A 112,661-nucleotide genomic window follows, 5' to 3' on the forward strand; every position below is an offset into this window, starting at 1 on the left:
CCCGATGGGCTGCGAGGGATCGGCTGCGATCGCCTGGAGCACCTGCTGCAGCCGGGCTACCAACTGCTCGACTGTCGTGCGGTCAAACAGGTCTGTCGCGAATTCGAGCCGTCCCGAGATGCCTTGCGGTGTGCCATCCTTGCTGCGCTGCTCCCACAGCTCGAACGACAGGTCGAACTTGGCGGTGTTCAGCACGATGGGTTCGGCCGTCGCTTCCAGCCCCGGCAGCGTGAAGCTGGCGAGGGTGTGGTTCTGCAGCACCAGTGACACCTGGAACAGCGGATGCCGCGCCATCGAGCGCGACGGGTTGAGCACCTCCACCAAACGCTCGAACGGCAGGTCCTGGTGCGCATAGGCACCCAGGTTGGTCTGGCGTACACGCGCCAGCAACGCATGGAAGCTGGGATCGCCCGAGGTGTCCGTGCGCAGCACCAGCGTGTTGACAAAGAAGCCCACGAGGTCGTTCAACGCTTCGTCGGTGCGCCCGGCGATAGGGCTGCCCAACGGGATATCGGTGCCTGCACCCAGGCGGGTGAGCAAGGTCGCCAGTGCCGCTTGCAGCACCATGAACAGGCTGGCCTGCCCTTCGCGCGCGAGTGCCAGCAGACCCTTGTGCAGGTCGGCGTCGATCTGAAACGCGATCCGTTCGCCGCGATAGCTGGCCACGGCGGGCCGCGGCCTGTCGGTGGGCAGTGCCAGTTGCTCGGGCAGGCCGGCGAGCGCGCGCTGCCAATAGGCCAACTGGCCGGCGATGACGCTGTCGGTATCGCACTCGCTGCCCAGCAAGGCGTGCTGCCAGAGCGTGTAGTCGGCGTACTGCACCGGCAGCGGTGCCCAGGCCGGTGGCTGGCCCTGTACACGCGAGGCGTAGGCCTGCGACAGATCGCGCGCCAGCGGCGCGAGCGACCAGCCGTCGCTGGCAATGTGGTGGCACATCAGCAGCAGCACGTGCGCTTGTGTATCCAGCCGCTCCTCGTCCAGATGGAACAGCCAGGCGCGAAACGGAATCTCGCTGTCCAGCTGGAAGCAATGAGCGGTTGCTTCGGCGAGCCGTTGTGTGAGCTCTGCTTCGGTTGCCTGCTGCACACGCAGCACGGGATGGGCATCAGCGGGCGCCAGAATGCGCTGCGATGGCATGGCGTCGTCCGTGCCCGCGAAGACGGTGCGCAGGCTCTCGTGGCGGTTGGTCAGGTCACTCAGTGCCAACGTCAGCGCCGCATCGTCGATCCGGCCCTTCAGGCGCAGGGCCAGCATCACGTTGTAGGTGGGCGCGGGGCCATCGATCTGGTGAAGGAGCCAGAGGCGCCGCTGTGCGAAGGACAGGGGAATGGATGCGGGCCGCGCCATCGGCCGCAAGACCGCGCGGGCCGCGCGTGCCCCGAGGAGCCGATGGGTCAGTTGCGCGACTGTCGGCACCTCGAAGAGGGCCCGGATGGCGAGCTCGACGCCCAGCACCGAGCGGATGCGGCTCACCAGCTTGGTGGCCAGCAGCGAGTGGCCGCCAAGGTCGAAGAAGTTGTCGTCGATGCCCACTTGTGCAAGGCCGAGGATCTCCGCGAAGAGCGTCACCAGGATCTCTTCCTGCGGTGTGCGCGGCGCACGCATGCTCTGCGGTGTGAAGTCCGGCGCGGGCAGGGCCCTGCGGTCGAGCTTGCCGTTGGGGTTGAGCGGCAGGCGATCGAGCACCACGATCGCCGCAGGCACCATGTAATCGGGCAGTTGCAAGGCCAGCGTGCGACGCAGGAGTTGCGGATCCAGCGGCAGCGTTTGCTCGGCGACCACATAGCCCACAAGTTGCTTCTGCCCGGGTCTGTCCTCTCGTGCGACGACTGCGGCTTGGGTCACGCCGGGCAGGCGCGTGAGTGCCGCCTCGACCTCGCCGGGCTCGATGCGAAAGCCCCGGATCTTGACCTGCTGGTCGGCGCGCCCGAGGAAGTCGAGCACACCGTCGGGGCGCCAGCGCGCCAGGTCTCCGGGGCGGTACATGCGGCTGCCCGGCGGGCCGAAGGGGTTGGCCACGAAGCGCTCGGCACTCAGGTGCGGCCGCCGCAAGTAACCGTAAGACAGGCCTGCGCCCGCCACGTACAGTTCGCCCGCCACACCCACGGGCACGGGCTGCAGCAGCGCGTCCAGTACGTACACCTGGGTGTTCCAGATCGGGCGTCCGATCGGCACGTCGTTCTTGCCGACGCGCGCGAAGAGGCTGTCGCCAGTGGCTTCCGAGAAGCCGTAGAAGTTCAGCAGCTGCGATTGCGGCAGGACTTTCTCGAAACGGCTTGCCAGCTCATTCGTCAGCACCTCGCCACTCACGATCCAGAGGCGGCAGCCTCCCAGCCGCGATGCATCGTAGTGCTCGAGCAAGTGGGCCAGCAGGCTGGGAACCAGCGTGATGCGGTCGATCCGGTGGTGCTCGATCAGGTCGACAAGGTCGTCTGGCGTCTTGACGGCCTGCGGGCCGGCCATGACCAGCGGGGCGCCAAACAGCAGTGGCCCGAGCATCTCTGTGCTGCCGTCGAAGAAGGCGATGGAGCTCTTGGCGATGGAAGCCTTGCCCGGTTCGTAAGGGCGCGTCTCGTGCATCCAGCACAGGCGATTGATCACGCCGGCATGCGGGCCCGTCACGCCTTTGGGCCGGCCGGTGGAGCCGGAGGTGTAGACGACGTAGGCGGCGCTGGTTGCCTTGAGCGGGCGCGTGCGATGGCGGTCAGCGGGATCGGTGTCTGGTGCTGCCGCGAGCTCGGCGGCGAACGCGGGGGCGTCCAGGCATAGCGCGGGTGTGCTCTCGGGTAGCCCGCTGGCGGTGGCCGTATCGCTGACCATGTAGAGCGCCGCGGCGTCTTCCAGCATGAAGGCCAGGCGCTCCTTCGGATAGGACACGTCCAGCGGCACGTAGGCGGCGCCTGCCTTGAGTATGGCCAGCAGCCCGCACACCATTTCGATGGAGCGAGGCAAGGCCAGGGCGACGAAGCTCCCTGGACCCGCGCCCCGGGCGATCAGGCAATGAGCCAGCCGGTTGGCGCGTGCATTGAGCTCGCGATAGCTGAGCGCGATGTTCTCGAAGACGAGAGCGGTCACGTCCGGCGTGCGCGCGACTTGCAGCTCGAAGAATGCGGGCAGCGTAGCCTCCGGCACGGAGCGCGTGGTGTCGTTCCAGCCGCGCAGGATTTGCGTGCGCTCTTCGGGCTGCAGGATGTCGATGCGGCCGATGGACTGCGAGGGATCGGCCACGATGGCCTGCAGCACGCGCTGCAGCCGTGCGGCGAGCTGCTCGACCGTGGCGGGGTCAAACAACTCCGTGGAGAACCCGATGCGGCCCGCCATGCCGCTCGGCGCGTTTTCCTTGTCGCGCTGCTCCCGCAACTCGAACGACAGATCGTACGTACCGGCGATCGATTCCATCGACTTTGCACCGATGGTGACGAGTCCCGGGAGCGTGAAGCTGGCACGCGCATTGTTCTGCAGCACCAGCGCTACCTGGAAAAGGGGGTGACGCGCCATCGAGCGCGTGGGATTGAGCACTTCCACCAGCCGCTCGAACGGCAGGTCCTGATGCGCGTAGGCCCCCAGGTTGACAGCTCGAACCCGGGCCAGCAGTTCGCGAAAGTCCGGGTTGCCGGACGTGTCCGTGCGCAACACCAGCGTGTTGAGGAAGAAGCCCACGAGGTTGTCGAGGGCCTCGTCGGTGCGCCCTGCGATCGGGCTGCCCAGCGGAATGTCGGTGCCTGCACCCATGCGGGTGAACAACGCCGCGAGCGCAGCCTGCAGCACCATGAAGAGGCTGGCCTGACCTTCGCGCGCCAGCGCCAGCAGTCGCCGGTGAAGATCGGCGTCGAGCTGGAACGCGACAGTCCCGCTTGCATGCGAAGAGACGGATGGGCGCGGCCTGTCCGTGGGCAACTCCAGTTGGTCGGGCAGGTCGGCAAGTGTCTGCTGCCAGTAACCCAGTTGCCTTGCGATGAGGCTGTCTGGATCGGTCTCGCTGCCCAGCAGGTCGTGCTGCCAGAAGGTGTAGTCGGCGTACTGCACGGGCAGGGGATTCCAGGCCGGCGCATTGCCCTCGCAGCGTGCGGCATACGCTTCGGAGAGGTCGCGTGCCATTGGCGCCCACGACCACCCGTCGCAGGCGATGTGGTGGCACAGCAGCAGCAGCACGTGTTGCCCGTTGTCCAGATGGAACAGCCAGGCGCGAAACGGGATCTCGCCGTCCAGCCTGAAACCGTAGGCCGAGGCCTGCTCGATCTGCTGGGCGAGCGTGGCCTCCGAGGCATCTTCGACTTGCAGCACGGGGCGCGCCGCTTCGGGCGGAAGAACGCGCTGCTCGGGCGCCTGCGCCCCTTCCAGGAAAACGGTGCGCAGGCTTTCATGGCGTGCCACCAGGTCGGCCAGCGCGGCCGCCATCGCGGTGTCGTCCATGCGTCCTTCGAAACGAACGGCCGTCGGGACGTTGTAGGTCGGGGTGGGGCCGTCAATCTGGTAGAGGAACCACAGCCGTCGTTGCGCAAAGGACAGGGGAATCATGAAAGGTTCCGAACTGAATGATGAGTGGTGCCGGCAGAGGGTGCCGATGGACGGGGCCCTGGCAAGCGGCGCTTGAGGCAACGCTGCGAGATACCCCCGAGGCCAGCCGTCAGAGGCTGTTGTCGTACCGGACCGAAGGCTGCGGGAGCTTGTTGCTTTGTCGCGTTGGCCGCAACGCCGTCCGCGCCTTGGGCGCGGTGGCCAATTTGCCGGCCAGCCTCGCCACGCTCGAAGCCTCGAACAGGGTGTGGATGCCGATCTCGACACCCATCGTCGTACGGATGCGGTTGATCAGCCGCGTCGCCAACAGCGAATGGCCGCCCAGGTCGAAGAAGCTCTCTTCCGCGCCGACCTGTGGAAGCCCAAGAATCTCCGCGAAGAGCCGCGCCAGGGTTTCTTCTTGCGGCGTGCTTGGAGCGCGACCGGTCTGCGGTGCGATATGAGGCGCCGGCAGGGCCTTGCGGTCCAGCTTGCCGTTCGGCATCAGGGGCAACGCGTCCAGCCAGACGTAGTGCGAGGGCACCATGTGCTCGGGCAACGAAGCCGCGAGATGAGCGTGCATTTCCGCTGCCTCTGGCGCCGGACCCGTGCGCGACTTCTTCATGACTGTCGCCAGATGCGGCAGGTTGCCGAGCACCTGGTCCGTGGCGACGCCGAAATCGATCAGGCATGCGAACTCGTCGACGCCGATCTTTTCGAGCTTCCGCACCAGGTTCAGGCAAGTCTCGGGGCCGCCGATCAGGGACGAGGTACTAAAGTACCGGCGGACTGCGGCTTCGATCAGTTGCTCGGCATCGACGTCTCCGATCGCCTTGTTCGCAATGTCTCCTCCCAGGTCCTGCGAGACGCTCTTGCGCAGCTCCGTGTGCGAGCGGAAGTATTGAAGCATCGGCTCGTGCGCCAGCTGGCGAGCCGTTTCGTCGTCCGGGCCCACGAAGGTATGCAGCATGAGCACCACCTTGCGCGAGTCGGGATCAAAGCCGTTGGCACGCAGCGCCTCGCGGTAGATCCGTATGTTCTCGGTGAGCTCCGGCACCGTGAGGCTCAAGAGCGCGGTCAGCACGTTCGCGCCCATGCGGCCCGCAGCTTCGAAGGTCGCCGGGCTGCGGGTGGCGGTGATCCAGACCGGTAGCTCGGGCTGGACGGGCTTGGGCTGCAGTTTCAACTGCGTCTCGTGCCCGACGCCGTTGCGGGCGCTCATCGTGCCGCCGCGCCAGAGTTCGCGCACCTGCTGCACGCCGTCCAGCATGACCTGGTAGCGGTTGGCGTAGTTGTCAGGAGCGAAGACAAAGTCTTCCGGCACCCAGCCCGAAGCGAAAGCGATGCCGACCCGGCCGCGCGACAGGTGATCGACCACCGACCATTCCTCGGCAACCCGCAAAGGATGATGCAACGGCAGTACCACGCTGCCCGCGCGCAGCTGAATGCGCTCAGTGACCATTGCCAGCGCTGCGCTCAGCACCGACGGATTGGGAAATGCTGCAGCGACTTTCGTGAAGTGCCGCTCCGGTGTCCAAACCGCCGAAAAACCGTTCTTGTCCGCGAACTTGGCGCCTTCGACATACAGCCGGTAGAGCTCACCGTCCGGGTCCTGATTGGCATCGGCGAAATAGAAAAGACCAAACTCGGGAGCACGCGATCGATCAGGCATCGCTGCCGGGTCCGCCACGAGGTATGCGACCAGGCGTTTGCCGCCAGCGCCGTCCTCGCGCGCGATCACCGAGGCCTGGTTCACCAGCGGGTGCTTGACGAGTTCGGCCTCGATCTCGCCCGGTTCGATTCGGAAGCCGCGCAGTTTCACCTGATGATCCGCGCGGCCGAGGTAGTCGAGCACGCCTTCGACGCTCCAGCGTGCCAGGTCTCCAGTGCGGTACATGCGGTCTCCCGATGCGCCGAAGGGATTGGCCAGGAAGCGCTCGGCAGTCAAGCCGGGGCGGTTCAGATAGCCGCGGGCGAGTCCTGCACCAGCAACATAGAGCTCGCCGACGGCTCCTGGAGGGACCGCGCGGAGCATTGCGTCCAGGACGTAGACGCGCATGCCCGGGATGGGAGAACCGATCGGTACGCTGCCAAGCCCACGGTCGGCGATGTCTTCGTTGACCCAGCCGGCGGCATCCCAGAACTCGGAAGTGCCGTATAGGTTGATCAGCAATGCGTGCGGCAGGGCTTTCCTGAAACGTCCCGCCAGGTCCGGCGTCAGCGCCTCGCCGCCGCAGGACCAGTACTTCAGTTCTGGAAGGCGATGACCCAAATCGCGTTCATCGTCCAGCATGGCCTGCAGCAATGAGGGGACCACGACGATCCGCGTTACTTTTTCCGCTGCCAATAACGTGATCAGCCCGTCTACATCCTTGGACAGATTCGGCGGAATGACCAAGAGTCGATGCCCGTTGAAAAGGGGCATCAGCGCTTCCCAAATGAAATCGATGAAGTTGTGCGTGGTTTTCTGGGCGTAGACGGTATTGGTATCTCCCGCGCTCACATCCCATTGCAATCTATTGATCAATGCATGGCATGTTCCTGCAACACCTTTAGGTTTTCCGGTGGAGCCCGATGTGTAAAGCACATAAGCAGGATGCAGAAAATCGAGAGGTTGTGTTCTGTCTGCATTTGTCGGGTTGGTCGTTGGCAGTTGTTGCAATGCAACTGCAAGCGAGGGATCGTCAATCAATAAAGGCGTCGACTGACCATAGGTCAACTGCGAAATCGTGGCCACGCTCGCCACCATGCAGTTGGGTGCGGCATCGGTCAACATGAACTCGAGGCGATCCCTGGGATATTCAAGATCCAGTGGGAGATAAGCGGCCCCGGCTTTGAGAATTGCCAACAAGCTCACGAGAAGTTGTGGTGAACGGGGCAAGGCCAGCGCCACAATACTTTCTGGGCCAATTCCCCGAGAAATCAAATGGTGCGCCAATCTGTTGGCGCGTTCATTCAATTCGGTGTAATTTATTTGTGAGCCTTGGAAACTGATTGCAATGTTATTGGGTGCCTTTGCTGCTTGACGCTCGAACAACTCTGGCAGCGTAAGCTTTGAGGCCGTTGATGGAGCGCCCGCCCATTCTTTCAGAATGCATTGTTGATCTGACGAATCCATCAATTCAATTCTTCCGATGGGCGTGGAGGAATTGGCGGCAATGGATTTCAGCAGATTGAGAAAATGCTTTTGATGCATTTCCAGGTCGGCTGCTGAGTAGGCATTTGGATTGGCAGTGCAGTTGATGTCGAAGCTCTGATCCTTGTTCAGGAAAAAAGTAAATGAGACATCGGAGATTGCCCGTGCGGAAATGTTGTAGGACTTTGATGGTATTCCGCCAAAATCAAGCCCTTCCTTGAATGGCAGTACATTGATCATTGGCCCAAAATCACTGCCGTAACCTCGAATTCTCTTGGCATCCAAATACAGCCTGGATGCTGGATAGCGCCGATGCTGAAGGACCAGTTTTATTTCCTTGTCAATCTGTGCCATCACTTGCATCACTGTCATTTCGGGTGAGATCGAAATGCGCAGGGGAATGGTGTTGGACATCATGCAGGGAATCAGCGCTGTTTCCGCCGATCGTCCTGATACGGGAAGTCCTGTTGAAAAATCTCGCGCGCCAATTGCACGGAACAAATAGATCGCGACCGCCGATATGAGAGAGCGGGCCAGCGACATGCTGGCCTTCTGGGCAAGCGTCGATAGGGCGGCAGCCGTGGCGCCCTCAACCCTTGACGCGCTGCGAACCGGCACGCTCGAGAAGCTCTTGTTGTTATGGGCCAGTCGTGCGGGTTCTGGAAGGCGGGAAAGATAGGACTCCCAAAATTCACGGTCTGATACGAATGCATCAGAGGCCACGTAATCAGCCTCGATGTCCAGAAGTCGTGTCAACGGTACAAACCAAGCCGCGGAGACTTTTTGCCCAGCCGAAATTGCTGTATAAAGTTCAGCGATTCGGCGCGCAATTACAGACCAGCCATACCCGTCAATGATAATGTGATGGTAAAGCTGATGCCAGACAAAGCGGGTTTCCGAAAGCTTGATCAGAGCATAGGAAAAAAGTGAGGAATCCAGTGGAGAAATCGAACGCCCCATCTTGCGGGCTATTGCTTCCTGCATGGAGGCCTCTGGGTCTGCATCTCGACTGAAATCCAGGAATTCGCAGTGAACGTCAGGGCCTTCTTTTTCTATGGTCTGCCGAGGTCCGGATTCATGCGCCACGATGGCGATGGACAGTGCCTGGCTTTCTTTCGCGGCCAGAGCCAGGCATCGCATGAATAAATTGGGGTCAATAGCACCGTGTATTTCGGTCAATTCACCAATATTGTGAGACGGCTTGTTGGCGTAGAACTGCCGTTCGAACCAGACCCCGAGTTGCGCAAGAGACAAGGGCCAATCGTTGCTATGCGGCGAGACCATGGGGTCTGATCCTGTTTTTTTGATGCGTGGAACACCAATGAATTGAGCGGCGCGCGCATTCACCACGCGCGAGAAAGGAGTTTGCGCTGGATGGCCGGGTTTCCGAATGAGACCGGAAGCGGCAGGCGATCTTGTTTTTATTTTTCCATTGATTCCGAAAGGCTTCGGGGGCGCATGTCGGTCCAGTTTTCTTCCACGAATTTCAAGCATTCAGGTTTGCTTGCTGGACCATTTATTTTTTTCCATCCATTGGGGATTTCAATAAACTCTGGCCAAATCGAATGCTGATTTTCGTCGTTGACAAGCACTAGAAAGGAGGCGTCGTTATTTTCAAACGGATTGGTCATGCGATCTTCTGCTTCAGATTGGATTGTGGCAATTCAAAGACTTCGCCAATCTGGCGAAAGATCCAAGAGTGCCTAGTCATTACGAGAAACAGTAATATTCAAACACGAAGTTGAAAGTCGCACAATGCATACTTATTGTGTATTTTTCTATTCGACGCCAGTTGATTTTTATTTCTAAATTACTATATTTAGTATATATAAACCTTTAGAATTATTTTTGATAAAAATGACTCGAAAATAGTTAAATCCGCGTCTCATTGGACGAGCGCTGAATGTCTCGCTTGACGCTTGAGGGAGCGCCGGACGAAAGGCCCATCGGCGCGCCGAAACTGTTGGAGTACGCCATCTCGCGCAGATGCTCATGAGCATCCGCCATGGCGACATGGCATTGCGTTGTCACCCTCAGGGGCAAGCTTGAAAGTGCTGCGATGTCAGATACATCGCATGTCGTCTGGCGAAATGTCAGCGCGCGTGCGTCGCGCCGCCGTCAACGATCAACGTCGAGCCGACCACGTAGTCGCCTGCACGCGACGCAAGGTAAACGGCCGCGCCGGCGATATCTTCGGGGTTGCCAATGCGACCCAGCGGAATGAAGGCTGCGACCTCGTCGGCATGGTCGCGCGCTGTCTTGTTCATGTCCGTGGCGAAGGCGCCTGGTGCAATGGCGCTCACGACAATGCGCTCAGGTGCGAGGCGCAGAGCCATCATCCGGGTGAGCTGAATCAGGCCGGCTTTACTGGCAGCGTATGAGTAGGTCTCTCTTGGGCTGACCGAGATGCCGTCGACCGATGCGATGTTGATGACCTTGGCGAGCCTGTGGGTCGTCGCTTTGCGCAACAAGGGAGTCATGATCTGGGTCAGGAAGAACGGTGTCTTGACATTCAGATCCATCACCCTGTCCCAGCCACTCTCGGGGAACTCGTCGTATGGCGCGCCCCAGGCAGAGCCGGCATTGTTGACGAGGATGTCGAGCTCGCTCTCATTCTTCGAATAGGCATCCGACAGCGCTTGCGCGCCCTCGATTGTCGAAACATCGGCGGGCAACGAGAAACACGCGCCCAGTTCCGAAAGCTCCTTCGCGGCCCGGTCACAAGCTTCCGCGCCACGCGCCGAGATGTAGACCCGCGCGCCTTGGATCAAATAGGCCTGCGCGATCATTCGTCCAATACCGCGCGAACCTCCGGTGACAAGCGCAGTGCGGCCCTTGAGAGAGAACAGATTGGTGAGGTCCATTGATATCTTCTTCCAGGAAATGAGGCGCAAACAACTGCTGATGCTCCCCAGAGGTGACGGGGCCTGCAACCACATACCAAACCAATGCCCAAGGGGTTGCGGAGATCAATGCATTCTGCACTGCTCACAGGGTGGCCGAGCATTGGGGGAGTGATAGTCGGTGGATCAGTTGCGCTCGCCTTGGGCGATGGATGAACGGCATCCGCGCGCATTCGACGTCGACTTTCTGGGGCATTCAGATCCAGGCATGGTGCCCCTGTTGCTCGGGCAATTCCGCATGCGTGCTGCGCCGATCGCCGCGCTCGGCCCTGGCATCGAAATCTCGTGTGTGTTGACCACGCTGGACAGTCGATGCGTGATCGCCAGAGCTGTCTTGTTCAGCGCTCTACTCTTGGGTGCCGCCTGAACGGCGCGCTTGTGGACTGAGTCGAGCGCCCATGTGGTTCAGCTATTGGCGCGGCGCCAATTTCAATCTGATTGGCAAGAATTCAACGCCCCGACATCTGGATTTCGGTGAAAGAGGGAGCTACCAGTCTTCCTTGACCGCCAACACCACGTCCTTGCCGGCCGCAGCCCGCCCCGCCATCCACGCGGTCACCGTGCCGGCCGCCACCACCGCCGCGCAAAGCACCAGCAGCCGCGTCCAGGGCACCAGCAGGTCCATGCTCCAGTGGAAGCTCTGCGGGTTCACCACCTTCACCAGCACCACCGACACGGCCAGCCCGAGCAGCAGGCCCGCCACGGCGCCGATGGCCGTCCAAGCCGCGCCTTCGCCCGCCACCACCGCCAGCACCTGCCGCCGCGTGAAGCCCAGGTGCGCGAGCAGACCGAACTCCTTGCGCCGCGCCAGCACCTGCGCGCTGAAGCTCGCCGCGATGCCGAAGAGCCCGATGGCGATCGCCACCGCCTGCAGCCAGTAGGTCACGGCAAAGCTGCGGTCGAAGATGCGCAGCGAAGTCGCGCGGATCTGCCCCACCGACGCAATCTCGATCGACTCGGAAGACGCGCCGCCTTGCCGTGCCGCCAGCTCGCGCACGGCCGTCTGCACGGCGCCTTCCGACGCGCCGGGGGCGAGCCACAGCGCGACGTCGCTCACGTTGCGCTCGCCGGTGATGCGCTCGAAGTCGCGCGCATCCACGGTGACCGCGCCGAACTGCCGCGCGTAGTCGCGCCACACACCCGCGACGAAAAACACGGGCGGCGTTTTCGACGTGACGGCCGTGGCCATCGCATCCGACAGCGGCGCGAACGTGGTCCCCGGCTTCGCGCCGTACAGCTCGACCATCGGCTCGCTCACGTAGATGCCGATCTGCCCCTCGGGCACCGGCAACGCGGTACCCACCAGCGGCAGCGACTGCGATGCGTTGCCTTCCAGGCTGCGCGCGATCAGCGTCACGGCCGGGCGGGAGGCGTCGAGCTGCAGCGACTGCGTGCGCAGCGTGCCCGTGCGCCCCACGCCGGGCAATTGCGCCAGCGCCTGCACGAAGGCCGGCGAGAAGGTCGCGGTGTCGGTGCTGCTGCTGTTGCCCGTGTTGCTGCCCCGGCCGCCGGAGGTGGCGCGCACGTACAGGTCGGCCGGCAGCACCACGTCGAGCCAGTGCGTGACCGAGTCGCGGAAGCTCGCGACCATCACGGTGAGCGCGACGGCAAGGCTCAGGCTCGCCACCACGCCGCTCACCGCCACGGCCGCCGTGCCGCGCATGCGCCGCGCGCGCTCGACGGCCAGCATCGGCAGCACGCGCTGCGCGAACAGCGGCGCCACGCGGTCGTACAGCAGCGCGATCAGCCAAGGCAGGGCGGTGATGCCGCCCACCAGCAGGCAGGCCACCGACAGGTAGGCCGCCACCGGAATGCCGCCGATGGCCGGGATGTTCGCCAGCACCGCGCCGAGGGCGATTAGCCCCAGCGCGAGCCAGTGGCTGTTGCCCTGCGTGGGCGCGGCGCCCAGGCCCTTGAGCGTTTGCGCTTCGGGCAAGGCCTGTGCCGCGCGCGCGGGCCACCAGCCGCCGACGAGCGCGGCCAGCACGCCGAGGCCGCCGTACAGCAGCGCCGCGCCGCTGCTCCAGTGCAGCTTGGGCGCCACGCCTTCGAAGTAGCCGCCACCCAGGTCGCCGCCGAGCACCCGCAGCGCGAAGGCCGCGAGCGCGGTGCCGAGCGCAAGGCCCGCCGCGCTGCCGATCAGGCCCAGCACCAGCGATTCGGCCAGCACCAGCCGCAGCCGCTCGCGCGGCGTCAGGCCCAGCACGCCGAGCAGCGCGAACTGCTGCGCGCGCTTGGCCACGCTGAGTGCGAGCACCGAGAAGACGAGGAAAGCGCCTGTGAACAGCGCGACCAGCGCCAGCACCGTGAGGTTGACGCGGTAGGCGCGCGACAGGTTGCTCACGCGCTCGGCCGCATCGCCCGGCTCGGCGAACTGCACGCCCGCCGGCCAGCCCGGCGACTGCTGCAGTGAGGCGATGAAAGCCGCGCGGTCGGTGCCGGGCGCCAGCCGCAGGTCGACACGGCTGAGTTGTCCGATCTGGCCGAACAGCTCCTGCGCCGCTGCAATGTCCATCACCGCGAGCGCCGCGCCGCTTGCGGCCACGTGGCCGGCCACGTCGAGCCGCTGCCATGCGTCGCCGCTGCGCAGCTGCACCGTCTCGGTCACGCCGGCACCGGCTTGCGCCGGCAAACCCAGTGCGCTGCGCGCCGCGGCGTTCAGGAACACATGGCCCGGCGCGAACAACGCGAAGCGGTCGACACCGGCCGCGGGCTGCGGCATCAGCGCGGGCGCGATGGCGGGCAGCACCAGCGCGTCGACGCCGATCACGCGCATCGGCACCTGGCGTTCACCGCTTGCCAGTGCCAGGCCCTGGAACTCGAGCACCGGACTCGCGAGCGTCACCTGCGGATGCTGTGCCAGCCGGGCGAACACGGCTTCGTCGAAGCCGCCCTGCACGGCGCGCACTTCGAGATCGGGCTGGCCGTTGACCGAGCGCACCGCGCTGGCGAACTCGTCAAGCGCCGAGGCATTGATCAGTTGCACCGAGAACGCGAGCGCCACGCCCAGCATCACGGCCAGCACGGCCGCTGCATTGCGCCAGGGGTGGTGGCGGAGTTCTTGCCAGGAGAAAGTGGTGAGCAGTGCGCGCATGGCCCGATTGTCGCGGCGCGCGTGGTGTTACATCTGCCGTGGCACGATGGCGCCTCTTCGATGACGCCTGAGGAACCTGACGATGCGGCCCCTGTTTTCTGCCCGGTACCACCGCTGGTTCGCGGCCTGTCTGCTGCTGGCGCTGCTGGCCGGCAACGCGGCCGCGCAGTTGCTGCCCCTCACGTTGGCGAGCGACCCGGTGGCACTGGCCAAGGCCGCGCTCGGTGCCGAACGCGGCACGCTCGTCGTCGGTACCTTGCGCAACGGCAAGGCCGCCTACGGCGCGGCCTACAACCCCGAGCCGCCTTCGACGCCGCGCCCCATCGAACCCAACAGCGCCGAGCAGCCGATGTTCGAGATCGGCTCGGTCACCAAGGTCTTCACTGGCCTGCTGCTCGCGCAGGCGGTGGAGCGCGGCGACCTGAAGCTCGACGACACCGTCGGCAAGCTGCTGGCCGGCAAGGTCGAGGGCCTGTCGCCCCCCGTGGCCGCGGTGACGCTGCGCCAGCTCGTCACGCACACCGGCTGCATGCCCGTGATGGCCGATGGCGTGGGCGGTGGCCCGGCGCTGGCCGAGCAGTTCCGCACCTTCGACAAGCCGATGTTCTGGGCCGCGCTCACGCGCATCAAGCTCACCGCGCCCGCGGCGCCCTGCGAAGGCAACTACAGCAACTTCGGCATGGCCCTGCTCGGGCAGCTGCTGGCCGAGCGCTACAACACCTCGTGGGGCGAACTGGTACGCGCGCGCATCACCGAACCGCTGGGCATGAACGACACCGTGATCCCGCTCGGCGACAAGGCCTCGCGCATGGCCCCGGCCTTCGCCGGCGACCGGCGCCAGCAGCTGCTGGACATGCTGGCCTATGCACCGGCCAGCGCGCTGCGTTCCACCGCCGCCGACATGCTGACCTTCAGCCGCGCGATCCTGGCCGGCGCGGCTGGCCCGCTCGGCCCGGCGGCCGTGCGCATGCTCACGCCGCTGGCGCGTTATGAAGGCGCGGAGATCGGCTACGCCGTGATGGTGCGCGGCACCGAAGGCGCGCGGCGCACCTACTACCACGCGGGCGTGACCGAGGGCTACCGCACGCTCTGGCTGCTCGCGCCCGACACCGGCGAAGCCATGATCGTGCTCAGCAGCAACACGCGCGCGCCGATGCAGTCGGTGTTCCTGGCGATCGGCAAGAGCCGCTACCCGGTGTCGACCCTCGAAGTGCCGGTCGATCCCGCGCGGCTCGATGACTACAAGGGCGAGTTCCGCGTCAACAAGACGATGTCGCTGACCTTCGCCGTGCGCGGCGCCAAGCTGCTGGTGCGCGAGACGGGGCGCGGCTACAGCGCGCTCCTGCCCACGGGCAGCGACCGCTTCGTGGTGGCGTCCATCGGCGCGCAGTTCGTTTTTCGGCGCGGTGATGGGAATGCGGTGACGGGTGTCTCGCTGTCGCAAGGCGGCAGCCAGCTCGACGCGCGGCGCGTCGGCGAGCCGGTCGCCGTGCCGCAGGAGTAAGGGTGGCGCGCCGCTGCCTTCAGCGGGCGAGCGCGAGCAACTGGTCTGCCATCTGCTCGATCTCGGCGCGCATCACGAGCTGTTCGAGCCAACCGGTTGGAATGGCGCCCGCACCGTAGAAGGCGCCTGCCAACTGGCCGCAGATTGCGGCGGTGGTGTCGGCGTCGTCGCCGAGGTTGGCCGCGGCAAGCACGGCCTGTTCGAAGGAGTCCGTGTGCGCGAAGCACCAGAGCGCCGCTTCGAGCGACTCGACGCAATAGCCTGAGCCCTTGATGTGTTCGCGTGCCTTGGCCGTGTAGTCGCCGCGTGCCAGTGCGGCGACTTTCTCGCTCAAGGGCTCGAGTGGCGCGGTCGAAAGAATCGCCGCCTTGCTTTCTCCCTGCAACGCCGCGCGCAATTGCAATGCGAAGAGCCGCGAGCATTCGATGGCTTCCAGCGCGCCATGCGTGGTGCGCGTGCTGTCGCCGGCCTGCCGCCAGGTCGCTTCGATGCCCGGCGCGAAGAACATCGCCACGGGCGCGAGCCGCATCAATGCGCCGTTGCCGGCGGTGCGCGGGTCGGGGTCGCCCGCGAACGGGTCGCCCGATGCGAGGTAGCGAGTGAGGGCGCCCGACACCGTGATGCCGATGTCGAAGCAGTTCCCCGTGCTGCTCATGTAGCCCACGCTGCGCCAGTTGCAGTAGCGGTTCATCTGGTCGGTGGCGTTGAAGCCCTGGCAATGGATCAGGCTTGCCGCAAGGCACAAGGCCATCGAGGTGTCGTCGGTCCATTCGCCGGGAAGTAGGCCGAAGGGGCCGCCGCCCCGCATGTCGGTGACGGGCTCGAAGGTGCCGCGCGCGCAAAACTCGACCGTGGTGCCGACCGCGTCGCCGCATGCCAGTCCGAGCAGGCAACCCCGGTAGCGGTCGGTGCTCATTGCGCTTGCCTCAATGCGTCGCGTGCGGCCATCAGCGCAAAGCCCAGCAGGTTGAGGCCTCGCCATTCGCGAGGGTCTTGCGCGGCCGAATCGGTGGCGGCACGGCCGATGCCCCAGATCGGATCGACCGGGCTGGCCTCCACCAGCACCTGGTGGCCCGTGCCGAGAAGGAAGGCGCCCAGTGCGGGGTTCTGCGAGAACTTGGCGATGTTGCCGCGCGTCACGATGTCCAGGCGCGCTTGCACCCACGCGGCTTCGTCGAAGTCGCGGATCTCGCGGCCGAGCTTCTTGGCTTCGCTGGGCGTGCGCGCCGCGATGATCCGTTCGCAGGTCTGGGCATCGCCGAACAGGCGCGCCTTGCCGGCCATCATGAAGTGCTCCGCCGTGCGGTACTTGATGCCTTCGAGGGTGAACGCGGCTTCGAACCACTGGCTGAAGCAGCTCTTGTTCACACCGGTCTTCGGGGCCTGATGACCCCAGAACAAAAGGTATTCGGTGCGATGCCCTTGCGCGAAGTAGGCGGGCAGGTCCTTGATGCCGCGCGGTGTTGTCGATGTATGCGTCGTCATTCTTTTCTTTTCGTCAGGGGCCGATGTCCAGCGGATGCTCGACCGGCAATTGCAGTTCGGGGTTGTCGTTTTGCGCCAGTGGGCGCTGGGCGTCCACGAAGGGGCGCATGTCGATGACCTCCAGCAGTTCTTCGTGCGCGAATGCCGCGAGCGTGCGGCCACGCAGCCCGAGCTGGATGGCCCGGCGCTCCAGCTTGTTGCCGCTCGGCGCGTGATCCGGGTCCCATTGCAGGCGCACCTCCGATCGGGCGACGGCGGCCTGCCACGCTTCGCGGCTCGGATAGCTGGGGTCGAAGGTCGACGGCACGGCCTCGCGCACCACGCGCTCGAAGAAGGCGCGGCGCAGCCGAAGCCCGAGCGTCACTTCCTGGCCTTGCTTGGTGCCCCAGCCGGAGCGGTACATCATCCAGAGGAAGTTTGGCTTGATCCAGCTCATGCGCGAAAGGCTGAAGTCCGGGCCGTCGAGCCGACCGTGCCGGATCGCGTACTCGCCAATGGCGGGGCGATAGGCCTGGTAGACGATGACCGACTCGGCGTCATGGTGCGCAAGGATGTGCGGGCCACTTTGCGGCCAGCGTGCGCGCTGCGCGATGTGCAGCTCGGTGGGGAGTGGTGTGACAGCGTTGTTCATCTTGTGTTGCTCGTGTTCTTGTTCTTGCTGATTTCGTAAGTTGTTCTGTGCAACTAATTATGGGTTGTATAGTACAACTAATAAAGACGAAGTCAACCCATCCCCGTGAACACCTCTGCCTCGAAATTTCCGCCGTTGACCTTTCCGCGTCCGTTGGTCACGGTCGACGTCGTGATGTTCACCGTGCTCGAAGACGCTTTGCAGGTCTTGCTGGTTCGGCGGCCCGTCGATACGGCCGAGCCGTTTCCCGGCAAGTGGGCGTTGCCGGGCGGCTTCGTGAACATCGATGAAGACGCTTCGCTGCTCGATTGCGCTTTGCGCAAGCTGCGCGAGAAAACCGGCGTCGAGGCGCCGTACCTCGAACAGCTCGGCAGTTGGGGTGGTGCGCAGCGCGACCCGCGCGGCTGGTCTGCCACGCATTGCTTCTATGCGCTGATTCCGGCGCAGGCGATGCAGTTGCGCAGCGGTGCCAACGCGGCGGAGGTGGCGTGGTTCGAGGTCGGTGCCGCATCGCGCAAGCGGCTGGCCTTCGACCACGGCGAGCTGCTCGATGCCGCCATCGCCCGGCTTCGCAGCAAGGTCGAGTACACCTCGCTGCCAGCCTTCCTGATCGAAGAACCCTTCACGCTGCCGGCACTGCAGCACACCTACGAGGTGGTGCTGGGGCGCGACATGGACAAGAGCGCTTTCCGCAAGCGCATGCTCGACGGCGAATTCATGGAAGAGGCCGGCATGGTCACCGGCAGCCTGGGCCGGCCGGCCATGAGCTACCGCTTGCGCGACCGCTCGCAGGCGGCGCTGTTTCCTCGCACATTCAACGCCCGGTAGCTGTCGCGGCCATCGAAGGTTTCGGGGCCGCACGAAGCAGATGCAGGCACCCAGCGACGACGGTTTGTAAGCCTCTATTTCCTCTGTGTAAGCAACGCACCGCGCGACTCTTTCTGCTTAAAGACTAACCCTAGACGCCCTCTGGCCTTGCGGTGCCTACACTGCGGGGCGTTTGGGAGGAGGTGCCGCGCGGGCACCGCACGGCAGGCGCAACACGCAGAAGAAAAGGCGGGCTTGCCCATGCATTGCAGTCGCGAGGGATCTTCCGTTTTTCGGGTTCGCGGCGAGGCGTTCGTGCGATGAGCGCGCAGTCCCTGCTGCACCTGTGGGACGACGGCTTCGCCTACATCACGCCGGCCATCCGATCGGGGCTGACCGCCCGTCCTGCGTTGACCTTGCTGGTATCGATCAGCGGGCATCCGTTCATGCTGGAGGCGCGTGACGGCACGCGCGCGCATTGCACGGCCGCGGTGGTGGCGCCCGATGTGCCGCGCCGGCTCGATGCCGATTGCGGCGGGCTGATCTCGATCAACCTCGATCCCGCGTCGAGCACCTGCCGCATGCTGTCGGCATGGATGGGCGGGCGCCGCATCATGCCGCTCGATGCACGTGTCTTCGGCAGCTTGCGCGACAGCTTCGAGCCGGCGTTGCATGGCGTGCTCTGCGATGCGCGCGTGAGGTCGCTCAGCCAGCGCATGGTGGATGCGGTGACGGGGTCGGCCGCGTTGTCGACGCAGATGGACCCACGCATCGAACGCCTGCTGCAGATGATCCGCACGCACCCGAGCCTGCTGCAGCGCGAAGAGCTGTCGCTGATGGCGTGCCTGTCGCGCGGCCGGTTGAGCCATCTGTTCCGCGAACAGATGGGAATGTCGGTCAAGCGCTACCTGTTGTGGAGCAAGCTGCGGCGCTCCAGCGTGCAGCTGGCCGACGGCCAGCCGCTGACGCACATCGCGCTGGCCAGCGGCTTTTCGGATGCGGCACACATGAGCCGCACATTCCGCGATTCATTCGGGCTGCAGCCTTCGTTCGTGGTGCGAGAGGTGAAGGTCGTGACGGATGGGCATGCGCCCGATGCCTGGCGCTCGCTCGCCGGCAAGGCCTAGCGGGTCGACATCGTTCCCGCGCGGTTCGGTGTGATCGGCCGGGCTGCAATTCAGCACCTTCGTACAAGTCAGCGCGGACCCTGCTGGCTAGTCTCCACGCGTGCCCCGAGAGGCACACAAGAACAACTGGAGACAGGTGAGGATCCGCATGAAATTTCGCTTTCCGACTGGCGGCAAGCTCATCATGGGCGTTGGCGTCGTGGTGGCTGTCGTGGTGCTCTGGCTGTTGTTTGCCGACCAGGGCAGTGCACAGGCGACCTCTGAGGCAGAGAACAAAAGTTCTGCATCCACAGGCACACAAACGACAACGCAGGGCGGCGTCGTGCTGGCGCAGCGGGCCGCTGGCTACAAGCCGTTCGCTCCGGGCGCATCGCCTTATCTCCTGTCGGCCGGCCCTCTGGAGCGCGGCCTGGACGTCGATCAACTGAGGCGCGACCTTGCAGGCAGCGGCAAGAACGTTGAAGACGAGGTCGATCGCCTGGTCAAGCTCGCACGCTTTCGCGACCGCATGAACGTCCTTGCCGAAGTGCTTCCGAGCCTGAGCGACGAAGAGCGGCAACAGGAGTCTTACGAAGTCCTGCAGCAGTTGCCCGAGCACGTGGCCAATGGCGAGATTCTTCCGCGCGAGGCCTTGGCGACCACCACCGCGCTGCTTCAGATCGGCGAATCGGACCCGGTGGTCCGCAGCGAACTCACGAAGCGGTTGACGGCTTCGCTGGAGGCGTATGCCAAGCAGGTCGTGGGCCCCGAGCCCATCACCGAATCGCGCTTCCAGAGCTATGCGCAGGAGCGCGATCGGATGGTCAGCGAAGTGCAGTCCTCCATTCAGGACCCTGAAGCGCGGCAAGCGGCGATGGCGCAGCGCGAGCTCGAGATACGGCGGCGCCACTACTGATCCTGATCCATCCCATCGATTCGATTCCATTCCATTCACAACACAGGAGAGACACAGCCATGCATCGAACAAGAACACTCTGGAGGTTGGCGGCCGCGCTGGCCTTCATGCTTTCGATGGCCACGGCCGGCGCCGCGCCGGCCGCGACCCCGCAGGTCCAGAAGAGCAGGGCCGATGCGCAGGCATTCATCGACGAGTCGACGGCCAGGTACAACGCAGGGCTGAAGTCCAGCTCCAAGCCGGGGCAGACCATCGTGCCCGCGGCCGGCCCCGTGTGGACCGCCGATCTGGACACCTGGGTGGAGTACACCTTTCCGGCCAGTTCGGGCGCATCGTGCATGAATGGAACGCCCTACCGGATGTATTACAAGATCGCGTCCGAGGCGAGCATGCGGGACAAGGTGCTGGTCGACTTCGAAGGCGGCGGCGCGTGCTGGGACTTCGATTCGTGCAAGCCGGGCTCCAAGCTCGGCGCATCCAATCCCGACGGCCTGGCCTCGGGCTACATCCAGGGCGATGGCATCCTGACCAAGACCGCCACCGCCCTTACGTCACCGGTGCTCGACGGCAACACCTTCCTGACCAATGCGGCTGCGTACTTCGTCTTCGGCCGAGGCACGGGCACGCTGGACAACCGAAGTTGGTGGAATTTTCCGAAGTTCACGTCGCAGCCGGAAACGCAGCGATGGACCAAGCTGGTGTTTCCGTACTGCACCGGTGACGTCAACTCGGGCGCGAGCTTCAGGGTCTTCGAAGATCCGAGCAATCCGCAGAACAGCAAGAAGGCCAACTTCAACGGCCTGAACAACGTGCGCGCTGCGATGGCGTTCCTGCGCCAGAACAAGTTTGCAGAGAGCCTGTCGAGCAGGAAGTCGATCCAGCAATTGCTGGTCTATGGCGCCAGCGCAGGTGGCTACTCGTCGCTGGCCAACTACCCGATGATCCGCGAGGCCCTGGCAGGCGACAAGACGCGGGTTGCGATGTTCGATGATTCCGGTCCCATTCTCCCGGCGCCGATCTACAAGCAGCGTGAAGAAATCCTGGCGAGCGACCTCGACAAGACGCCCGCGGTGAAGTTCTGGCAGAAGGTCACCGATGCTTGGGGGTGGTTCCAGCAGCCCACCGCTGCCGATGCGAAAACGCCGGGCCATCCGGAATACGCGGAGCAGGCCAAGGGGCTGGTCGCGCGCTGGGAGAAGGCCACGGGCGAGAAGGTCGAGCTGTTGAAGAGCCGTGGTGGCGACACCGGCAACCTCAACAAGGTGCTCTCCAAGCGGTACGCCCAAGACCGTCTCGGCCTGGGCAGCTTCCAGCAGGACCAGGTCATCTCCAGCTTCGCCTTCGTCGGTGGCCAGAACGCCGAAGTCGTTGGCCTGACGGGCGATGCCTTTCGCGAGGCGAAGATGAAGCTCTTCACCAAGGAGATGAACCTGGTGCGCGCCGAACTCGGCCCGCTGCCCAACTATGGGTACTACATGCCCTGGTCGCGGTATGTGCTCCTGGGCAGTCACGTGACGACGGCGCTCACGTTCGCGGGCACCGATATCTGGCGCGCATCGAACCTGCGCGACGACGGTGGGCGGATCGCACCCGAGTTCAACGGCGACGTGGGTTTCTTCCTGAACAATCTCGTGAGTACCGAGAGCCTTGCGAGCCTTCCGGTGCTCAAGGAAGTCGGGGCACCCGGGGAGTCGTTCAGCGTGGGCAGCTTGATTGGCACCGTCCTCAGCTGGTTCCGCGTCTTCGACGGATCGGCCGCTTGAGTGAACGCTGTGCGATGAGCCGCCTGCGGCAGTGTCAGAGCCGGGCCGCCATCGCACCCAGATAGCTGCGCACCGCCGCATTGGCACTCAGCCCGATGGCGCGGTCGTAGGCCTGCCGGGCCGCGGCACGCGCGCCGCCAGCTGCGAGCAGATGGGCGCGGGCCGCCCAGAAGGGCTGGTAGTTCGTCACCTGGTCTGCGGGAATCGCGTCGAGCGCCTGCAGGCCGATGTCGGGCCCGCGCGCATTCGCCAGCGCGCACGCGCGGCTGACCTGCGCCCCGATGCTCGGGCGCAGCGCCAGCAGGCCCTCGTACAGCGCCACCAGCGTTTCGGGTGGCACCGGTGCCCCGGCGCGGCGTTCGCAGTGCGCCGACTGGATCGCGGCCTCCAGCTGGTAGGTACCGAGCGATTGCATGCCGGAGGCTTGCCGCAGGTGGTGCTCGGCCTGCGCGAGCAGTTCGTGGTTCCAGCGCGTGATGTCCTGTTGGTCGAGTGGCACGTAGGCGCCGGTTTCGCTGCGCCGCGCGGCGGTGCGGCTTTCGCAGAACAGCATCAGCGCCAGCAGGCCCAGCGGCTCGGGCTCGTCGGGCATCAGGTGGCAGAGGATGCGGCCCAGGTCGATGGCCTCGGCGGTCAGGCCGCGCGGCAGCGCGTCGGCGCCATCGACGTCTTCCCAGCCGGTGCCGTAGGCGGCGTAGATGCCGTCGAGCACGTCCTGCAGCCGCTGCGGCAGGTCGCGCGGCTGCGGGTATTCGAAGGGAATGCCGGCCGCGCGGATGCGGGCCTTGGCGCGCACCAGCCGCTGCCCGAGCGTCGAAGGCGAAGTGAGAAAGGCGCCCGCCATGCGAGCGGCGTCGAGGCCGAGCACGGTCTGCAGCATGAGCGGTGCGCGCGCTGGTGCGTCGATGGCAGGGTGCGCGCACACGAAGAGCAGGCGCAGCCGCTCGTCGGGTACGGTCGCACCTTCGGCATCGGCCATGTCGGCCTCGCCGGCCAGCAGCAGCAGCGTCTGCGTGGCCTTGTCCTGCACGCGGGTGTGGCGCCACGCATCGAGCTTGCGGTGCCGTGCCACGCTCAGCAGCCAGGCGTCGGGCTTGTCGGGAATGCCGTCCACGGGCCAGCGCTCGAGCGCGCGCGCAAAGGCATCGGACAGCGCGTCTTCCGACGCCGCGATGTCGTGCGTGCGCGCCGAGAGGATGGCCAGCAGTCGACCGTACGACGCGCGGGCCGCCCGTTCGGCGGCCTGGTGAGCCGCCGGGTCGTTCACGCTGTGGCCGCCGCCATGGCCGTGGCCACGAAGACCGGTCGAACCTCCACGCCGCCACTGGTGGCGCAAGGCGCGCGTGCCGCCCATTCGAGCGCGGCATCGAGGTCGGGCACGTCGACCACGAAGTAGCCGCCGAGCTGCTCCTTGGTGTCCGCGAAGGGGCCGTCCTGCACCTGGCGCTTGTCGCCGCGCACGCGCAGCGTGGTGCCGGTCATGGGCGGAAACAGGCCGTGCCCGCCGAGCGAGATGCCGGCCTGCCGCACGGCGTCGGCGTACGCGATCCAACTGGCGCGGTAGGCCTGCGAGGACGCGTCGTCGCGTTGTTCGAATTCGGACGCGGGCTGATAGAACATCAACATGTATTGCATGGTGTCTCTCCGTCATGGAAAAGTTGGCTTGAGCAACATCGCTCACCCCAATGACGGCCCGCTGCCGGTCATTTCGACACGAAGCCCTGTGCCGAGACGAATATTTTTTACGCGATTGCGGTTTGGCGCAATGCGCTGATCCACCAGCCCGGTTCACCGGGCGCGGCCCCGCGCCCGGACAACACCTTAGCTAGGCAAACCTGACCTGCAGCGACGGCGCGAACATCGACTCCATGTCGGCGCGCAGCCTGTAGGCGGCGGTCGTCGTGTTGATCGCCACGTCGGCCCAGCAGAGGCTCTGGCCCTTCTTGACCGGTCGCACCAGCCTGACGTTGTGCGCCAGCCCGAGCGGCAGGCCGCCCAGGCGCAGCGAGCGGTCGGCCGGCAAGAGCTTGCCCCACACCGTGTAGCCGCCTTCGCCGTCGAGCATCTCGCCCGCGGCGAGGTCGCGCTTGGCGGTGGCCACCACGTCGGCGTTCCAGCAGGTGGCCACGCCGGTCGGTTCGCCGCGCAGCGCCACGCTGGCCACCGACATGCCGACTTCGAGCCCGATCAGGTGCCAGCGCTTGTACAGCGTGAAGTAGCGCCCGCTCGGGTCGGTGTGGGCGTTGTATTCCTCGAAGCAGTTCTTGATGTAGTCGGTCTCGGCCTCGACCGTGACCCACACGCCCATGCGGATGTCGTAGGGGATCTTTCGCCCATCGGCTTCGAGCGAGGAGACAACCTCGACCATGCCCTTGCGCTCCAGCACGCCGCCTTCGCTGCGCGGCCGCGTGACGAAGGGAATGTCTTCCACGCTCGCGGGCGGGTAGAGCAGCCCGTCCGATGGCACCGTGAGGCCGGTGGCGTTGGCGACAGCCGAGCTTTCGATCGACGGCTTGGAGCCATCGAGAAAGCTGTTGAACATCTTCGGATTGAGCCCGCCGCGTTGCGCCTGTTCCGGCGTCAGGCCGTAGTTGCCCCACACCGTCTCGGGTGTCGATTCGGTGAAGTGCGGCAGCCACTTGTGGCCGCGCCCGGCCGCCACCACCGGAAAGCCGCAGGTGCGCGCCCAGTCGACCAGGTCGCAGATCAGCGCGGGCTGGTCGCCGAAGGCCAGCGAATAGATCACGCCTGCCTGCTGCGCCCGGCGCGCGAGCAGCGGGCCGCAGAAGGCGTCGGCCTCGACCGTCACATTGACCACGTGCTTGCCGTGCGCAAAGGCATCGAGGCAGTGGTCGACCGCCGCGATCGGGTTGCCGGTGCACTCGACCACGATGTCGATGGAGGGCTCGCGCGTCACCGCCTGCCAGTCGTCGGTGATCCAGGTGGTGCCGTGCTTCAGCGCCTCCTGCACGGAGCCGGCCGACGCGCGGGCTGGCTCCCAGCCCACGCGCGCCAGGTTGACGCGGGCGGCATCGGGCGACAGGTCGGCAATCGCCACCAGCTGAACGCCGGGTGTGCGCGGCACTTGCGCGAGGTACATCGCGCCGAACTTGCCGGCGCCGATCAGGCCGATGCGGATGGGGCGGCCTTCGGCGGCGCGCTGTTGCAGGCGGGCATGCAGGCTCATGGGTCAGGCCTCCGCGGTGTCGAGCAGGTCGAGCGATGTCATCAGCGCGCTTTCGGGCAGGCCCTTCTTCCAGGGCACATCGACGGGGTAGGGCTTCAGCAGGCAGTCGTCGGGCAGCATCTCGATGGGCGTGAAGTCCCGGTGGGCGATGTACTCGGGCCGCTTGTGGCGGCGGATGTGGTTGCTGACGGCGCACAGGCTCAGGTACACGGCCACGCGGTTGAAGGGCGAGAGGTTGCTGCCCGAGGCATGCACGAGGCAGCTGTGGAACAGGATCATCGAACCGGCCGGGCCCTTGAGCGAGACGATGCCACCGTGCTTGCCGCCGGCGCGGTCCACGAGCTGCGCGATCAGGTCGTTGTCCACCGTCCAGAGCGGGTAGCTGGTGGTGGTGAGGTCATGCTTTGCATCCATCACGCCCTTGCGGTGGCTGCCCGGAATGAAAATCAGCGGGCCGTTGTGCTAGTTCACGTCGTCCAGAAAAATAGCCACGTTCATCGCGCGCTCGGTGGGCATCAGGTCGTCATTGAGCCAGGTGCCGTAGTCCTGGTGCCACTGCCACACGTCGCCCTCGAAGGCCATCTTTCCGTTGATCTTGAACTGGTGCATGTAGACCTCTTCCTCGAAGAGATCGGTCACCGGGCCGACCATGCGCGGGTGGCGCGCCAGCCGTGCGAAGGGCTCGCTGATGAGGTGCGCGGCGAAATTCGTGCGCACGGCATCGGAGCCTTTCTCGCGCACGTTGAAGGCCTCGCGCCGGCTGTACAGCGCGGGCACCGCATCGGTCAGCACCTTCGTCTCTTCGGCCGAGAAGTGGCCGGGGAAGAACAGGTAGCCCTCGCGCTCGAACTGCGCGCGTTGCTCGGGGGTCAACTTCATGCCTTGTCTCCTTGCGTGGCGGGTGTGGATGCGGCGTGTGCGAGCAACTGCCGGGCAAGCCGCTCGCCCAGTGCCTCGCTGGCCTTGGCAACGTGCTGCTCGCTCAGGCGCGCCGCGCGCTCGGCGTTGCCGGCGGCGATGGCCGCGGCAATGGCTTCGTGTTCGTCCCAGAGCGATTCGCGCTGGGGCTCGGCCTGCAGCACCGCGCCCATCGCGCGGCGCAGGTGGCGCCAGTGCGGGTTGGCGCTCTGGCCGATCAGTGGATTGCCCGAGGCTTCGTAGATGGCCTGGTGAAAGGCCACGTCGGCATCGATCATGGCTTCGACATTGCGCCCGCGCGCCGCACGGCGGCCGCGTTCGATGAGCTTCGGGTCGATGCGAAAGCGCTGCTGCGCCGCGAGCCGCGCGGCCAGCACGTCGAGCGCGCCGCGCACCTGGTAGATCTGGCGCATGCCTTCGGCATCGAGCGGTGCCACCAGCACGCCGCGGCCGGGTGCGTCGAGCACGAAGCCGTCTTTCTTCAGCAGCCGCAGCGCCTGCAGCACCGGCTGGCGCGACACCGACAACCGCTGCGCGATGTCTTCCTGCGTGATGCGCTCGCCCGGCGCCAGCGTGCCGCCGCAGATGGCGCCCAGAAGGGCACGGTAGACCTGGTCGACAAGGTCGGGCGCGGCTTCGATGCTGACGAGCTGGGCGGGCATAGGGGCTCCGGGTTCTGAACTCTGTATACAGAGTACGAACTTCAAGGCGAACGTGCACCCGGGTTTTTACCCACCAGGGGGTGCAAAAGAACGGCGAGCCCCGCTAAGCTCGGGTGATGCAACTCCCTACCTACGACGACGTCATCGCCGCGGCCGCGCGGCTCGAAGGCCATGCCCACCGCACGCCGGTGCTGCAATCGACCACCGCCAATGAACGCTGGGGCGCCAGGTTCTTCTTCAAGTGCGAGAACTTCCAGCGCATGGGCGCGTTCAAGTTTCGCGGCGCCTTCAACGCGCTGTCGAAGTTCGACGCCGCACAGCGCAAGGGCGGCGTGATCGCCTTTTCTTCGGGCAACCACGCGCAGGCCATCGCGCTGTCGGCGCGCCTGCTGTCGATGCCGGCCGTGATCGTCATGCCGAAGGACGCGCCGGCCGCCAAGGTTGCCGCCACGCAGGGCTACGGCGCCGAAGTCGTGCTGTACGACCGCTTCACCGAAGACCGCGAGGCGTTGACGAAGCGGCTCGCGCAAGAGCGCGGCATGACGATGATTCCGCCCTACGACCACCCGGACGTGCTGACGGGGCAGGGCACGGCGGTGAAGGAATTGATCGAGGAAACCGGCCCGCTCGACCACCTCTTCGTGTGCCTGGGCGGCGGCGGGTTGCTGTCGGGCTCGGCGCTGTCGGCGCGTGCACTGTCGCCCGACTGCAAGATCTACGGTGTGGAACCCGAGGCGGGCAACGACGGCCAGCAGTCGTTCCGTGCCGGGAAGATCGTGCACATCGAAACGCCCAAGACCATTGCCGACGGCGCGCAGACACAGCACCTGGGCGAGTACACCTTCGGCATCATCAAGCGCGACGTGAACGACATCTTCACCGTGACCGACGCGCAGCTGGTCGACGCGATGCGCTTTTTCGCCGAGCGCATGAAGATGGTGGTCGAGCCGACCGGGTGTCTGGCCTTCGCGGGCGCCATCGCTGCGGGCAAGGCGATTGCGGGCCAGCGCGTGGGCATCGTCATCAGCGGCGGCAACGTCGACCTGTCGCGCTACGCGAGCTTCCTCGCGCCGCAGCAGTAAACGACAGATAGATCGTCAGGCGCGGATGCCGTTTGCTGTCAGGTGCAGCAGGCGGTCCGCGCGGGCGGCCGCGCTTTCGGAGTGCGTCACCAGCACCAGCGAAGCACCGTGCTCGCGGGTCTGGCCGATCAGCAGTTCCATCACCTTCGCGGCGGTGGTCGGGTCGAGATTGCCTGTGGGCTCGTCGGCCAGCAGCAGTGAGGGGCGGTGCACCAGCGCACGCGCAATGGCCACGCGCTGCAACTGGCCGCCCGACAGCGTCTGCGGCAGCCGGGCGCCCATGCCGGGCAAACCGACCGCGTCGAGCATCCTGGCGACGCGATCTTCATCGCGATGCTGGCCCAGCAGCATCAGCGGCAGCGACACGTTCTGCGCCACGTCGAGGTGCGGCAGCACATGGAAGGCCTGGAACACGAAGCCCACGCGGCGCCTGCGCCAGAGCGCGCAGGCTTCGCCGTCGAGCGCGCCGATGTCGATGCCGTCGTGCGTCACGCTGCCCTGGTCCCAGCTGTCGAGCCCGGCCATGCAGTTGAGCAGCGTCGACTTGCCGACACCCGATTCGCCCACGATGGCGACGAACTCGCCGGGCTCGACGCCGAGCGTCACGTTCTCGAAGACAGGCACTTCGCCGTTCTTGCCGTAGTGCTTGCCGAGGTTGGAAATGCGCAGCGTCATCCGGGGCTTGTGATCGATGTGATGAGTTGAACGGTGGCTTGCACCGCGTCGGGCGCGTCGCAGGCGATCACGGTGCGCGTCGGCATGCTGCGCAGCCAGGTGATCTGACGCTTGGCGAGCTGGCGCGTGGCGGCGATGCCGCGTTCGCGCAGGTCATTCAGGGCCTTGGCGTCGGGCGCCGCGGTGCCGCAGGCGTCGAGCATTTCCCAGGCCTGCCGGTAGCCCACGCAGCGCATCGAGGGCAGGTCGGGCGAAAGATCGCCGCGCGCGCGCAGCGCCTTCACTTCGTCGATGAATCCGGCTGCGAGCATGGCGTCGAAGCGCTCGGCGATGCGCGCATGCAGCCAGGCGCGGTCGGTGGGTTCGAGCGAGATCAGCAGGCCCCCTTCGACCGCCTTGGCGGTCTTGTTGTCGCTCGCATGAAAGCTCGACAACGGCTGGCCGCTGCTGGCCCACACCTCGAGCGCACGCTGGATGCGCTGGCTGTCTTGCGGCGCGAGCCGCGCGGCCGTGACCGGGTCGACCTGGGCCAGTCGCGCGTGCATGGCGGGCCAGCCGACGATGGCGGCTTCCGCGTCGATGCTCGCGCGCACGGCGGCATCGGCCGCAGGCATGGCATCGATGCCGTCGAACAGGGCCTTGAAATAGAGCATCGTGCCGCCGACCAGCAGCGGCAGCGCGCCGCGCGCGCGGATCTCGTCGATGAGGCGCGTGGCGTCGGCCACGAAGGCGGCGGCGCTGTAGCTGTCGCGCGGATCGAGGATGTCGATCAGGTGGTGCGGCACCTGCGCCTGCTCGGCGCGGCTGGGCTTGGCAGTGCCGATGTCCATGCCCCGGTACACGAGGGCCGAATCGACGCTGACGATTTCGACGGCCCGCGTGCGCGCCAGGGCGAGGGCGGCGGCCGTCTTGCCGGAGGCGGTGGGGCCGGCAAGCGCGATGTAGCGCGGTGGAACAGGAGGCGCGGCGCCTGGCGATGCCGGGGGAGCGGCCTCGGCGGCCGGAGCGAAGCTGGGAGACATGGTGCGCCGAGGGTAGCAAATGGCGCGCGCCTCGCCGGCGCGCAGGTCTTGCGGCCGCGCACGGCGCCGGCTGGTCGCCGTGCGGCAGGTTCGGTTCAGATGGCGGCGGGCGCCGGTGCCGGCGCTTCACCGCGCACGTTCTGGGGGGCGGGCGCGCTCGGCGGCGGCGCAAGGCGGGGCGGCGGCCGGTTGGCGGCCACCGTGCTCTCGGGCTTCATGCGGAACAACTGCGCCAGTGCCGCGCGGTACTGCGCCTCGCCGACCGAGTTGGTGTCGTGGTGCGAGCCGCCCTCGACCAGCACGAAGAGCTTGGGCACCGTGGCCGCGTCATACAGCTTGCGGCCCAGCGTGGGGTTGATGAGGCTGTCGGCCGTGCCGTGCACCACCAGCAGCGGTGCGCCGATCTGCTTGACCGTGTTGATCGCCTCGAAGCGCTGCGTGATGAAAGGGCCGAAGGGCAGCCAGCCCCACTTGAAGCCGCTCACCACGTCGGCGATGGAGGTGAAGGTGCTTTCGACGATCACGCCGCTTTCGTCGTTCACGTGCGCCGCCAGGTCGATGCCGATGGCGCCGCCGAGCGAGTGGCCGAAGATGTAGCGGTGCTGCCTGGGGTGGCGCGCGGCCAGCCAGGTCCAGGCGGCGCGGGCGTCTTCACGGGCCGATTCTTCGGAGGGCAGGCCCTTGGAGCTTTTGCCAAAGCCGCGGTAGTCGATGGCCAGCACCGAGAAGCCCAGTTCGTGCATGCGCTGGATGCGGGGCGCCGAGCCGGCCACGTTGTAGCGCGCGCCGTGCAGGTACAGCAGCACGGGCGTGTCGGTGGTCTCGGGTGCGCCGCCCAGCCACAGGCCGTGCAGGCGCGCGGGCTCGCCGGTAATGGACGACTGGAAGTCGATCCAGACGTCCTGCATGCCTTCGCTCATGGCGGCGGTGTTGCCCCAGCTGCGGTCGCTGGGCTGGAAGATCCATTGGCGCTGCTGCTCGTCAAGCGTGGCGCAGCCGGCAGCCAGCAGGGCGCAAAGCGAAAAGACTGACGCGAGGAGGGTCCAGCGTTTCATCATGGGGTTGAGGGACAGCGAAGTCGGCCGAAAAGTTCACTTGCTTTCACCGTGGCACGCCGACATTGCGCCCCGGTAACCCTCCGAAACAACGCTCGATGGCGTTTTTTGCACGAGTCCATGCAACGTGCGTGCCCGCCGCCCGGATGACCGCCAAAAACCCTCGAAAACCCTCAAAAAGGGCTGATTCGGCTATCGACCGCGCATGAACAGGTTGTCGAGCTCGCGGATCGACAGCTGTCGCCAGGTCGGCCGGCCGTGGTTGCACTGGTCCGAGCGCTCGGTGGCTTCCATCTGACGTAACAGGGCGTTCATTTCGTCGATGGTGAGCTTGCGGTTGGCCCGCACGGCGCCATGGCAGGCCATGGTCGAGAGCAGTTCGTTCTGCGCGCGCTGCACCACGGTGCTGGCGTCGTGCTGGCCCAGCTCGGCCAGAACACTGCGCGCCAGCTCCACCGGGTCGCCATCCGCCAGCGTTCCGGGCACGGCGCGCACCGCGAGCGTGCGCGGCGAAAAAGGCGTGATTTCCAGCCCCAGCGTGGGCAGCACCGCCGCGCAGGCCTCGGCCGTCGCCACTTCTTCCGGCGTGGCCGCGAAGGTGGCCGGAATCAGCAGCGGCTGGCTGCTGATGGACGCGCCGTCGAGCTGCGTCTTCAGCCGCTCGTACACGATGCGCTCGTGCGCCGCGTGCATGTCGACCACCACGAGGCCCTGGCTGTTCTCGGCCAGGATGTAGATGCCCTGCAACTGCGCCAATGCGCGGCCGAGCGGCCAGGCTTCGTCGTTGGTGGCCTGCGGCGGCGTGGCGGCGGCTTCGGCGCCCGTATCCGAAGGCAGCCCCACGGGCGCACGGAAGGTCATCGGCGCCGCGCCGGTCAGCGGCCATTGCGAAGGCGCGGACTCCGGCTCGTGGGCCTGCTCCACGGTGCGTCGTGGCCACATGGCTTCGAAGTCGCCGGCACCGCGCTCCTGGGCCACGAAATTCATGGAGGGCTGTGCCCAGCTTGCGTTCGAGGGAAGCGGCGTCGGCTTGAAGAAGGGCTGCGGCGTACCGGAGGCCGCCACGGCGTCCCCGGCGCGCGGCGCGGCCAGCGCGTCTTCGATGGCGTGGCGTACCGCTTGGTGCACCTCGCGCCCATCGCGAAAGCGCACTTCGATCTTGGTCGGGTGCACGTTCACGTCGACCCGCGCCGGATCGATCTCGAGGTACAGCGCGTAGATCGGCTGGCGATGGCCGTGCAGCACATCTTCGTAGGCGCTGCGCACGGCGTGCGACAGCACCTTGTCGCGCACGAAGCGGCCGTTGACATAAAAGAACTGCTGGTCGCCGCGCGAGCGCGCCGCGTCGGGAATGCCGGCGCGGCCGACCACGCGCACCGGTCCGCCTTCGCGCTCGACTGCCACGCTCTGCGTCACGAAATCGTCGCTCAGGGCATCGGCCAGCCGCTGCTCGCGGGTGGTGGCGGCGCGCCATTGCTCGACCAGCTTGCCGTCGTGCCAGATCGAAAAGCCCACCTCGGGCCGCGCCAGCGCATGACGGCGCACGGCCTCAATGCAATGGGCCAGCTCGGTGGCGTCGGTCTTCAGGAACTTGCGGCGCGCGGGCGTTGCGAAGAACAGCTCGCGCACTTCGACCGTGGTGCCGGTGGAGCGGGCCACCGGACGCAGCTCGCCGGTGCGTCCGTCGAGCGAGAACGCACCGTCGGCGCCGGCAAAGCGCGAAAGAATGCTGAGCTCGGCAATCGCATTGATCGCCGCCAGCGCCTCGCCGCGAAAGCCCATCGTGCCGACCGTTTCGAGGTCGTTCAGGCTCGCGATCTTGCTGGTGGCGTGGCGGCGCAGCGCCACCGTGAGTTCTTCGCGCGGAATGCCCAGGCCGTCGTCTTCGATCGAGATCAGCCGCACACCGCCCGAGGCCAGCCGCACCGTGATCTGCCGGGCGCCCGCGTCGAGCGCGTTGTCCAGCAACTCGCGCACCACCGAGGCGGGCCGCTCGACCACTTCGCCCGCGGCGATCTGGCTGATCAGTTCGTCGGGAAGCTCGCGGATCGGGCGGCGTTCGGAGAGGGAGTTGGGGGTGGGAAGGGCGCTCACCGGGGCATTCTAGAAGCGGGCGAAAACTGGGTACTCAGTGGGGCTTGGGCTGGAGGTATCGATCCAGGAAGGCACCCACGCGGCTTTCATAGGCCTGCGGCGCGAAGGCGTGCAGGTCGACATGGGCGGCACCCTCCACGATCCAGAGCTCCCGGGGCTCCCCGGCCTTCCCGGCCTTCCCGGCCGCCTCGAAGATTCGCCGTGTTTCCGCAGGCGTGGTATGCCGGTCTTGCGCGCCGGCGGCGATGAGCACGGGCGCCTGCAGCGCGCCGACGTGCTCGATGGGGCGCAGTTGCCCTGTCGAAATCCCGGTGCGCAGGGGAAGCTGCCACAACAACAGGGGCGCGAGCAGGCCACCCGGCGGCCCCAGGACGCGCACCACCCGGTTGGCGACGGCATCGTCGATCGTGGGATACATCGACTCGAGCACCACGGCGCGCACATGAGAATCGGGGGCGGAAAGCACGAACGCAGCGGCGCCCAGGGAGACGCCGATGACACCGATCGGTTCATCGGGCATCTCGCGCTCCATGAAGGCCAATGCAGCCTCCACGCCCTTGGCCTCGCGCACGCCGAAGGTGATTCGGTCACCGCTGCTTTCACCGTGCGCCGGAAGATCGATCAGCAGCACCGAATGGCCGAGGCGACGGAGAAAGTCGGCCCGCGCCATCATCTGGCGGCGATCCGAGCGAACCCCATGAAGCAAGAGGATTGCGCCAGCCCCCGCCCGGCCACGAACCCGCCAGCCTGAAACCTGCTCGCCAGTGCCGTAGGGGATTTCGACCGCTTCAGCTTGCAGCGATTCGGTGGGTTGACCGGCTGAGCGATGGACGGGATGGCTCAGCAGTTCGCCCACGCCTGCGACCGCCAGCACGCCCGATGCCAGCAGCGCGAGCGCGACGTAGATTCTTCGACTGCGCACGACGGCGGCGCCGTGTTGTTCAGTGCGACATCAACGTATTCGACGGCAGTTTCTCGTCCAGCAGCTTGCGCGCCGTCTCGATGCCCGCCACCGGCAGCAGCTTCGCGTCGAGCAGGCCCATCTGCACCAGCACGCTGGCCTGGTCCCAGTAGATGTGCTCGTGGTAGAGCTTGTTGCCACGGAACTTGATGACGGCCAGCAGCGGCACCTCGACGCGCTTGCCGGTGGGGGCGACGCCCGGGAGCATCCACGGGATCTCGGTGGTGTGGGTGAAGCTGAAGAGCAGTTCGTCGACCACCTGGGTGGCGCCGACGGTGCGCGAGATCGACGTGAGCGCGGTGTCGGGCGGGTTGCTGTTGACGAAGTGGTTCGTATAGAAGGCGTGCAGCGCCTTGTAGCCCACGCCACCGGTCATCGTCGGGATGTGGTTCACGTAAGGCTCGGCCACCATGGTGGCCATGGTGTCGTCGACATTGCGGGTGCCGAACTCGTACTCGCAGTGCTTGTCCCACAGCGCCGAGAGGTCGTAGTGCGGGCCGATGGCGCCCTTCAGCGTGGCGATGCTGCGCTCGTGTGCCATGAGCGCCGACGGCTTGTGGAAGTGCTCGCCGCCCACGCGCGCGAAGGCATGGTCCATGCCGGGGTACACGTACAGCGACACGCCGGGGCGGCCCTTGAGCGTCTGCACGATGCGGTCGCGTGCCTCGGGCGGGCAGAACTTGTCGAGCTCGGCGACGTGCAGCGTCAGCGGGCACTTGATCTTGTCGGCTTCGTCGAGCGCGGCGTCGATGCCGACGCCGTAGTAGCCGACCACCGCATCGGCGTCGGTGCGGCAGGCCGAGAGGTACGCCAGCTTGCCGCCCAGGCAGAAGCCGAGCACGCCGACCTTCTTGTCGGTCACTTCGGCGCGGCCGCGCAGCGCGTCGATGGCGGTCTGCATGTCTTGCATGCCCTTGGCTTCGTCGAAGCCACCGTAGAGCGCAAAGGCGCGCTGCCAATCGGCTTCGCTGTAGCCGAGTTCGACGTTGGGCTCCTGGCGCCAGAAGAGGTCGGGCACCAGCGCCACGTAGCCTTCTTCGGCGTAGTAGTCGGCCACCTCGCGCATGGTGTGGTTGATGCCGAAGATTTCTTGCGCGATCACCAGGCCCGGGCCGGTGCCGCCTTCGGGCAGTGCGAGGTAGCCGCGAAAGGTGCCGCTGCCGTCGGCAGCTTTCATCTGGATGTATTGGCCTGTCATCGTGAGTCTCTCCGGGTGGGTGGTTTTATCGAGGTTGCAACAACTGCTTGAACATGACGAAGGCGTCCACGTAGCCGTGCTGCGGATGCCTGAAGGCGCCGGGCAGGGTGCCGACGATGTCGAAGCCCATCTTGCGCCAGAGCCGCACCGCGCCTTCGTTGGTGGACACCACGAAGTTGAACTGCATCGCGCGAAAGCCCATTCGAACGGCCTCCTGCTGCGAGTGTTCGCACAGCGCCGAGGCAACGCCCAGGCCGCGCGCGGCGTCGGACACCACATAGCCGCAATTGCTCACGTGCGCGCCCTGGCCCGGCTGGTTGGGCCGGATGACGTAGGTGCCAAGCACCGTGCCCTCGTCGTTGCAGGCCACGAAGGTCGCGGTGGGCACCTTCGTCCACGAGTGGCGTGCCTGCTCTTCGGTGATGTCGGGCGCGTAGGTGTAGGTGTCGCCGCGGCGAAAGGTCGGTTCAAGGACGGCCCAGATGGCCGGCCAGTCCGCGTCGAGCGCGGCGCGTATGTGCAGCATGGGGTGATTCAGGGTGCGTTCGGGTTCAGCAAGGATAATCCGCGCCCATGGAAATCATCAGCTTTCTCGTCGACTTCATTCTTCATGTCGACAAACACCTCGAGGCCTTCGTCATCGCCTATGGCCCCTGGGTCTATGCACTGCTCTTCCTGATCGTCTTCGTGGAGACGGGGGCGGTGGTGATGCCGTTCCTGCCGGGCGATTCGCTGCTCTTCATCGTCGGCGCGCTGTGCGGCGCGGGGCTCATGAACTTTCCGCTGGCCTGCGGCATCCTGATTGCAGCGGCCATCCTCGGAGACCAGACCAACTATTCGATCGGCCGCTACTTCGGGCCGAAGGTCTTCCAGTGGGAGAGTTCGCGCTTCTTCAACCGCAAGGCCTTCGACCAGGCCCACAGCTTCTACGAGCGCTATGGCGGCATCACCATCATCCTGGCGCGCTTCATGCCCTTCATTCGCACCTTTGCCCCGTTCGTGGCGGGCGTGGCGGAAATGAGCCGCGCGAAGTTCACCATGTTCAACGTGGTGGGCGCGCTGATCTGGGTGCTGGGCATCGCGACGGCGGGCTACTTCTTCGGCAACCTGCCGTTCGTGCGGCAGCACCTGGACAAGATCATCTGGGCGCTGATCTTCGTGCCGGGCCTGCTGGCGATCTACGGCGCATGGCGCGCCTCGAAGGCCGAGAAGGCACGCGCGGCGCAGGTGCCGCAGGCCTGATCGCCATCGGGCTCCCATCAACAAAAAGCGCGCCCGAAGGCGCGCTTTTTTCTTGTGGCGGGTCCGAGCCGCAGCGGCGGCTCAGCTCAGGTCAGTAGTTCGGCCCGTTGCCCGGGTAGTAGCCGCTGCCCGACGGATAACGCTGCTGGTTGTAATAGTTGCGTTCGTCGGCGTTACGACCCACCTGGTTGCCGATGATGCCGCCGATGGCAGCGCCACCCAGCGTCGCGCCGGTGTTCTTGCCGATCGCATTGCCGATCAGTGCACCGCCCACCGCGCCCACGCCAGTACCGAGGTTCTGGTTGGGACCGCTGGCGCAACCTGCAATCGTCATGACCGAAGCGGCTGCGGCTGCAGCGATCCAGAGACGTGTGTTCATGATGTCCACCTTTCGAGGAGTGATGTCCCATCATGTCCAGAAGCAAGGTGCCGCGGGTGTAGGAGCCTGCCGCGCCTGCCTGTGCGGTGCAGCAAGCCGCCCGACGTGGGACACGAGGGGGCGGCGGCTTTACAAAGGCCCGGCTACAGCTGCCGGCTGCGCGCCAGCGGCGGGTTCTGCGCGAAGTAGCGCTGGATGCCGCGCATGAGCGCATCGGCCAGGCTTTCCTGGTACTCCACGCGGCGCAGGTTGGCTTCTTCTTCGGGGTTGCTGATGAAGGCGGTTTCGACCAGCACGCTGGGAATGTCGGGCGCCTTCAGCACGGCAAAGCCGGCCTGCTCGACCTGGCCCTTGTGCAACCGCGCACCGATGCCCTTGATCTCGCCCAGCATCGCGCCGCCGAGCTTCAGGCTGTCGTTGATCTGCGCGGTGGTGCTCATGTCGAGCAGCGCGCGCTGCACCTGCGCCTCGTGGTTGCCGACGTTGACGCCGCCGACCTTGTCGGCGTCGTTCTCCTTGTTGGCGAGCCAGCGCGCCGCGCTGCTCGATGCGCCGCTCTGGCTCAGCGCGAACACGCTGGCGCCGCGCGCGGCGGGCGTGGTGAAGGCGTCGGCATGGATGCTCACGAACAGGTCGGCCTGCACGCGCCGCGCCTTCTGCACGCGCACGCCCAGCGGCACGAAGAAGTCGGCGTCGCGCGTGAGAAAGGCGCGCATCGGGCTGCCGTTGACGCTGCCCGCGTTGATGCGTTCGCGCAGCCGGTGCGCCACCTGCAGCACGATGTCTTTCTCGCGCGTGCCGTTGGGGCCGATGGCGCCGGGGTCTTCGCCGCCGTGGCCGGGGTCGAGCGCCACGATGATGATGCGGTCGGTGCGGCTCGCGGTGGCGCCGCCTCGCGCGACGGCCACCGGTGGCGGTGCGGGTGGTGGCGGCGGGATGGGCCTGATAGGTGCCGTGCCCGCCACGGACGGCGGCGGGGCGACGATCACGGGTGATGCGGTCGGGCGGTCGTTCCCTGCGATGACCGGTGGTGCCGTGGTCGATGGGCCGGGGCGCATCGACTGCTGCGCCATCAGCTCGCCCAGCGGGTCGCCGGCCGGCGTGGCGGGGCGCACCGGCGTGACGGGTGCAGTGGGCGCGGTCGCCACGGCCGTGCCGTTGCTGCTGGTACCGCCGCTGGACTTGGGCGCATCGCGCAGCCGCTCGGCGATCAGCGCTTCCATCGGGTCGATGGCCTGCTCGGGGTACAGGTCGAGCACCAGCCGGTGCTTGTAGGCCGCCACGGGCGCCAGCGAGAACACCTGCGGCACCACCGCCTGCTTCAGGTCGAACACGATGCGCACCACCTTCGGCGCGTTCTGTCCGACACGCAGGCCGTTGATGTACGGGTCGCCGGGCTTGATCTTGCCGACCAGCTCGCGCAGCTCGGGGTTCAGGTCGATGCCCTCGATGTCGACGGCCAGCCGCGGCGGGCTGCCCACCACGAGCTGCTGCGAGTTGAGGCGGGCATCGGACTCGATGGTCACGCGGGTGTAGTCGGCCGCGGGCCAGACCCGCACGGCGAGGATGGTGGCGCCGCGCGCGATCTGGTGCACGCCGAGCATCAGCGCGATGCTGCCGCCCTGCAGCAGCACGCGCCGTTTGATGCCGCCCGCCTTCATGCGGCGATGCGCGCCAGCAGATCGCTGCCGCGAGGGGTGTTCGCGAGGAGGGTCACGCTGCGTGTGTCGTCAGTCATTGCTTCGATTTTAATAGCTAGGTCGGCCGGTGGTGTGCGCCCTGCGGCGTTTTCTGGCCACTCTGCCAACTTGAGGCCGGGGCCCGCGAAGATGTCGCGGAAACCGGCGTCGTCCCATTCGCGCGGATCGGCGAAACGGTAGAAGTCGAAATGGAAGATCGCGAGCCCGTCGGGCGCTTCGTGCGGTTCGACCACGGCATAGGTCGGGCTCTTGATGCGGCCTTCGATGCCGAGGGCGCGCAGCAGGTGTCGTACGAAAGTGGTCTTGCCGGCGCCGAGGTCGCCATGCAGCGCGATGAAGGCATCGCGCAACGCAGGCGCGGCGGCGAGCGATCGCGCGAAAGCTTCGGTGTCGGCTTCGCTGCACCAGCGCACGATGCGTGTGGTGCCTTTGGGCGTTTCTACAATCGGCAAGTGATCGTCAGCCATCCACTCGTTGTTCGTATTCAGGCATTGGCCCGGGAACTCGGATTCTCCCAAATCGGAATCGCGGGCGTCGATTTATCGAGCGCCGAGGACGGTCTGATGCAATGGCTGGCCCATGGGTTCCATGGCGAAATGCAATACATGGCAACGCACGGCACCCGCCGCGCGCGTCCGGCCGAGCTGGTGCCGGGCACGGTGAGCGTGATCACCGCGCGCATGGACTACCTGCCGCGCAGCACCGCGCCCGACTGGCAGGCCATCGAGTTCGACCGCCTCACGCGGCCCGGCGAGGCCATCGTGTCGGTCTATGCGCGGGGCCGCGACTATCACAAGGTGCTGCGCAACCGGCTCGCGAAGCTGGCCGAGCGCATCGCCGAAGAGGTTGGCCCCTTCGGGCACCGCGCCTTCACCGACTCGGCCCCCGTGCTCGAAGCCGAGCTGGCCTCGCGCAGCGGGCAGGGCTGGCGCGGCAAGCACACGCTGGTGCTCGACCGCAACGCGGGCTCGATGTTCTTCCTGGGCGAGATCTATGTCGACATGGATCTGCCGCCGAGCGAGCCCGTCACCGCGCACTGCGGCAGCTGCAGCGCCTGCATCGACGTGTGCCCGACGCAGGCCATCGTCGCGCCGCAGCGGCTGGACGCGCGGCGCTGCATCTCCTACCTGACCATCGAGCACGGCGGCCCGATTCCGCTGGAGCTGCGACCGCTGATGGGCAACCGCATCTACGGTTGCGACGACTGCCAGCTCATCTGCCCCTGGAACAAGTTCGCCAAGAAGAGCGAGCTGCCCGACTTCGACGCGCGCGAAGGGCTCACGGGGCGCACGCTGGCCGAGCTGTTCGCGTGGAGCGAAGAAGACTTTTTGCGCCGCACCGAAGGCAGCCCGATCCGGCGCATCGGCCACGAGCGCTGGCTGCGCAACATCGCGGTGGCGCTGGGCAATGCGGTGCGCTCCGGTGAAGCGGGCGCGCAGGAGGCGCTGGCGACCCGCGCCGCGCATCCGAGCGAACTTGTGCGCGAGCATGTCGCGTGGGGGCTCGCGCAGGAAGCGGTCGCCTAGCTGCGTGCGATGCGCGAGCGGGTCGCCCCAGGCCCCATCGGCGCCGGCATCAGTTGAGTCGGCTATATGCAACTGACATTTGATTCGTTCCGGATGCGTGGCCCGCAAATCAGAATGCGGCCTTCATCGCCATGCATCAAGAACTTCAACATCCGCGTTTGCCTACCCGCCTGCCATCGGCAGCGGGTGCGGCGCGTCGATGTCTGGGCTGACGACAGCACGCCTTGAATGCGGCGGCGCAGCCCGCCCGTCTTCGATTCTTTTTTCTCTCCTTGATGGACAACGCGGAGGCGAATGCCGTTCGCGAGAACCATCGCACCGCCATGGCTGTACCTTCCGCCGAACTTCCTCTCATCGAGCTTGCTGCTGCAGGCAATGCACCGCGCGCCCTTTCGCTGGCGCAACGGCTGCGCGCATCGGCGCGCTACCTTGCTTCGTCGCGCTGGGTCGGCTGGCCCTTTCCGCTGCTGGTGCTGCTGCTCTGGCAGCTCGGTGCGCACTACGAGTGGATCGCGCCGCAGGTGCTGCCGCCGCCGGCCATCGTCTGGAACACGCTGGTCGATCTGTTCAGCACAGGCGAGATCTGGGGCCACTTGCAGATCAGTCTGACGCGTGTGTTCGCTGGCTTCGCGCTGGGGCTGTTCGCGGGGTTCGCGCTGGGCGTGACCATGGGGCTGTCGCCGCTTTTCAAGGACTACGTCTACCCCTTGTTCAAGGCGTTCAGCCAGGTGCCCGTGCTCGGGTGGCTGCCGCTGCTGATGCTGCTGGTCGGCATCGACGAATCGCTCAAGGTCCTGCTCATTGCCAAGGCCGCGCTGGTGCCGGTGGCGCTCAATACCTACAAGGGCATCCAGGGCGTGCCGACGCGTTATATCGAGGTGGCGCGCGTGCTCCGGTTCTCGCGCTGGCAACTGCTGCGCAAGGTGGTGCTGCCCTCGGCCTTCGCGCCGATCTGGAACGGCGTGCGCTACGGCTTCACGCATGCATGGCTGGCGCTGGTCGTGGTCGAGCTGCTGGCTTCCAGCGAGGGCATCGGCTTCCTGATCGTCTATGGCCGGCAGTTGTTCCAGCTCGACGTGGTGCTGGCGGCCGTGGTGGTGGTCGGTGCCGTCGGCTTCGCGCTCGACAAGGTCTTCGCGCTGATCGAAAAGCGCCTCACGCGCTGGCAGCGCCCCGGTTTCTGAGGACGACGGCATGAATGAAGCCAATGCACTGACGCCCCCCGCAACCGCGGCCCGCCGCGCGCACCCCGTGCCCAAGGCCCTGCGCGGCTGGGTCATTCCGCTGCTGCTTGTCGCGCTGTGGTGGAGCGCCGCGCGCTTCGGCTGGGGCAATGCGGCCTTCCTGGTATCGCCCGAAGCGGTGTGGCAGCGCGCGGTCGACTACACCGCGAGCGGCGAGCTGTGGGTGGCGCTGGGCTCGAGCCTGTGGCGCGACCTTGCCGGCTTCGCCATCGGCGTGACAGCGGGCCTGCTGGGCGGTGGCGTGCTCGGCCTGTCGCGGCTGGCAGAACGCGCGTTGGGGCCGAGCTTCCACACGCTCAAGCAGATTTCGCTGTTCGCATGGATTCCGCTGATCTCGGTCTGGTTCGGCCTGGGCGATGCGGCCAAGGTGGCGTTCCTTTCGCTGGCCGCTTTCTTCCCCGTGGTGCTCAACACGCACGAAGGCATTCGCAGCGTGCCGCGCGAACTGATCGAGGTCGCGCGGGTGCTCAGGTTCAGCCGCTGGCAGATGCTCACGCGCGTGGTGTTGCCCAGTGCCTCGCCCTCGATCTTCGCGGGCATCCACCTGGCGCTGATCTATGCCTGGCTTGCAACGCTTGGCGCCGAGTACCTGCTGGTCTCGGGCAAGGGCATCGGCAACACCATGATCGACGGGCGCGAGCATTTCCAGATGGACCTCGTGCTCTTCGGCGTGATCGTGGTCGGCCTCACCGGCTTCACGCTCAACTGGATCGCCACCCGCATCGAGACCCGGCTGCTCGCCTGGCGCGGCCGGCTGGTCGCCCAATTCTGACAACGCAAGGAACACGACCGTGGCTCACGCAGGAACGCTGGACATCCGGCATCTCCACAAGCAGTACGAGGTAGAGGGCACGCCGTTGCCCGTGCTCAGCGACATCTCGCTGAGCATCGCGCCGGGCGAATTCGTCAGCATCGTCGGCACCAGCGGGTGCGGCAAGTCGACGCTGCTGCGGCTGGTGGTCGGCCTGGAGGGCGACTACCAGGGCGAGCTGCTGCTCGACGGCCATCGCATCGTCGGCACCAGCCTGGAGCGCGGCATCGTGTTCCAGGAGCACAGGCTGTTTCCCTGGCTCAACGTCGAGGACAACATTGCGCTGAGCCTGCTCAACGCACCGCTGACCGAAGCCCAGAAGCGCGTGCAGGTGCACGAGCACATCGAGCTGGTGGGGCTGCAGGGTTTCGAGAAGGCGTTTCCGCACCAGCTTTCGGGCGGGATGTCGCAGCGCGTGGCGATCGCGCGGGCCCTGGTCAACCGGCCCGAGGTGCTGCTGCTCGACGAGCCCTTCGGCGCGCTCGACGCGATGACGCGCGCGCACCTGCAGCAGGAGCTGCTGCGCATCTGGCAGGCGGAAGGCATCACGACCATCCTGGTCACGCACGACGTGGAAGAGGCCGTGTTCCTGGGCGACAAGGTGGTCGTGATGGAGCCTCGCCCGGGCCGCATCCGCCGCATCGTTCCCGTGCCGCTCGCGCATCCGCGCAACCGGGCGAGCCAGGCTTTTGCCGAGATCAAGGAAAGCGTGCTCGCCGAATTCTCGGGACAGCCGGCCGAAGCCCCGGCGCTGGTGCCCGCATCGCGCAGCGCCGGGTCGGTGCTGTTCGCCATCTGATCTTTTCCATCGAAAGCCTTTCATGCGCACTTCTTCTTCGTCATCTCTTTCCGCCGGCCGCAGGTCGTTCGTTGCCCTCGCCATGCTGGCCGGGCTGTTCGGTACCACCCTCGCATCGGCCGCCGACCTGCCCAAGGTGATCCGCCTGGCCGCGCCTGAGCAGGGCAGCCAGGGCAAGTCTTTTGCCGGCGCCGGGCCGGTGTCGCTGGTCTATGCCCAGAAGGCGCTGGAGGCCGAGTTCGAGAAGGACGGCGTCAAGATCGAATGGAAGTTCTTCAAGGGCGCGGGCCCGGCCATCAACGAGGCACTGGCCACCGGCCAGCTCGACGTCGTGTTCCTGGGCGACCTGGCCGGCGTGATCGGCCGCGCCAACGGCCTGAAGACGCGGCTCGTCGCCTCGGGCGGACGCAACAGCAACAGCTACCTGGCGACCGCGCTGGGCAGCAACATCCAGAGCTTCAAGGACCTGAAGGGCAAGCGCGTGGCAGTGCTGCGCGGCACGGCCTACCAGCTGTCTTTCAACCGCCTGCTCGAAGATGCCGGCCTGACCGAGAAGGACGTGCGCTTCACCAACCTCGACTGGCCGACCTCGAAGGCGGCGCTGGTCAGCAAGGACATCGACGCGACCTTCGGCGGCTCCGACCTGCAATTGCTCAAGCTTGCGGGCACGGCCGAGATCCCGGTCAGCACCCGCGGCAGGGGGCCGATCTACGGCATCAACTCGGGCGTGATCGCGACCGACACCTTCGCGAAGCAGCACCCCGAAGCGCTCACGCGGCTGATCAAGGTGATCGTGAAGCAGGCGCAGTCGGCGTCCGACAACAGCAAGCGCGATGCGCTGTTCGCGCGCTTCGGCGAAATTAGCGGCCAGCCCGTCGCGCTGTTCAGCAGCGACTTCGAAGGCGCCTCGCTGAAAGAGCGCTACTCGCCGCTGCTGGACGATGGCTATGTCTCGCACTACACCGATGTGATCGACGGCGCGAAAAAGGTCGGCATCATCCGCCAGACCTTCAATGCCAGGGCCTGGGCCGATCCGAGCTTCCTTGCGCGTGCGCTCAAGGAGCTTCAGCTCGAGAATTTCTGGGCGCCCACCAACGCGGCAGGCCTGGCCGCAAGGCAGTGAGGTCGATGGCGATGAGCAGCAGCAAGACCCCCAACATCATCGTCATCCTGGCGGACGACCTCGGCTACGCGGACCTCGGTGTCTACGGCCAGACCGGCTTTGCGACCCCGCACCTCGACGGCCTGGCTGCAGAGGGCGTGCGCTTCACCCAGGCCTATGCGAACTCGGCCGTTTGCTCGGCGACCCGCTTCGCGCTGATCACCGGGCGCTACCAGTATCGGCTGCGAGGCGGGCTGGAGGAGCCGATCGCCACCAATGGCAAGGGCCTCGGCCTGCCGCCCGAACACCCGACGCTGCCTTCGCTGCTCAAGGCCGCGGGCTACGACACCGCGCTGATCGGCAAGTGGCACCTGGGCCGCCCGCCCGAGTACGGCCCGCAGCGCAGCGGCTACGACCGATTCTTCGGCAACCTTGGCGGTGCCGTCGACTACTTCACGCACAAGGCGGGCGTCGGCGACGACCTGCCGCGCGATCTCTACGAGGGCGACGTGCCGGTCAAGCGCACCGGCTACTACACCCAGATACTGGCCGACGAAGCCGTGGCCTACGTGCGCGAGCGCGCCGAAACACCCGACAAGCCCTTCTTCTTGTCGCTGCACTTCACGGCCCCGCACTGGCCGTGGGAAGGGCCGGAAGACGAGCACGTTTCGCGCGGGCTCAAGGACCTCTTTCACTACGACGGCGGCAACCTCGAGACCTACGGAAAGATCGTGGGCGCGCTCGATGCGGCCGTCGGGCAGGTGCTGGCGGCGCTCGACCGGGGCGGCCTGGGCGACAACACGATCGTCGTCTTCACCAGCGACAACGGCGGCGAGCGCTTCTCCAAGAACTGGCCCTTCACCGGCCAGAAGACCGAACTGCTCGAAGGCGGGCTGCGCGTGCCGACGCTGCTGCGCTGGCGCCAGCGGCTCGCGCCACGGGTTCAGCCGCAGGTGACCATCTCGATGGACTGGCTGCCGACCTTGCTCGCGGCCGCGGGCGTGGCGGCGCATCCTGACTACCCTAGCGATGGCGAGAACATCCTGCCGGTGCTGGAGGGCAGCGCGCCCGTGCATCCGAGGCAGCTCTATTGGCGCTACAAGTCGCAGTCGCAGCGCGCGGTGCGCGACGGCGACTGGAAGTACCTCAAGATCAACGACAACGAGTTTTTGTTCGACGTGGCCGTCGACCAGCGCGAGCGGGCCAACCTGCGTGCGCGCGAGCCCGAGGTCTTCGAGCGGCTGCGCCGGCAATGGGCTGCGTGGGACCAGAATTTTCTGCCGATCACCGACGAGGTGTTCACGCACGGCGTGACGCCCGACATACAGGCGGATCGCTACGTGCCCGACCGCTTGCACCGTGCGGCGGTGCTTGGCGCGCCGAACGGGACGCGTTAAGACGAAGACTGAAAGAACGGATCGATGTTGTTCAGTGCAGCGCGCGCTGCTGGCAATGGCCCGCACGCGCGGCTGCAGCGGAAGGCGGGTTGATACCCGCCTGCATTCAGTTCGTGTCTGCGTGGCTTTCGAAGAAACTGCGAGCCGCAAGCAGGCAAGGGGGGCTCACAAGCAGATAGTGATATCCATCCAGAGTCTTTTGTGATTTTTCACGCGCCGTAACTGGGTTCAATATGTTCCAGTTGATAGCTGATGCAAGCCGAAATCCCGTGTGCGCAAAGGCGAACGAGTCGCCAGGAGCAGGTGTCGCCTCAAGGTCAATGACTTTCAGTTTGTCGTCGGGCATTCCATTGGCACGAAAGTAAGCGGCGGTCGCCAAGGTGCTGCGAAAGCTCACGGTCGCGTCCAGGCCACCACCGCACATCAGGACCGGGCGCTGTGGCGTCCAATCGCGAAGGTCGTTTGCAAGTGCTGCCTTGCGCATTGCATTTCGCGGCTGGCATTGGAGCGGGGTTGAGGCACCAGGGTTCGCTGCAGATCCATTCACCTCTTCGCTTGGGAGCTTGAATTTTTTCCCCGCATTCATGTGAAGAACAGCGCTCTCGATGAGGGGGGCGTACTGGACCATGGTGCGCTTGATGGCCGGAAGATCGGTCCCAAAGCCCGCGCTCAGGGCGACCCCCACTAGCCAAGGTGGATTTTCAATCCACCTCATGATTGCTGCAATCGATCCAAGAGTCGTCAGGTCGACGCCGGTGGCGGTCTGGATTCGATCAACAACTTCCTTTGCGCCAGAAAGTCTGTAGTCCACATACGTTTCCGCCAGTTCGGGTAGATCTGACAAAGGGGCCAACGTATTGCCGGGGCAGGAGTTGGATCTGATGTCTTCCAGCACGGCTCTGATGTACGTGCCTTTGATCAAGTTCGCGTCACCGCTCTGCTTGAACCACGGGTTCGGAACAGACGGCTTGTCGCTTTCCGGAAAGAACTCATAGGCGGGAAGCTTGCCGCTAGTGATCACATCGTTGAGCGTTGGTTGGTTGCTCGGCATCAAGGCTTCAATGCCACTGGCATATCGAGCTTCATAGATTTCTCCAGGGTCGGCATAGAGACTGCCAAACTGCGTTTGCCAAGAGGTTGTCAAGAGAGGGATGAAGGGCGTTGCCCCATTGGAAGTCAGTCCCTGGAAGTTGTGATCGATCAGCAGGCTGATGGCTGAGGGCGCAGAGATGGGGGCCGATGCCGTGATCGACTGCCCTGTAGCCTGCAATTCACGATGCGCTGCCATTGCAACGTAGCCGCCTTGGGAAATGCCTGTCACCAAGAGCTTGCCGGAATCTTTTCCACCGATTTCAGGCAATGCCTTTCGTGCTGCGGTGAGCGCGTCGACCAGATCTTTGCCTTGCTGGTCGCCATTCAGGTACGGGTGGTATGGAAGATTCGACTTGCCGTACCCGGCTAGGTTAGGCGCCACCACGATATAGCCGCGTGACGCAAAGACGGCTGCCACCAGCATGCCCTCTGCCGCTGCCGGCTGCGTTGGATCGGTGAGCTTTGTGAAGGTGTAGTCGCGCGTGAACCAGGTTCCGTGAGCGTAGAGCGCGATAGGGCGGGGGCCTTGACACATGGGGCTCGCGCCCGTGGGAATCATGACGACGCCGTTCGCATTGATGATCGCGCCTTTCTCGTCGCCCGTGCGGTATTCCAGCTCACGCAGATCGATGCCACACGCAACGGCCGATTTACCGGTGATTGCAGGAAAGCCCATGAGCACTTGCTTGAGTGCCGGGTGTTCTTCAAGGCGAAGGCTGAACTCATCGGCCGAGAGCCGTTGCAGGAGTGCGGGTGGGCTGACTATCAGCGACCCTCTGCCTGCCGACGCCGTAGGTGGTGCACTGTCCGCTCCGCGTGCGGGCAATTGCGCTACGGTATCGAGTGCTTTCACCTCGCTATCCACCACTGCTGAACTCTGTTTGAGAGAGATCGGGAGCAATCCTGAACCTCCCCCGTTTCCTCCGCCGCCGCATGCAACTACGACCCACGCCGTGCACAGCATCGGCGCAATTTTCCATGACCTCATGAACCGTCTCCCTTGTGAAAGTTTCGAGCGGCCGGAGTCTAGGAAGAGCTTGGAGTTAACACTGTCAAGTGCTGGTTAATTGCGCCAGATTGCGGGTTTTCCACTGCACTAGTGTTGCGTTATCCGCGGAATATTTCACGAGACAAGCACTGCAGTCTTGGTGGTGGACGATGAATTGCCGCTTGCATTCACTTTCTTTGCAAGACGGCATCCGGCGGCGATCGCTTAACTGACAGATACCTATCTGAGCCGGATGCCGCGAGAGACTGATCGCAAACGTCCCGGGGTCGCGCCCGCGTGGCGAATGTCGTCGGCTCAATCAGACCAGAATGCTCCTCCGGTCTTTTTAGATCGGCAGGATCTCGCGCACCCGCTCCCACGGCCGGCACATCAGCGTGCCGCGCGGCGACACCACGATCGGCCGCTGCAGCAGGATCGGGTGCGAGACGATGAAGTCGAAGAGCTGGTCGTCGGTCCACTTCGGATCGGCCAGGTCCAGTTCTTCGTAGGGTGCTTCCTTCGTGCGCAGCAGGTCGCGCGCACCCAGGCCCATGGCTTTGGCCAGCTCGCGCAGCTTCTTCTTCGAGGGCGGCGTTTCCAGGTACAGGACGATCTCGGGTTCCACGCCGCTTTCGCGGATCAGGCCCAGCACGTTGCGCGAGGTGCTGCAGTTGGGCTTGTGGAAGATGGTCATCGGGTAGGCGGTGGTCGGGGTGCGTGCGGTCATGGTGTCGATGATGAAAGGAGCGGTGTTCAGTTCTGCTGGGCGCCGTGGTCCGCCGTGAACGGAAAGCGTGCGGCCCAGAAGTCGGCCAGCCGGGGATCGGCATCCACGCGCCGCACCACCGGTGTCATGCGCGGCGCCACGCGGTAGAAGCGCCGGCGCTGCGGCGTCCAGCGCGACATCACGGTCACGTACAGGTCGAGCATGCTCAGTTTTTCTCCCAGCAGGTAGGGCGCGGGCTCGTCGATCTGCGTGTCCATCAGGTGCCAGCAATGCGCGATGCGTTCGGCCGAGCGTTCGAGCATCGCGGCCTGCGCCGAAGGGTCGGGCACGAGGCGGGCGGGGTCGTCGCGCACCCAGAGCAGCGAGTAGATGGCGGCCGGCAGGTAGACCATCCAGCGCAGATAGCGCGCACGCAGGGGATGGTCGGGCGCGGGACACAGGCCGGCCTCGGGGTAGCGGTCGCCGAGCCAGATCAGGATGGCCGCGCTCTCGGTCATTACTTCGCCCGAAGGCAGCACGAGCGCAGGCACCTGCCGCATCGGGTTGATGCTCGCCACGCGGTCGCGCTCGGACTCGCTCTCCCATGTGGCGATGTCGACGGTGTCGACCTGCGCGCCGATGAGCGTCAGCGCGGCATGGATCGGCGTGGCGCCCGAGCCGGGGGCGCCGTAGAGGGTGTAGCGGTCTGCAGAGGCGGATGCGGATGAGGGCATCCGCGCAGGTTACTGCAGCCGCGGGGCCGTTGTCACGCGGCCAGCAGGGCGTCGATCTTGTTCAGCGCTTCGAGCGTCTTGAAGCAGGCTTCGGCCACTTCGGTGCCCTTCACCGCGAAGTGGCGATGGAAGTATTTGCGATGCTCCACGTGCTCGTGGAAGTGGTGCGGCGTGAGCACGGCCGAGAAGATCGGCACGTCGGTTTCGAGCTGCAGCGACATCAGCGTGCTGACGACGGTGTTCGCAACGAACTCGTGGCGGTAGATGCCGCCATCGACCACCAGCGCGCAGCCGATGATGGCCGCGTACCGGCCCGAGTTGGCCAGCCGCTTGGCGTGCAGCGGGATCTCGAAGGCGCCCGGCACATCGAAGATGTCGATGAGGTCGCGCGCCACGCCGAGCCGCGCCATCTCTTCGAGAAAGGCGTTGCGTGCCTGGTGGACGATGTCGGAATGCCACTGCGCCTCGACGAATGCGATGCGCGTGCCGCGCGGCGAATCCGATGCGGCAATGGCGGAGAGGGGAAGGTCGTTGATCTGACTCATGGTGTGCCTCTTGAAAGCAGGTTTCCTGAATCAGGGCGCACGAAACCACAGGGCAACTCGCACGCCTTGTGAAAAAGCGCGCGGGCCGACCCGCATTTCGCGCTCTCTTTCATCCGGACTGTGACCGTCGGCTTCGGAATCGCACCGAAATCTGCTGACCCTTCGGCCTGCTGGCGCAGGCCGAAGGCGCTCGCGGGCTCGTGCGGCTTTCGCCGCCATGACCGCCGGTGGGGAGTTTCGCCCCGCCCTGAGAACGCTTGTCGTCCGGCGAACCGGACAACGGCGCGATTCTAGGAGCGGCCCCGCGCGCAGGATGTCGCCAGCGCGCCAGACCTTCGCCCGTGCGGGGATTTTCTTCAGAAGCGATACGTTGCGTTCGCAGTCACTGTACGGCGCTGGCCGTAGAAGCAGTCGCCGCGCGCCAGGCAGGTCGTGAGCTGCACCTTGTCGGCCAGGTTGGCGATGTTGAGCGACAGGCGCAGCGGGCCGTTGTCCCAGGCGAGCATCGCGTCGAACAGCGTGGCCGAAGGCGTGCGCACGCCGTCCATGCCGTCCCACGATTCGCCCAGGTAGCGCACGCCGCCGCCCACCGAGAAGCCAGGCACGCCGCCGATGGAGAAGCGGCGCGTGACCCAGGCCGACGCCGTGTGCTTGGGCACGCCCGAGATGCGCTTGCCCAGGTCCGAGCCATTGCTGCGCGACACGCGCGCATCGGTGTAGGCGTACGAGGCGATCCAGTCCCAGTCGCGCGCGATGCTGCCTTTGTATTCCAGCTCCAGGCCCTTCACGTGCACCTCGCCGAGCTGCACGCTGTTGAGCGGCTTCGTCGGGTCGGGCGTCTTGCGGTTGGTGTCGCGCAGGTCGTACACGGCGGCCATGAACGAGGTGCGCTGGCCTTCGGGCTCCCACTTGATGCCGGCCTCCCACTGCTTGCCGCGCTGCGGCTTGAAGGGCGTGTTGTTCAGATCGACGCCACCGAGCGGCAGGAACGATTCGGCATAGCTCAGGTAGGGCGCCCAGCCACCGTCGGCCAGGTAGATCAGGCCCGCGCGCTTGGTGGTGGCCTTGTCGTCGGCCGTTGCGGCGGTGCGGCCTTCGGTACGGGTGGTGGCCTTGTCGTGGCGCAGGCCCAGCAGGCCGATCCAGCGGCCGTACTTGACCTGGTCCTGCAGGTACAGCCCGACCTGCTTTTGCACCACGTCGGGCGAGCGCGTGTAGCTGGTCGGCGGCGTGTAGTTGCCGTAGAGCGGCGCGTAGACATCGAGCGCCCCGGCGCGGCCGCGGCCCGACCACTTGGACGTGGTGTTGCGCTGGAAGTCGGCGCCGACCAGCAGCGTGTGCTCCGCCTCGCCGGTCTTGAAATGGGCTTCGGCCTGGTTGTCGAGCAGCAGCATCGTGCCGCCGTTGATGTCGCTGCTCAGGTCGCGCTCGATGGTGCGCTGGTCGGCGTTGAACACCGGCCGCGCGGGCCGTCGCGTGAGGCGGTTGGCGGCGAAGCTGGTGTACGAGGTGTTGTAGATCACCTTGCTTTCGGTCGCGCGCAGGTTCTGGCGGAAGGTCCAGGTGTCGTTCAGGCGGTGGCTGAACAGATAGCCGAGCGAGCTGTTGCGCGAGTCGTAGCGGTCGAAGCCCGGCTCGCCGGTGAAGGTCGATGTCGGGATCGGCCCGTAGAGCGAGGGCAGCAGCGTGCCCTGCCACGGGAAGAAGCCGATCAGCGAGCCGCTCTTGTCCTTCTGGTAGAGTGCCTGCAGCGTGAGCGAGGTGTCGGCGTTCGGGCGCCAGGTGAGCGAAGGCGCGACCACCACGCGGTCGTCGGCCACATGGTCGACCTGCGTGCCGCTGTCGCGCCCCACGGTCACGAGGCGATAGAGCCACTTGCCTTCGGTGTCGAGCGCACCGGTGAAGTCGGCCGCGATCTGCTTGCGGTTGTAGTTGCCGAGCTGCAGTTGCACCTCGCGCTGCGTCTCGGCCTGCGGCCGCTTCGAGACAAGGTTGAGCACGCCGCCGACCCCGCCCTGGCCGTACAGCACCGACGACGGGCCGCGCAGCAGCTCGACGCGCTCCAGCGTGTAGGGCTCGGCCTTGGTCGTGTTGTAGATGCCATAGCCGCGTTGCAGGCCGTCGAGGTATTGCACCGCGTCGCCGCCGCGCACCTTGAACGAATCGACGCGGCTGTCGAAGTAGCTCGACACCACGCCGGCCGTGTAGTTGGTGGTTTCGCGCAGCGTAAGCACGCCCTGCGCTTCCATCTGGTCGCGGGTGACGACCGAGATGGCCTGCGGCGTTTCGATCAGCGGCGTGTCGGTCTTGGTGGCGCTGCCGCCGCGCCTGGCGACGAAGCCCGTCACCGGGCCGGTGGCGGTCTCGCCCGCGTCGCCCGACACGGTGACGGTGGGCAGCGCCCTGCGGGGCTCGCCGGTTTCGTCCTTGTCTTCGGCATAGGCCGGCGCGGCGGCGCTCAGCGCCAGTGCGGTGGCGGCGAGCGTGGCGCGGCGGCAGTGCGAGAGGCGGAATCGTTGGCGGTTTCTGGATGTCATGTGCAGCTTCTCCTGTGTCCTGCGATGGGTAGGGGAGTGGCTGCGGCACGCATGCGGCGCGTGCCATGGCTTCTCTCGAATCAAGTTGTGGGTGCGACGCGCGCGGCCGGCCACGTGCCCGATGCGGGCAAGCGGCTGGTGTTGTGGGTCTTGTGGCGTCGCGGGGGTGTCAGCCACCGGTCGCGACGGCATGGCGTCGGTCCTGTGCGGCTGTCGTCTTCGTTCCTTCGAAGACGGCTGGCGGGCCCTTGCAGGGCGGCTGGCTGAGGGGCGTGATTATAGGAAGAAGCGGGCGCCTCAGGGGCGCATCAGCGGCCGGCCAGAAACTGCGTCATGCGCTGCAGTTCGTCATCGAGCGCCGCGCGAAACGCGGCGTCGCGCGGCTTCTTGTCTGCGTAGCCGAAGGCCGGTTGCAGGCGGCCCTCGGGCGCCGTCACGTTGGCCCAGCCGATCACGCGGTCGTGCCACAGCATCGGCAGCGCGTAGTAGCCGAACTGGCGTTTCGGCGCGGGCGTGTAGGCCTCGAACTTGTATGTCCAGTCCCACAGCAGCTCGAAACGGCGGCGGTCCCACACCACCGGATCGAAGGGCGCGAGCAGGCGCACGGCGTCGTCGGGCGCGTGCCGCCGCGAGGCAGGGTTTTCATCGGCGGGCCAGTACCAGGTCGTTCCGTCGATGCGACAACTGGCGAGTTCTTCGCGGGCCTGGCGCAAGGCGGCCTGCGTCTGCGCCGAAAGATGCGGGGCGCCGTAGCCCAGCAGGCGCACGAGGTAGGTCAGGCTCGCGGCCGGGAGCGGTGCGTACTTGCGCACCACCAGCGCGATCAACGCGGCGGCGCGTTGTGCGCGGCCGGCGGGGCTGTCGTCGGCGGGCGCGTGCGTGACCGCTTCATAGACGCGCGTGCCGCTGTCGCGCCGCACCACGCGCAGCAGGCCCCGGTAATGCAGCCCGTCGAGCAGGCGCGTGGTCGCGTTGCTCGAACCGCCCCAGTAGTTCTTCACGCTGCCGTGGGCAAAGTGCTGTTCGACCTGGCGCGGATGCACCGGGCCATGTTCCTGCACATAGGCCAGCACTTCGGCCGCCTTGCGGCGCGTGTCGGCGTCCCATGCGCGCTTGGCTTCGCGCGGATGCATCAGCGCAAGGTGCTCGCGCGGCAGAAAGCCGTAGTTGACGAGGCAGTCTTCCTCGATGGCAAGCCGGGTGTAGCGGCTTTCGAGATCGCCCGCGCGGTAGTCCTTCACGCGGTGGCGCAGCGTCAGGTCCTGCGCGCGCGCCGGTGCACGGATCGGGTCGGCCTGCACGAAACCGAGTTGCCGGATCGCACCCGGCAGGGTCGTGGGCTTGAAGAGGGTGCGCGCCACCGCATAGCGGCGCAGGTCGTCGAGGGTCGGGTCAGCCATGGGGCGAATTGCAGCACAGGTGGCTGTTTTTCGCTTTTGCGTTGTGTGGGGCGCGGAGTGTTTCAGGGTGCGCTCACGCCGACGGGGGACATTCGCGGAGGGGAGTACCCGGTGTCCTGTGCACGCGCCCCGAATGAATCTAGACGACCTGCTTGTGCCGCTCGATACACATATCGAGCGTTTCGCTTCCAGCCCGCTGCCACCAATCAAGATTGGAAAAGATCTCCACCTCGCTGAACCCCGCGAAGCCCGCGTCTTCGACCCAGCTGCGGATCTTTTTCAGCTCGACCACGCCGTCCCCCATCATCCCGCGATCGGAAAGCAGGTCGCGCGTTGGCGTGAGCCAATCGCAGACGTGATACGCCAGCAGCCGTTCGCGCCCGGCGCGGGCGATCTGCTGCTGCAGCTTCGGGTCCCACCAGACGTGATAGATGTCGAGCGCCACGCCCAGCATGCCGCTCTTGCCCGCGTCGAGTTCGTCGCAGATGTCGAGTGCGTGTTCCAGCGTGTTGATGCAGGCACGGTCGGCCGCCTGCATGGGGTGCAGCGGCTCGATGGCCAGCGGCATGCCGACCTCGCGGGCGTATTCGAGCGAGGCGGCGATGCCGTCGCGCACTTCACCGCGCGCGCGGCCGATGTCCTTGTACGCGGCCTTGCCTTCGAGCGCGCCGGGCAGGGCGCCGACCACCAGCACGAGACAGGGCGCGTCGAGCGTCTTCGCTTCATCGATGGCGCGGCGGTTGTCGTCGAGCGCGGCCTTCAGGCCCGCCGCATCGGCGGCGGGGAAAAAGCCGCCACGGCAGTAGCCCGAGAGGCCCATGCCATGCGCCTTCAGTTGCTTCGCTACCTTGTCGAGCCCGACGGCGGCCACCTGATCGCGCCAGGGGCTGATCGCGCGGATGCCGCGTTCGGCGCACTGGTCGATGATGCGGTCCAGCGGCACCTCGGCGCCCCGTTGCTTGCGCACCGTGGCAGTGTTGATCGACAGCCAGTCGTGGTTCTGCGAGAAGTCGCGCATGGGGTCGATCAGCTTTCCACGCCGTACAGCGAGAGCAAGGTCTTCATGCGCTGCACCGCCAGTTCGGGTTGCTCCAGCAGGTTGGCCGCGTCGGCCAGTCGGAACAGCTCGGCAAAGTGCTGCAGCGAGCGCGTGCTCTGCTGGCCACCCACCATCGTGAAGTGCTTCTGGTGGCCGTTGAGCCAGGCCATGAACACCACGCCTGTCTTGTAGAAGCGTGTGGGCGCCGCGAAGATGTGGCGCGACAGCGGCACCGTGGGCCCGAGGATCGCGTGGAACTTCTCGGTGTTGCCCCGCGCCAGTGCGCCCAACGCGGCGCTGGCTGCCGGCGCGATGGCATCGAAGATGCCCAGCAGCGCATCGCTCTTGCCGTGCGTTGGTTCGCTGCCGAAGCCGTCGCCGGCAATCAGCTCGGCGTAGTTGAAGTCGTCGCCGGTGTACATGCGAACGCCGCTCGGCAGGCGCCGGCGCATCGCGATTTCCTTGTCCTTGTCGAGCAGCGAGATCTTGATGCCATCGACCTTGTCGGGGTGCGCGGCGATGATGCCGAGCGCGGTGTTCATGGCCGCATCGACATCCTTCGTGCCCCAGTAGCCTGCGAGCGCCGGGTCGAACATGTCGCCCAGCCAGTGCAGCACCACCGGCTGCTTCGCCTGGCTCAGGATGCGGTCGTACACGCGTTCGTAGTCGGCGGGGCTTTTTGCCACGCGGGCCAGCGCGCGGCTGGCCATCACGATCAGCTTGCCGCCGAGCGCCTCGATGGCAGCCATCTGTTCTTCATAGCCGCGAATCACGTCGTCGACACTCTTCACGTCGTCGATGTTCAGGTGGTCGGTGCCGCAGCCCGAGGCCACCAGCGCGCCGGGCACGTCCCTCGCGGCGTCGAGCGAGCGGCGGATCAGTTCGAGCGAGGTCGGCCAGTCCAGGCCCATGCCGCGCTGCGCGGTGTCCATGGCTTCGGCCACGCCCAGGCCGAGCGAGAACAGATGGCGGCGGTAGGCGATGGTGGTGTCCCAGTCGACCGCGCACTGCAGCCATGGGTCGATGGCCGCGAGCGGATCGGCGACGACGTGCGCGGCCGAATATGCGATGCGGTTGAACTTCACGCCCGCATCGGGCTTGGCCGGCGTGGTGCCGCGCAGCGCGTAGGGCGCGAGCGATCCGCTCGCGGTGGGAAGAGTCAGCGAAAGAGCCATGGCTTGTTCTGCTTCTTCAGACCTTCAGCGCGGGCACACCGACCCAGCGGCGGTCTTTCCACGATTCGAGCGCGGCCTCGACCAGCTGCACGCCCTTGGCGCCTTCGGGCAGCGTCCACTTGTAGGGCTCGTTCTCGACCACGTGGCGAATGAAGTGCTCCCACTGGATCTTGAAGCCGTTGTCGTAGACCTGCGAGTCCGGAATCTCCTGCCACTGGTCGAAGAAATTCATCGTCTGCTTTTCGTCGGGGTTCCACACCGGGCGCGGCGTGGCCACGCGCGACTGGGCGCGGCAGCTCGATAGGCCCGCCACCGCGGAGCCATCGGTGCCGTCGACGTGGAAGGTCACGAGGTCGTCGCGGCGCACGCGCGTGACCCAGCTCATGTTGATCTGCGCGATGACCGGCTCGCCGTTGTGGCCGGTCAGTTCGCAGGTGGCGTAGGCCGCGTCGTCGGCGGTGGCTTCGTAGGGCTTGCCGGCTTCGTCCCAGCGCTTGGGGATGTGGGTGGCGCCGATGCACGACACCGACTTCACTTCGCCGAACAGGTTGTCCAGCACGTAGCGCCAGTGGCACATCATGTCCAGGATCATGCCGCCGCCGTCTTCCTTGCGGTAGTTCCAGCTCGGGCGCTGGATGGGTTGCAAGTCGCCTTCGAACACCCAGTAGCCGAACTCCAGGCGCACGCTGAGCATGCGGCCGAAGAAGCCGGCGCGGCGCAGCATGTCGAGCTTGCGCAGGCCGGGCAGAAAGAGCTTGTCTTGCACGGCGCCGTGCTTCAGGCCCGAGCCTTCGGCCAGGCGTGCGATCTCGACGGCCTCGTTCAGGTTGGTGGCGATCGGCTTCTCGCAGTACACATGCTTGCCGGCGCGGATGGCCTTGGCCAGCAACGCGGGGCGCATCTGCGTGGTGCCGGCGTCGAAGAAGATGGTGTCGTCCTTGTTCTCCAGCGCCTTGTCGAGGTCGGTGCCCCAGCGTGCGATGTTGTGGGCCTTGGCGAGCGCTTCCATCTTCTCGGCGTTGCGGCCGATGAGGATCGGGTCGGGCATGACCTTGTCGCCGTTCGACAGCGTGACGCCGCCCTGTGCACGAATGGCGCAGATGGAGCGGATCAGATGCTGGTTCATGCCCATGCGGCCGGTGACGCCGTGCATGATGATTCCGAGACGTTGGGTGGCCATCGTTTTCTTCCTTGAGATGCGAGAGAGACTGAGAGAGAAGGGGTGCTTCAGTAGACGGAACGCATGGCGTCCCACGAGATGCCGGCGCCGGGTTGGCCGGTGGCAAAGCCGGGCGCGGTGGCGAGCGAGGACAGGTCGAGCTGTCCGTCGCGGATGGCGAGGCGCACGGCGCCGTCGCTTGCTTCGTAAAGGCCGGGGAGCCGCTTCAGCAGGGCTTGCTGCTCGACTTCGGGCGCGGCCGCAAGGCCGTTGACGTAGTGGTGGCCGTTGCGCTCCACATGCGAGAGCCCGAGCCACGCGACCAGCGCCAGGTCTTGCTGCACGCCAATGCCGGCCTGCATGGTCAGGTCTTCGCCCGAGAGAAAGTAGCGGGGCTTGTCGGCATTCGCATTCCAGTGCGCGCAGCGCGCTGCATTGAAGATCGACTTGTAGAAGCCCTTGCAGCTCTTGCTCGACACGCCGGTGTAGCCCAGCGCGCGGGCCTGCACGAAGGCGTCGAGCGTGGCGTCGGATTCGTCGATCAGCAGCGGAATGCGCTTGCCCAGCGCCGACACGTCGCGTTGCAGCGCTGCATCGCGGCGGATCGGCTGCTCGACGAAAACCGTCTTCTGCGCGAGCTTCCACAGCACGGGCGTCGACAGCATGCGGTCGAGAAAGACGGCAAAGACATCGGCATCGGCGTACTGCTCGTTGCCGTCGAGCGTGACCAGTTGCGCATGGCCGTCGATCACGCGGGCGATGCGCTCGAGCCGGTCGATGTCCTGCGCGGTGTTGCCGCACAGCTTGAGCTTGAAGTGTGTGAGCCCGTAGCGGCGCACGGCGGCCGCGAGCGTCGTGGGCAGGCCGTCGGCGGGCGCGTCGGGCAGCGCATCGCTGTCGTCGATGGCATCGGCCAGGCCCACGGTGTGGCGTGCCGCGATGCGCGTGCGAGGCGATTGCTTCGCCAGGAAGCCGGGCATGTCGAAGCCCGCGAGGTCATCGGCCAGGCCGCTGCCGGCGATGTCGATGCCGCTCAGGTTGCGGCTCATCGCCGTCGCAAAGCTCAGGCCGCTGTGCAGGCACAGCGCGTCGAGCAGGGCACGGTCGATCAGCGCAGGGCCGTAGCTTGCGACCAGCGGCTGCAGGCCCTTGGCCCTGGCGCGCGCTTGCAGCGCGGCGTAGTTCGAGGCGAAATGCGTCCACGCCGTCTGTGCGTCGGCCTCGCCGGTGTAGGCCTCGCGCGCATCGCGCAGCGCAAAGCGCAGCTGCTCGAAGTTCTGTTCGTTGGTCAGCGCCGGGTTCTTGTCGAACCACTTGGGCACCATCATCTCGGCGGCGCAGCCCTCGGCCGTGCGGCCGTCCGGCAGGCGAATGCGGGCCTTCACATAGACCTGCGGGCAGGCGGTGACGGTGGCCGCGCCGAAGCGGAACGGCAGCCGCAGCGCCACGTTGCGTTCGGCGAAGCGGATCTCTTCGACGTGAAAGCGGATCGCGTCCATCGGTGCCGCTCAGTGGTCCAGGATGCCCTGGGAGAAGAAATGCGCGCGCACCAGCTTCGTGTACGCGCCGAACTCGGCCGAGGCCATCATGTCCAGCGTGCGGGCGCGCGGCAGGTCGATGTCGTACACGGCGGCAATCGAGCCGGGCCGCTCGCTCATCACGATCACGCGGTCCGACAGGAAGATGGCCTCGGGAATGCTGTGGGTGATGAGCATCACGGTCTTCTTCGAGGCCATCCAGATGCGCTGCAGCTCCAGGTTCATCTTCTCGCGCGTCATCGCGTCGAGCGCGCCGAAGGGCTCGTCCATCAGCAGCACCGAGGGGTCGTGCAGCAGCGCGCGGCAGATCGATGCGCGTTGCTGCATGCCGCCCGACAGCTGCCAGGGGTACTTGCCTTCGAAGCCCTTGAGGCCGGCCATTTCCATCAGCTCGCGGGCGCGCGCCCTGGCGGCGTCCATGGGCAGATGGCGCATCTCGGCCTGCAGCAGGATGTTGTCTTCGACGCAGCGCCAGGGCAGCAGCACCGCGCTCTGGAACACGATGCCCACGTCTTTCTGCGGCCCCTTGATCGGCTTGCCGGCCAGCGTGAGGCTGCCGCCGCTGATCGGCAGCAGGCCCGCCACCATCTTCAGCAGCGTGCTCTTGCCGCAGCCCGAGGGGCCGACGACGGAGACGAACTCGCCTTCCTTGATGGCGAAGTCGAGGGGCCTGAGCGACTCGACCGGGCCGTCCTTGCTTGGGTAGATCTTCGAGACGCCGCGCGCTTCGATCAGGTTGACTTGGGACATGGAATGCGTGAGAGGTTGCAACGGCAAAAGGCGCGCGGGTTCAGGAGCGGCGGGCGGTCAGGGCAGGAAGTCGAGCGTCACGTAGTCTTCGGGCTTGCCGCGCGTGGACGCGTCCATGCCGCCGTACTGCACCAGCAGATCGAGCGAGTCGCTGACGTTCTTCATGGTCACGCGGAAGGGGCGCTGGTTGGCCGTTTCCTTCGTGTGATAGAGCGCCACGCTCTGCTTCATGCCGACGATGAGCGTGTCGCGCACGCCGGCCTTGGCGTTGGCCTTGAGCATCGCGTCGACGGCGGCCTCGGGGCTCTTTTCGGCCGCTTCGGCGGCCTTGGTCGAGGCGCGCATGAAGCGCTTCACGAGGTCGGGGTTCTCGGTCAGCAGGTTCTTGTTGGTGATGATCCCGGAGCTGATCTGGTTCACGCCCGAGTCGGCAAAGCGGATCGGCGTCACGGGCTTGCCGGTGGCGTCCTGCAGCTTGATGGCCTGGTCCATCACGTAGCCCAGCAGCAGGTCGGCCTGGCCGTTGGTCACGGCATTGAGCTTGGTCTGGCCGTCGCCCGAGACGATCTTCACCTGGTCGGGCTTGATGTTGTTGACCTTGAGGAACAGCGGCCACATCTGCGACATCGAATCGCCGGGCGTCACGGCCACGGTCTTGCCGATGATGTCCTTCGGAGTCTTGATGTTCTTCTCGGTGAAGCCCATGACCGACATCGGGCTCACCTGGAACAGCACGCCGGTCGACTTCAGCGGCGCACCCTTGGCGGCGGCCTTGATCATGGTCGTCACGTCGATGTAGCCGAAGGTGGCCGACTTGGCCGCCACGGCCTGCGCGGTGACGGCAGAGCCACGGCCCTCCTGGATGTCGAGGTCGATGCCTTCGTCGGCATAGAAGCCCTTCTCCTTGCCCAGGAAGAAGGGCGCGTGCTCGCTGTACAGGTACCAGTTGAGCATCAGCGTGACCTTGTCCTTCGGCTTGTCGCCCTGTGCGTGCGCGGGGGCGATGGCAAAGGTGGCAAGCGCCGCGGCGGCGAGCAGCGAGGGAAGCAGTTTCTTCATGGTCTTGTCTCCAGGATTTGTTGGATTTGCGAGGGAACTCAGTGCGCGTGGCGCTGCGAGGCGTGCCACGGAATCATCACGCGCTCGATCAGGTCGACCGCGACGAAAAGAATGACGCCGATGCTCGACAGCACGACCAGCGCAGCGAACATCAGGGGCAGGTCGAAGTTGCCGTTGGCCACCTGCAGCACGTAGCCGATGCCCGAGTTGGAGCCGACGAACTCACCGACCACCGCGCCCACCACCGCGAGCGTGACCGACACCTTCAGGCCGCTGAAGATCTGCGGCAGCGCCTGCGGCAGGCTGATCTTGAAGAAGGTCTGCAGGCGGCTGGCACCCATCGAGCGCGACAGGTCGAGCATGTCGGGCTCGACCGACTTGAAGCCCATCACGGTCGACACCACCACCGGGAAGAAGCCCAGCAGGAAGGCGCTGATCACCTTCGGAAAGATGCCGAAGCCGAACCACACCACGAACAGCGGCGCGATCGCCACCTTGGGGATGCTCTGCGAGAACACCAGCAGCGGGTACACGTACGACTCGACGACGCGCGAGTAGGCGATGACCATCGCGATCGGAATGCCGATGAGGATGGTCAGGCCGAAGCCGCCGAGCGTGGCGAGCGTGGTCTTCCAGCTTTCGGCGAGCAGGTGCGGCCATTCGGCCACCAGCTGCTTCACGACGTCCCAGGGCGTTGGGATCAGGTAGGCCGGAATCTTGAAGAGGCGGATCGTCAGGTCCCAGAGCACCAGCAGCAACAGGATCAGGATGAAAGGGCGCAGGGCCGGGGAGAGCAGGAGCTTGCGGAGCATGGCGGGGGCCGGGACTTTCTTTGGGGCTGATTTACTGTTGGACCGAAAGGCCGGCGGCCTTCACGAGTTCGGCGTTGCTGGCGATCTCGTCCTTGATGTAGGCATCGAACTGCGCGGGCTTGAGCGTCCAGGCGTCGGCGCCGAGCTTGAGAAAGCGCTCTTTCACCTCGGGCGTGGCCAGGGCCTTGGTCACCTCGGCGTGCAGTCGATCGACCACGTCGCGCGGCGTCTTGGCGGGCGCCATCATTCCGATCCAGAAGTTGAATTCGGAGCCGGGCACGCCGGCCTCGGTGGTGGTGGGCACGTCGGGCAGGGCGTCGGCGCGCCGGGGCGAGCCGACGGCCAGCGCGAGCAACTGGCCTTCCTTGATCTGGCCGATGACCGGGGCGATGGGCGAGAAGTAGTAGTCGACGCGGCCCGAGAGCACCTCGGTCACGGCCTCGCCCGACCCCTTGAAGGGGATGTTGGTCGCGTCGATCTTCGCGGCCATCTTGAACTTCTCGGCGTTCAGGTGCGTGGCGCTGCCCTGGCCGGCCGACGCGAAGTTCATGCTGCCCGGCTTGGCGCGGGCCGCGGCCAGCAACTGCGGCAGCGTCTTGATGTTCTTCGAGGGCGAGATCACCAGCGCGTTGGGCAACGACGAGATGGGCGTGACGCCGGCGAAGTCGCGCGCCGTGTCGAACGGCAGCCTGGCGAAGGTGGACGGGCTCACCGTGTGCGAAGACGAGTGAATCATGATCGTGTAGCCGTCGGGCGCGGCCGTGGCCACCGCCTGCTGGCCAATGGTGCCGCTGGCGCCGCCGCGGTTGTCGATCACCAGTGCCTGGCCCATGCTGGCGCCCATCTTGTCGGTGATGGCGCGGGCAATGATGTCCGTGGTGCTGCCCGCCGCGAACGGAACGATCACGCGGATCGGCTTGGTGGGGTAGCCGTTGTTCTGCGCGAAAGCCTGGCCCGGCAGCAGGGCGGCCAGGCAGGCCAGCGCCGAAAGCGCGCTGACAGCGGTGGTGCGTGCAAGTTGCTTCAAGGTTGTCTCCGCGCGGTCGGGCCGCCTTCTTGGGTCGATCAATTCACCAATAAGTGAATTAAAGATTTTAGAAAGGCTCGCGCCGCAGCGTCAACCGCTGCTGCCTAGTGGATACCCGAGGGTGGTAAAGAAGCCTGTCGGCTCAGTGAAGCACGTAGCCCAGGACCAGGTCGGTCATGTGCGAGAGGCGTTGCGCCATCGCCTTGGGCGCACGCAGGTCGCGGCCGAAGATGGCCGAGAGCGTGTGGTTGTTCGAGAGGTAGAAGTAGCAGAGCGACGCGATGGAGATGTACAGCTGCACCGGGTCGACGCCCGCGCGAAAGAGGTTGTCTTTCTTGCCGCGCTCCAGCACGGTGTCGAGCAGTTGCACCAGCGGCGAGTTCATTTCCTGGATGCGGTCGGAGCGCTTGAGGTGCGCGGCGCAGTGCAGGTTTTCGCTGTTGAGCAGCGTGATGAACTCGGGGTGCTCCAGGTAGTAGTGCCAGGTGAACGAGACCAGCTGGCGGATCGCCTCGACCGGGTCGATCTCGTCGAGATGCAGCCGCTGCTCGGCTTCGCGGATGTCGGCGTAGGTACGCTCGAGCACCGCCAGGAACAGGTCGTCCTTGCTGCCGAAGTAGTAGTAGATGAGGCGCTTGTTCAGGCCCGCGCGCTCGGCGATGCTGTCCATGCGCGCACCGGCCAGCCCGCGGGCCGAGAACTCGTCGCGCGCCGACGCGAGGATGGCGAGCTGCGAACGGTCGGCATCGCGCGAGCGCGGTTCGAGCGTTTCGGTGGCGGAGTCTTTCGGGGCCTTCATGGCGCGAATGTAACCAATTGGGGAATTAACGCAAGGCGTGGAAGGTGGGCGCGGATAATTGCCAGAGACATTTGCAGCTGAGGTTCGACTTCACATGAGTACATCACAACCCGCGGGCCACCTGATCGTCGAGTGCCTCGTCGCGCAGGGCATGGAGATCGCGTTCGGCGTGCCGGGCGAGAGCTTCCTGGCAGTGCTCGACGGCTTTCATGCGTACCGCGATCGCGCGCGTTTCATCGTCAACCGGCAGGAGGGCGGCGCGGCCTTCATGGCCGAGGCGCACGGCAAGATCACCGGGCGGCCGGGCGTGTGCTTCGTGACGCGTGGGCCGGGTGCGACCAATGCATCGATCGGCGTGCACAACGCCTTTCAGGATTCGACGCCGATGGTGCTGTTCGTGGGCGATGTCGGCAGCGACTTCCGCGACCGCGAGGCCTTCCAGGAAGTCGACTACGGCAGCTTCTTCGGCCCGAGCACCAAGGGCTTTGCCAAGCGGGTGGAGCGCATCGACGATGCCAGCCGCATTCCGGAGTACGTCGCGCGCGCCTTCGCCACGGCGATGAACGGTCGGCCGGGGCCGGTGGTGCTGGTGCTGCCCGAAGACATGCTGCGTACCGAAACCACGGCGCGGCCGTTGCCGCGCGTCGAGCCGGTGCAGCCCTGGAGCGACCCCGGCGCATTGCGTACCTTGCGCGAACTGCTGCTGAAATCGCAGCGCCCGCTGGTGATTGCAGGCGGTGGCGGCTGGACGACGCAGGCCGCGCAGGCGCTGCAGCGCTTTGCCGAGAACTGGCGCCTGCCTGTCACCAACGCCTTCCGCTATCAGGACACCTTCGACAACCACCATCCGCAGTACGCGGGCGATGTCGGCATCGCGATCAACCCGAAGCTTGCGCAGCGCGTGAAGGATGCAGACCTGATCCTTGCCATCGGGCCGCGCCTGGGCGAGATGACGACCGGCGGCTACACGCTGCTCGAAGCCCCCAAGGCGAAGCAGACGCTGGTGCACATCCACGCAAGCGCCGAGGAACTGAACCGCGTCTACCAGGCCGACCTGGCGATCAATGCCGGCATGAGCGCCGCCGCACGCAGCCTCGAAGTGTTGAGCGCGCCGCCCGTGCTGCCGTGGGAAGAGTGGACCGAGCAGGCGCATGCGGACTACGAGGCCAACTGCGTGCCGCAGCCGCTTGCCGGCATGCCGGCGGAAACGCCGCGCGGGGCGGTCGACATGGCAGCCGTGGTCGCGCTGCTGCAGAAGCACCTGCCGCCCGACGCGGCCATCGCCAACGGTGCCGGCAACTTCGCGAGCTGGGTGCATCGCTACTTCCGCTACCACGGGCTGACGAAGGGGCACAAGACGCAGCTGGCACCGACCAGCGGGGCGATGGGCTATGGGGTGCCCGCGGGCATCGCGGCCAACCTCGCGACGGGGCGCGTGGCCTTCACCATCGCTGGCGACGGCGATTTTCTGATGACGGGGCAGGAGCTGGCGACGGCGTCGCAGCACGGTGGCAAGAGCATCATCGTGCTGCTGAACAATGGCATGTTCGGCACCATCCGCATGCACCAGGAACGCGAATACCCCGAACGCACCAGCGGCACCGCGCTGCGCAACCCCGATTTCTGCGGGCTCGCGCGTGCCTATGGCTACGCGGCCGAGCGGGTGACCGAAACGGCGCAGTTCGAGGCCGCGCTTCTGCGCGCGCTGGCCGCCGACACCGGCACGCTGATCGAGATTCCGCTCGACCCCGAGGTGATCACCACGCGCGGCACGCTGGCGTCGATCACGCGCGCGGCGAAGCAGCAGGCGCAGGGCTGAGCGCTGCGCGATGACGGGCCACCTCGTCGCGCAAGGCAGGCGAGCGCAGCTCGAACACATCGAACAGGCCGAGCGCTTCGAGGGCGGGCAGCAGCGCGATCAGATCGCGCTCGGCGGCCTGCCGCGCTTCGGGCGTGGCGAGCGGGTCTTGCAGCAGCTGTGCGTTGGCGAGGAAGGCACCCACCGATCCCTTGCGCAGCGTGAGGCCGTTCCTGGCGACGAAATCCTGCCCGTCGGGCAATACATCCTGAGCTTGCATGAGCGTTCCTTTGAAGGCGTTGTGAAGATGGACTCGATGCTAGGCAGCAGGGCGATCCGGGGCTTGCGGCGCGAGGCCAATCGATACCGCGCGCGGGCCACGTCGCCGGAGGGCAGGGCGCATGGCTGCTGAAGCGCCGGTCAAGCTCTGGATCAACGCCTATGAGGCGCCACGGGTCACGGGCTATCACGCGCACGAAGACGGCCAGTTGTTCGCACTGCGCGAAGGCCTGCAGGTGATCGAGACGCCGGCGGGGCGTTGGGTGCAACCACCGGGCTGGATCGGCTGGATCGCGCCGCGCTGCGCGCATGCGGCGCACAGCTTTGGTGCTACAGCAGGCTGGAGCCTGCACATCGACCCGGCCATGGCGCAGGCCCTGCCGGCCGAACCGCACGTGTTTGCGACGACGCCGCTGATGCAGGGGCTGGTCGATCGGCTGACCTCGCTCGAAGCATCGTCGATGGCTTGTGAGGCGCGTCGCGCACGGCTTGTCGGCGTGCTGCTCGACGAGCTTGCGGCGAGTGCGAGGCCGTCGCTGCACCTGCCGATGCCGCAGGACAAGCGGCTTATGGGAGTGGCCTCGGCGCTGGCCAATGACCCGGCATCGCCCGACACCATCGACCAGTGGGCCGACCGCATCGGCATGGCACGCAGGACGCTCACGCGCCGCTTCGCCATCGAGACCGGCCTGAGCTTTGCGCAATGGCGCCAGCAGGCGCGCTTGCTGAAGGCGGTGGAACTGCTGAGCCTTGGGGAGTCGGTCACGGCCGTGGCGTTGACGGTCGGCTACAGCTCGGTGAGCGCCTTCATCGAGGCCTTCCGCAAGCACTTCGGCTGCACGCCGGCACGCTTCTTCGACGAAGGAATGGCCTTGCCGCAGGCGAAAAAAAAGCCGGCATGAAGCCGGCTTTTTGATTCAGGAGCGCGAGGCTCCCGAGCGCTTACTTGACGTGCTTGCCAATCAGCGCGGCCAGTTCGAACATCGAAACCTGGGCCTTGCCGAAGATTTCCTTCAGCTTGGCGTCGGCGTTGATGTTGCGCTTGTTGGCCTTGTCTTGCAGGTTGTTCTTCTTGATGTAGTCCCACAGCTTGCTCACGACAGCGGTACGCGGCAGCGGCGTCGAGCCGACCACAGCGGCCAGTGCCGGGCTGGGGGTCAGGGCCTTCATGAACGCGGCGTTGGGCGTGCGCTTCTTGGCGGGAGCAGCCTTCTTTGCGGGAGCGGCCTTCTTTGCAGGAGCAGCCTTCTTCGCCGGTGCAGCCTTCTTTGCAGGAGCAGCAGCCTTCTTGGCCGGTGCAGCCTTCTTCGCAGGAGCTGCCTTCTTTGCGGGAGCCGCAGCCTTCTTTGCCGGAGCTTTCTTGGCCGGAGCCTTCTTTGCAGTTGCCATGGTTGATTTCCTTTTTTGGTTGAACACTCACCAATGAAAAACTTGCGTCTCCAGTGGCAATGCGGATGCTAAATGAGAAAAAACGCGTTTCCAAGGGAAAAAGCGCTTTTTTCATTGGGAGCTGTTGTTTTTTCAGAGGGGAGAAGCCTTGTTTTTCACGTTCGGCGGCCGGGCCATGTCGCCAGCACCACGCCCACGAGTGCGATGACGAACGCAAGCAGCTGTGGCGAAGAGAGGTTTTCGCCCAGCACAAGCACACCGACAAGGGCCGCGCTCACAGGCAGCAGCACAGCGAAAACACCCGCTTGGGCAGCCGGTACATGGCGCAGTCCGGTCATCCAGAGCCACACTGTCCAGATGCTTGCGGCGAGTGCGTAGGCCACGAGCAGTGCCCACGTGCCGAAGCGCACCGCGGTGAAGTCGAACTGCAAGGCGAACCAGATGCCGAAGGGCATCGAGAGCACGAAGCCCCAGAGGTTGATGAGCGACGCGATGCGCTTGGGCCCGAGCCGGCCCGTGAGCGACTTGCCGATCACCGCATAGGCGGTCTCGCAGAGCACCGCGCAGAACACCAGCAGGTTGCCGAGCCAGGGTATCGATGACTTCATTGCGCCGGGCGATGCGGATGCGTGCGCGGGCGAGAGCGCGAGCAACCCGATGCCCAGTGCCGCGCAGGCGATGGCCATGCCGATGCGAACGGTGATGCGCTCGCGCAGGAAGAGCCAGCTTGCGACGGCCACGCACGCGGGGATCGACGCCATGATCACGCCCGCCGACACCGCGCTCGTGAGGCTCACGCCGAACAGCATGCAGATCGAAAACAGGAAGTTGCCGAGGAAGGATTCGAGGAACACCAGCCAGCGCGTGTGCCCCGTCATCGGGGGCTCGTCGGGCGCGGGCTTCAGCCAGTGCGGCATGGCGAGTGCCGCGATGCCGAAGCGCAGCCACGCCAGCAGCAGCACCGGAAAGGCAGCCACCAGCGGCTTGGAGAGGGCGACGTAGCCGCCAACGAGCGACATGCTCAAGGCCAGGCAGCCATAGGCCACGAGGCGACCGGATGCGGGGGCAGCGGAGTTCAATAGACTGAAGTTCTGTTGTTGCGAAAGAGGAAGCGCATTCGATGATGCCCCACGTTTTTGTTTACGGCACGCTGCGTCGCCACGGGCGCAACGACATCGCCCGCTATCGGCCCGCGCCGGTGTTTGTCGGCAAGGCGCGCATCGCCGGCACGCTGTACGACCTGGGCGCGTATCCGGGCGTCGTGCTCGGTGGGGCGGGGTGGGTGAAGGGCGAGATCTATCGCATCGAGCCCGAGGTCGAGGCCGCGCTCGATCAGCTGGAAGAGGTGGCCGACGACGACTCCGGGGAATACATCAAGCGCCATGTGCGTGTGGCGCTTGGTGCGCAGTGGATCGATTGCCTTGTCTACGAGATCCATCCGACGCGGATCGCGGGCTGCCGGGTGATCGACGCCGGCGACTGGATCGCGCATGCGGTTTGAGTGAAGGGCCTCGGTTTTCATCACCGAAAGAGTGATTGCGTATTGCGAAATTAGCGGCTGCTGCGCCGCAATATTTTTTCTCGATACGAGAAAAATAATTTTGCATTGAGAAATATACGCGTAACCCGTTGATTTTGTTGATCGAAAAATATGTCTTCTATAAGACATAAGAGTCTGCAATCGAATTACAGTAACTCCACGGCCGCAGCGCCCAACCTTCAATCAACCTCACGGAGTGACCATGCCCCAGACCCTCACAGAACAACTGAGCCGCGAACAACAGATTGCCGCCCTCGAAAAGGAATGGGCGACCGATCCGCGCTGGAAGGGCGTCAAGCGCGGCTACAGCGCAGCCGATGTCGTGCGCCTGCGCGGTTCGTTCCCCATCGAGCACACGCTGGCCAAGCGCGGCGCCGAGAAGCTCTGGAGCAAGATCAACGGTGGCGCCAAGAAGGGCTACGTGAACGCCTTCGGCGCGATCTCCGCCGGTCAGGCCATGCAGCAGGCCAAGGCAGGCCTGGAAGCCGTGTACTTGTCGGGCTGGCAAGTCGCCGCCGACGGCAACACGTCTGAAACCATGTACCCCGACCAGTCGCTGTACGCCTACGACTCGGTGCCGACGATGGTCCGTCGCATCAACAACACCTTCCGCCGTGCCGACGAAATCCAGTGGGGCCGTGGCATCAACCCGGGCGACAAGGAGTTCATCGACTACTTCCTGCCGATCGTTGCCGACGCGGAAGCCGGCTTCGGCGGCGTGCTGAACGCTTTCGAGCTGATGAAGAACATGATCGCCTCGGGCGCTGCCGGCGTGCACTTCGAAGACCAATTGGCTGCCGTGAAGAAGTGCGGCCACATGGGTGGCAAGGTGCTCGTGCCGACGCAGGAAGCCTGCGAGAAGCTGATCTCGGCGCGTTTCGCTGCCGACGTGATGGGCGTGTCGACCATCGTGCTGGCCCGCACCGATGCGGAAGCGGCCAACCTGATCACGTCCGACCACGACGCCAACGACAAGCCGTTCCTGACCGGCGAGCGCACGCAGGAAGGCTTCTACCGCGTCAAGAACGGCCTGGAGCAAGCCATCAGCCGCGGCGTGGCCTACGCGCCCTACGCCGACCTGGTGTGGTGCGAAACCGGTGTGCCGGACATCGGCTTCGCCCGCGAATTCGCGCAAGCCGTGCACGCCGCCTGCCCGGGCAAGCTGCTGTCGTACAACTGCTCGCCTTCCTTCAACTGGAAGAAGAACCTCGACGACAAGCAGATCGCCTCGTTCCAGGAAGACCTGTCGGCCCTGGGCTACAAGTACCAGTTCATCACGCTGGCCGGTATCCACGTCAACTGGTTCAACACCTTCCAGTTCGCCCACGCCTATGCACGTGGCGAAGGCATGAAGCACTACGTGAACATGGTGCAAGAACCCGAGTTCGCCGCACGCGACAAGGGCTACACCTTCGTGTCGCACCAGCAGGAAGTGGGCGCGGGTTACTTCGACGACGTGACGACCGTGATCCAGGGCGGCTCGTCCAGCGTGAAGGCGCTGTCGGGTTCGACCGAAGAAGAACAGTTCCACTGATCTTCACGGACGCATAGTCGACAGATATTTCGCTGTCACCTTCAGCCCGGCCATGCGCCGGGCTTTTTTATGGGCGCTCGCTGGAGCCGGAGAGCATTTCAGGCCTCGAGCCGCATCTCGCGCACGCCGCGCCCAAGGCGTTGGCGCAGCAGGGTGCGCAAAGTGACGCCGTCGGCGTAGCCCACCATGCCCGCGATCTGTTCGAGGCTCTTGTCGCTGGTCTTTAGCAGGTGCACGGCGCGTTCGACGCGCAGATCCTGCACGTACGAGAGCGGGCTCTTTCCGAGCACCTGCTGCATGCGCCGGGCCAATGTGCGCTTGCTGGCTCCTGCCGCCAGCGCGGCTTCGTCGAGTGAAAAGCCGTCGGCCAGGCGGCCGCGTGCCCAGCGCTCGAAGCGCTCGACCAACGGGTCGGAATGCGACAGGTGATCGGAAATGACATAGGCCGACTGCGAAGGGCGCGAGTCGACGATGAGGTAGCGCGCGACCAGCGTGGCCAACTCGGGGCTCACCTGACGCACCAGCCAGAGCGCCATGTCGACGTGGCTCAGCGCCGCGCCCGCGGTCACGCGGTGGCCCGAGCTGACCAGCATGCGGGAGTCTTCGAGCTGCACCGCCGGATAGCGCTGGCGAAACATCGTGGCCAGCCACCAGGTGGTGGTGGCCTTGTGGTGATCGAGCAGGCCGGCTTCCGCGAGCACGAAGGTGCCGATGCAGGCCGCTGCCAGGCGGGCGCTTTCGCTGCTTGCCCGCAGGGCGGTGCAGGCGTCGCGCACATCTGCGCGCGAGAGGGCGGGTTCCAGTGTCTCGGGCATCTTGCAGCCCAGAGCGGGAACGACCAGCCAATCCGCGGGCGCGGTTCCCACTGCGCGTGCAATCGGAACGGCGAGGCCCTGCGCCGTTCGTACCCGCTTGCGAACGCCCACCACCGTGGCCTGGAACGGCGGTACGTCGAGTTGCAGCATGGCCGCGAGTTCGTTGGCGGTGGTGAAGACGTCGAGCACCGTGGACAGGCCGGTGTCGAACACGCCATCGAGTGCGAGTACGTCGAGTTTCATGGCAATAACAATATCAAAGATGTCAAAAATGCCAATAGCTCCATTGGAGGCGGCTGCCTAGAGTTCATGCCAGCGCCGCGCAATCTCGCGCGCCGTTGTCCACACCCAGGAGACCACTCATGATCAAGTTCGCACTGTTCGCCCGCCTCGAAGCCAAGCCAGGCAAGGAAGGCGAAGTCCAGCAATTCCTCGAAGCCGGCCTGGCCATGGCGCGCGACGAGAAGACCACGCCGATCTGGTTTGCGCTGCGCCTGTCGCCGACCACCTTCGGCGTCTTCGATGCTTTCGAAGACGAGGCAGGGCGCCAGGCGCACCTTGCGGGCCCGATTGCACAGGCCTTGATGGCGAAGGCGCCCGAGCTGTTCGCCAGCCCGCCCTCGATCCAGCCCATCGAGGTGCTGGGTCTCAAGAACGTCGCGGCGACGGCTTGAGCAGGCAGAAGCTAGAATCTGTGCCTCTGCACTCAACAAGAGCGAGAAAGGCACCTTGGTTATGACACCGCGAACTACACCGCAAGGATTCAGCGGCTTTTTCTTCTTCGAAGGAAAAGGCCGGTAGCCCGCGCACGCTGGTTTTCGCCAGCTCTCAAACCAAGCAAAGCGCGGTCGATCACCGCGCTTTTTTGTTTTTCTCTTCCGAGGTTTTCACATGATTCAGATCACGCTCCCCGACAACTCGCGCCGCGAGTTCCCTGGCCCGGTTTCGGTGGCTCAGGTCGCCCAGTCCATCGGCCCCGGACTCGCCAAGATGACGGTGGCCGGCAAGGTCGATGGCCGGCTCGTCGATGCCAGCGACGTCATCGACCACGACGCGAAGCTCCAGATCATCACGCCCAAGGACGACGAGGGCCTGGAGATCATTCGCCACTCGACGGCTCACCTGGTCGGCCATGCGGTGAAGCAGCTCTATCCGACGGCGAAGATGGTGATCGGACCCGTGATCGACGAAGGCTTCTACTACGACATCGCGTACGAGCGGCCCTTCACGCCCGAGGACATGGCAGCGATCGAAGCGCGCATGCGCGAGCTGATCGCGCAGGACTACGACGTCGTGAAGAAGATGACGCCGCGCGCCGAGGTCATCGAGGTCTTCAAGTCGCGCGGGGAAGACTACAAGCTGCGCCTCGTCGAGGACATGCCCGACGAGCAGGCCATGGGCCTGTACTACCACCAGGAATACGTCGACATGTGCCGCGGCCCGCACGTGCCTAACACGCGTTTCCTGAAGGTTTTCAAGCTCACGAAGCTGGCCGGGGCCTACTGGCGTGGCGATGCCAAGAACGAGCAACTGCAGCGCATCTACGGCACGGCCTGGGCCGACAAGAAGCAGCTCGACCAGTACATCCAGCGTATCGAGGAGGCCGAAAAGCGCGACCACCGCAAGCTGGGCAAGGAACTCGACCTGTTCCACATCGACGAAGTGGCGCCGGGCGTGGTGTTCTGGCATCCCAAGGGCTGGGCGATCTGGCAGCAGGTCGAGCAGTACATGCGAGGCATCTACCGCGACACGGGCTACTGGGAAGTGAAGGGCCCGCAGATCCTCGACAAGAGCCTGTGGGAGAAGACGGGCCACTGGCAGAACTACCGCGACAACATGTTCACGACGGAGTCGGAGAAGCGCGAGTACGCGCTCAAGCCGATGAACTGCCCGGGCCATGTGCTGATCTTCAAGAGCGACCTGCGCAGCTACCGCGACCTGCCGCTGCGCTACGGCGAGTTCGGCCAGTGCCACCGCAACGAGCCCAGTGGCGCGCTGCACGGGATCATGCGCGTGCGCGGCTTCACGCAGGACGACGGCCACATCTTCTGCACGGAAGACCAGATCCTGGACGAATGCATTGCCTACACGGCGCAGCTGCAGAAGGTCTATGCCGACTTCGGCTTCACGGACATCCTCTACAAGGTCGCGACGCGGCCCGAGAACCGTGTGGGCTCCGACGAGCTGTGGGACAAGGCCGAGCACGCCGTGATGGAGTCGCTGCGGCGTTCAGGCGTCGATTTCATCATCTCGCCCGGCGACGGTGCCTTCTATGGCCCCAAGATCGAGTACACGCTGCGCGACGCCATCGGGCGCCAATGGCAGTGCGGCACGATGCAGGTCGACTTCAACACGGCGGAGCGCCTGGGGGGCGAGTACGTGACGGAATCGAGCGGCCGCGCGCACCCCGTCATGCTGCATCGCGCCATCGTGGGCAGCCTGGAGCGCTTCATCGGCATGCTGATCGAACACCACTCTGGCGCCATGCCCGCATGGCTCGCTCCGGTGCAGGTGGCGGTGCTCAATATCAGCGAAGGACAGGCCGATTACGCCGCGCAAGTTGCGAAAACGCTGCAAAATCAAGGGCTTAGGGTTCAGCTTGACCTGCACAACGAAAAGATTACGTATAAAATACGGAAGCATTCGTTGCAAAAGCTCCCTTATATCGTTGTCGTAGGCGACAAAGAGAAGGAAGCAGGTGCCGTCGCAGTGCGCGCCCGGGGCAATCAAGACCTCGGTGCAATGTCCCTCGAATCGTTCGTGCAACGGCTCGTCCAGGATGTTGCTGACAAGCGTTGATTTGTCTCTGAAACACCTCATATGTTTCCCTGCCAAATCGTGCCGCTTGTCCGCGAGGACTGACCGGCGTTCGCTACAGATTTTGTAGCAAATTTTGAAGGATTCTGACCATCGCTACTGCATTTCGCGACCGCCGCCACCGCGAGGAACGCCAACACCGCCTGAACCGGGAAATCATGGCCCCGGAAGTCCGCCTTGTAGGCCCGGAAAACGAGCCAATGGGTGTTATGAGCCTCTCTGAGGCCTTGCGCCTTGCTGGCGAGGCCGATGTGGATCTGGTGGAGGTCGTCGCGGCGGCCAACCCACCGGTTTGTCGCCTGATCGAGTACGGCAAGTTCAAGTACCACGAGCAGAAGAAGGCGGCCGAGGCGAAGTCGAAGCAGAAGGTCATCGAGGTCAAGGAAATCAAGTTCCGGCCCGGTACCGACGATGGCGACTACAACATCAAGATGCGCAACATCAAGCGCTTTCTTGAAGACGGCGACAAATGCAAGATCACGCTGCGCTTTCGCGGCCGCGAGATCACGCACCAGGAGCTCGGGTTGGCTTTGCTGCAGCGCATTCGCGACGAACTGGGTGACCTGATCATGGTCGAGCAGTTCCCGAAGCTCGAAGGTCGGCAGATGATCATGATGATCGCTCCGGGTCGCAAGAAGCCGGGCGGCGGTGCACCGAAGCCGGCGGCGGAAGCTGCTCCGGCAGCGTCGCCCGCAACGGCCTGAGGCGCAAGCCGAAGGTTGCAGTAGCAGGGGTTCGAAGAGATTTCGCCTTTGCCAGTGCTTTGAAAGAAGCGCAGGCAGGGGCGGGATAAAGAAGTGTCTCGGGGCCAACAAGTCCGTGGAGTTTTCACGGCGCCTCACGAGCACAAACTAAAGGAGCATTCACATGCCCAAAATGAAGACCAAGAGCAGCGCGAAAAAACGTTTCCGCGTTCGTCCCGGTGGCACCGTCAAGCGCGGTCAAGCCTTCAAGCGTCACATCTTGACGAAGAAGACCACCAAGAACAAGCGTCACCTGCGTGGTGCAGTCGCAGTGCATGAAACCAACATGGTTTCTGTCGCCGCCATGCTGCCCGGCCGTGGCATTTAACTCAGACGAACAAGGAGTACACACATGCCTCGCGTCAAACGTGGTGTAACGGCTCGCGCCCGCCACAAGAAAGTTCTCGCACTCGCCAAGGGTTTCCGCGGTCGCCGCGGCAATGTCTTCCGCATCGCCAAACAGGCGGTGATGAAGGCAGGCCAATACGCCTACCGTGACCGCCGTACCAAGAAGCGCGTGTTCCGTCAGCTGTGGATCGCGCGTATCAACGCCGCCTCGCGTGAACTGGGCCTGACCTACAGCCAGTTCGCCAACGGCATCCGCAAGGCCGGTATCGAGATCGACCGCAAGATGCTGGCGGACATCGCCGTGCACGACAAGGCCGCTTTTGCCGGCATCGTGGAGCAGGTCAAGGCCAAGCTGGCTGCTTGATTCTGCACAGCAGGAGTGCCGTCTTCGGGCGGCTTCCTGCGCCCACGGCTCAAGGGCTGGCGCTTGAAAAGGCTCCAGCTCTTTTTTATTTCCCTCGAAGATTTTTGTTGCTATGAACGAGTTGGACTCCCTGGTAGCCACCGCACGCGCTGCCTTCGCCGAAGCGAAGACGCCCGCCGAACTCGAGAACGCCAAGGCACAGTTCCTCGGCAAGTCGGGCCGCATCACCGAGCTGATGAAGGGCATGGCCGCGCTGAGTGTCGAAGAGAAGAAGTCCCGCGGCGCCGCGATCAACGTGGGCAAGCAGGCCATCGAGGCCGCTTTGACCGAGCGCCGCCAGCAACTCGCGGACGAAGAGCTTTCCCAGCAACTGCGCGCCGAAGCGTTGGACGTGAGCCTGCCCGGGCGCCGCCGCATTCCTGGCGGCCTGCACCCCGTGAGCCGCACGCTGGAGCGCATCGAGGAAATCTTCTCGAGCATGGGCTTCGACGTGGCCGACGGCCCCGAGATCGAGAGCGACTGGCACAGCTTCACGTCGCTCAACAACCCGCCGAACCATCCTGCGCGTTCGATGCAGGACACCTTCTACGTCGACATGAACGGCGACGACGGCATTCCCTACAACCTGCGTCCGCACACCAGCCCGATGCAGGTGCGCTATGCGCATCAGCACATCAAGAAGTACGCGGCCGAGTTCGCCGCTGCTGCAGCCGACACCACCGGCACCGTCAAGGCGCCCGAGATCCGCGTGATCGCACCCGGCCGCACCTACCGCGTCGACAGCGACGCCACCCACTCGCCCATGTTCCACCAGTGTGAAGGCCTGTGGCTTGGCGAGAACGTGAGCTTCAAGGACCTGAAGGTCGTCTTCACCGACTTCTGTCGCACCTTCTTCGAGCGCGACGACCTCGTGCTGCGCTTTCGCCCGAGCTTTTTTCCGTTCACCGAGCCGAGCGCCGAAATCGACATCCAGTTCGCGAGCGGCCCGCTGGCCGGCCGTTGGCTCGAGGTGTCGGGTTCGGGCCAGGTGCATCCGAACGTCGTGCGCAACATGGGGCTCGACCCCGAGCGCTACATCGGTTTCGCTTTCGGCATGGGCCCCGATCGGCTCACGATGCTGCGCTATGGCGTGAACGACCTGCGCCTCTTCTTCGACGGCGACCTGCGTTTTCTCTCGCAGTTCCAGTGATGCACTGACGCACTGACACGCCTTTCCACACCAGAAAAAACAGATCGAGATCGAAGAGATGCAATTCCCGGAATCCTGGCTGCGCGAGTTCTGCAACCCGCCCCTCGACAGCGCCGCACTGGCCGAAACGCTCACCATGGGTGGTTTCGAAGTCGAAGAGCGCCGACCGGTGGCGCCGCCTTTCACGCGCATCGTGGTCGGTGAAGTCAAGGAAGCTGTTCAACACCCGAATGCCGATCGCCTGCGCGTGTGCCAGGTCGATGCAGGGCAGGGTGCCCTGCTCAATATCGTGTGCGGTGCGCCCAATGCACGTGTGGGCATCAAGGTGCCGTGCGCGCTGGTCGGCGCCGAACTGCCGCCGGGTGAAGACGGAAAACCTTTCCTCATCAAGCTCGGCAAGCTGCGTGGCGTCGAGAGCCAGGGCATGCTGTGCTCGGCACGCGAGCTGCACCTGAGCGAAGACCATGGCGGCCTGCTCGAACTCGACGCCGATGCGCCCATCGGTGCCGACGTGCGTGATGTACTCAAGCTCGACGATGCGCTGCTCACGCTCAAGCTCACGCCCAATCTGGCGCACGGCCTTAGTGTCTATGGCGTCGCACGCGAACTGGCAGCCCTTACCGGTGCGCCGCTCAAGACGCCTGCGATCGCACCGGTTGCGACGGCGTTCACCGACGTGCTGCCCGTCAAGGTCGAAGCGCCTGAACTCTGCGGTCGCTTTTCCGGCCGCATCGTGCGTGGCGTGAACACCAAGGTCGCCACGCCGGCCTGGATGGTCGAGCGCCTCGCGCGTTGCGGCCAGCGCAGCGTGACGCCGCTGGTCGACATCTCGAACTATGTGATGTTCGAGTACGGCCAGCCCAGCCACATCTTCGACCTCGACAAGATCCACGGTGGCCTCACGGTGCGCTGGGGCAAGGCGGGCGAGCAGCTCAAGTTGCTAAACGGCACGACGATCACCGTCGACGAGAAGGTCGGCGTGATCGCCGACGACCGTGAAGTCGAATCGCTCGCCGGCATCATGGGTGGCGATGCGACCTCGGTGTCCGACGACACGCGCAACATCTACGTCGAGGCTGCGTTCTGGTGGCCCGAGGCCGTGCAGGGCCGTTCGCGCCGTTTCAATTTCTCGACCGATGCGGGTCACCGCTACGAGCGTGGCGTGGACCCGAGCCGCACGGTGCAGATCATCGAGCGCATCACGCAGCTGATCGTCGAAATCTGCGGTGGCCAGGCCGGTGCCATGGACGACCAGAAGCTGCGTGTGCCCGAAGCGCAGCCCGTCACGCTGCGCGTGGCGCGTGCCGCTCGCGTGATCGGCATGCCGCTGACGCAGGCGCAATGCGCCGATGCGCTGCATCGCCTCGGGTTCGCCATCACCGAAGGCGATGGCACCTTGACAGTCGCGCCGCCGCCGCACCGATTCGATCTGCTGATCGAAGAAGACCTGATCGAAGAAGTTGCACGCCTGATCGGCTTCAACAACCTGCCGACCACCGCGCCGCTCGCGCCCATCACGGCACGCGTGCGGCCGGAAGCGCAACGCAGCCGCTTCGCGGTGCGCCGCAGCGTCGCGGCGCTTGGCTACCAGGAGACGATCAACTTCAGCTTCGTGGAGGCGCACTGGGAGCAAGACCTCGCCGGTAATGCGAACCCCGTCAAGCTGCTGAACCCCATCGCCAGCCAGATGAGCGTGATGCGTTCGTCGCTGCTCGGTTCGCTGCTGCAGGTGCTCAAGTTCAACCTCGACCGCAAGGCACCTCGTGTGCGCGTGTTCGAACTCGGTCGCGTGTTCATGCGCGACGACAGCGTTGCAACCACCGACAGCACCGTGCGCGGTGTCAACCAGCCGATGCGCGTGGCGGGGCTTGCCTGGGGTGACGCCGACGAGTCGCGCTGGGATGGCAAGGCGCAGCGCGTCGATTTCTATGACGTGAAGGGCGATGTGGAAGCCTTGCTCGCCCCGGTGGTGCCGAGCTTCGAGGTGGCCGAGCATCCTGCGCTGCACCCGGGCCGTTCGGCACGCGTGCTGGTCGACGGCAAGGCCATCGGCTTCGTTGGTGAACTGCATCCGCGCTGGCGCCAGAAGTGGGACTTCACCCATGCGCCAGTGTTGTTCGAACTTGACCTCGATGCGGTCACGGCGCGCCCTGTGCCCGTGGCTGAGCCTGTGCCCAAGCACCAGGCGGTCGAGCGCGACATCGCGGTCGTCGTGGCCGAGTCCGTCTCGCACGATGCACTGATGCAGACCATCCGTGCCGCCTCGGCCGCACAAGGACTGCTGCGCGATGCGACGCTGTTCGACATCTACCGTCCGCAGCCGCTGCGCGACGGTGCCGTGGCTGCGCCCGGTGCCCTGGCACAGAGTGAGAAGAGCATGGCGGTTCGCCTGAGCTTCCAGGACGACAGCGCGACCTTGACCGATGAACAGGTCGAGCCTGCTGTCCGTGCAATCGTCGAACAATTGGGCGCCAAGCTGGGCGGCCGCTTGAGAGGATGAAGATGAACGCTGCCGAATTCACGCTCGAAGCCCTCGAAACGCCAGCGCTCACCAAGGCGCATCTGGCAGACCTGCTGTTCGAGCAGATCGGGCTGAACAAGCGCGAGTCGAAGGACATGGTCGAGGCCTTCTTCGAACTCGTGGCCAGCAGCCTCATCGAGGGCACCGACGTCAAGATTTCGGGCTTCGGCAACTTCCAGATCCGCGTGAAGGCGCCTCGGCCGGGCCGCAATCCGCGCACCGGCGAAGCCATTCCGATTGGCGAGCGCCGTGTCGCGACCTTCCATGCGAGCGCGAAACTCAAGGAACAGATTCACGGAAGCATCGACCAAGGAAGCTCTTCCGAAGTCGAGTGGAGCCTGGGCGCCGAATAGTGCTTGGTGCTGCGCGGCTGCGTAGAGTAATCTCTGAGCTTTCCCGCGCACCGTCTTGATTTAAAGGGAAAAAACGCTCCCGCCGATACCTGTCAAACGCTACTTCACCATCGGTGAGGTCGGCGAACTTTGTGGCGTCAAGCCGCACGTGCTGCGCTACTGGGAGCAGGAGTTCACGCAACTGCGCCCGATGAAGCGGCGCGGCAACCGTCGCTACTACCAGCACCACGAGGTGCTGATGATCCGCCGCATCCGCGATCTGCTCTACGACCAGGGCTTCACGATCAGCGGTGCAAGAAACAAACTGCAGGAGCTCGTTCAAGGCGAGCGCGATCGCCGCAAGGCCGGCGAAGTGCCGCTCGAAGGCATGGAAGCGATCGAGATCGGCCAGGAAGAATTCGACGCCGCAGTGCAGGACAGCCCCGAGCAGACGCCTCCAAATACGGCCGACCTGTCGCAATTGCTGCACCTTCGGCGCGAACTCTTTGAAATTCGTGAGCTTCTGACCGTCGGACGCTGAATTTCGCCCGCTATAATCGAGAGCTTCGGTGTGTGGCGCAGCCTGGTAGCGCACTTGCATGGGGTGCAAGGGGTCGAAGGTTCGAATCCTTTCACACCGACCAAAATCAGTAGATAGAACAACGGGTTAGGGCCACAAGCTCTAGCCCGTTTTTCTTTGCGCGTTCCAAATGCGGGCGCCCTGTTCCAAACGCGCCTTCTGCGGCCGGTAGGCTTTCAGTACGTGGGGCGCTCATCTCCGCCCACCAATGGCCGATGGCAGCGGCGTCGAGGTCGGTATCTTCCGGCGATAAACCCTCTTCGTGATCTTCACGCCCTCGTGGTGAAGCAGTTCCTGGGCAGCTACGTCGGAATCCGAATCCGACGCGGCCTCTGCGCTCATACCGCGAAATGTGCTTTCTCGCGCCGCCAGGCACAGCTTCTTCCCCACAGTGCCCCGGAGTGTCTTGAACGCTCGCTTGCGTACGGCGGCTTGTAGTTTCGCGTCCATTCGTTGGTGAGAGCGCGCTTCCGGCGAGCGAGAGAGTCGAGACCTTCATCAAGGTCGAAGCACGCCATGTGAGCACCCGTCCGATCTCCATCCTGTCTTGCAACTGGTAAGTGGCCGCTTTGGCCCGGGGCTCACGGCGTTGCCGGTCGACTCGGTTTTCGGGTTGCCCAACTGATTGACGCACATTTTTTGATCACTTATATTAAAAAGACTGCTAAAGAAAAATTCCCATGGGACGCTTCCGAACCTACGATGAAGACGCTGTTCTCAGCAGCGCGATGCAAGCCTTCCGGCGCAAAGGCTATCAAGCCGTCTCGATCCGGGATCTTGAGGCTGCGACCGGTCTGAAGGCAGGCAGCATCTACAACAGCTACGGCGACAAAGCCGGCGTTTTCGATGCGGCCTTTGCGCACTACAACCGCACTGTGCTGCGACGTCGACTCGACTGCCACGCGCCTGCAACCGCGGGCCTGCCCGGTCTGCGCGCCCTGTTTATTTCACTGCTGCACGAGCCGAACGATGAGTCCTATGGTTGTCTCATCACAAATTCAGCTGTGGAGTTGGGCTGCGAGGAAGGCGCCCATGCTGGTGTCGACGAAGGCATACGCATCCTGGCCGTGACCTTTGCCGAAAGGTTGAGCGCGGCTCGCCAGGATGGCTCGTTGCGTGGTGAGGTTGATCCTATGCGGGGCGCACTCAAGCTCCTGGCGCTCTATCAAGGAATACTGGTGCTGATTCGTGCGGGCTGCGACAAGGCCGGGCTCGAGCGGCTCGTTCTCGATGAGTTTGACAACCTGGAGGTTCGCCGTGACGCCTGATGCCCTATGGAAACGTTATGCCGCTATCTGGTCCCTCGACGCCGATAAGCGAGGTTCGGAACTGATCGCCTGTCTTGCTGAAGAGGTCACCTACTGCGATCCGAACGGTCTCATCCATGGGCGCTTGGCGTTGTCCGACTATATGGGCGAGTTCCAGCGCGGCGTGCCGGGCGCGTGCTTCAGCATCCGATCTGTCCTGCACCACCATGATCGCTCGCTTGCGCAATGGGTATTGCAAGGGCCCGGCGGCGCTGTGCTGCAGACGGGCACCAGTTTCGGTGCGCTGGCCAAGGATGGGCGCCTTCAAGCGATCAGCGGCTTCTTCCATGTTGCGAGCGAGGAGCCGTCGGCATGAGCGTCGTTTCGGCCCGCGAACTGGCTCTGGATTTCGCCGAGCGCATCAAGACACTGGGGGCCATCAGCGTCTCGCGCTTCTTCGGCGGTGCTGGCCTGGTTGTAGCTGGTGTCCAGTTCGGGTTCGTCATGAAGGGCTCGCTTTATCTGCGCGTGAATGACAAGACGCGTCCGAACTTCGAGGCCTTGGGCGCTGCGCCGTTTACCTATGCAGGACGAACTGACAAGGTAACGGTCGCGACGTACTACGAGGCACCTTGCGACGTAGTAGATGACCCCGATGAACTCGGCCGCTGGGCGAACGAAGCTCACTGCGCTGCACTTGCTGCGCGGCAGCGTAGTCGATCAGCGAAGCGTGGGTAGCCGCCAACTGCATATTCGATGCTGCGGCGCAGTTCATGCTCTGGCTGTAGAGCGGTCGATTGGGATCGAACTCAGGCGGTCCGCAATTCGACACGAGTGACTAGCGCCAGACCTGCTGAACTTGCGGGCGGTAGAGCTCCCGGATAGCCTCGCGCAGGACGTGCAGGCCTTCGAGAGCGGTCGGCGCGTGCTCTGGTGATCAGTGCGGTACCTGAACCGGGATCGACATGATGCTGCCTTGTGCCCGCGCGATGCAGTTTGTCTGGCAACTTGTCTAGCCAAGGCGCAGAACGTCTCGCAGGGCACGGCCATCGGCTTCGGCGCGGTGGTCACGCAGAGCGGCGGTGTGGCGCTGGGTGCGAACTCGGTGGCCGCCGCGGCAGCGGGCGTCGCCGGCTACATACCAGGCAGCGCGAATGCACAGCAGCAGGCAGCCATCAAGGCCACGACCAGCACGCAGGCCGCTGTGTCCGTGGGCGACGCAGCCAACGACCAGTTCCGCCAGATTCGGCAGCAAGTAGAGCCACGCGTCTTCGCGTGAAGTGCATCGTGGATAGGGCCCGACTACTTTCGCGACTTGAAGAACGCGTCGTAGGCATCAGCGGTGAAGCCGGTCACGCCTTGCCCGTTCACGTACAGCTGCGGCACACCGTTGTTGCCTCCCAGTTGGGCATAGGCCAGCTTGCCTTCGGCGGTGTCTATGTCGATGCCGCGATAGCCGATGTTCCTGGCTGCCAGATAGGCCCTGGCCTGCCTGCAGTAACCGCACCAGTTGGCAAAGAAAAGCACCGTGTCGCGCGGTGGTGGTGCGGATGCGCGGGCGTCCGCCGACTTGCGCAGCTGTTCGACATACGCAAGGGTCTCTGCGGACAGGGGGCTGCCCGGCAGGTTCTTGAATGTCAACGTCTTCGAGATTTGTGCCTGGGGTTGCGGACGGTCGCTGTAGATCGTCCGTCCATCGGGGCCCGTCGACTTGTAGAGCGTCGTTGTCGTCGCTGCAGGGCCTTCGGCAGCGGATGCGGCGCTTGCAAGAAGAAGCACGAGTGCAAGCATGGGATGAAGCCGCATCTGGAACACCTGGAGTGAAGGGCGGCGCGAAGAATAGCACCGGGTCGCAAGGCTGCGTTTGGCTCGGGAGCGTTCGCGCAGTGCCCCTTGACTTTCGCATCGTGTGAAGGCCGAGAGTTCGACTTTCTTTAACTGGAAGGAGATCTCCATGGACGACCCCATTGCACTTGCTGCTCCACAGCGCTTGACCCTTTCCGAAGTCGTTGCGCGCTCCGGCGCGTCTGCGCAACTGCTGCACGATTGCGAGTCTCTCGGGTTGCTTGGCGGCATGACGTACGTCGATGCGAGCGGCCGACGATATGACGCGCGCGCTGTATCGGCATTGCGTTTCGTGCGAAGGGCGCATGACCTGGGTTTCGAAACCCAGGAAGTCGTCGAGCTGTTCTCCCTGTGGAAAGACGGCCATCGCGCGAGCTTCGACGTGAAGCGCGTCGCCCTCGCGCGGGCAGACGACCTTGCCCTGCGGATCGAGGAGCTCACGCGAATGAAGCACCTGCTGGAGCGCCTGGCCAATTGCTGTGAAGGAGACCAACGCCCGGAGTGCCCCATCCTGGATGAGTTGGCCGATCTCAAAGGTTTCGCCGGCTGTTAAGCACGCGGTCGGTGAACCGTCTATGCCTGAGAGAGTGCCTCCACGAGACGGGCCACGAGGCGGTCGGCCATGGCCGCGTCGGGGTGTATCAGGTCGTCGGAGGAGTAGGCGACACCGTTCCATCCGGCGTGCGTGCACTTCAACTCTGTGGCCAGTTGCCCGATGTCGTCGTTCGCCCGGATCCAGCTGTAGGCACAGCGCAGTTCGCGGTGCGTGATGCCGATGAGCACCACGCGACGGCCTTCGGTGATCGCACGAGTTGCCATGCGTCGCAGGTACGGCAACGGATCGCGGCCCGCTGAAAGGTCGTTCGTGCCGTGCTGAAGTACGACGGTCTGCATGGTGCGAAGGTCATAGGCGAAGCGGCGCCATGCATTGGCGGCCGAGTCGCCGGACTGCGAAAGGTCATTGACCGCGACGCCCACTGCCTGCAGGCGCGGCGCGATGCCATTCGCCATGATGCTGTCGCCGTACAGGGCCACGCCCGGCACGAGAAAACCATTCGGCGTGGCGGGAGGCATCAAAGAGGCACGGATCAGGTCGGGAAGATTCAAGAGGCGCTCCAGTGTCATCGCTTCGCATCACCGACGCGATCGCTAAGCTGTTGCTGTAGCTCGGCAAGGCTCGAAAGACGAGCCATGCATCAGCCGGTGTCCGCATTCGAAGGTGCGAGCAGCACGCCGGCCAACGCCCGCAGCGCTTCTTCCGCAGAACCAGCAAAGGTGACGGCGCAAGACAGCATCAGGTTCAGCGGAAGGCCGAAGTCTTCGACCGCCATTCCCGCTGCGTCGCGAAGTACCTTCGCTGCGTCCCGGTGCGCCGGAATGCCCGCGGCGTAGCTGGTTTGATCGACGCCGTAGGCCACCACCGGCAGGCCCAGCGCGATGGCCACGCCGACCTCGAACACCGTCCCCGAATCGGGCTCGGCACCGCGAAACGGAACCAGATTGGCGATGACGCCCTGCGCCTCGCTCAGCAGCCCCATGTTCACGTTGTAGATTGCACGGGCCAGCGCTGGCCCTTCGAGGCCGGCCGCGGCCGCGCCGTCATCGGAAGGAATGAGCGCGCGCATGCCGAGCGCTTCGCATGCGTGGGCGAGCGCCTTCATGTGCTGCACGGCGTCCGGTCGAAACACATCCGGGCCGGCGAGGTAGACGCGCGGGCGGGTGGTGGTCATGGCTTGCAGTATGCAGCGCCGATTGCCGGCAAAAAAGCGCTGTCATTGCGAGAGGCTTGATCACCCGCGGCATGGAGGAACTGGCGATGCAAGCTGCGCCGGATGCGCTAGGCCGGCTTGACCTCGAAATACGCTTCGTCCACATCGCCGAGGTCGCGAAAGCCCGCGGTCCGCGCTGCGTCGTAGGCCTTGGCCCAGCGCTTGGCTTGTGCGATCTCGGCTTTCGACAGGTCGCTTTCGCCCGACTCGCTGGCATTCTGGAAGGCGCGCATGACCTGCAGCACATCGCCGGCCAGCTGCCGATCCAGTTCGCGCCGGAAGCGCTCCACGGCCGTCTTGACGACATTGGCGTCGGGATACGGACAGTCGGCAAGGCGCACGGTGTAGGCGACACCGGGCGCCGGTTCGTCGTCGTCATCTTCGAACCGGAAGGGAACGTCGTCGTCTTCGGGTTCCGTCCAGGAAACGATCGGGGCCTGCTTCGGCTCGATCGTTGGAGGGCTGAAAAGTTGAGCTTGATTCATCGAGGTCTCGCTTTCAGGGCCTGGCAGTCAGTGCTGCGAAGGGCGGGTCAATGCAGGCAGCCACGAGAGGCGGCGCTTCACGGTTCTCTTTGGCATGGTGGTTCCTTGAGAATACTGTTTAAATATACAGCTTTCTATCGAGCTGAACCATTCGGAAATGCTTCTGCAGGTGCAGCAGATGGCGGGCCGCAAGGCTTGCAGCCGTCATACCTCGAGGCGCAACAGGAGCGAACCTTGCTGCCAGGAGCAGCAAATCCACCGAGCCCGATACTCGAATCGGTGCCGGAACTCACTCGCTGGCTGTTGCGTCGTCGCGCAGCAACCCACCGGCCTGTCTGGCCGAAGAAGTCGTCCGTGCAAAGAAGGCGCTCCGGTTTTCGTGCCCCTTGGCACCCGGGCGCCGAAGCGCGTCGGTTATTCCGGTGCAGCCGCTACCTGTGCTGCCTGCGATGGCGCCTGTTGCTGCTCTTGCAACGCGCCGGCCGAATCGGTGGGTTCGGGGTCGCTCCGGTTCCTGCGTGCGATGCCTTTGACGAGGTGGCGGGGCACGTGATGTGTCTTGATGAACTGCGCCAGCACCTCGCTGCGTGCGGGTTCGCATGCCGGTAGAAACATGTGCAATACGCTCATGGTGTCGTCCCGTAAACGCCAGGAAGAAATGCGGCCGGGGCCCGTGTGGCAGGGCGAAGGCCTGCGGATGAAGGCGGCCTCTGGCGTGGTGGCCGCGAGGCATTATGGGCGCCTGGATTTCGCGATGCACGTGCAGCCACGTACAACCACCTCGGCGCAGGTGGCTTCGGCGCCGTGGCGCTTCATTCGGACAGGTGCACCGGCCGGCCTGCAGTCGGGCATCGGCATCAGGCGAAGACTTTCGTTGTTGCGGGATTTCACCGAGGCTTGCTGATCACTGGTGCGGCGCATACTCGCGCCAAGCCACATGTCGGGCTCCTCCGGGGTCCCGGGCGGTCGTCCAGGAGACACGCATTGCAGCGAACCAACATTGCAAATCCGGCCTACTTCCACAAGGTCGTCGATTGCCAGTACGCCTGCCCGGCGCACACCCCCGTCCCCGAGTACATCCGCATGATCGCGCAGCGCCGCTACAGCGACGCCTACATGATCAACTGGGCCTCCAACGTTTTCCCCGGCATTCTCGGTCGCACCTGCGACCGGCCTTGCGAGCCGGCCTGCCGGCGTGGGCGGGTGGAGGAAAGCAACGCGAAAGACCCTGAGCCGGTGGCGATCTGCCGGCTCAAGCGCGTGGCCGCCGACATGAAGGACGACGTGCACGCGCGCATGCCGACGCTGGCGCCGAAGAACGGCAAGCGCATCGCCTGCATCGGCGCGGGGCCGGCTTCACTCACCGTCGCGCGGGACCTTGCGCCGCTGGGCTACGAGGTGACGGTGTTCGACGGCGAAGCCAAGGCCGGCGGCTTCATCCGCACGCAGATCCCGCGCTTTCGCTTGCCGGAGTCGGTGATCGATGAAGAGACCGGCTACGTGCTGGACCTGGGCGTGGAGTTCCGCGGCGGCGAGCGCATCGATTCGATGAAGGCGCTGATGGCGCAGGGATGGGACGCGATCTTCGTCGGCTGCGGTGCGCCGCGCGGACGCGATCTCGACGTGCCCGGCCGCCAGGAAGCGGCGGCCAGCATCCACATCGGCATCGACTGGCTCAACTCCGTTTCGTTCGGCCACGTCAGCAGCATCGGCAAGCGCGTGATCGTGCTGGGTGGTGGCAACACGGCGATGGATTGCTGCCGCTCGGCCCGCCGGCTGGGCGGCACTGACGTGAAGGTGATTGTGCGCAGCGGCTTCGACGAAATGAAGGCCTCGCCCTGGGAGAAGGAAGATGCCCAGCACGAGGGCATTCCGATCATCAACTTCCACGTGCCCAAGGCCTTCGTGCATGAAGAGGGCAAGCTCAAGGGCATGCTGTTCGAGGTCGTGCGCGCCGAATACGACGACAAGGGCCACCGCACGCTGGTGCCCACGGGCGAGCCCGACGCCTTCTTCGAATGCGACGAAGTGCTGGTCGCGGTGGGCCAGGAAAACGCCTTCCCGTGGATCGAGCGCGACTGCGGCATCGGCTTCGACAAGTGGGGCTTGCCGACGCTCGACAAGGACACCTTCCAGTCGACGGTGCCGCGCGTGTTCTTCGGTGGCGATGCGGCCTTCGGTCCCAAGAACATCATCACCGCCGTGGCCCATGGCCACGAGGCGGCCGTGTCGATCGACAAGCTGCTGCGCGCCGAGCCGATCTACGTTCGCCCGGCGCCCATGACCAACCTGGTGTCGCAGAAGATGGGCATCCACGAGTGGAGCTACGACAACGACACCTCCAACGACCTGCGCTACAAGGTGCCGTGGGCCAAGGCCGAGACGGCACTGGCCAGCATCCGTGTCGAGGTGGAGTTGGGCTTCGACGCCGCCACCGCATTCAAGGAGGCCGAGCGCTGCCTGAACTGCGATGTGCAGACCGTCTTTACCGAAACTGCCTGCATCGAATGCGATGCCTGCGTCGACATCTGCCCGATGGACTGCATCAGCTTCGTCGACAACGCCGAAGAGGCCGAGCTGCGGCCTCGGCTCAAGGCGCCGGCGCTGAACCTTGCGCAAGATCTGTACGTGTCGGGCGGGCTCAAGACGGGCCGCGTGATGGTCAAGGACGAAGACGTCTGCCTGCACTGCGGCCTGTGCGCCGAGCGCTGTCCCACAGGTGCGTGGGACATGCAGAAGTTCTTGCTGAAGATGACGCAGGCAGGGCAGGAGGTGGCGCAATGAGCGCCGTGCTTCCGCCTGCAGGCGCGAGCGTCAACGCCGTTCCGCAGATCGAGGCGGTCAACGACTTCGTCATCAAGTTCGCCAACGTCAATGGCTCGGGTTCGGCGTCGGCCAACGAGCTGTTCGCCAAGGCCATCCTGCGCATGGGCGTGCCGGTGAGCCCGCGCAACATCTTCCCCAGCAACATCCAGGGCTTGCCGACCTGGTACGAGGTGCGCGTGACCGAGCAGGGCCACCTGGGCCGGCGCGGCGGCACCGACATGATGGTGGCGATGAACCCGCAGACCTGGGACGCCGACCTGGCCGAACTGGAGCCCGGCGGCTATCTCTTCTACGACAGCACGCGGCCGCTGCCACCGTCGAAATTCCGCACCGACATCCGCGTGATCGGCATGCCGCTGACCGAGATCTGCAACGCGGTCTATCAAGACCCGCGCCAGCGTCAGTTGTTCAAGAACATCGTCTACGTGGGCGCGCTGGCCATCCTGCTGGGCATCGAGCCCGAGGTGGTCGAGAAGCTGTTCGGCGAGCAGTACAAGGGCAAAGAGAAACTGCTCGCCTCCAACGTGCAGGCGCTGCACCTGGGCTGCGACTTCGCACGCGAGAACCTGCGCGAGCCGCTGGGGCTTCGGGTGCGGCGCGCCGATCGGGTGGGCAACCGCATCTTCGTGGATGGCAACAGCGCCGCGGCGCTGGGCTGCGTGTACGGCGGTGCCACGGTGGCGGCCTGGTACCCGATCACGCCGTCTTCTTCGGTGGCCGAGGCCTTCCAGAAGTACTGCACCAAATTCCGCGTCGATCCGGCCACTGGCCAGCACCGCTTTGCCATCGTGCAGGCGGAAGACGAACTGGCGTCGATCGGCATGGTGGTGGGGGCAGGATGGAACGGCGCCCGGGCTTTCACGCCGACCTCGGGGCCGGGCATTTCGCTGATGACCGAGTTCATCGGGCTGGCCTACTTTGCCGAGATCCCCATCACGCTCATCAACGTGCAGCGCGGTGGCCCGTCCACCGGCATGCCGACGCGCACGCAGCAGGCCGACATCCTGTCGTGCGCCTATGCCTCGCATGGCGACACCAAGCACGTGCTGCTGTTTCCCGAAGATCCGCACGAGTGCTTTGCGCACGCGGCAGCGGCGCTCGACCTGGCCGACCGGCTGCAGACGCCGGTGTTCTTGATGACCGACCTGGACATCGGCATGAACCAGCGCCTGTGCGAACCCTTCGAGTGGGACGACAGCGTGGCCTACGACCGCGGCAAGGTGATGAGTGCCGAGGAACTGGAGGCGGGCCGCGACTTCGGCCGCTACAAGGACGTGGACGGCGACGGCATTCCCTGGCGCACGCTGCCCGGCACGCACCCGACCAAGGGCAGCTACTTCACCCGCGGCACGACACGCGATGCCTACGCCCGTTATTCGGAGCGCGGCGTGGACTACGTCTACAACGTGGAGCGGCTGCTGAAGAAGTTCGCGACCGCGGCCACGATGGTGCCGCAGCCGGTGCTCCGGCCAGCGGCGCAGAAGTCCGAACTGGGGGTGATCTATTTCGGCTCGACCAGCCCGTCGATGCACGAGGCGCTGGAGGCACTGGAAGAACGCGGCATCCACCTCGACGCGATGCGGCTGCGTGCGTTTCCCTTCCCCGAGAGCGTGGTGGAGTTCCTGGCGCAGCACACGCAGGTGTTCGTGGTCGAGCAGAACCGCGATGCGCAGATGCGCAGCCTGCTGGTCAACGAACTCGAGATCGACCCGGCCCGGCTGATCCGGGTTCTGCATTTCGACGGCACGCCCATCACCGCGCGCTTCATCGTCGAGGCGATCAGCACGCACGTGCGGCAGATGCAGGCGCCGCGTGCCACCGATACGAAGGAGTCCGCATGACCTACCTTGCCAAGCCCCGGTTGCGCCACCCGACGCTGGCCACCAACAAGGTCGGCTACACGCGGCGCGACTACGAGGGAAAAATTTCGACGCTGTGCGCGGGCTGCGGCCACGATTCGATTTCCGCCGCGATCATCGAAGCCTGCTGGGAGCTGGACATCGAGCCGCATCGCGTGGCCAAGCTCTCGGGCATCGGTTGCAGCTCCAAGACGCCGGACTATTTTCTGGGCGCGTCGCACGGCTTCAACACCGTGCACGGCCGCATGCCCAGCGTGCTGACCGGCGCCAACCTGGCCAACCGCGATCTGCTGTACCTGGGCGTGTCGGGCGACGGCGATTCGGCGTCCATCGGCCTGGGCCAGTTCGCCCATGCGATGCGGCGCGGCGTGCGCATGGCCTATATCGTGGAAAACAACGGCGTCTACGGCCTGACCAAGGGCCAGTTCTCGGCCACGGCCGACCAGGGCTCCAAGAGCAAGAAGGGCGTCGTCAACACCGACAGCCCGGTGGACCTCGTGGCCATGGCGCTGCAACTGGGCGCCAGCTACGTGGGGCGCGGCTTTTCGGGCAACAAGGCGCAGCTGGTGCCGTTGATCAAGGGGGCGATCAGCCATGGCGGCGCGGCGTTCATCGACGTCATCAGCCCCTGCGTTGCCTTCAACAACCATCCTGGCAGCACCAAGAGCTACGACTACGTGCGCGAGCACAACGAGGCGGTGAGCCGGATCGACTTCATCAGCGGGCGCGAAGAAATCACCGTCGACATGGGCGCGGGCGAAGTGGTCGACGTGCGCCAGCACGACGGCACGCTGCTGCGCCTGCGCAGCCTGCACCCCGACTACGACCCCAGCGACCGCTATGCCGCCATGGCCTACATGCAGCGGCATCACGAGATGGGCGAGGTGGTGACGGGCCTGCTCTACGTCGACCCGCTGGCCACCGATTTGCACACGGCGCTCAACACCAGCGACCGGCCGCTCAATTCGCTGGGGCCGGACCAGCTCTGCCCCGGTGCCCAGGCACTGGAGCGGCTCAACAACTCCTTGCGCTGAGCCAAGGCCAGGCGCACCATAACGTCTCCTTCGGAGGGCGCACCATGGCCGAGCGCACTGTTTTTCAGTCCATCTCGCGCAAGCACGCGGTCAGCCTGGGCCCGCAGGCCAGCGTGCGCGATGCCGCCTGCGTGATGACGCGCGCCAACTGCGGCAGCGTGCTCGTCATGGAACTGCCCGACACGCTGCTGGGCATCCTGACCGAGCGCGACCTCATGACCCGCGTGCTGGCCCGGGGGCTCGACCCCGATCACACGGCGGTGCGCGAGGTCATGACACCCAACCCGATCTGCGTGCCACCGGAGACGCTGGTGTCCGATGCCGTGGTGCTGATGCTCGAGCGAGGTTTTCGCCATCTGCCGCTGGTGGCCGGAACGAAGATCCTCGGCGTGTTTTCGGTGCGCGATGCGCTGCCGCGAGAGATCGGAACAGCCGTCAGCCTGACCGAATTCCGCGAGCAGGTGAACGACGCACTGGGTTAGATCCATCAGGAGGGCGATGCCCGTCCATCGCGAATCCGATGGCAACGTGCGAAGGGGCATGCGGGCCAGGTAAACGCACTGGCCACGGTGCCCGAACCGGAGCGATCTGCTTCATGATCCGGCTGTCCGAATCCACGGAAGGTCAGGGATGAAAAAGATGCTTCGGAACCTCCTCGCACCCATCTGCCGCCCGGTGCTCGCACTGGGCTTCGCTCTCTTGCTGGCGGCCTGCTCGAGCTTGCCGCCACAGGTTCCCAGCGCACCCACGTCGGCCATTGCCGACTATGCGCAGACACCCCTTGCCACGATCACGCAGAAGGTATTGCCCACGGACGGCCGCTCGGGGTTCCAGCTCCAACCCTACGGCCCCAATTCGTTTGCGACGCGCATCGAGCTGACCCGGCTCGCAGCGCGCAGCCTCGACGTGCAGTACTACCTGCTGCAAGGCGACAACACCGGCCGCACCTTGATGCGCGCACTGCGGGACGCCGCCGCGCGCGGCGTTCGCGTTCGCCTGCTGGTCGATGATTTGTACACGGCCGGCGAAGACGATCTGCTGCTGGGGCTTGCCAGCTATCCGAACATGGAAGTGCGTCTGTTCAATCCGTTTCCTGGCGGTCGCGGCAGCGAGATCACCCGCTTCATCAGCTCGGGCCTGGAGTTTCGCCGCGTGAACCGGCGCATGCACAACAAGCTCTTCGTCGCGGACAACGTGGCCGCCGTGGCCGGTGGCCGCAACATGGCCGACGAATACGTCATGAACGCGCAGGGCGCCAACTTCATCGACATGGACACCTTCGTGGCCGGGCCCGTGGTGCGCGACCTGTCCAGCGAGTTCGATCACTACTGGAACAGCGAGGTCGTGTTTCCCCTGCAGCGCATCGCGCACACCGGGCTGACTCGCGCGCAACTGCAGAGCAACTTCGAGCAGCAGACCGCGAGCGCGAAGCCGCCCGAGGCGAGCGAAATACCCGCCGACGGCAGGCCGCTGCACCCGGGCGAGGGCGAGCCGACTTCGGTGGCGCCCGATCTCGTGCCCATGCTCAACCTGCCGTTCGAGCTGGCCAACCATCGACTGAGCCCGCTGTTGTGGGCCAAGGCCCGCGTCCTGTTCGATCCGCTGACGAAGACGGAAGGCCTGAACGAGAAAGAAAACTCGATCAAGGGCACCGTCACCGAAGGTGTGATTCAGTGGCTCAGGACGGCGGACAAGGACATCAAGATGGTGTCGCCTTACTTCGTGCCGAGCGAGGGTTCGGTCAACAGCCTGGTGGGCGCGCGCAAGGCCGGGATCAGCGTAGAGCTGGTGACCAATTCGCTGGCCTCGACCGACGAGCCGTGGGTTTACGTGGGCTACTGGGCCCACATCAAGGAACTGCTCAAGGCCGACGTGAAGATCTTCGAGATCAGCCCCTCGCTGAGCGTGAAGCGCCACAAGCTCGGCATCTTCGGCCACCGGACCGGCGCGCTGCACATGAAGAACGCGATCCTCGACCGCAAGGAGGTTTTTCTCGGCTCGATGAACCTCGATCCACGCTCGGCCGTGCTCAACACCGAACTGGGCCTGATCATCGAGAGCGAAGAAATGGCGCGGCAGCTCGAAAGTTTTGCGGACGCCGGCAGCTCCTACACGCTGCGCCTGAGCGCCAACGGGCAGAACGTCGAATGGGTGGAGCTTGGCGACGACGGCAAGCAGACGGTGTACGACGTGCCGCCCGAGACCAGCGCCTGGCAGCGCTGGCGGCTGCGCTTGTTGGCGCCGTTTATTCCGGTGCAGGAGTTGTAGGGCAGGGCTGCTTCCGGTGGCCCTGGCGATTCGAAAATTCGGCGCCGTTCTTCCTCTGTAGAATCCGGCGCTTGGGTCGACGACTCGCTAGGATCAGCGAGTCGGACAATGCGGGTGTAGTTCAATGGTAGAACGGCAGCTTCCCAAGCTTCATACGAGGGTTCGATTCCCTTCACCCGCTCCAGCATCCCACCGATGACCTGAACCTGCCGCAAGCGCGGTCGGCATCGATCCCCCGAAATACCCGCAGCATCAACGAGCGCCAACCCGACCACGCCGGCGGTGGCCGATGCCTTTACGGGACACCAGCACCACACGCACCGCGACCAGGGCCGGGAGCCAACGGCTTGCAGCTTGCAGCGGGGAAAACCCAGGCCAAGGCGCGTCCGCAGGCACCCGGGATTTCACAATTTTCTGAGATGATTAATTCCGGGAGACATATCCCAAGGAAGGCCTGCCGCGCTGCTCGGCAAGCTCAAACAAGAAAATCGAGGAGTTCACATGCTGATTGATCGCGGAGGGCCGTCGGCCCTCCTGGCTTGTCTTGTGCTGTCCATTTCTGCCTGCGGCGGTGGTGGTGGTGGCGGCGGCGGAGGAGGTTTCCCGGTCGCCGGCCTCGGTCCGGGCGCAGGGGTTCCCACCTCTACGGGCGGACCGAATCCATCGGACCTCTCCTCAGCGGGAGACGATGCGATTGCCGTGACGTTCGACGGTTCGTTGGACGGCTTCTTCATCGCGAGCAGCAACTACCCCCAGCCCACACCGGTGCTGATCAAGGCAAAGCTCAGTCGCGACCCGGTCGGCACCGTGTATCCGGTCATCGTCGATTCGCAGCAGGTCCTGAGCACCCAATGGGGAGGCTTCACGGTCACGAAGGGCCCGGACGGTGCCTATTCCGGATACCTGACGCCCAAAGCGGGGATGGCGCCGGGCGTCTACAGCGGCAAGCTGCAGCTCAGGCTGTGCAAGGACCCGGCCTGTGCGGCCGAGTACAAGCTCACCGGTGGTGAATTTCCGTACAAGCTGGAGTACGCGGCCGACGTCACCCTGACGGCCAAGATGAACGGCACCCCAGTCAAGGACATCCGGGGCATGACGAGCGTGAGTTCAGGCAAGACGATGCAGTTCGTTGCGCTGGATGGCGCGGTGGTGCAGGTGGAGTCCAACATTCCCGTCACCTGGACCGTGACGTCGTCGGGTACGACCAAGTTGCTCGCCGTCGCGACGCAGACCGACAAGCTTGTGAGCGGCACGGTGATGACCGGTTCCATGAGCGGCTCCATCGAAGTGAAAGCCCAGCCTGTCGATACGCGCTACAAGTACATCGCGACGGTGTCGCTCTTGCCGCAGTAAGCAGATGGGGCGCGTCGAGCGGGCATGGGCCCCGACGCCTTCATTTGCCTCCCGCGCCCCGTGCGTCCGGGCGTGTGACCGAAAGCCCGCTTCATGCGGGCTTTTTGCTGCCTGCGGTGTGATTCAGCGAACCGAACATCTCGCAGCCATGCGGCAGGCAGCGCGCTGATTGGCCTGCACACGACGCCCAACCGCACCCCGTACCCCCAAGAACCCCGGACCTCGCATGACCAACCTTTCCCGGACCATCGACAGCCAACGCGTCTTCGAGGTGCAGATCTCCGTGCTGCTGCGCAGCTTCCCGTTCGCGTTGGGCGGCTCGGTGGTGTCGGCGTGCGTGGTGGCCTATGTGATGCTCGCCGTGGTCCCGAGGACACAGGTCACGGTCTGGCTGTCGGCCACGGTGTTCGTGGCGGCCTGCAGGTTTGTCGCCATGCTGTACTTCTACCGGGTGCGCCAACGCCCCGGCGCGGGCGAGCGATGGCTGCGGCAGATGGTGGCCGGCAACGTCGCGTCGGGCGTGTTGTGGGGGCTGCCGTTTGCCTACTGGACTTTCTTCGTCCCGCTCGAATACCAGCTGTTCTTCATCGTGGTCCTGTTCGGTCTGGGCACGGGCGCCATCTATTCCAACTACATGGTGCTGTCGGCGGTCTATGCGTTCCTGGTGCCGACCTTCGCGCCGACGTTCATCGCGCTTGCGACCCAGCCGTCGGCGGTCAATCTCGCGCTGGTCGCGAGCGGCGTCGCTTACCTGGTCGCGACGGTCGCTTTCATCCACCGCATGAACCGGACGCACCTGAATGCATTGCAGCTGAGCTATGAAAACCTGGCGCTGCTGCAGCAGGTACGGCTCGAGAAGGAGGCCGCCGAGCGCAGCGACCTCGAGAAGTCGCGCTTTCTGGCGGCGGCGAGCCACGACCTCCGGCAGCCGGTTCATGCGATGAGCCTCTTCCTGGGTTTGCTCACGAACGAGCGGCTGTCGGAGCACGGGCGCTATCTGGTCGAGAACATCACCAAGGCGAGTGCCGCCATGGGGCATCTGTTCGATGCCTTGCTCAACATCTCGCGGCTGGACGCGGGGGTGATCCATCCGCGGCTTCAGAACTTTCCGCTCGACCGGTTGCTTGACCAGATCCGCACCGAATACACGCCGCAGGCCCAGCAAAAGGGGCTGGCGTTGAAGGTGCGCCACAGCAAGGCGTGGGTCTACTCCGACCCGATGCTGCTGGAGCGCATCCTGCGCAACCTGATCAGCAACGCGATCGCCCACACGCCCGGCGGGCGCGTGCTGATCGGTTGCCGCATGCGTGGCGGGTGCGTCCGCATCGAGGTCTGGGACACGGGGCCGGGCATTCCGCCGCACGAGCACGAGCGCATCTTCTGGGAGTTCCACCAGCTGCAGAACCCCGAGCGCGACCGCAGCAAAGGGCTCGGCCTGGGCCTGGCCATCGTGCGCCGGACGGCCGCGCTGCTGGGGCACGCGTTGGCGATGCGCTCGATCGAGGGGCGTGGCACGGCGTTCCTGTTGAGCGTCGAGTCGAAGCGGGCATCGGTGGTGGAAGCGCCCGTGGCGGCAGGCGCCCTCGGTGCGACGGCGGGCGAGATGCCGCTGCTCGACACAAGGCCGGCCAAGGGCCAGTTGATCCTGGTGGTCGACGACGACGCGCAGAACCGCGAAGGGCTGCAGCTGCTGCTCGAAAGCTGGGGGCACCGCGTGGTTGCGGCACCGGGTGTGTCGGAGCTGGTGGCGCTGATCGCCGACGTGCCCGGCAAGCCCAACCTGATCGTGAGCGACTATCGCCTGCGCGAGCACGAGACCGGCATCGAAGCCATCGACCGGGTGCACGAGGAATACAACGACGACGCCATTCCCGCGCTGCTGGTCAGCGGCGACACCGACCCGGCGCGCCTGATCGAAGCCGCGGCCCGCTCGATTCCGGTCTTGCACAAGCCGGTCGAGGTCGAGGCATTGCGAAGCTGGGTCGAGAAGCTGCTCGTCGGAGGCGCGGCGCCCGGGAACAACCAGCCCTGAGCCGCCCCGAAAGCGCTGGTTGGGCGGCCGGAGTGATGCGCAAAGACCACTGTGCGGGCCTGAATCTTGCCGGCATCGAAAAAAATCCGGCGGCTGCCTCTTTCGCAGGCACCGCGTTGCAGGCCACGCCAGGCAAGGCTTTCGCGCAATGCGCACACGGTTTTCCACAGCATTGTCCCCATCAACCAGGGAAAACGCGTCACGACCGTGTGTTATTAGGCAAAAAGCACCGTGCCTGCAGTGAAAAGGTAGGGCGCCCGCCGACAGACGTACTGTGCCATCCGGGAGGAATATCGCTTTACCGCACTGTTGCGGGAAGGAGCGTGAAATGACGTTCGACTTCTTGTTTCGCCCGAGCCATACCGCGTACCTCCGGCGTGCGTCGGCATTGCTGGAAGAGGCACAGATGGCGCGCATCGAGCACCAGGCCGCGGCCGAGCACCACAGTGCGCTGGCCCGGATGTATGCCGAGCGCGTGCGGCGTCTGGAGAACGAGCTCTACCGGCAGCCGCGCGGCCCGGAACACGGCCCCGCGGACAGCGTTGCGGACGAACGGCCGCAGCTGTATTCGCTGGACGGAAGCCGCAAGCCGGGGCTGACGTCCTCCGCGCCGTAACCCGGTGCGCTAGCTGTGGAGCGGTTGCTGGGGGTCCGCAGGGCCCTCCGTTTCCGCATCGAGCCATTGCAGATCGCTCGGCGAGTACGGCCGGGACCATTTCATGCCGTCGAGCCGGACCCGGACCATCAGCCCGCGCACGGTGGTGACGGTGCCCAGGTGATCCTGAAACCGGACCCGGGCTCCCTTCTTGGCCGGCACGTTGAACCGCGCACAAATGTGCTCATAACTCATTCGTGGACACCCCTCATGGTTTGCTTGATGTCCTCCCTGTGGACTGCGTACGCAGCCGCCGGCCATCCGGATTCAAACCCCTGGTGCCGGCAGGCTTACCGCCAGGCCATGGCGTCGATCAGCCCCAGCACCTCGGCTTCGTGGGCAATGAAGAAATCGGTGTGGTTGGCCGGCTGGAAAGTCTTTTGCAGGCTGCCGGGCGGCAGCGCCGCGAGCAACTGCGCGGCGTCTTTCGTGCGCGCGGCCTGGAAGAGCTGAAGCATGTCGCTCGCGTCTTTTTCCGTCGCGGCATCGATCCGGGCCGGTAGCCATGGAAACATGTGCTGCCGGTCCCCCGGCAGCGTCGTCAGCGCCAGGGCGGGCGTGCGCAGGGGGCGGTAGTCCGGCGAGAACAGCCGGGCCGCCTTGTACATGGCCGCCATCACCTCGGCGGGCGTGTTGTTCTGGACGCTGCCGTCGGCGTTCACCTGGAGTTTGTCGAGCAGGTCGGCCTCCATCGGCGCCGACCAGCTCTGGTTGATGCGCTTGTTGAAGGCGATGGCCGCTGCCACCGAGGCGTTGTCGGCATCGGTGGGCGAGGGCTCCGTCAGCGCGGGGTTGTCGGATTCGCCCTCCTTGCTGCCATCGGGCGTGGCGGTGGTGTAGTCGAAGTTGGTGTCCAGGTAGACCAAACCGCGCACGCGTTCCGGATAGCGGCCGGCAAAGCGCGTGACCTGGTTGCCCGCGATCGAATGGCCGGCAAGCACGATGCGGCCGATGCCGAGGGCTTCGAGCACCTCGTGCACGTCGTGGACCAGCGTGTCGGTGTCGTAGGGATGGGTGGCGTCGGGCAGTGGCTTGTCCGACTGGCCGAACCCGCGGCAGCTGATGGCGATTGCGCGCCCGCGTTGCGCCAGTGCCAGCGCAAGGCTGTTGAAGTGCGCGGCCGTGGCGCCGAAGCCCGGCAGCAGCACGAACGTGGTGCCGCCAAGGCGGTCCGACTGCCAGTCCCGCACGTGCAGCGAAACGTCGGGCGCCACGAGGATGCGGCGATCGGTGACTTTGGCCGTGGTGGACGTGGGCGGGGTTGGTGGAAACGTGCCGAAGCCGCCGTCGCCAGAGCCTCCGCCGCCGCCGCAGCTCGCAAGAAGAAGTCCGGCCGGAAATGCGGTCGCGGCGCGCAGCAGGTGCCTGCGCTGTTCGGAATGGAATCTGGGTGAAAACAAGAAGGGCTCCGTCAGGGAAAAATCGGGCTTTGCACCGTTGCCGGATGCGTGACCTGACGGTATCCGCGGGGCTTGCCATCGGCCTGAAGGCGAACTGAAGGTGCGCTGAAGCGAACCTGGGGCCCGGCAAGGCAGGGGTGGGAATGCTGCGGGCAAAAAAATACCCGCCGAAGCGGGTTCGAGGAGCCCTGGTGGGCACTCTAAGTACGAACAGAGAGCTCTTCTTCTATGCGGCCCTGTTGCGTGACAGCACCGCCATGGTCGGCTGCGAGCGGCCCGGCCAATGTCAGTCAGAAATAGACAGTTGCCGTAGGACACTCTTAAAAACGTGAACAATTTGGCAGTTCTTATGCATGCAGGCATGTGCTTTCTCGGGTCCGCGCGCCGGAAGTGTCGGTCCTGTCTGACACGGCGATGTTGTCCGAGGGCCTAGATTTTGTGGACTCGCTTCGAAGTGCGAGTTCTCTGTGTGTGACAGCACTCAAGAGGTTCAACCCAGCCTTGCGCTGGGTTTTTTTTGCCCCGACCGCGGGGGCGAGTCAGCAAAGCTCGAAGCGGAACACTGTGGTCTGCGGATGGCTGAGCAGCGGCACGGTCACTTCGCTCGCGTGCTCCCAGGCCTCCTGCCAGGCGCGCGCGCTGGCGATCTGTGCCTCTGCCATGGTCCGGGCGCCGGACTCCATCTGGCTTGCCCACGCCCGGTAGCACTTGAGCACCTGGGCAGGCCCGCCGATGCGCTGCTCCAGCACCCGGATGAACGTGAAGCGCACTTCCATGAGATCCCGCAGCGAAAGGCTCGTGCCGTCGAGGTGCACGGTGTAGGGCTGCTCGTGACTGTCGTGGTGGTCGAACATCGAATCCGAATGCAAAAGAGCGGCGCTCAATTCGGCGGGCGTGGTGCGCTGCTCGTTAAAGGAAGATCCCGAAGCCCCGCCATGGGATTGGAAAGCGGCGGCCGCGCTCAGCGCAAAAACACATGCTGCATGAACTGCTTGATCGGGTACTGGATCACCGTCTGCACCCGCGCCGGAAGCTCCAGCGGGCGCATCAGCATCTTGAGCGTCGTGCCCGCGCTCAGATTGGTTCGGATGGTGCTGTTCATGCGCGCACTCAGCTGCTGCACATAGGCCGTGTCTTCGGCACGGGCCGGCGCGCGGGCCTTCACCACGTGGCGGATCGCGCAGTCGGCGTCTTCGCTCTTGAGTTCCAGCGTGCGCCGCCCGATGGTGCCGAACACGCGGAAGCGGCTGAGCCGCTCCTGCTCGCGGTAGCGGCGGAAGAAGCGGTAGAAGTGCTTGTAGTGATTGACCTCGTCGGTCGCGATGCGGGTCGCGAGGTCGCGCAGCACCGGCTCGGTGGTGCTGCGGGCCATGGCGCGGTAGTAGGTGGCGGTGCCGGTCTCGACCACGCAGCGCGCGGTCATTTCGAGGGCGCGGGTGGGGGCCAGCAGCTCGACCTTGCAATAGGTCGCGTACTCCTCGAGAAAGCCGTTGTAGGCCCTGTCCCATTCGAACTCCGGCCACACATGGCGCACGTAGGCGCGCAATGCCTTGCCGTGCTGCAGTTCTTCGGCTTCCCAGTAGTTCGAGAGCCAGTCGGTGACCTCGTCGTCGCCCCGGAAGAAGTCCACCAGGTTGTGCGTGTAAAGGTCCGACCCGCTTTCGATGAACGAGGCGGAAGTCACCAGGTAGAAAAGATTCTCGTCCGGACGCACCTCGTCGAGCGCGATGCGCGAGAAATCGAGATCCTCGATCTTCCAGTGTTCGGCCTCTTGACGTGCCATTCGGGCTCCTTGATTCATGTCGTACATATGAATAGGACGAAGCCGACCGTCTTTGGTTCGACCGAGTCGCTTCAGCGCGCCATATTAGCCGCGGCGCCCGGATCATGCAGTTTGCCCCTGTCGGGGCCGGGCGCCATAGCCAAACCTATAATCGTTTGTTCAAGCAAATCAAGCAGTTAGGCCGGTTCGCCGCAGTGGGTTCGACGAGAGGTCGCCATCGCAGGGCCGCCCTCGACAGAAGACGAATCCAAAGATGAGCCAGCCCACATTCACGGTCGCGGACATCCGCAAGACCTTTCTCGATTTCTTCGCCTCCAAGGGCCACACGGTGGTGCCCTCCAGCTCGCTGGTGCCGGGCAACGATCCGACCCTCATGTTCACCAACTCGGGCATGGTCCAGTTCAAGGACGTGTTCCTCGGTGAAGACAAGCGCCCCTACGTGCGCGCCGCCTCGGTCCAGGCGTGCCTGCGCGCCGGCGGCAAGCACAACGACCTCGAGAACGTGGGCTACACCGCGCGCCACCACACCTTCTTCGAGATGCTGGGCAACTGGAGTTTTGGCGACTACTTCAAGCGCGAATCGCTCACCTGGGCCTTCGAGCTGCTGACCCAGGTCTACAAGCTGCCGGCCGAAAAACTCTGGGCCACCGTCTACATCGAGGACGACGAGGCCTACGACATCTGGACCAAAGAGATCGGCCTGCCGCCCGAGCGCGTCGTGCGCATCGGCGACAACAAGGGCGGCCGCTACATGTCCGACAACTTCTGGATGATGGCCGACACCGGCCCGTGCGGCCCGTGCTCCGAGATCTTCTACGACCACGGCCCCGAGATCCCCGGCGGCCCGCCCGGCTCGCCCGATGAAGACGGCGACCGCTACATCGAGATCTGGAACAACGTGTTCATGCAGTTCGACATGCAGCCCGACGGCTCGGTCAAGAAACTGCCCGCACCTTGCGTCGACACCGGCATGGGCCTGGAGCGCCTGGCGGCCATCCTGCAGCACGTGCACAGCAACTACGAGATCGACATCTTCGATGCGCTCATCAAGGCTGCCGCCCGCGAAACCGGCGAGAAGGATCTGGGCAACAACTCGCTGCGCGTGATCGCCGACCACATCCGTGCCACCTCGTTCCTGGTGGCCGACGGCGTCATCCCGTCGAACGAAGGCCGCGGCTACGTGCAGCGCCGCATCGTTCGCCGCGCCATCCGCCATGGCTACAAGCTGGGCCAGAAGAAGCCGTTCTTCCACAAGCTGGTGCCCGACCTCGTCAAGCTGATGGGCGACGCGTACCCCAAGCTCGTGGCCGATGAAAAGCGCATCACCGAAACGCTGAAGGCAGAAGAAGAACGCTTCTTCGAGACGCTGGCCAACGGCATGGAAATCCTCGACGCGGCCCTGGCCGGCGGCGCCAAGACGCTGCCGGGCGAAGTCGCCTTCAAGCTGCACGATACCTACGGTTTCCCGCTCGACCTGTCGGCCGACGTCTGCCGCGAACGCGGCGTGAGCGTCGATGAAGCCGGCTTCAACGTCGCCATGGAAAAGCAGAAGGCGGCAGGCCGTGCGGGCGGCAAGTTCAAGATGGACCGCAACGTCGAATACACCGGCGCGGGCAACATCTTCACCGGCTACGACCACCTCGAAGAAAACGCGAAGGTCGTCGCGCTGTACCTCGAAGGCACGGCCGTGCAGGAGCTGAAAGAAGGCCAGAGCGGCATCGTCGTGCTCGACACCACGCCGTTCTACGCCGAGAGCGGCGGCCAGGTCGGCGACCAGGGCGTGCTGATCGCCGAAGGCGTTCAGTTCGGCGTCGAAGACACGCTGAAGATCAAGGCCGACGTGTTCGGCCACCACGGCACGCAAACGCAGGGCACGCTCAAGGTCGGCGATGCGGTCAAGGCTGCGGTCGACACCGCGCGCCGCGCCGCCACCATGCGCAACCACTCGGTCACCCACCTGATGCACAAAGCCCTGCGCGAAGTGCTCGGCGACCACGTGCAGCAGAAGGGCTCGCTGGTCGATGCCGACAAGACGCGCTTCGACTTCGCGCACAACGCACCCGTCACGCACGAGCAGATCGTCGAGATCGAGAAGCGCGTGAACGCTGAAATTCTCGCCAACGTCGCCACGCAGGCGCGCGTGATGGACATGGAATCGGCCCAGAAGACCGGCGCCATGATGCTGTTCGGCGAGAAGTACGGCGAGACCGTGCGTGTGCTCGACATCGGCACCAGCCGCGAACTGTGCGGCGGCACGCACGTCGGCCGCACCGGCGACATCGGCCTGTTCAAGATCGTCAGCGAAGGCGGCGTGGCCGCCGGCGTGCGCCGCATCGAAGCGGTCACCGGTGCCAACGCGCTGTCGTACCTGCAAGACCTCGAATCGACCGTGCACAGCGTGGCCGCCACGCTCAAGTCGCCGGCCGCCGAGCTGCAGGGCCGGCTTGCGCAGGTGCTGGAGCAGGTGAGGGCGCTGGAGCGCGAAGTGGGCGCGCTCAAGGGCAAGCTCGCATCGTCCAAGGGCGACGAACTGCTGGCGCAGGCCATCGACGTCAACGGCATCAAGGTGCTGGCCGCCAAGCTCGACGGCGCCGACGCCAAGACGCTGCGCGACACCATGGACAAGCTGAAGGACAAGCTCAAGACCGCCGTGATCGTGTTGGCCGCCGCCGATGGCGACAAGGTGCAGATCGCGGCCGGCGTCACCGCCGACAGCACCGGCAAGGTCAAGGCCGGCGAGCTGGTCAACTTCGTGGCCCAGCAGGTCGGTGGCAAGGGCGGCGGCAAGGCCGACATGGCCATGGCCGGCGGCACCGATGCGGCTGGCCTTCCGGCCGCGCTGAAATCGGTGCAGGCCTGGGTTGCCGAACGCGCCTGACGAACCGCCCGCCGGTCAACTTCCACACAAAGCAAGCACTTCATGCCTGACGCGATCCCCGGTGAAGTGCTTGTGATGGGGGCCGGCACCATCGGTTGCTTCATCGGCGGCAGCCTCGCGGCGGCCGGTGTGCCCGTGACCTTCGTCGGCCGTCCGCGCGTGCTGGAAACGCTCGCGCGCAACGGCCTGACGCTCAGCGACATCGACGGCGGCAACCGCAAGCTCCCGGCTTCCGCGTTGCGCCTGTGCGAACAGGTGCCCGTGGGTGCCCGGCCCGCCCTGGTGCTGCTCTGCGTGAAGAGCGGGGCCACGGCCGAGGCGGCAAGCGAGCTGGCCTTTGCGCTGCCCGCCGGCACCGCGGTGGTCTCGCTGCAGAACGGTATTTCCAATTGCGTGGCCGCGTCGCAGGCCGGCCCGTCGCTCAATGTGCTGCCCGGCATGGTGCCGTACAACGTGGCCGAGATCGGCGACGGTGCCTTCCACCGCGGCACGCCCGGCCGGCTCGCCGCCGGCGACGACGCGGCGCTGCGTCCCTGGCTGCCCGTGTTCGAGCGCGCCGGCGTGCCGCTCGACCTGCACGCCGACCTGCTGCCCGTGCAGTGGGGCAAGCTGCTGCTGAACCTCAACAACCCCGTCAATGCGCTTTCGGGCCTGCCGCTGCGTGCGGAGCTGATGCAGCGCGGCTACCGCCGCTGCTTCGCGGCGCTCATCGACGAGGCACTGGGCGTGCTCCACGTCGCGGGCATTGCGCCAGCGCAGGTCGCGGCCGTTCCGGCGCAGCGCCTGTCGGGCCTGTTGCGGCTGCCCGACTGGCTGTTCCGCATCGTCGCGGCGCGCATGTTGCGCATCGACGCCAAGGCCCGCTCCAGCATGGCCGACGACTTGGCGCTGGGCCGCCGCACCGAGATCGACGCGCTCAGCGGCGAGGTGGTGCGGCTTGCGCAAGAGCATGGCCTGAGCGCGCCACGCAACGCGCGCATGGTCGCCTTGCTCGACGCGTGGCCGCAACGGCCCAAGCCGTGGCCGGCACGCCAATTGCAGGATTCGCTGGGCCTGTAGCGCCCGTCCTGTACCAAGCCCTGTACCCTCGGGAGCGTCGCGGCTTTCAAAGGGTTGTTCTCATGCAGGTCCTGATTCTCGGCAGCGGTGTCATCGGCACCTCGGTGGCTTACTACCTGGCGCGCGCCGGGCACGAGGTGACGGTGCTGGAGCGCCAGGCGGCGCCCGCGCTCGAAACCAGCTTCGGCAACGCGGGCGAGGTCTCTCCCGGCTACTCGGCGCCCTGGGCCGGGCCCGGCGTACCAGTCAAGGCGATCAAGTGGATGCTGATGCAGCACAGCCCGCTGGTCATCAAGCCCATGCTTGATCCGGCCATGTGGCGCTGGGGCCTGTCGATGCTGCGCAACTGCACGCAGGCGCGCTACGAGATCAACAAGGGCCGCATGGTGCGGCTGGCCGAATACAGCCGCGATTGCCTGAAGGCCTTGCGCGCCGACACCGGCATTCGGTACGACGAGCGCATGCAGGGCACGCTGCAGCTGTTCCGCACGCAGCAGCAGCTCGACGGCACGGCAAAAGACGTCGAAGTGCTCAAGGCCTCGGGCGTGCCCTACCAGGTGCTCGACCGCGAAGGCTGCGTGCCCTACGAGCCCGCGCTCGCCACGGTCAAGGAGAAATTCGTCGGCGGCCTGCGCCTTCCGGGCGACGAGACCGGCGACTGCTTCAAGTTCACGCAGGCCCTGGCCAGGCTGGCCGAGGCCCACGGCGTGAAGTTCCGGTTCGGCGTGAACATCCAGGCCCTCGACCATGACGCAGGCAAAGGCGTGACGGCCGTGCGCACCGATGCGGGCCACTTCACCGCAGACCGCTACGTGGTCGCACTCGGCAGCTACTCGCCCGCGCTGGTCAGGCCGCTGGGCATCCGCCTGCCGGTGTATCCGGTCAAGGGCTTCTCGATCACCGTGCCCATCACCGATGCGCGTGGCGCGCCCGAATCCACCGTGATGGACGAGACCTTCAAGGTCGCCGTCACCCGCCTGGGCGACCGCATCCGCGTCGGCGGCACCGCGCAGCTCTCGGGCTTCGACCTGAAGCTCGATGCGGGCCGCCGCGACACGCTCGAACACGTCGTGACCGATCTCTTTCCGAAGGGCGGCAACGTGCGCGACGCCTCCTTCTGGACCGGCCTGCGCCCCATGACGCCCGACGGCACGCCGGTGATCGGCAACACGCACATCCCCAACCTGATGCTGAGCACCGGGCACGGCACGCTGGGCTGGACCATGGCCGCCGGCACCGGCCGCGTGATGGCCGACCTGATCGCCGGCAAGGCGCCCGGCATCGACATGGAAGGCTTGACCGTGGCGCGCTACGGCGGCTGAGCTTCTTCCCTTCAAAGCAGCGTCTGCAAGCAGGGCGGCCCGAAAGGGCCGCCCTGTTTTCGTTGGGTTGCAACTCTCAGGGTTTTCACTTAGTCATGAAGTTGTCTTCCTCGTTATTCTTCGTGGCGTTCCATTAATAAATCGTTGTTTCTTTAGTGAAACAAAACCGATCCCAACGGACCCCGATGAAACACACCCGCCGCCATGCCATCGCCGCCGCCATTTCCATGGCGGCCGCTTGCGCCACCGGACTCGCCTGGGCCGACGCCTATCCGAGCAAGCCGATCACGCTGGTCGTCGCCTATCCGGCCGGTGGCGACACCGACGCGCTGGCGCGGCTCTTCGCCGAAAAGCTGGCGACGCGCATGGGCCAGCCCGTGGTGGTCGACAACCGACCCGGCGCCAGCGGCATCATCGGCAGCGCCTACGTGTCGAAGGCAGCGCCCGATGGCTACACGCTGCTGCTTGCGCCCAGCACTTTCTCGATCGCGCAGCTGGTGCTCAAGACCAATGGCGCCTCGGCCTATGACGTGCTCAACGGCTTCACGCCGATCGTGCAGACGGGCAGCCAGCCGCTGTTCCTGGTGGCGAGTGCCGGCAGCGGCTTCACCAGCCTGAAGGACGCCGTCGCCGCCGGCAAGGGCGCAGGCAAGTCGCTGTCGTATGCCAGCCCGGGCAGCGGCTCGCCGATGCACATCCTGGGCGAGATGTTCGCCCGCGCCTCGGGCACCAACCTCGCGCACGTGCCGTACAAGGGCGTCGCGCCCGCCGTCAACGACGTGCTGGGCGGTCATGTGCCGGTGACCTTCATCACGCTCGGCCCGGTGGCGCCTTACTTCGCCAACGGCAAGCTGCTGCCGCTGGCCGTGGCCTCGCGCGAGCGTTCGCCGCTCGCGCCCAAGGTGCCGACGCTGGCCGAGCTGGGCTACAAGGACGTCGAGGTCACGGCCTGGAACGGCCTCTGGGGCCCGCGCCACCTGTCGCCCGAGATCGTGAAGACGCTCAACGGCCACTTCAACGAAATCCTCAAGATGCCCGAGATCGTCGCGCGCATGGCGGTGCTCGGCACCGCGCCCGTGGGCGGCGACGCCGACGTGCTCGGCAAGATCAACGCCGCCGACTTCACGCGCTTCGGCAAGGTCATCAAGGAACTCGGCATCCAGGCCGACTGAGACTGAACACCCATGTCCGAACTCAAAGCCATTCCCGATCCTTCGAGCCTGCAGTCGCTGCTCGCCGAACTGCCCGCCAACCTGCTGGCCGGCCGCCGCGTCCTCGTGACCGGTGGCGCGCGCGGCCTGGGCCTTGCGTTCGCGCAGTGCATCGCCGCGGCGGGCGCCAGCGTGGTGCTGGCCGACATCCTCGGCGAGCTGGCCGAGACCGAGGCCAAGGCGCTGCGCGAAGGCGGCCACAAGGCGCATGCGCTGACCGTCGACCTGGCGGACCCCGCGTCCATCGACGCTTGCGCCGCCGAAGCGATCCGCCTGCTCGGCGGCCTCGATGGCCTCGTCAACAACGCCGCCATCACCAACTCGGGCGGCCGCGATGCGCACCAACTCGACATCGACACGTGGGACCGCGTGATGAACGTCAACGTGCGCGGCAGCTGGCTCATGGGCCGCGCCTGCCGACCGGCACTTGCGGCAAGCGGCCGTGGCGCGGTCGTCAACCTCGCTTCCGACACCGCGCTGTGGGGCGCGCCCAACCTGCTGGCCTATGCGTCGAGCAAGGGCGCCGTCGTTTCCATGACGCGCTCGCTGGCGCGCGAATGGGGCGGCGACCACATCACCGTCAATGCCGTGGCACCGGGCCTCACGCTGGTCGAGGCCACCGAGTACGTGCCGATGGCGCGCCACCAGAAATACCTCGAAGGCCGCGCCATTCCGCGCGAGCAGCAGGCCGCCGACGTGTGCGGTGCTGCGCTGTACCTGCTTTCCGGCCTCGCACGCTTCGTGACGGGCCAGCTGCTGGCCGTCAACGGCGGCTTTGTCATGCACTGAACGAATTTTTCCGACGAAGGAGTGACCCCCATGAGCGATTTGTCCGAACAGCAGAAGATCAACGATGCGGCTGGCACCACGCTGGCGCAGCCCGAAGGCAGCAGCCTTGCCGAGTGGATGAACACCCGCATCGCGCGCTACGAAACCCGCAAGTACGACTGGGACGCGCTGAAGTTCCAGGCCGACTTCGACCCCAAGTTCCGCCGCGCGCAGATGCGCTACGTGGGCACCGGCGGCACCGGCGTGGCGAAAGACGTCAACACCGTGCCCGCCGAGCACTTCACTTTCTCGACCATGGTGATCCCGGCCGGCCACGAAGGCCCGCCGCACTTGCACACCGACGTGGAAGAAGTGTTCTTCCTGATCCGCGGCAAGCTGAAGGTCGTGATCGAGAAAGACGGCGAGCGCTTCGAAACCATCATGACCGACCGCGACCTCATCTCGGTGCCGCCGGGCGTGTACCGGGAAGAGATCAACATCGGCGACGAAGACGCGCTGATGTGCGTGATGCTCGGCGCCAAGAAGCCGGTGACGCCGACCTATCCGGCCGATCACCCGCTCGCCAAGATCAAGCGCTGAGCACGGCATGAGCGACGCGATGGCCACCGACGCACAGGCGCTGCCCGCTTCCGAGCTGGCATTGCTCGACGCACTCTTTCCGGCGCGCTCGGTGCCGGTCGGCGGCGGCGCCGTGGTGTCGGTGCGCGAGCGCGGCACGGGCCCGGCCATCGTGTGCCTGCACGGCATCGGCTCGGGCGCGGCCTCGTGGCTCAACGTCGCGCTGCTGCTCGCACCGCAGGCCCGCCTGATCGCGTGGGATGCACCGGGCTATGGTGCATCGACGCCGCTCGCGTCCACCACGCCAAGTGCGGCCGACTACGCCGGGCGGCTGCATGCCCTGCTCGATGCGCTCGACGTGCGATCGTGCGTGCTCGTCGGCCATTCGCTCGGCGCGCTCACCGCCGGCGCTGTCGCGCGCAGAGGCTCGGCTTTGGCTTCGCGCATCCGCCGCCTCGTGCTGATCAGCCCAGCCGCGGGCTACGGTGCCGCGTCGCGCGCCGAAGCCCGCGCCAAGGTGCATGCCGAGCGGCTTGCCACGCTCGACGAACTGGGCATCGCCGGCATGGCCGCGAAGCGCTCGGGCCGTCTCGTGTCCGACGGCGCCAGCGAACTCGCGCGCCAATGGGTGCGCTGGAACATGGCGCGCCTGAACGACGGCGGCTATCGCCAGGCCGTCGAGCTGCTGTGCAACGGCGACCTGCTGGCCGACCTGCCGCCCGCCATGCCGGTGCGCGTGGCCTGTGGCACGCTCGATGTCGTCACCACGCCAGAGGCCTGCACCCAGGTCGCGCAACGCTGCGGGGTGGCGCTCGAACCCATCGAAGGCGCGGGTCACGCCAGCTACGTGGAACAGCCGCAGGCCGTTGCCGCGCTGCTGCGCGAAACGCTCGCCGCCTGACCGGGTACCCGGAACAACCAACACCAACAACCAACGACCATGGCCAACGACAACGAAGTGATGGAAGAGGGCGCCGACCGCTACAACGTGCCCGCGCTCGAACGCGGCCTGCGCGTGCTGTGCGAGTTCAGCCGCGAAAGCCGCACGCTCTCCGCGCCCGAGCTGGCGCGCCGCTTCGACCTGCCGCGCTCGACCGTGTTCCGCCTGCTCACCACGCTGGAGAACATGGGCTTTCTGGAACGCGCCGAAGGCGGCCGCGACTACCGGCTCGGCCTTGCGGTGCTGCGCCTGGGCTTCGAGTACCTCGCGTCGCTCGAACTCACGCAACTCGGTACGCCGCTGCTCAACCGCCTGTGCGACGAGCTGCGCACGCCCTGCAATCTCGTGGTGCGCGACGGCCGCTCGATCGTCTACGTCGCCAAGGTCGCACCGCCCACGCCGTTCGCCAGCTCGGTCACCGTGGGCACGCGCCTGCCGGCCCACGCTACGGTGCTGGGCCGCGTGCTGCTCGAAGACCTCACGCTGCCGCAGCTGCGCGCGCTCTACCCCGAAGACAAGCTCGAGACCTTCTCGCCGAGCACGCCCAAGACCGTGAACGAACTCTTCGACATGGTGCAGGCCGACCGTTCGCGTGGCTATGTGCTGGGCGAAGGCTTCTTCGAGTCGAACATCTCCAGCATCGCAGCACCGGTGCGCGACCACAGCGGCCACATCGTGGCGGCACTGGGCGCAACCATCACCTCGGGCCACATCGAAGAAAACCGCATGGACGAGATGGTGCTGCGCGTGCGCAGCACGGCCGAAGAAATCTCGGGCCTGCTGAACTATTCGCCTGCACGCGCCAGCAAGGTGGTGCCGCTTCGCAGCGCCTGAAGTCATGACGATGCACGCACCTTCTTCCTTCTTTGCCGCCGACGCGCTGGCCGGCCGCGTGGCCGTGGTCACGGGCGGTTCGTCGGGCATTGGCCTGGCCACCGTCGAGCTGCTGCTCGGCTGCGGCGCTGCCGTTGCACTGTGCGGCCGCAATGCCGAACGGCTGGACGACGCCGTGTCGGACCTGAGCGCGCGGCATCCCGGTGCGAAGCTCTTCGCACAGCCTTGCGACGTGCTCGACGGCGCATCGGTCAGGGCCTTCGCGGCCGCCAGCGAGGCCGCGCTCGGCCCGGCCTCGATGCTCGTCAACAACGCAGGGCAGGGCCGCGTCTCGACCTTCGCCAACACCGACGACGCAGCCTGGACCGAAGAGCTGAACCTGAAGTTCTTCTCCGTCATCAACCCCACGCGTGCCTTCCTGCCGCAGCTCGCGGCGCAACGCGCGGCGCTGGGCGATGCCGCCATCGTCTGCGCCAACTCGCTGCTGGCGCGCCAGCCCGAGCCGCACATGGTCGCCACCTCGGCCGCACGCGCGGGCCTGTTGAACCTCGTGCGTTCGATGGCCACCGAGTTCGCGCCGCAGGGCGTGCGCGTCAACGGCATCCTGATCGGGCTGGTCGAGTCGGGCCAGTGGCGCCGCCGCTTCGAGGCGCGCGAAGACAAGTCGCAGGACTGGTCCGCCTGGAGCGGCCAGCTCGCGCAGAACAAACACATCCCGCTGGGTCGCCTGGGGCTTCCGACCGAAGCCGCGCGCGCGATCCTTTTCCTCGCTTCGCCCCTCGCGTCCTACACGACGGGCAGTCACATCGATATCTCCGGAGGCCTGTCGCGCCATGCATGAACCCACGAACAACAACACGGTCACGGTCGGCGCGGTCGTCGCGGCCTTTCTCGAGCAGTGCGGCGTCAAGGCGGCGTTCGGCGTGATCTCGATCCACAACATGCCGATCCTCGATGCATTCGCGCAGCGCGGCATGGTGCGCTTCATCTCCTCGCGCGGCGAGGCGGGCGCGGGCAACATGGCCGACGCCTATGCGCGCTCCACCGCCAGCCTGGGCGTGTGCATCACCAGCACCGGCCCGGCGGCGGGCAACATCGCGGGCAGCCTGGTCGAGGCCTTGACCGCCGGCGCACCGCTGCTGCACATCACCGGACAGATCGAGACGCCGTACCTGGACAAGGGCATGTCGTACATCCACGAGGCACCCGACCAGCTGACGATGCTCAAGGCGGTGTCGAAGGCGGCGCTGCGCGTGCGCAGCGTGGAGACGGCGCTCGGCACGCTCAAGCGCGCGGTGCAGCTCGCGCTGACGGCCCCCACGGGCCCGGTGAGCGTGGAGATTCCGATCGACATCCAGTCGGCGCTCATGACGATGCCCGCCGACCTGTCGCCGCTGCTCATCGAGCGGCCCGTGCCATCGGCCGCCGCGCTCGACGCGCTCGCCGCGCGCCTGGTGACTGCCAAGCGCCCGCTGTTGTGGATCGGCGGCGGCGCACGCCACGCCCGCAGTGCGATCCAGCGCCTGCAGAAGCTCGGCTTCGGCGTGGTCACCACCACGCAGGGCCGCGGCACCGTGCCCGAAGACGATGCGGGCTCGCTTGGCGCCTACAACATCCAGAAGCCGGTCGAGGCCTTCTATCAGACCTGCGACGCGATGCTGGTGGTGGGCTCGCGCCTGCGCGGCAACGAAACGCTCAAGTACGAACTGAAGCTGCCGCGTCCGCTGTATCGCATCGACGCCGATGCTGCCGTTGAAGGCCGCTGCTACGCCTCCGAAGCGTTCGTCTGCGGCGACTCGGCACTCGCGCTCGAAGGCCTTGCCGATCGCCTCGAGGCAATGGGCTACCGCGCCGACGCGCAACTGCTGGTCGACTTGCGTGCCGCGCACGACCAGGCCGTGGCAACGCTGCGCGACGGCCTCGGCCCGTACGCCGAACTCGTGCGCCGCATCCAGTCGGCGGCGGGCCGCAATTTCAACTGGGTGCGCGACGTCACCGTCTCCAACAGCACCTGGGGCAACCGCGAGCTGCGCATCTTCGAGCCCAGCGCCGGCGTGCATGCCACGGGCGGCGGCATCGGGCAGGGCATGCCGATGGCGATCGGTGCGGCCATCGGCGCGGCGGTCACCGGCTCGGGCCGCAAGACCTTCTGCCTGGCCGGCGACGGCGGCTTCATCCTGAACCTGGGCGAGCTGGCCTGCATGGTGCAGGAGAAGGCGCCCATGGTGATCGTGCTGATGAACGACAAGAGCTATGGCGTCATCAAGAACATCCAGGACGCGCAGTACGGCGGCCGCCAGTGCTACGCCGAGCTGCACACGCCCGACTACGACCTGCTGTGCAAGTCGATCGCGCTGCCCCACGCTTGCGTGAAAGACCTGGCCGACCTGCCGACGCGGCTGGGCGAGGCACTGTCCACCGACGGCCCGTTCCTGCTGGAGATCGACATGCTCTCCATCGGTGGCTTCAAGACCAGCTTCGCCGGCCCGCCGACCAACACGGTCACGCAGATCCCCGCGCTCGGCACGGCCAAGTGACAGCGCGCAAGGCCTCTTCCATGACCGCCATCACACGCATCGCACTCGTCGGCTGCGGCGCCATCGGCACCGCGGTGCTCGAACTGCTCCGGGGCGATCCGGCCCTTCGGGTGACGGTCATCGTCGTGCCCGCCGAAGGCATCGCCGCGGCACAGCAGGCCGTGCCCGGCGCGCAGGTCCTGAGCACGGTGCCCGTTGCCGGCATCGACCTCGTGGTCGAGACGGCCGGCCACGCGGCCATCGAAGAGCACGTGCTGCCGGCACTCGCACGCGGCACGCCCTGCGTGGTTGCCTCGGTCGGCGCGCTGTCGGCCACAGGGCTTGCCGAAAAGCTCGAAGCCGCCGCCGTCGCGGGCCGCACGCAGGTGCAGCTGATCCCCGGCGCCATCGGCGGCATCGATGCGCTGGCCGCCGCCCGCATCGGCGGCCTGGGCAGCGTGCGCTACACCGGCCGCAAGCCGCCGAAGGCCTGGAAGGGCACGCCGGCCGAGCAGGGCCGCGACCTCGATGCGCTGGCGCATGAAGCCGTGATCTTCGAAGGCAGCGCGCGCGAAGCCGCCTTGCTGTACCCGAAGAACGCGAACGTCGCGGCCACCGTGTCGCTCGCGGGTCTCGGGCTCGACAAGACGCTGGTGCGCCTGATCGCCGACCCCGCCACCGCCGAGAACGTGCACACGGTCGAAGCCGAAGGCGCCTTCGGCAGCTTCGCGCTGACCATGCGCAACAAGCCGCTCGCGGCCAACCCCAAGACCTCTGCGCTCACCGTCTACAGCGCGGTGCGTGCTCTGCGCAACCGGGCCGCGGCCCTGGTCATCTGAGCTGCTTTCTTCACTACCATGATTTCTTCTGAACTCCTTCCGATCTGCATTGCCGGCGAATGGCGCCTGGGCGGCGGCGATGTGTATGAAAGCCTGTACCCGGCCACGGGCGAGCCCATCGCACGTCTGAAAGCAGCAAGCCTTGCCGATGTCGAGGAAGCCATCACGCGCGCCGACCACGCCTTCCGCACCAGCGGCTGGGCGCAACGCCTGCCGCACGAACGCGCGGCCGTGCTGCATCGCGTGGCGCAGCTGATCCGCGAAGAAAGCGAATCGCTCGCGCAGAAGCAGCGCCTGGACAACGGCAAGCCCATCAACGAAACGCGCAACCTCGTGGCGAGCGCTGCGGGCACTTTCCAGTTCTTCGCCGCTGCGCTGGAGACGCTCGAAGAAACCATCACCCCGTCGCGCGGTGCGTTCGTCACGATGAGCGTGCACGAGCCCATGGGCGTGGTCGCGGCCATCACGCCGTGGAACTCACCGATTGCGAGCGAAGCGCAAAAGCTCGCGCCCGCGCTGGCGGCCGGCAATGCAGTGGTCGTCAAGCCCGCTGAGGTCACGCCGCTCATGGCGCTGGAACTCGCGCGCATCTGCGAGAAGGCCGGCGTGCCCAAGGGCATCGTCAGCGTGCTGCCGGGCAAGGGCTCGGTGATC

The 112,661-nt window shown here is 65.8% G+C and carries 103 protein-coding genes, 2 tRNA genes, 1 pseudogene and 1 riboswitch (1 of these 107 running past the window's edge); of the genes and pseudogenes, 55 read left to right on the forward strand and 51 right to left on the reverse strand.

What is annotated here, in order from left to right:
* The 4 genes from BLQ28_RS29010 to BLQ28_RS29025 all read right to left on the reverse strand — a co-directional run.
* Window positions 1–4,518: non-ribosomal peptide synthetase (locus BLQ28_RS29010; protein ID WP_143012596.1), on the reverse strand; the 4,518-nt coding region annotated here is incomplete at its 3' end.
* A gap of 109 nt (window positions 4,519–4,627) precedes the next feature.
* Window positions 4,628–9,127, reverse strand: coding sequence for a non-ribosomal peptide synthetase (locus BLQ28_RS29015; protein ID WP_093246800.1), 4,500 nt, complete (start codon window positions 9,125–9,127; stop codon window positions 4,628–4,630).
* Complete coding sequence (locus BLQ28_RS29020; protein WP_093246801.1) at window positions 9,055–9,264, reverse strand: MbtH family protein; 210 nt, start codon at window positions 9,262–9,264, stop codon at window positions 9,055–9,057. The genes BLQ28_RS29015 and BLQ28_RS29020 overlap by 73 nt, the downstream gene beginning before the upstream one ends.
* A gap of 462 nt (window positions 9,265–9,726) precedes the next feature.
* Window positions 9,727–10,497 (reverse strand): SDR family oxidoreductase, encoded by a 771-nt coding sequence (locus BLQ28_RS29025; protein WP_093246802.1) that lies wholly within the window; start codon window positions 10,495–10,497, stop codon window positions 9,727–9,729.
* A gap of 160 nt (window positions 10,498–10,657) precedes the next feature.
* Here BLQ28_RS29025 and BLQ28_RS32845 point away from each other — a divergent pair, with 160 nt between their 5' ends.
* On the forward strand, window positions 10,658–10,903 hold the full coding sequence (locus BLQ28_RS32845) for a hypothetical protein (protein WP_143012597.1): 246 nt from the start codon (window positions 10,658–10,660) through the stop codon (window positions 10,901–10,903).
* 120 nt (window positions 10,904–11,023) lie between these two features.
* Here BLQ28_RS32845 and BLQ28_RS29030 read toward each other — a convergent pair whose 3' ends face one another.
* The gene (locus tag BLQ28_RS29030) at window positions 11,024–13,630 is read right to left on the reverse strand and encodes an FtsX-like permease family protein (protein WP_093246803.1); all 2,607 of its coding nucleotides are present in this window, start codon (window positions 13,628–13,630) and stop codon (window positions 11,024–11,026) included.
* 82 nt (window positions 13,631–13,712) lie between these two features.
* On the opposite strand from BLQ28_RS29030, the gene BLQ28_RS29035 reads away from it, so the two are divergent.
* Window positions 13,713–15,134, forward strand: coding sequence for a serine hydrolase domain-containing protein (locus BLQ28_RS29035; RefSeq protein WP_093246804.1), 1,422 nt, complete (start codon window positions 13,713–13,715; stop codon window positions 15,132–15,134).
* A gap of 19 nt (window positions 15,135–15,153) precedes the next feature.
* Here BLQ28_RS29035 and BLQ28_RS29040 read toward each other — a convergent pair whose 3' ends face one another.
* The 3 genes from BLQ28_RS29040 to BLQ28_RS29050 are packed head-to-tail and all read right to left on the reverse strand — an operon-like array spanning window position 15,154 to window position 17,250.
* Window positions 15,154–16,050, reverse strand: coding sequence for an ADP-ribosylglycohydrolase family protein (locus tag BLQ28_RS29040; protein WP_093246805.1), 897 nt, complete (start codon window positions 16,048–16,050; stop codon window positions 15,154–15,156).
* Window positions 16,047–16,619, reverse strand: coding sequence for an NADAR family protein (locus BLQ28_RS29045; protein ID WP_093246806.1), 573 nt, complete (start codon window positions 16,617–16,619; stop codon window positions 16,047–16,049). Before BLQ28_RS29045 ends, BLQ28_RS29040 begins: the two co-directional genes overlap by 4 nt.
* Before the next feature lie 13 nt (window positions 16,620–16,632).
* A complete protein-coding gene (locus BLQ28_RS29050; protein WP_093246807.1) occupies window positions 16,633–17,250 on the reverse strand; it encodes a DUF4291 domain-containing protein in 618 nt (205 codons plus the stop codon).
* 174 nt (window positions 17,251–17,424) lie between these two features.
* Between BLQ28_RS29050 and BLQ28_RS29055 the strand changes: the two genes are divergently transcribed.
* The 4 genes from BLQ28_RS29055 to BLQ28_RS29070 all read left to right on the forward strand — a co-directional run bounded on the left by BLQ28_RS29055 (window position 17,425) and on the right by BLQ28_RS29070 (window position 21,842).
* Complete coding sequence (locus BLQ28_RS29055) at window positions 17,425–18,078, forward strand: NUDIX hydrolase (protein WP_256327510.1); 654 nt, start codon at window positions 17,425–17,427, stop codon at window positions 18,076–18,078.
* Window positions 18,079–18,377: 299 nt separating this feature from the next.
* Window positions 18,378–19,184, forward strand: coding sequence for a helix-turn-helix domain-containing protein (locus BLQ28_RS29060; RefSeq protein ID WP_093246809.1), 807 nt, complete (start codon window positions 18,378–18,380; stop codon window positions 19,182–19,184).
* A gap of 148 nt (window positions 19,185–19,332) precedes the next feature.
* Entirely contained in the window at window positions 19,333–20,079 is a 747-nt protein-coding gene (gene plcR, locus BLQ28_RS29065; protein ID WP_093246810.1) for a phospholipase C accessory protein PlcR, read from the forward strand.
* Window positions 20,080–20,138: 59 nt separating this feature from the next.
* The gene (locus tag BLQ28_RS29070; RefSeq protein WP_143012598.1) at window positions 20,139–21,842 is read left to right on the forward strand and encodes a pectin acetylesterase-family hydrolase; all 1,704 of its coding nucleotides are present in this window, start codon (window positions 20,139–20,141) and stop codon (window positions 21,840–21,842) included.
* 34 nt (window positions 21,843–21,876) lie between these two features.
* Here BLQ28_RS29070 and BLQ28_RS29075 read toward each other — a convergent pair whose 3' ends face one another.
* From BLQ28_RS29075 to BLQ28_RS29095, 5 genes and pseudogenes are all read right to left on the reverse strand, one after another.
* Window positions 21,877–23,109: an RNA polymerase sigma factor gene (locus tag BLQ28_RS29075; RefSeq protein WP_093246812.1), complete on the reverse strand. Its 1,233-nt coding sequence runs from the start codon at window positions 23,107–23,109 to the stop codon at window positions 21,877–21,879.
* Window positions 23,106–23,477: a YciI family protein gene (locus BLQ28_RS29080; protein WP_093246813.1), complete on the reverse strand. Its 372-nt coding sequence runs from the start codon at window positions 23,475–23,477 to the stop codon at window positions 23,106–23,108. The genes BLQ28_RS29075 and BLQ28_RS29080 overlap by 4 nt, the downstream gene beginning before the upstream one ends.
* 190 nt (window positions 23,478–23,667) lie before the next feature.
* Window positions 23,668–25,029 (reverse strand): NAD(P)H-dependent oxidoreductase, encoded by a 1,362-nt coding sequence (locus tag BLQ28_RS29085; RefSeq protein WP_093246814.1) that lies wholly within the window; start codon window positions 25,027–25,029, stop codon window positions 23,668–23,670.
* Between the two features lie 3 nt (window positions 25,030–25,032).
* Window positions 25,033–25,908: pseudogene (locus BLQ28_RS29090) on the reverse strand (phytanoyl-CoA dioxygenase family protein).
* Entirely contained in the window at window positions 25,905–26,609 is a 705-nt protein-coding gene (locus BLQ28_RS29095) for a GntR family transcriptional regulator (RefSeq protein WP_093246815.1), read from the reverse strand. Before BLQ28_RS29095 ends, BLQ28_RS29090 begins: the two are co-directional and overlap by 4 nt.
* Window positions 26,610–26,725: 116 nt before the next feature.
* Here BLQ28_RS29095 and BLQ28_RS29100 point away from each other — a divergent pair, with 116 nt between their 5' ends.
* Window positions 26,726–27,691 (forward strand): threo-3-hydroxy-L-aspartate ammonia-lyase, encoded by a 966-nt coding sequence (locus BLQ28_RS29100; RefSeq protein WP_093246816.1) that lies wholly within the window; start codon window positions 26,726–26,728, stop codon window positions 27,689–27,691.
* 15 nt (window positions 27,692–27,706) lie between these two features.
* Here the strand turns inward: BLQ28_RS29100 and BLQ28_RS29105 are convergent, their stop codons facing one another.
* The 7 genes from BLQ28_RS29105 to BLQ28_RS29135 form a co-directional block, all read right to left on the reverse strand.
* Window positions 27,707–28,366, reverse strand: a complete 660-nt coding sequence (locus tag BLQ28_RS29105; RefSeq protein ID WP_093246817.1) for an ABC transporter ATP-binding protein — start codon at window positions 28,364–28,366, stop codon at window positions 27,707–27,709.
* Window positions 28,363–29,388: a tRNA (adenosine(37)-N6)-dimethylallyltransferase MiaA gene (gene miaA / locus BLQ28_RS29110; RefSeq protein ID WP_093246818.1), complete on the reverse strand. Its 1,026-nt coding sequence runs from the start codon at window positions 29,386–29,388 to the stop codon at window positions 28,363–28,365. The genes BLQ28_RS29105 and miaA overlap by 4 nt, the downstream gene beginning before the upstream one ends.
* Before the next feature lie 95 nt (window positions 29,389–29,483).
* Window positions 29,484–30,443, reverse strand: coding sequence for an alpha/beta hydrolase (locus tag BLQ28_RS29115; protein ID WP_093246978.1), 960 nt, complete (start codon window positions 30,441–30,443; stop codon window positions 29,484–29,486).
* A gap of 192 nt (window positions 30,444–30,635) precedes the next feature.
* Complete coding sequence (gene mutL / locus BLQ28_RS29120; RefSeq protein ID WP_093246819.1) at window positions 30,636–32,537, reverse strand: DNA mismatch repair endonuclease MutL; 1,902 nt, start codon at window positions 32,535–32,537, stop codon at window positions 30,636–30,638.
* Window positions 32,538–32,571: 34 nt separating this feature from the next.
* Complete coding sequence (locus BLQ28_RS29125; protein ID WP_143012599.1) at window positions 32,572–33,459, reverse strand: alpha/beta hydrolase; 888 nt, start codon at window positions 33,457–33,459, stop codon at window positions 32,572–32,574.
* Window positions 33,460–33,478: 19 nt separating this feature from the next.
* The gene (locus BLQ28_RS29130) at window positions 33,479–34,696 is read right to left on the reverse strand and encodes a dienelactone hydrolase family protein (RefSeq protein ID WP_093246821.1); all 1,218 of its coding nucleotides are present in this window, start codon (window positions 34,694–34,696) and stop codon (window positions 33,479–33,481) included.
* Window positions 34,697–34,721: 25 nt separating this feature from the next.
* Window positions 34,722–35,222, reverse strand: a complete 501-nt coding sequence (locus BLQ28_RS29135) for a GNAT family N-acetyltransferase (protein WP_093246822.1) — start codon at window positions 35,220–35,222, stop codon at window positions 34,722–34,724.
* A gap of 47 nt (window positions 35,223–35,269) precedes the next feature.
* On the opposite strand from BLQ28_RS29135, the gene BLQ28_RS29140 reads away from it, so the two are divergent.
* Window positions 35,270–35,938, forward strand: coding sequence for a DedA family protein (locus BLQ28_RS29140; RefSeq protein ID WP_093246823.1), 669 nt, complete (start codon window positions 35,270–35,272; stop codon window positions 35,936–35,938).
* Between the two features lie 91 nt (window positions 35,939–36,029).
* Here BLQ28_RS29140 and BLQ28_RS29145 read toward each other — a convergent pair whose 3' ends face one another.
* The 3 genes from BLQ28_RS29145 to tsaE form a co-directional block, all read right to left on the reverse strand.
* A complete protein-coding gene (locus tag BLQ28_RS29145; RefSeq protein WP_093246979.1) occupies window positions 36,030–36,317 on the reverse strand; it encodes a glycine zipper domain-containing protein in 288 nt (95 codons plus the stop codon).
* A 143-nt stretch (window positions 36,318–36,460) separates the two neighbouring features.
* Window positions 36,461–37,978 carry an N-acetylmuramoyl-L-alanine amidase gene (locus tag BLQ28_RS29150; RefSeq protein ID WP_093246824.1) on the reverse strand — a complete coding sequence of 506 codons (1,518 nt, stop codon included), beginning with the start codon at window positions 37,976–37,978 and terminating at the stop codon, window positions 36,461–36,463.
* Window positions 37,975–38,484, reverse strand: a complete 510-nt coding sequence (gene tsaE, locus BLQ28_RS29155; RefSeq protein ID WP_093246825.1) for a tRNA (adenosine(37)-N6)-threonylcarbamoyltransferase complex ATPase subunit type 1 TsaE — start codon at window positions 38,482–38,484, stop codon at window positions 37,975–37,977. Before tsaE ends, BLQ28_RS29150 begins: the two co-directional genes overlap by 4 nt.
* Between tsaE and queG the strand changes: the two genes are divergently transcribed.
* From queG to BLQ28_RS29185, 6 genes are all read left to right on the forward strand, one after another.
* On the forward strand, window positions 38,470–39,543 hold the full coding sequence (gene queG / locus BLQ28_RS29160; protein ID WP_176801258.1) for a tRNA epoxyqueuosine(34) reductase QueG: 1,074 nt from the start codon (window positions 38,470–38,472) through the stop codon (window positions 39,541–39,543). The two genes, tsaE and queG, sit on opposite strands and share 15 nt — an antisense overlap.
* 323 nt (window positions 39,544–39,866) lie before the next feature.
* On the forward strand, window positions 39,867–40,727 hold the full coding sequence (locus BLQ28_RS29165) for an ABC transporter permease (RefSeq protein ID WP_093246981.1): 861 nt from the start codon (window positions 39,867–39,869) through the stop codon (window positions 40,725–40,727).
* A gap of 10 nt (window positions 40,728–40,737) precedes the next feature.
* The gene (locus BLQ28_RS29170) at window positions 40,738–41,559 is read left to right on the forward strand and encodes an ABC transporter permease (protein ID WP_093246826.1); all 822 of its coding nucleotides are present in this window, start codon (window positions 40,738–40,740) and stop codon (window positions 41,557–41,559) included.
* A 19-nt stretch (window positions 41,560–41,578) separates the two neighbouring features.
* Entirely contained in the window at window positions 41,579–42,397 is an 819-nt protein-coding gene (locus BLQ28_RS29175) for an ABC transporter ATP-binding protein (protein WP_093246827.1), read from the forward strand.
* A gap of 22 nt (window positions 42,398–42,419) precedes the next feature.
* On the forward strand, window positions 42,420–43,520 hold the full coding sequence (locus BLQ28_RS29180) for an ABC transporter substrate-binding protein (protein WP_093246828.1): 1,101 nt from the start codon (window positions 42,420–42,422) through the stop codon (window positions 43,518–43,520).
* A gap of 11 nt (window positions 43,521–43,531) precedes the next feature.
* Window positions 43,532–44,896, forward strand: a complete 1,365-nt coding sequence (locus BLQ28_RS29185) for a sulfatase family protein (protein WP_371126718.1) — start codon at window positions 43,532–43,534, stop codon at window positions 44,894–44,896.
* 106 nt (window positions 44,897–45,002) lie between these two features.
* On the opposite strand, the gene BLQ28_RS29190 is transcribed toward BLQ28_RS29185, so the two are convergent.
* The 15 genes from BLQ28_RS29190 to BLQ28_RS29260 form a co-directional block, all read right to left on the reverse strand.
* Window positions 45,003–46,976 carry an alpha/beta hydrolase family protein gene (locus BLQ28_RS29190; RefSeq protein WP_093246830.1) on the reverse strand — a complete coding sequence of 658 codons (1,974 nt, stop codon included), beginning with the start codon at window positions 46,974–46,976 and terminating at the stop codon, window positions 45,003–45,005.
* Window positions 46,977–47,322: 346 nt separating this feature from the next.
* The gene (gene arsC, locus BLQ28_RS29195) at window positions 47,323–47,703 is read right to left on the reverse strand and encodes an arsenate reductase (glutaredoxin) (protein ID WP_093246831.1); all 381 of its coding nucleotides are present in this window, start codon (window positions 47,701–47,703) and stop codon (window positions 47,323–47,325) included.
* 26 nt (window positions 47,704–47,729) lie between these two features.
* Window positions 47,730–48,416, reverse strand: coding sequence for a glutathione S-transferase family protein (locus BLQ28_RS29200; RefSeq protein ID WP_093246832.1), 687 nt, complete (start codon window positions 48,414–48,416; stop codon window positions 47,730–47,732).
* Window positions 48,417–48,448: 32 nt separating this feature from the next.
* Window positions 48,449–48,961, reverse strand: coding sequence for a 6,7-dimethyl-8-ribityllumazine synthase (locus BLQ28_RS29205; protein ID WP_093246833.1), 513 nt, complete (start codon window positions 48,959–48,961; stop codon window positions 48,449–48,451).
* A gap of 97 nt (window positions 48,962–49,058) precedes the next feature.
* A riboswitch (FMN riboswitch) is annotated at window positions 49,059–49,220 on the reverse strand.
* Window positions 49,221–49,317: 97 nt separating this feature from the next.
* Window positions 49,318–51,498, reverse strand: a complete 2,181-nt coding sequence (locus BLQ28_RS29210; protein WP_093246834.1) for a TonB-dependent siderophore receptor — start codon at window positions 51,496–51,498, stop codon at window positions 49,318–49,320.
* A 308-nt stretch (window positions 51,499–51,806) separates the two neighbouring features.
* Window positions 51,807–52,898 (reverse strand): DNA glycosylase AlkZ-like family protein, encoded by a 1,092-nt coding sequence (locus tag BLQ28_RS29215; RefSeq protein WP_093246835.1) that lies wholly within the window; start codon window positions 52,896–52,898, stop codon window positions 51,807–51,809.
* Window positions 52,899–53,037: 139 nt separating this feature from the next.
* Window positions 53,038–53,916 carry a sugar phosphate isomerase/epimerase family protein gene (locus BLQ28_RS29220; protein ID WP_093246836.1) on the reverse strand — a complete coding sequence of 293 codons (879 nt, stop codon included), beginning with the start codon at window positions 53,914–53,916 and terminating at the stop codon, window positions 53,038–53,040.
* A gap of 8 nt (window positions 53,917–53,924) precedes the next feature.
* A complete protein-coding gene (locus BLQ28_RS29225) occupies window positions 53,925–55,112 on the reverse strand; it encodes a dihydrodipicolinate synthase family protein (protein WP_093246837.1) in 1,188 nt (395 codons plus the stop codon).
* 16 nt (window positions 55,113–55,128) lie between these two features.
* A complete protein-coding gene (locus BLQ28_RS29230; protein ID WP_093246838.1) occupies window positions 55,129–56,292 on the reverse strand; it encodes a Gfo/Idh/MocA family protein in 1,164 nt (387 codons plus the stop codon).
* Between the two features lie 47 nt (window positions 56,293–56,339).
* Complete coding sequence (locus BLQ28_RS29235; protein WP_093246839.1) at window positions 56,340–57,770, reverse strand: enolase C-terminal domain-like protein; 1,431 nt, start codon at window positions 57,768–57,770, stop codon at window positions 56,340–56,342.
* 9 nt (window positions 57,771–57,779) lie between these two features.
* On the reverse strand, window positions 57,780–58,559 hold the full coding sequence (locus BLQ28_RS29240; protein WP_093246840.1) for an ABC transporter ATP-binding protein: 780 nt from the start codon (window positions 58,557–58,559) through the stop codon (window positions 57,780–57,782).
* Between the two features lie 57 nt (window positions 58,560–58,616).
* Window positions 58,617–59,618, reverse strand: a complete 1,002-nt coding sequence (locus BLQ28_RS29245; RefSeq protein ID WP_093246841.1) for an ABC transporter substrate-binding protein — start codon at window positions 59,616–59,618, stop codon at window positions 58,617–58,619.
* Between the two features lie 38 nt (window positions 59,619–59,656).
* Window positions 59,657–60,430, reverse strand: coding sequence for an ABC transporter permease (locus BLQ28_RS29250; RefSeq protein ID WP_093246842.1), 774 nt, complete (start codon window positions 60,428–60,430; stop codon window positions 59,657–59,659).
* A 31-nt stretch (window positions 60,431–60,461) separates the two neighbouring features.
* Window positions 60,462–61,457: a tripartite tricarboxylate transporter substrate binding protein gene (locus tag BLQ28_RS29255; RefSeq protein ID WP_093246843.1), complete on the reverse strand. Its 996-nt coding sequence runs from the start codon at window positions 61,455–61,457 to the stop codon at window positions 60,462–60,464.
* Window positions 61,458–61,599: 142 nt separating this feature from the next.
* On the reverse strand, window positions 61,600–62,256 hold the full coding sequence (locus BLQ28_RS29260) for a TetR/AcrR family transcriptional regulator (RefSeq protein WP_093246844.1): 657 nt from the start codon (window positions 62,254–62,256) through the stop codon (window positions 61,600–61,602).
* A 94-nt stretch (window positions 62,257–62,350) separates the two neighbouring features.
* Here BLQ28_RS29260 and BLQ28_RS29265 point away from each other — a divergent pair, with 94 nt between their 5' ends.
* On the forward strand, window positions 62,351–64,075 hold the full coding sequence (locus BLQ28_RS29265; protein ID WP_093246845.1) for a thiamine pyrophosphate-binding protein: 1,725 nt from the start codon (window positions 62,351–62,353) through the stop codon (window positions 64,073–64,075).
* On the opposite strand, the gene BLQ28_RS29270 is transcribed toward BLQ28_RS29265, so the two are convergent.
* Complete coding sequence (locus tag BLQ28_RS29270) at window positions 64,041–64,334, reverse strand: hypothetical protein (protein WP_093246846.1); 294 nt, start codon at window positions 64,332–64,334, stop codon at window positions 64,041–64,043. The two genes, BLQ28_RS29265 and BLQ28_RS29270, sit on opposite strands and share 35 nt — an antisense overlap.
* Window positions 64,335–64,455: 121 nt before the next feature.
* Here BLQ28_RS29270 and BLQ28_RS29275 point away from each other — a divergent pair, with 121 nt between their 5' ends.
* Window positions 64,456–65,235 (forward strand): AraC family transcriptional regulator, encoded by a 780-nt coding sequence (locus BLQ28_RS29275; RefSeq protein WP_093246847.1) that lies wholly within the window; start codon window positions 64,456–64,458, stop codon window positions 65,233–65,235.
* A gap of 40 nt (window positions 65,236–65,275) precedes the next feature.
* Here the strand turns inward: BLQ28_RS29275 and BLQ28_RS29280 are convergent, their stop codons facing one another.
* Complete coding sequence (locus tag BLQ28_RS29280; protein WP_093246848.1) at window positions 65,276–65,722, reverse strand: SWIB/MDM2 domain-containing protein; 447 nt, start codon at window positions 65,720–65,722, stop codon at window positions 65,276–65,278.
* Between the two features lie 155 nt (window positions 65,723–65,877).
* On the reverse strand, window positions 65,878–66,801 hold the full coding sequence (locus tag BLQ28_RS29285; protein ID WP_093246849.1) for a DMT family transporter: 924 nt from the start codon (window positions 66,799–66,801) through the stop codon (window positions 65,878–65,880).
* 41 nt (window positions 66,802–66,842) lie between these two features.
* On the opposite strand from BLQ28_RS29285, the gene BLQ28_RS29290 reads away from it, so the two are divergent.
* Together BLQ28_RS29290 and aceA are read left to right on the forward strand one after the other, a co-directional pair.
* Window positions 66,843–67,223 (forward strand): gamma-glutamylcyclotransferase family protein, encoded by a 381-nt coding sequence (locus BLQ28_RS29290; protein ID WP_093246850.1) that lies wholly within the window; start codon window positions 66,843–66,845, stop codon window positions 67,221–67,223.
* A gap of 241 nt (window positions 67,224–67,464) precedes the next feature.
* Complete coding sequence (gene aceA / locus BLQ28_RS29295; RefSeq protein WP_093246982.1) at window positions 67,465–68,796, forward strand: isocitrate lyase; 1,332 nt, start codon at window positions 67,465–67,467, stop codon at window positions 68,794–68,796.
* Between the two features lie 98 nt (window positions 68,797–68,894).
* Here aceA and BLQ28_RS29300 read toward each other — a convergent pair whose 3' ends face one another.
* Window positions 68,895–69,854, reverse strand: a complete 960-nt coding sequence (locus BLQ28_RS29300; protein ID WP_093246851.1) for a GlxA family transcriptional regulator — start codon at window positions 69,852–69,854, stop codon at window positions 68,895–68,897.
* A gap of 119 nt (window positions 69,855–69,973) precedes the next feature.
* On the opposite strand from BLQ28_RS29300, the gene BLQ28_RS29305 reads away from it, so the two are divergent.
* From BLQ28_RS29305 to BLQ28_RS29370, 14 genes are all read left to right on the forward strand, one after another.
* Window positions 69,974–70,285: a putative quinol monooxygenase gene (locus BLQ28_RS29305; RefSeq protein WP_093246852.1), complete on the forward strand. Its 312-nt coding sequence runs from the start codon at window positions 69,974–69,976 to the stop codon at window positions 70,283–70,285.
* A 217-nt stretch (window positions 70,286–70,502) separates the two neighbouring features.
* Complete coding sequence (gene thrS, locus BLQ28_RS29310) at window positions 70,503–72,410, forward strand: threonine--tRNA ligase (RefSeq protein ID WP_093246853.1); 1,908 nt, start codon at window positions 70,503–70,505, stop codon at window positions 72,408–72,410.
* 101 nt (window positions 72,411–72,511) lie between these two features.
* The gene (gene infC, locus BLQ28_RS29315; protein ID WP_093246854.1) at window positions 72,512–73,132 is read left to right on the forward strand and encodes a translation initiation factor IF-3; all 621 of its coding nucleotides are present in this window, start codon (window positions 72,512–72,514) and stop codon (window positions 73,130–73,132) included.
* A gap of 163 nt (window positions 73,133–73,295) precedes the next feature.
* A complete protein-coding gene (gene rpmI / locus BLQ28_RS29320) occupies window positions 73,296–73,499 on the forward strand; it encodes a 50S ribosomal protein L35 (protein WP_007832497.1) in 204 nt (67 codons plus the stop codon).
* 24 nt (window positions 73,500–73,523) lie between these two features.
* Entirely contained in the window at window positions 73,524–73,883 is a 360-nt protein-coding gene (rplT, locus tag BLQ28_RS29325) for a 50S ribosomal protein L20 (RefSeq protein ID WP_012747009.1), read from the forward strand.
* A gap of 112 nt (window positions 73,884–73,995) precedes the next feature.
* A complete protein-coding gene (gene pheS / locus BLQ28_RS29330) occupies window positions 73,996–75,072 on the forward strand; it encodes a phenylalanine--tRNA ligase subunit alpha (protein ID WP_093246855.1) in 1,077 nt (358 codons plus the stop codon).
* Window positions 75,073–75,130: 58 nt separating this feature from the next.
* A complete protein-coding gene (gene pheT, locus BLQ28_RS29335) occupies window positions 75,131–77,572 on the forward strand; it encodes a phenylalanine--tRNA ligase subunit beta (RefSeq protein ID WP_093246856.1) in 2,442 nt (813 codons plus the stop codon).
* Between the two features lie 2 nt (window positions 77,573–77,574).
* A complete protein-coding gene (locus BLQ28_RS29340) occupies window positions 77,575–77,946 on the forward strand; it encodes an integration host factor subunit alpha (RefSeq protein WP_093246983.1) in 372 nt (123 codons plus the stop codon).
* Between the two features lie 85 nt (window positions 77,947–78,031).
* The gene (locus tag BLQ28_RS29345) at window positions 78,032–78,466 is read left to right on the forward strand and encodes a MerR family transcriptional regulator (RefSeq protein WP_093246857.1); all 435 of its coding nucleotides are present in this window, start codon (window positions 78,032–78,034) and stop codon (window positions 78,464–78,466) included.
* A gap of 26 nt (window positions 78,467–78,492) precedes the next feature.
* A tRNA-Pro gene (locus tag BLQ28_RS29350) sits at window positions 78,493–78,569 on the forward strand.
* Window positions 78,570–79,185: 616 nt separating this feature from the next.
* Window positions 79,186–79,773: a TetR/AcrR family transcriptional regulator gene (locus BLQ28_RS29355; RefSeq protein ID WP_093246858.1), complete on the forward strand. Its 588-nt coding sequence runs from the start codon at window positions 79,186–79,188 to the stop codon at window positions 79,771–79,773.
* Window positions 79,763–80,128, forward strand: coding sequence for a nuclear transport factor 2 family protein (locus BLQ28_RS29360; protein ID WP_093246859.1), 366 nt, complete (start codon window positions 79,763–79,765; stop codon window positions 80,126–80,128). The genes BLQ28_RS29355 and BLQ28_RS29360 overlap by 11 nt, the downstream gene beginning before the upstream one ends.
* Window positions 80,125–80,490 (forward strand): TfoX/Sxy family protein, encoded by a 366-nt coding sequence (locus tag BLQ28_RS29365; protein WP_093246860.1) that lies wholly within the window; start codon window positions 80,125–80,127, stop codon window positions 80,488–80,490. The genes BLQ28_RS29360 and BLQ28_RS29365 overlap by 4 nt, the downstream gene beginning before the upstream one ends.
* 238 nt (window positions 80,491–80,728) lie before the next feature.
* Window positions 80,729–81,031: a hypothetical protein gene (locus BLQ28_RS29370; protein WP_256327506.1), complete on the forward strand. Its 303-nt coding sequence runs from the start codon at window positions 80,729–80,731 to the stop codon at window positions 81,029–81,031.
* Between the two features lie 23 nt (window positions 81,032–81,054).
* Here BLQ28_RS29370 and BLQ28_RS29375 read toward each other — a convergent pair whose 3' ends face one another.
* A complete protein-coding gene (locus BLQ28_RS29375; protein WP_176801259.1) occupies window positions 81,055–81,708 on the reverse strand; it encodes a glutaredoxin family protein in 654 nt (217 codons plus the stop codon).
* Between BLQ28_RS29375 and BLQ28_RS29380 the strand changes: the two genes are divergently transcribed.
* Window positions 81,707–82,150 (forward strand): MerR family DNA-binding protein, encoded by a 444-nt coding sequence (locus BLQ28_RS29380; protein WP_093246862.1) that lies wholly within the window; start codon window positions 81,707–81,709, stop codon window positions 82,148–82,150. The genes BLQ28_RS29375 and BLQ28_RS29380 overlap by 2 nt on opposite strands.
* 20 nt (window positions 82,151–82,170) lie before the next feature.
* Here BLQ28_RS29380 and BLQ28_RS29385 read toward each other — a convergent pair whose 3' ends face one another.
* The 4 genes from BLQ28_RS29385 to BLQ28_RS29400 form a co-directional block, all read right to left on the reverse strand.
* On the reverse strand, window positions 82,171–82,704 hold the full coding sequence (locus tag BLQ28_RS29385; RefSeq protein WP_143012600.1) for an SGNH/GDSL hydrolase family protein: 534 nt from the start codon (window positions 82,702–82,704) through the stop codon (window positions 82,171–82,173).
* An 89-nt stretch (window positions 82,705–82,793) separates the two neighbouring features.
* Window positions 82,794–83,327 carry a nucleoside 2-deoxyribosyltransferase gene (locus BLQ28_RS29390; RefSeq protein WP_093246864.1) on the reverse strand — a complete coding sequence of 178 codons (534 nt, stop codon included), beginning with the start codon at window positions 83,325–83,327 and terminating at the stop codon, window positions 82,794–82,796.
* A 107-nt stretch (window positions 83,328–83,434) separates the two neighbouring features.
* Window positions 83,435–83,851: a hypothetical protein gene (locus tag BLQ28_RS29395; RefSeq protein ID WP_176801260.1), complete on the reverse strand. Its 417-nt coding sequence runs from the start codon at window positions 83,849–83,851 to the stop codon at window positions 83,435–83,437.
* Window positions 83,852–84,265: 414 nt separating this feature from the next.
* Complete coding sequence (locus BLQ28_RS29400) at window positions 84,266–84,481, reverse strand: hypothetical protein (protein ID WP_093246865.1); 216 nt, start codon at window positions 84,479–84,481, stop codon at window positions 84,266–84,268.
* Here BLQ28_RS29400 and BLQ28_RS29405 point away from each other — a divergent pair.
* The 10 genes from BLQ28_RS29405 to BLQ28_RS29450 all read left to right on the forward strand — a co-directional run bounded on the left by BLQ28_RS29405 (window position 84,465) and on the right by BLQ28_RS29450 (window position 95,839).
* The gene (locus tag BLQ28_RS29405) at window positions 84,465–84,755 is read left to right on the forward strand and encodes a hypothetical protein (protein WP_143012601.1); all 291 of its coding nucleotides are present in this window, start codon (window positions 84,465–84,467) and stop codon (window positions 84,753–84,755) included. The two genes, BLQ28_RS29400 and BLQ28_RS29405, sit on opposite strands and share 17 nt — an antisense overlap.
* 80 nt (window positions 84,756–84,835) lie before the next feature.
* Window positions 84,836–86,635 carry an FAD-dependent oxidoreductase gene (locus BLQ28_RS29410; RefSeq protein ID WP_093246867.1) on the forward strand — a complete coding sequence of 600 codons (1,800 nt, stop codon included), beginning with the start codon at window positions 84,836–84,838 and terminating at the stop codon, window positions 86,633–86,635.
* Complete coding sequence (locus BLQ28_RS29415; protein ID WP_093246868.1) at window positions 86,632–88,518, forward strand: 2-oxoacid:acceptor oxidoreductase subunit alpha; 1,887 nt, start codon at window positions 86,632–86,634, stop codon at window positions 88,516–88,518. The genes BLQ28_RS29410 and BLQ28_RS29415 overlap by 4 nt, the downstream gene beginning before the upstream one ends.
* The gene (locus BLQ28_RS29420; protein ID WP_093246869.1) at window positions 88,515–89,570 is read left to right on the forward strand and encodes a 2-oxoacid:ferredoxin oxidoreductase subunit beta; all 1,056 of its coding nucleotides are present in this window, start codon (window positions 88,515–88,517) and stop codon (window positions 89,568–89,570) included. Before BLQ28_RS29415 ends, BLQ28_RS29420 begins: the two co-directional genes overlap by 4 nt.
* 44 nt (window positions 89,571–89,614) lie before the next feature.
* A complete protein-coding gene (locus BLQ28_RS29425; protein WP_093246870.1) occupies window positions 89,615–90,052 on the forward strand; it encodes a CBS domain-containing protein in 438 nt (145 codons plus the stop codon).
* Window positions 90,053–90,209: 157 nt separating this feature from the next.
* A complete protein-coding gene (locus BLQ28_RS29430) occupies window positions 90,210–91,838 on the forward strand; it encodes a phospholipase D family protein (RefSeq protein WP_176801261.1) in 1,629 nt (542 codons plus the stop codon).
* Between the two features lie 110 nt (window positions 91,839–91,948).
* A tRNA-Gly gene (locus BLQ28_RS29435) sits at window positions 91,949–92,022 on the forward strand.
* Window positions 92,023–92,339: 317 nt separating this feature from the next.
* The gene (locus BLQ28_RS29440) at window positions 92,340–93,191 is read left to right on the forward strand and encodes a hypothetical protein (RefSeq protein ID WP_176801262.1); all 852 of its coding nucleotides are present in this window, start codon (window positions 92,340–92,342) and stop codon (window positions 93,189–93,191) included.
* A 226-nt stretch (window positions 93,192–93,417) separates the two neighbouring features.
* A complete protein-coding gene (locus tag BLQ28_RS29445; protein WP_093246873.1) occupies window positions 93,418–95,223 on the forward strand; it encodes an ATP-binding response regulator in 1,806 nt (601 codons plus the stop codon).
* A 328-nt stretch (window positions 95,224–95,551) separates the two neighbouring features.
* Window positions 95,552–95,839 carry a hypothetical protein gene (locus BLQ28_RS29450; protein ID WP_093246874.1) on the forward strand — a complete coding sequence of 96 codons (288 nt, stop codon included), beginning with the start codon at window positions 95,552–95,554 and terminating at the stop codon, window positions 95,837–95,839.
* Between the two features lie 9 nt (window positions 95,840–95,848).
* On the opposite strand, the gene BLQ28_RS29455 is transcribed toward BLQ28_RS29450, so the two are convergent.
* The 4 genes from BLQ28_RS29455 to BLQ28_RS29470 form a co-directional block, all read right to left on the reverse strand.
* Complete coding sequence (locus BLQ28_RS29455) at window positions 95,849–96,073, reverse strand: hypothetical protein (RefSeq protein ID WP_093246875.1); 225 nt, start codon at window positions 96,071–96,073, stop codon at window positions 95,849–95,851.
* Between the two features lie 95 nt (window positions 96,074–96,168).
* A complete protein-coding gene (locus tag BLQ28_RS29460; RefSeq protein WP_176801263.1) occupies window positions 96,169–97,278 on the reverse strand; it encodes an alpha/beta hydrolase in 1,110 nt (369 codons plus the stop codon).
* Window positions 97,279–97,817: 539 nt separating this feature from the next.
* Window positions 97,818–98,162, reverse strand: coding sequence for a hypothetical protein (locus BLQ28_RS29465; protein WP_143012602.1), 345 nt, complete (start codon window positions 98,160–98,162; stop codon window positions 97,818–97,820).
* A 77-nt stretch (window positions 98,163–98,239) separates the two neighbouring features.
* Window positions 98,240–99,061, reverse strand: coding sequence for a ferritin-like domain-containing protein (locus BLQ28_RS29470; RefSeq protein WP_093246878.1), 822 nt, complete (start codon window positions 99,059–99,061; stop codon window positions 98,240–98,242).
* A 253-nt stretch (window positions 99,062–99,314) separates the two neighbouring features.
* On the opposite strand from BLQ28_RS29470, the gene alaS reads away from it, so the two are divergent.
* The 12 genes from alaS to BLQ28_RS29530 all read left to right on the forward strand — a co-directional run.
* Complete coding sequence (gene alaS, locus BLQ28_RS29475; protein ID WP_093246879.1) at window positions 99,315–101,939, forward strand: alanine--tRNA ligase; 2,625 nt, start codon at window positions 99,315–99,317, stop codon at window positions 101,937–101,939.
* Between the two features lie 42 nt (window positions 101,940–101,981).
* The gene (locus BLQ28_RS29480) at window positions 101,982–102,998 is read left to right on the forward strand and encodes a 2-dehydropantoate 2-reductase (RefSeq protein WP_093246880.1); all 1,017 of its coding nucleotides are present in this window, start codon (window positions 101,982–101,984) and stop codon (window positions 102,996–102,998) included.
* Window positions 102,999–103,060: 62 nt separating this feature from the next.
* Window positions 103,061–104,320, forward strand: a complete 1,260-nt coding sequence (locus BLQ28_RS29485) for a D-amino acid dehydrogenase (RefSeq protein ID WP_093246881.1) — start codon at window positions 103,061–103,063, stop codon at window positions 104,318–104,320.
* Between the two features lie 185 nt (window positions 104,321–104,505).
* Entirely contained in the window at window positions 104,506–105,492 is a 987-nt protein-coding gene (locus BLQ28_RS29490) for a Bug family tripartite tricarboxylate transporter substrate binding protein (RefSeq protein ID WP_093246882.1), read from the forward strand.
* A gap of 12 nt (window positions 105,493–105,504) precedes the next feature.
* Window positions 105,505–106,320, forward strand: a complete 816-nt coding sequence (locus BLQ28_RS29495; protein ID WP_093246883.1) for an SDR family oxidoreductase — start codon at window positions 105,505–105,507, stop codon at window positions 106,318–106,320.
* 30 nt (window positions 106,321–106,350) lie between these two features.
* Complete coding sequence (locus BLQ28_RS29500; protein WP_093246884.1) at window positions 106,351–106,899, forward strand: cupin domain-containing protein; 549 nt, start codon at window positions 106,351–106,353, stop codon at window positions 106,897–106,899.
* 7 nt (window positions 106,900–106,906) lie between these two features.
* Entirely contained in the window at window positions 106,907–107,779 is an 873-nt protein-coding gene (locus BLQ28_RS29505) for an alpha/beta fold hydrolase (protein ID WP_093246885.1), read from the forward strand.
* Window positions 107,780–107,818: 39 nt separating this feature from the next.
* A complete protein-coding gene (locus tag BLQ28_RS29510) occupies window positions 107,819–108,652 on the forward strand; it encodes an IclR family transcriptional regulator (protein ID WP_093246886.1) in 834 nt (277 codons plus the stop codon).
* A gap of 4 nt (window positions 108,653–108,656) precedes the next feature.
* Entirely contained in the window at window positions 108,657–109,493 is an 837-nt protein-coding gene (locus BLQ28_RS29515; protein WP_371126719.1) for an SDR family oxidoreductase, read from the forward strand.
* Window positions 109,486–111,189 (forward strand): thiamine pyrophosphate-binding protein, encoded by a 1,704-nt coding sequence (locus BLQ28_RS29520; RefSeq protein WP_093246887.1) that lies wholly within the window; start codon window positions 109,486–109,488, stop codon window positions 111,187–111,189. Before BLQ28_RS29515 ends, BLQ28_RS29520 begins: the two co-directional genes overlap by 8 nt.
* Window positions 111,190–111,209: 20 nt before the next feature.
* Window positions 111,210–112,007: an aspartate dehydrogenase gene (locus BLQ28_RS29525; RefSeq protein ID WP_093246888.1), complete on the forward strand. Its 798-nt coding sequence runs from the start codon at window positions 111,210–111,212 to the stop codon at window positions 112,005–112,007.
* 18 nt (window positions 112,008–112,025) lie between these two features.
* Window positions 112,026–112,661: the start of an aldehyde dehydrogenase gene (locus BLQ28_RS29530; protein WP_093246889.1), read on the forward strand. Its footprint extends 840 nt past the window's final position; the window shows 636 of its 1,476 coding nt (coding positions 1–636); the start codon lies at window positions 112,026–112,028; its stop codon lies beyond the right edge, outside the window.

This window comes from Variovorax sp. EL159 (assembly GCF_900100965.1).
GTDB lineage: Bacteria > Pseudomonadota > Gammaproteobacteria > Burkholderiales > Burkholderiaceae_C > Variovorax.

Excerpts from the sequence above, each read along its gene's own strand:
- BLQ28_RS29150 (WP_093246824.1), bottom strand. The coding sequence starts at position 37,978 with ATGAAGGCGGGCGGCATCAAACGGCGCGTGCTGCTGCAGGGCGGCAGC.
- BLQ28_RS29510 (WP_093246886.1), top strand. The coding sequence starts at position 107,819 with ATGGCCAACGACAACGAAGTGATGGAAGAGGGCGCCGACCGCTACAAC.
- BLQ28_RS29355 (WP_093246858.1), top strand. The coding sequence starts at position 79,186 with ATGGGACGCTTCCGAACCTACGATGAAGACGCTGTTCTCAGCAGCGCG.
- BLQ28_RS29445 (WP_093246873.1), top strand. The coding sequence starts at position 93,418 with ATGACCAACCTTTCCCGGACCATCGACAGCCAACGCGTCTTCGAGGTG.
- BLQ28_RS29215 (WP_093246835.1), bottom strand. The coding sequence starts at position 52,898 with ATGGCTGACCCGACCCTCGACGACCTGCGCCGCTATGCGGTGGCGCGC.
- miaA (WP_093246818.1), bottom strand. The coding sequence starts at position 29,388 with ATGTCTCCCAGCTTCGCTCCGGCCGCCGAGGCCGCTCCCCCGGCATCG.
- BLQ28_RS29525 (WP_093246888.1), top strand. The coding sequence starts at position 111,210 with ATGACCGCCATCACACGCATCGCACTCGTCGGCTGCGGCGCCATCGGC.
- BLQ28_RS29230 (WP_093246838.1), bottom strand. The coding sequence starts at position 56,292 with ATGGCCACCCAACGTCTCGGAATCATCATGCACGGCGTCACCGGCCGC.
- BLQ28_RS29340 (WP_093246983.1), top strand. The coding sequence starts at position 77,575 with ATGAACGCTGCCGAATTCACGCTCGAAGCCCTCGAAACGCCAGCGCTC.
- BLQ28_RS29095 (WP_093246815.1), bottom strand. The coding sequence starts at position 26,609 with ATGCCCGCCCAGCTCGTCAGCATCGAAGCCGCGCCCGACCTTGTCGAC.
- aceA (WP_093246982.1), top strand. The coding sequence starts at position 67,465 with ATGCCCCAGACCCTCACAGAACAACTGAGCCGCGAACAACAGATTGCC.
- BLQ28_RS29170 (WP_093246826.1), top strand. The coding sequence starts at position 40,738 with ATGAATGAAGCCAATGCACTGACGCCCCCCGCAACCGCGGCCCGCCGC.
- BLQ28_RS29180 (WP_093246828.1), top strand. The coding sequence starts at position 42,420 with ATGCGCACTTCTTCTTCGTCATCTCTTTCCGCCGGCCGCAGGTCGTTC.
- BLQ28_RS29050 (WP_093246807.1), bottom strand. The coding sequence starts at position 17,250 with ATGAACAACGCTGTCACACCACTCCCCACCGAGCTGCACATCGCGCAG.
- BLQ28_RS29165 (WP_093246981.1), top strand. The coding sequence starts at position 39,867 with ATGGCTGTACCTTCCGCCGAACTTCCTCTCATCGAGCTTGCTGCTGCA.
- BLQ28_RS29130 (WP_093246821.1), bottom strand. The coding sequence starts at position 34,696 with ATGACAGGCCAATACATCCAGATGAAAGCTGCCGACGGCAGCGGCACC.
- rpmI (WP_007832497.1), top strand. The coding sequence starts at position 73,296 with ATGCCCAAAATGAAGACCAAGAGCAGCGCGAAAAAACGTTTCCGCGTT.
- BLQ28_RS29145 (WP_093246979.1), bottom strand. The coding sequence starts at position 36,317 with ATGAACACACGTCTCTGGATCGCTGCAGCCGCAGCCGCTTCGGTCATG.
- BLQ28_RS29240 (WP_093246840.1), bottom strand. The coding sequence starts at position 58,559 with ATGTCCCAAGTCAACCTGATCGAAGCGCGCGGCGTCTCGAAGATCTAC.
- BLQ28_RS29030 (WP_093246803.1), bottom strand. The coding sequence starts at position 13,630 with ATGCGCGCACTGCTCACCACTTTCTCCTGGCAAGAACTCCGCCACCAC.
- BLQ28_RS29105 (WP_093246817.1), bottom strand. The coding sequence starts at position 28,366 with ATGACGCTGCGCATTTCCAACCTCGGCAAGCACTACGGCAAGAACGGC.
- BLQ28_RS29040 (WP_093246805.1), bottom strand. The coding sequence starts at position 16,050 with ATGAGCACCGACCGCTACCGGGGTTGCCTGCTCGGACTGGCATGCGGC.
- BLQ28_RS29430 (WP_176801261.1), top strand. The coding sequence starts at position 90,210 with ATGCTTCGGAACCTCCTCGCACCCATCTGCCGCCCGGTGCTCGCACTG.
- BLQ28_RS29440 (WP_176801262.1), top strand. The coding sequence starts at position 92,340 with ATGCTGATTGATCGCGGAGGGCCGTCGGCCCTCCTGGCTTGTCTTGTG.
- BLQ28_RS29045 (WP_093246806.1), bottom strand. The coding sequence starts at position 16,619 with ATGACGACGCATACATCGACAACACCGCGCGGCATCAAGGACCTGCCC.
- BLQ28_RS29380 (WP_093246862.1), top strand. The coding sequence starts at position 81,707 with ATGGACGACCCCATTGCACTTGCTGCTCCACAGCGCTTGACCCTTTCC.
- BLQ28_RS29515 (WP_371126719.1), top strand. The coding sequence starts at position 108,657 with ATGACGATGCACGCACCTTCTTCCTTCTTTGCCGCCGACGCGCTGGCC.
- tsaE (WP_093246825.1), bottom strand. The coding sequence starts at position 38,484 with ATGGCTGACGATCACTTGCCGATTGTAGAAACGCCCAAAGGCACCACA.
- BLQ28_RS29260 (WP_093246844.1), bottom strand. The coding sequence starts at position 62,256 with ATGAAGGCCCCGAAAGACTCCGCCACCGAAACGCTCGAACCGCGCTCG.
- BLQ28_RS29080 (WP_093246813.1), bottom strand. The coding sequence starts at position 23,477 with ATGCAATACATGTTGATGTTCTATCAGCCCGCGTCCGAATTCGAACAA.
- BLQ28_RS29390 (WP_093246864.1), bottom strand. The coding sequence starts at position 83,327 with ATGACCACCACCCGCCCGCGCGTCTACCTCGCCGGCCCGGATGTGTTT.
- BLQ28_RS29500 (WP_093246884.1), top strand. The coding sequence starts at position 106,351 with ATGAGCGATTTGTCCGAACAGCAGAAGATCAACGATGCGGCTGGCACC.
- BLQ28_RS29060 (WP_093246809.1), top strand. The coding sequence starts at position 18,378 with ATGAGCGCGCAGTCCCTGCTGCACCTGTGGGACGACGGCTTCGCCTAC.
- BLQ28_RS29085 (WP_093246814.1), bottom strand. The coding sequence starts at position 25,029 with ATGAGCCTGCATGCCCGCCTGCAACAGCGCGCCGCCGAAGGCCGCCCC.
- BLQ28_RS29115 (WP_093246978.1), bottom strand. The coding sequence starts at position 30,443 with ATGAAACGCTGGACCCTCCTCGCGTCAGTCTTTTCGCTTTGCGCCCTG.
- BLQ28_RS29190 (WP_093246830.1), bottom strand. The coding sequence starts at position 46,976 with ATGAGGTCATGGAAAATTGCGCCGATGCTGTGCACGGCGTGGGTCGTA.
- BLQ28_RS29480 (WP_093246880.1), top strand. The coding sequence starts at position 101,982 with ATGCCTGACGCGATCCCCGGTGAAGTGCTTGTGATGGGGGCCGGCACC.
- BLQ28_RS29015 (WP_093246800.1), bottom strand. The coding sequence starts at position 9,127 with ATGCTTGAAATTCGTGGAAGAAAACTGGACCGACATGCGCCCCCGAAG.
- BLQ28_RS29485 (WP_093246881.1), top strand. The coding sequence starts at position 103,061 with ATGCAGGTCCTGATTCTCGGCAGCGGTGTCATCGGCACCTCGGTGGCT.
- BLQ28_RS29250 (WP_093246842.1), bottom strand. The coding sequence starts at position 60,430 with ATGCTCCGCAAGCTCCTGCTCTCCCCGGCCCTGCGCCCTTTCATCCTG.
- thrS (WP_093246853.1), top strand. The coding sequence starts at position 70,503 with ATGATTCAGATCACGCTCCCCGACAACTCGCGCCGCGAGTTCCCTGGC.
- BLQ28_RS29375 (WP_176801259.1), bottom strand. The coding sequence starts at position 81,708 with ATGGAGATCTCCTTCCAGTTAAAGAAAGTCGAACTCTCGGCCTTCACA.
- BLQ28_RS29185 (WP_371126718.1), top strand. The coding sequence starts at position 43,532 with ATGAGCAGCAGCAAGACCCCCAACATCATCGTCATCCTGGCGGACGAC.
- BLQ28_RS29140 (WP_093246823.1), top strand. The coding sequence starts at position 35,270 with ATGGAAATCATCAGCTTTCTCGTCGACTTCATTCTTCATGTCGACAAA.
- BLQ28_RS29235 (WP_093246839.1), bottom strand. The coding sequence starts at position 57,770 with ATGGACGCGATCCGCTTTCACGTCGAAGAGATCCGCTTCGCCGAACGC.
- arsC (WP_093246831.1), bottom strand. The coding sequence starts at position 47,703 with ATGACCGCACGCACCCCGACCACCGCCTACCCGATGACCATCTTCCAC.
- BLQ28_RS29135 (WP_093246822.1), bottom strand. The coding sequence starts at position 35,222 with ATGCTGCACATACGCGCCGCGCTCGACGCGGACTGGCCGGCCATCTGG.
- BLQ28_RS29365 (WP_093246860.1), top strand. The coding sequence starts at position 80,125 with ATGAGCGTCGTTTCGGCCCGCGAACTGGCTCTGGATTTCGCCGAGCGC.
- BLQ28_RS29420 (WP_093246869.1), top strand. The coding sequence starts at position 88,515 with ATGACCTACCTTGCCAAGCCCCGGTTGCGCCACCCGACGCTGGCCACC.
- BLQ28_RS29210 (WP_093246834.1), bottom strand. The coding sequence starts at position 51,498 with ATGACATCCAGAAACCGCCAACGATTCCGCCTCTCGCACTGCCGCCGC.
- BLQ28_RS29495 (WP_093246883.1), top strand. The coding sequence starts at position 105,505 with ATGTCCGAACTCAAAGCCATTCCCGATCCTTCGAGCCTGCAGTCGCTG.
- BLQ28_RS29225 (WP_093246837.1), bottom strand. The coding sequence starts at position 55,112 with ATGGCTCTTTCGCTGACTCTTCCCACCGCGAGCGGATCGCTCGCGCCC.
- BLQ28_RS29490 (WP_093246882.1), top strand. The coding sequence starts at position 104,506 with ATGAAACACACCCGCCGCCATGCCATCGCCGCCGCCATTTCCATGGCG.
- pheS (WP_093246855.1), top strand. The coding sequence starts at position 73,996 with ATGAACGAGTTGGACTCCCTGGTAGCCACCGCACGCGCTGCCTTCGCC.
- BLQ28_RS29415 (WP_093246868.1), top strand. The coding sequence starts at position 86,632 with ATGAGCGCCGTGCTTCCGCCTGCAGGCGCGAGCGTCAACGCCGTTCCG.
- BLQ28_RS29020 (WP_093246801.1), bottom strand. The coding sequence starts at position 9,264 with ATGACCAATCCGTTTGAAAATAACGACGCCTCCTTTCTAGTGCTTGTC.
- BLQ28_RS29245 (WP_093246841.1), bottom strand. The coding sequence starts at position 59,618 with ATGAAGAAACTGCTTCCCTCGCTGCTCGCCGCCGCGGCGCTTGCCACC.
- BLQ28_RS29205 (WP_093246833.1), bottom strand. The coding sequence starts at position 48,961 with ATGAGTCAGATCAACGACCTTCCCCTCTCCGCCATTGCCGCATCGGAT.
- BLQ28_RS29280 (WP_093246848.1), bottom strand. The coding sequence starts at position 65,722 with ATGGCAACTGCAAAGAAGGCTCCGGCCAAGAAAGCTCCGGCAAAGAAG.
- BLQ28_RS29265 (WP_093246845.1), top strand. The coding sequence starts at position 62,351 with ATGAGTACATCACAACCCGCGGGCCACCTGATCGTCGAGTGCCTCGTC.
- BLQ28_RS29035 (WP_093246804.1), top strand. The coding sequence starts at position 13,713 with ATGCGGCCCCTGTTTTCTGCCCGGTACCACCGCTGGTTCGCGGCCTGT.
- BLQ28_RS29055 (WP_256327510.1), top strand. The coding sequence starts at position 17,425 with ATGTTCACCGTGCTCGAAGACGCTTTGCAGGTCTTGCTGGTTCGGCGG.
- BLQ28_RS29305 (WP_093246852.1), top strand. The coding sequence starts at position 69,974 with ATGATCAAGTTCGCACTGTTCGCCCGCCTCGAAGCCAAGCCAGGCAAG.
- BLQ28_RS29275 (WP_093246847.1), top strand. The coding sequence starts at position 64,456 with ATGGCTGCTGAAGCGCCGGTCAAGCTCTGGATCAACGCCTATGAGGCG.
- BLQ28_RS29505 (WP_093246885.1), top strand. The coding sequence starts at position 106,907 with ATGAGCGACGCGATGGCCACCGACGCACAGGCGCTGCCCGCTTCCGAG.
- BLQ28_RS29455 (WP_093246875.1), bottom strand. The coding sequence starts at position 96,073 with ATGAGTTATGAGCACATTTGTGCGCGGTTCAACGTGCCGGCCAAGAAG.
- BLQ28_RS29270 (WP_093246846.1), bottom strand. The coding sequence starts at position 64,334 with ATGCAAGCTCAGGATGTATTGCCCGACGGGCAGGATTTCGTCGCCAGG.
- alaS (WP_093246879.1), top strand. The coding sequence starts at position 99,315 with ATGAGCCAGCCCACATTCACGGTCGCGGACATCCGCAAGACCTTTCTC.
- BLQ28_RS29520 (WP_093246887.1), top strand. The coding sequence starts at position 109,486 with ATGCATGAACCCACGAACAACAACACGGTCACGGTCGGCGCGGTCGTC.
- pheT (WP_093246856.1), top strand. The coding sequence starts at position 75,131 with ATGCAATTCCCGGAATCCTGGCTGCGCGAGTTCTGCAACCCGCCCCTC.
- BLQ28_RS29300 (WP_093246851.1), bottom strand. The coding sequence starts at position 69,854 with ATGAAACTCGACGTACTCGCACTCGATGGCGTGTTCGACACCGGCCTG.
- BLQ28_RS29290 (WP_093246850.1), top strand. The coding sequence starts at position 66,843 with ATGATGCCCCACGTTTTTGTTTACGGCACGCTGCGTCGCCACGGGCGC.
- BLQ28_RS29395 (WP_176801260.1), bottom strand. The coding sequence starts at position 83,851 with ATGAATCAAGCTCAACTTTTCAGCCCTCCAACGATCGAGCCGAAGCAG.
- BLQ28_RS29220 (WP_093246836.1), bottom strand. The coding sequence starts at position 53,916 with ATGCGCGACTTCTCGCAGAACCACGACTGGCTGTCGATCAACACTGCC.
- BLQ28_RS29400 (WP_093246865.1), bottom strand. The coding sequence starts at position 84,481 with ATGAGCGTATTGCACATGTTTCTACCGGCATGCGAACCCGCACGCAGC.
- rplT (WP_012747009.1), top strand. The coding sequence starts at position 73,524 with ATGCCTCGCGTCAAACGTGGTGTAACGGCTCGCGCCCGCCACAAGAAA.
- BLQ28_RS29405 (WP_143012601.1), top strand. The coding sequence starts at position 84,465 with ATGTGCAATACGCTCATGGTGTCGTCCCGTAAACGCCAGGAAGAAATG.
- plcR (WP_093246810.1), top strand. The coding sequence starts at position 19,333 with ATGAAATTTCGCTTTCCGACTGGCGGCAAGCTCATCATGGGCGTTGGC.
- BLQ28_RS29100 (WP_093246816.1), top strand. The coding sequence starts at position 26,726 with ATGCAACTCCCTACCTACGACGACGTCATCGCCGCGGCCGCGCGGCTC.
- BLQ28_RS29450 (WP_093246874.1), top strand. The coding sequence starts at position 95,552 with ATGACGTTCGACTTCTTGTTTCGCCCGAGCCATACCGCGTACCTCCGG.
- BLQ28_RS29470 (WP_093246878.1), bottom strand. The coding sequence starts at position 99,061 with ATGGCACGTCAAGAGGCCGAACACTGGAAGATCGAGGATCTCGATTTC.
- BLQ28_RS29025 (WP_093246802.1), bottom strand. The coding sequence starts at position 10,497 with ATGGACCTCACCAATCTGTTCTCTCTCAAGGGCCGCACTGCGCTTGTC.
- BLQ28_RS29200 (WP_093246832.1), bottom strand. The coding sequence starts at position 48,416 with ATGCCCTCATCCGCATCCGCCTCTGCAGACCGCTACACCCTCTACGGC.
- BLQ28_RS29425 (WP_093246870.1), top strand. The coding sequence starts at position 89,615 with ATGGCCGAGCGCACTGTTTTTCAGTCCATCTCGCGCAAGCACGCGGTC.
- BLQ28_RS29070 (WP_143012598.1), top strand. The coding sequence starts at position 20,139 with ATGCATCGAACAAGAACACTCTGGAGGTTGGCGGCCGCGCTGGCCTTC.